General features: G+C 69.5%; 115 protein-coding genes and 2 pseudogenes (1 of these 117 cut by a window edge). 49 read left to right on the plus strand and 68 right to left on the minus strand.

Features of this window, described 5'->3' with window-relative positions; genetic code table 11:
* Positions 1-205 precede the first annotated feature (205 nt).
* The 4 genes from ACXIZN_RS12730 (at position 206) to ACXIZN_RS12745 (ending at position 3,838) form a co-directional block, all read left to right on the plus strand.
* On the plus strand, positions 206-1,330 hold the full coding sequence (locus ACXIZN_RS12730) for a tyrosine-type recombinase/integrase (protein ID WP_457954542.1): 1,125 nt from the start codon (positions 206-208) through the stop codon (positions 1,328-1,330).
* Positions 1,331-1,519: 189 nt separating this feature from the next.
* Positions 1,520-2,032 (plus strand): CGNR zinc finger domain-containing protein, encoded by a 513-nt coding sequence (locus tag ACXIZN_RS12735; RefSeq protein WP_457954543.1) that lies wholly within the window; start codon positions 1,520-1,522, stop codon positions 2,030-2,032.
* Positions 2,033-2,146: 114 nt separating this feature from the next.
* Complete coding sequence (locus ACXIZN_RS12740; RefSeq protein ID WP_457954545.1) at positions 2,147-2,950, plus strand: SDR family oxidoreductase; 804 nt, start codon at positions 2,147-2,149, stop codon at positions 2,948-2,950.
* Positions 2,951-2,971: 21 nt separating this feature from the next.
* The gene (locus ACXIZN_RS12745) at positions 2,972-3,838 is read left to right on the plus strand and encodes a helix-turn-helix transcriptional regulator (protein WP_457954547.1); all 867 of its coding nucleotides are present in this window, start codon (positions 2,972-2,974) and stop codon (positions 3,836-3,838) included.
* A gap of 19 nt (positions 3,839-3,857) precedes the next feature.
* Here ACXIZN_RS12745 and ACXIZN_RS12750 read toward each other — a convergent pair whose 3' ends face one another.
* Positions 3,858-5,078 carry a hypothetical protein gene (locus ACXIZN_RS12750; protein WP_457954548.1) on the minus strand — a complete coding sequence of 407 codons (1,221 nt, stop codon included), beginning with the start codon at positions 5,076-5,078 and terminating at the stop codon, positions 3,858-3,860.
* Positions 5,079-5,230: 152 nt separating this feature from the next.
* Between ACXIZN_RS12750 and ACXIZN_RS12755 the strand changes: the two genes are divergently transcribed.
* Both ACXIZN_RS12755 and ACXIZN_RS12760 read left to right on the plus strand, forming a co-directional pair.
* Positions 5,231-5,986: an SDR family oxidoreductase gene (locus ACXIZN_RS12755; protein ID WP_457954549.1), complete on the plus strand. Its 756-nt coding sequence runs from the start codon at positions 5,231-5,233 to the stop codon at positions 5,984-5,986.
* A gap of 51 nt (positions 5,987-6,037) precedes the next feature.
* Positions 6,038-6,913, plus strand: a complete 876-nt coding sequence (locus ACXIZN_RS12760; protein WP_457954550.1) for a LysR family transcriptional regulator — start codon at positions 6,038-6,040, stop codon at positions 6,911-6,913.
* On the opposite strand, the gene ACXIZN_RS12765 is transcribed toward ACXIZN_RS12760, so the two are convergent.
* Positions 6,910-7,374 carry a MarR family winged helix-turn-helix transcriptional regulator gene (locus tag ACXIZN_RS12765; RefSeq protein WP_457954551.1) on the minus strand — a complete coding sequence of 155 codons (465 nt, stop codon included), beginning with the start codon at positions 7,372-7,374 and terminating at the stop codon, positions 6,910-6,912. The genes ACXIZN_RS12760 and ACXIZN_RS12765 overlap by 4 nt on opposite strands.
* Positions 7,375-7,466: 92 nt before the next feature.
* On the opposite strand from ACXIZN_RS12765, the pseudogene ACXIZN_RS12770 reads away from it, so the two are divergent.
* Positions 7,467-8,571 (plus strand): annotated as a pseudogene (locus ACXIZN_RS12770) (epoxide hydrolase family protein).
* Between the two features lie 190 nt (positions 8,572-8,761).
* Here ACXIZN_RS12770 and ACXIZN_RS12775 read toward each other — a convergent pair.
* Entirely contained in the window at positions 8,762-9,487 is a 726-nt protein-coding gene (locus ACXIZN_RS12775; RefSeq protein WP_457954552.1) for a TetR family transcriptional regulator, read from the minus strand.
* 102 nt (positions 9,488-9,589) lie between these two features.
* On the opposite strand from ACXIZN_RS12775, the gene ACXIZN_RS12780 reads away from it, so the two are divergent.
* On the plus strand, positions 9,590-10,045 hold the full coding sequence (locus ACXIZN_RS12780; protein ID WP_126732943.1) for a glycogen operon protein GlgX: 456 nt from the start codon (positions 9,590-9,592) through the stop codon (positions 10,043-10,045).
* A gap of 10 nt (positions 10,046-10,055) precedes the next feature.
* On the opposite strand, the gene ACXIZN_RS12785 is transcribed toward ACXIZN_RS12780, so the two are convergent.
* The 7 genes from ACXIZN_RS12785 to ACXIZN_RS12815 form a co-directional block, all read right to left on the minus strand.
* On the minus strand, positions 10,056-10,778 hold the full coding sequence (locus ACXIZN_RS12785) for a VanZ family protein (protein WP_457954553.1): 723 nt from the start codon (positions 10,776-10,778) through the stop codon (positions 10,056-10,058).
* Between the two features lie 124 nt (positions 10,779-10,902).
* Entirely contained in the window at positions 10,903-11,508 is a 606-nt protein-coding gene (locus ACXIZN_RS12790) for a TetR/AcrR family transcriptional regulator (RefSeq protein WP_457954555.1), read from the minus strand.
* A gap of 27 nt (positions 11,509-11,535) precedes the next feature.
* The gene (locus ACXIZN_RS12795) at positions 11,536-12,579 is read right to left on the minus strand and encodes a hypothetical protein (protein ID WP_457954556.1); all 1,044 of its coding nucleotides are present in this window, start codon (positions 12,577-12,579) and stop codon (positions 11,536-11,538) included.
* Positions 12,576-14,048: an FAD-dependent oxidoreductase gene (locus ACXIZN_RS12800; protein WP_457954557.1), complete on the minus strand. Its 1,473-nt coding sequence runs from the start codon at positions 14,046-14,048 to the stop codon at positions 12,576-12,578. The genes ACXIZN_RS12795 and ACXIZN_RS12800 overlap by 4 nt, the downstream gene beginning before the upstream one ends.
* Positions 14,049-14,256: 208 nt before the next feature.
* Positions 14,257-18,615, minus strand: coding sequence for an HAD-IC family P-type ATPase (locus ACXIZN_RS12805; protein ID WP_457954558.1), 4,359 nt, complete (start codon positions 18,613-18,615; stop codon positions 14,257-14,259).
* A 79-nt stretch (positions 18,616-18,694) separates the two neighbouring features.
* A complete protein-coding gene (locus ACXIZN_RS12810) occupies positions 18,695-19,357 on the minus strand; it encodes a hypothetical protein (RefSeq protein ID WP_457954560.1) in 663 nt (220 codons plus the stop codon).
* 2 nt (positions 19,358-19,359) lie between these two features.
* Complete coding sequence (locus ACXIZN_RS12815; protein ID WP_457954561.1) at positions 19,360-20,082, minus strand: helix-turn-helix domain-containing protein; 723 nt, start codon at positions 20,080-20,082, stop codon at positions 19,360-19,362.
* A gap of 112 nt (positions 20,083-20,194) precedes the next feature.
* On the opposite strand from ACXIZN_RS12815, the gene ACXIZN_RS12820 reads away from it, so the two are divergent.
* Both ACXIZN_RS12820 and ACXIZN_RS12825 read left to right on the plus strand, forming a co-directional pair.
* Positions 20,195-21,685, plus strand: coding sequence for an alpha/beta hydrolase (locus tag ACXIZN_RS12820; RefSeq protein ID WP_457954562.1), 1,491 nt, complete (start codon positions 20,195-20,197; stop codon positions 21,683-21,685).
* Between the two features lie 47 nt (positions 21,686-21,732).
* Positions 21,733-22,491 carry an SGNH/GDSL hydrolase family protein gene (locus tag ACXIZN_RS12825; RefSeq protein ID WP_457954563.1) on the plus strand — a complete coding sequence of 253 codons (759 nt, stop codon included), beginning with the start codon at positions 21,733-21,735 and terminating at the stop codon, positions 22,489-22,491.
* Here the strand turns inward: ACXIZN_RS12825 and ACXIZN_RS12830 are convergent.
* The 4 genes from ACXIZN_RS12830 to ACXIZN_RS12845 are packed head-to-tail and all read right to left on the minus strand — an operon-like array spanning position 22,482 to position 24,222.
* On the minus strand, positions 22,482-23,054 hold the full coding sequence (locus ACXIZN_RS12830) for a TetR/AcrR family transcriptional regulator (protein WP_457954564.1): 573 nt from the start codon (positions 23,052-23,054) through the stop codon (positions 22,482-22,484). The two genes, ACXIZN_RS12825 and ACXIZN_RS12830, sit on opposite strands and share 10 nt — an antisense overlap.
* A gap of 30 nt (positions 23,055-23,084) precedes the next feature.
* Entirely contained in the window at positions 23,085-23,597 is a 513-nt protein-coding gene (locus ACXIZN_RS12835) for an SRPBCC family protein (protein ID WP_457960503.1), read from the minus strand.
* Entirely contained in the window at positions 23,519-23,836 is a 318-nt protein-coding gene (locus ACXIZN_RS12840; RefSeq protein ID WP_257486959.1) for a metalloregulator ArsR/SmtB family transcription factor, read from the minus strand. The genes ACXIZN_RS12835 and ACXIZN_RS12840 overlap by 79 nt, the downstream gene beginning before the upstream one ends.
* The gene (locus ACXIZN_RS12845; RefSeq protein ID WP_457954566.1) at positions 23,836-24,222 is read right to left on the minus strand and encodes a VOC family protein; all 387 of its coding nucleotides are present in this window, start codon (positions 24,220-24,222) and stop codon (positions 23,836-23,838) included. The genes ACXIZN_RS12840 and ACXIZN_RS12845 overlap by 1 nt, the downstream gene beginning before the upstream one ends.
* A gap of 131 nt (positions 24,223-24,353) precedes the next feature.
* On the opposite strand from ACXIZN_RS12845, the gene ACXIZN_RS12850 reads away from it, so the two are divergent.
* From ACXIZN_RS12850 to ACXIZN_RS12860, 3 genes are read left to right on the plus strand one after another with little or no spacing between them, the layout of a single operon-like run.
* The gene (locus ACXIZN_RS12850) at positions 24,354-24,938 is read left to right on the plus strand and encodes an NADPH-dependent FMN reductase (RefSeq protein WP_457954567.1); all 585 of its coding nucleotides are present in this window, start codon (positions 24,354-24,356) and stop codon (positions 24,936-24,938) included.
* Positions 24,935-26,377 carry a DHA2 family efflux MFS transporter permease subunit gene (locus ACXIZN_RS12855; protein WP_457954569.1) on the plus strand — a complete coding sequence of 481 codons (1,443 nt, stop codon included), beginning with the start codon at positions 24,935-24,937 and terminating at the stop codon, positions 26,375-26,377. The genes ACXIZN_RS12850 and ACXIZN_RS12855 overlap by 4 nt, the downstream gene beginning before the upstream one ends.
* Positions 26,374-26,748, plus strand: a complete 375-nt coding sequence (locus tag ACXIZN_RS12860; protein WP_457954570.1) for a MerR family transcriptional regulator — start codon at positions 26,374-26,376, stop codon at positions 26,746-26,748. The genes ACXIZN_RS12855 and ACXIZN_RS12860 overlap by 4 nt, the downstream gene beginning before the upstream one ends.
* On the opposite strand, the gene ACXIZN_RS12865 is transcribed toward ACXIZN_RS12860, so the two are convergent.
* The 7 genes from ACXIZN_RS12865 to ACXIZN_RS12895 form a co-directional block, all read right to left on the minus strand.
* Positions 26,738-27,220 carry a pyridoxamine 5'-phosphate oxidase family protein gene (locus ACXIZN_RS12865; RefSeq protein WP_457954571.1) on the minus strand — a complete coding sequence of 161 codons (483 nt, stop codon included), beginning with the start codon at positions 27,218-27,220 and terminating at the stop codon, positions 26,738-26,740. The two genes, ACXIZN_RS12860 and ACXIZN_RS12865, sit on opposite strands and share 11 nt — an antisense overlap.
* Positions 27,221-27,330: 110 nt before the next feature.
* Entirely contained in the window at positions 27,331-28,677 is a 1,347-nt protein-coding gene (locus ACXIZN_RS12870; RefSeq protein ID WP_457960505.1) for an SPFH domain-containing protein, read from the minus strand.
* Positions 28,678-28,736: 59 nt separating this feature from the next.
* The gene (locus ACXIZN_RS12875; protein ID WP_457954572.1) at positions 28,737-29,168 is read right to left on the minus strand and encodes an NfeD family protein; all 432 of its coding nucleotides are present in this window, start codon (positions 29,166-29,168) and stop codon (positions 28,737-28,739) included.
* Between the two features lie 95 nt (positions 29,169-29,263).
* Positions 29,264-30,079, minus strand: coding sequence for a DUF3097 domain-containing protein (locus ACXIZN_RS12880; RefSeq protein ID WP_457954573.1), 816 nt, complete (start codon positions 30,077-30,079; stop codon positions 29,264-29,266).
* A gap of 50 nt (positions 30,080-30,129) precedes the next feature.
* Positions 30,130-31,023 carry an aminoglycoside phosphotransferase family protein gene (locus tag ACXIZN_RS12885; RefSeq protein WP_457954575.1) on the minus strand — a complete coding sequence of 298 codons (894 nt, stop codon included), beginning with the start codon at positions 31,021-31,023 and terminating at the stop codon, positions 30,130-30,132.
* The gene (locus tag ACXIZN_RS12890; RefSeq protein WP_457954577.1) at positions 31,008-31,790 is read right to left on the minus strand and encodes an SCO1664 family protein; all 783 of its coding nucleotides are present in this window, start codon (positions 31,788-31,790) and stop codon (positions 31,008-31,010) included. Before ACXIZN_RS12890 ends, ACXIZN_RS12885 begins: the two co-directional genes overlap by 16 nt.
* Before the next feature lie 4 nt (positions 31,791-31,794).
* Positions 31,795-32,370, minus strand: coding sequence for a DUF3090 domain-containing protein (locus ACXIZN_RS12895; RefSeq protein ID WP_126732921.1), 576 nt, complete (start codon positions 32,368-32,370; stop codon positions 31,795-31,797).
* A 121-nt stretch (positions 32,371-32,491) separates the two neighbouring features.
* On the opposite strand from ACXIZN_RS12895, the gene ACXIZN_RS12900 reads away from it, so the two are divergent.
* From ACXIZN_RS12900 to ACXIZN_RS12915, 4 genes are read left to right on the plus strand one after another with little or no spacing between them, the layout of a single operon-like run.
* Positions 32,492-34,432 carry a S9 family peptidase gene (locus ACXIZN_RS12900; protein ID WP_457954578.1) on the plus strand — a complete coding sequence of 647 codons (1,941 nt, stop codon included), beginning with the start codon at positions 32,492-32,494 and terminating at the stop codon, positions 34,430-34,432.
* Positions 34,429-35,316 (plus strand): S66 peptidase family protein, encoded by an 888-nt coding sequence (locus tag ACXIZN_RS12905; protein WP_457954579.1) that lies wholly within the window; start codon positions 34,429-34,431, stop codon positions 35,314-35,316. The genes ACXIZN_RS12900 and ACXIZN_RS12905 overlap by 4 nt, the downstream gene beginning before the upstream one ends.
* 48 nt (positions 35,317-35,364) lie before the next feature.
* A complete protein-coding gene (locus tag ACXIZN_RS12910) occupies positions 35,365-35,988 on the plus strand; it encodes a class I SAM-dependent methyltransferase (protein ID WP_457954581.1) in 624 nt (207 codons plus the stop codon).
* 13 nt (positions 35,989-36,001) lie between these two features.
* Complete coding sequence (locus ACXIZN_RS12915; RefSeq protein WP_457954583.1) at positions 36,002-36,418, plus strand: TIGR03668 family PPOX class F420-dependent oxidoreductase; 417 nt, start codon at positions 36,002-36,004, stop codon at positions 36,416-36,418.
* Positions 36,419-37,000: 582 nt separating this feature from the next.
* On the opposite strand, the gene mptB is transcribed toward ACXIZN_RS12915, so the two are convergent.
* The 6 genes from mptB to ACXIZN_RS12945 form a co-directional block, all read right to left on the minus strand.
* On the minus strand, positions 37,001-38,563 hold the full coding sequence (mptB, locus tag ACXIZN_RS12920) for a polyprenol phosphomannose-dependent alpha 1,6 mannosyltransferase MptB (protein WP_457954584.1): 1,563 nt from the start codon (positions 38,561-38,563) through the stop codon (positions 37,001-37,003).
* A 14-nt stretch (positions 38,564-38,577) separates the two neighbouring features.
* Positions 38,578-40,248, minus strand: coding sequence for a nickel ABC transporter ATP-binding protein NikE (nikE, locus tag ACXIZN_RS12925; RefSeq protein ID WP_457954585.1), 1,671 nt, complete (start codon positions 40,246-40,248; stop codon positions 38,578-38,580).
* Entirely contained in the window at positions 40,245-41,150 is a 906-nt protein-coding gene (locus ACXIZN_RS12930) for an ABC transporter permease (protein ID WP_126732914.1), read from the minus strand. The genes nikE and ACXIZN_RS12930 overlap by 4 nt, the downstream gene beginning before the upstream one ends.
* Entirely contained in the window at positions 41,147-42,178 is a 1,032-nt protein-coding gene (locus ACXIZN_RS12935) for an ABC transporter permease (protein WP_457954586.1), read from the minus strand. Before ACXIZN_RS12935 ends, ACXIZN_RS12930 begins: the two co-directional genes overlap by 4 nt.
* Before the next feature lie 8 nt (positions 42,179-42,186).
* On the minus strand, positions 42,187-43,971 hold the full coding sequence (locus tag ACXIZN_RS12940) for an ABC transporter substrate-binding protein (protein WP_457960506.1): 1,785 nt from the start codon (positions 43,969-43,971) through the stop codon (positions 42,187-42,189).
* 394 nt (positions 43,972-44,365) lie between these two features.
* On the minus strand, positions 44,366-46,156 hold the full coding sequence (locus ACXIZN_RS12945; protein WP_457954587.1) for a hypothetical protein: 1,791 nt from the start codon (positions 46,154-46,156) through the stop codon (positions 44,366-44,368).
* Positions 46,157-46,267: 111 nt separating this feature from the next.
* On the opposite strand from ACXIZN_RS12945, the gene ACXIZN_RS12950 reads away from it, so the two are divergent.
* Genes ACXIZN_RS12950 through ACXIZN_RS12960 form a run of 3 tightly spaced genes read left to right on the plus strand, consistent with a single transcriptional unit; the run spans position 46,268 to position 47,975 of the window.
* Positions 46,268-46,618 (plus strand): hypothetical protein, encoded by a 351-nt coding sequence (locus tag ACXIZN_RS12950; RefSeq protein ID WP_457954588.1) that lies wholly within the window; start codon positions 46,268-46,270, stop codon positions 46,616-46,618.
* Complete coding sequence (locus tag ACXIZN_RS12955; protein ID WP_457954590.1) at positions 46,615-47,832, plus strand: hypothetical protein; 1,218 nt, start codon at positions 46,615-46,617, stop codon at positions 47,830-47,832. The genes ACXIZN_RS12950 and ACXIZN_RS12955 overlap by 4 nt, the downstream gene beginning before the upstream one ends.
* On the plus strand, positions 47,829-47,975 hold the full coding sequence (locus ACXIZN_RS12960; protein WP_185927096.1) for a hypothetical protein: 147 nt from the start codon (positions 47,829-47,831) through the stop codon (positions 47,973-47,975). Before ACXIZN_RS12955 ends, ACXIZN_RS12960 begins: the two co-directional genes overlap by 4 nt.
* Here ACXIZN_RS12960 and ACXIZN_RS12965 read toward each other — a convergent pair.
* Together ACXIZN_RS12965 and ACXIZN_RS12970 are read right to left on the minus strand one after the other, a co-directional pair.
* Positions 47,950-48,309, minus strand: a complete 360-nt coding sequence (locus ACXIZN_RS12965) for a hypothetical protein (protein WP_457954592.1) — start codon at positions 48,307-48,309, stop codon at positions 47,950-47,952. The two genes, ACXIZN_RS12960 and ACXIZN_RS12965, sit on opposite strands and share 26 nt — an antisense overlap.
* Positions 48,310-48,406: 97 nt before the next feature.
* Positions 48,407-48,973, minus strand: coding sequence for a TetR/AcrR family transcriptional regulator (locus ACXIZN_RS12970; RefSeq protein ID WP_457954594.1), 567 nt, complete (start codon positions 48,971-48,973; stop codon positions 48,407-48,409).
* A gap of 93 nt (positions 48,974-49,066) precedes the next feature.
* Here ACXIZN_RS12970 and ACXIZN_RS12975 point away from each other — a divergent pair, with 93 nt between their 5' ends.
* Entirely contained in the window at positions 49,067-49,351 is a 285-nt protein-coding gene (locus tag ACXIZN_RS12975; RefSeq protein ID WP_457954596.1) for an antibiotic biosynthesis monooxygenase, read from the plus strand.
* Positions 49,348-49,926: a DUF2867 domain-containing protein gene (locus tag ACXIZN_RS12980; protein WP_457954598.1), complete on the plus strand. Its 579-nt coding sequence runs from the start codon at positions 49,348-49,350 to the stop codon at positions 49,924-49,926. The genes ACXIZN_RS12975 and ACXIZN_RS12980 overlap by 4 nt, the downstream gene beginning before the upstream one ends.
* 137 nt (positions 49,927-50,063) lie before the next feature.
* Here ACXIZN_RS12980 and ACXIZN_RS12985 read toward each other — a convergent pair whose 3' ends face one another.
* A complete protein-coding gene (locus ACXIZN_RS12985) occupies positions 50,064-50,510 on the minus strand; it encodes a winged helix-turn-helix transcriptional regulator (protein WP_457954599.1) in 447 nt (148 codons plus the stop codon).
* A gap of 89 nt (positions 50,511-50,599) precedes the next feature.
* Here ACXIZN_RS12985 and ACXIZN_RS12990 point away from each other — a divergent pair, with 89 nt between their 5' ends.
* From ACXIZN_RS12990 to sigJ, 3 genes are all read left to right on the plus strand, one after another.
* Positions 50,600-51,781, plus strand: a complete 1,182-nt coding sequence (locus ACXIZN_RS12990; RefSeq protein ID WP_457954601.1) for a thiolase family protein — start codon at positions 50,600-50,602, stop codon at positions 51,779-51,781.
* Positions 51,778-52,812 (plus strand): (4Fe-4S)-binding protein, encoded by a 1,035-nt coding sequence (locus tag ACXIZN_RS12995; RefSeq protein WP_457954602.1) that lies wholly within the window; start codon positions 51,778-51,780, stop codon positions 52,810-52,812. The genes ACXIZN_RS12990 and ACXIZN_RS12995 overlap by 4 nt, the downstream gene beginning before the upstream one ends.
* A gap of 372 nt (positions 52,813-53,184) precedes the next feature.
* Positions 53,185-54,072: an RNA polymerase sigma factor SigJ gene (gene sigJ, locus ACXIZN_RS13000; protein ID WP_457954603.1), complete on the plus strand. Its 888-nt coding sequence runs from the start codon at positions 53,185-53,187 to the stop codon at positions 54,070-54,072.
* Positions 54,073-54,144: 72 nt separating this feature from the next.
* Here the strand turns inward: sigJ and ACXIZN_RS13005 are convergent, their stop codons facing one another.
* Entirely contained in the window at positions 54,145-55,224 is a 1,080-nt protein-coding gene (locus ACXIZN_RS13005; RefSeq protein WP_457954604.1) for a glycoside hydrolase family 5 protein, read from the minus strand.
* Between the two features lie 176 nt (positions 55,225-55,400).
* Between ACXIZN_RS13005 and ACXIZN_RS13010 the strand changes: the two genes are divergently transcribed.
* Positions 55,401-56,153, plus strand: coding sequence for a PIG-L deacetylase family protein (locus ACXIZN_RS13010; RefSeq protein ID WP_457954606.1), 753 nt, complete (start codon positions 55,401-55,403; stop codon positions 56,151-56,153).
* Here ACXIZN_RS13010 and ACXIZN_RS13015 read toward each other — a convergent pair.
* On the minus strand, positions 56,142-56,705 hold the full coding sequence (locus ACXIZN_RS13015) for a CGNR zinc finger domain-containing protein (RefSeq protein ID WP_457954608.1): 564 nt from the start codon (positions 56,703-56,705) through the stop codon (positions 56,142-56,144). The genes ACXIZN_RS13010 and ACXIZN_RS13015 overlap by 12 nt on opposite strands.
* A gap of 230 nt (positions 56,706-56,935) precedes the next feature.
* Positions 56,936-57,781: an LLM class flavin-dependent oxidoreductase gene (locus tag ACXIZN_RS13020; RefSeq protein WP_457954609.1), complete on the minus strand. Its 846-nt coding sequence runs from the start codon at positions 57,779-57,781 to the stop codon at positions 56,936-56,938.
* A gap of 181 nt (positions 57,782-57,962) precedes the next feature.
* Between ACXIZN_RS13020 and ACXIZN_RS13025 the strand changes: the two genes are divergently transcribed.
* The gene (locus tag ACXIZN_RS13025) at positions 57,963-59,228 is read left to right on the plus strand and encodes a family 1 glycosylhydrolase (protein ID WP_457960507.1); all 1,266 of its coding nucleotides are present in this window, start codon (positions 57,963-57,965) and stop codon (positions 59,226-59,228) included.
* Here the strand turns inward: ACXIZN_RS13025 and abc-f are convergent.
* Entirely contained in the window at positions 59,212-60,834 is a 1,623-nt protein-coding gene (abc-f, locus tag ACXIZN_RS13030; protein ID WP_457954611.1) for a ribosomal protection-like ABC-F family protein, read from the minus strand. The two genes, ACXIZN_RS13025 and abc-f, sit on opposite strands and share 17 nt — an antisense overlap.
* A gap of 282 nt (positions 60,835-61,116) precedes the next feature.
* Between abc-f and ACXIZN_RS13035 the strand changes: the two genes are divergently transcribed.
* The 7 genes and pseudogenes from ACXIZN_RS13035 to ACXIZN_RS13065 all read left to right on the plus strand — a co-directional run bounded on the left by ACXIZN_RS13035 (position 61,117) and on the right by ACXIZN_RS13065 (position 66,564).
* Complete coding sequence (locus ACXIZN_RS13035) at positions 61,117-61,713, plus strand: Rv1733c family protein (protein WP_457954613.1); 597 nt, start codon at positions 61,117-61,119, stop codon at positions 61,711-61,713.
* A 42-nt stretch (positions 61,714-61,755) separates the two neighbouring features.
* Positions 61,756-62,583 (plus strand): M55 family metallopeptidase, encoded by an 828-nt coding sequence (locus ACXIZN_RS13040; RefSeq protein ID WP_457954615.1) that lies wholly within the window; start codon positions 61,756-61,758, stop codon positions 62,581-62,583.
* Positions 62,576-63,928 (plus strand): M20/M25/M40 family metallo-hydrolase, encoded by a 1,353-nt coding sequence (locus ACXIZN_RS13045; protein WP_457954616.1) that lies wholly within the window; start codon positions 62,576-62,578, stop codon positions 63,926-63,928. Before ACXIZN_RS13040 ends, ACXIZN_RS13045 begins: the two co-directional genes overlap by 8 nt.
* Before the next feature lie 70 nt (positions 63,929-63,998).
* Positions 63,999-64,523: a hypothetical protein gene (locus ACXIZN_RS13050; protein ID WP_457954618.1), complete on the plus strand. Its 525-nt coding sequence runs from the start codon at positions 63,999-64,001 to the stop codon at positions 64,521-64,523.
* Positions 64,465-65,049, plus strand: a complete 585-nt coding sequence (locus ACXIZN_RS13055; RefSeq protein ID WP_457954620.1) for a maleylpyruvate isomerase family mycothiol-dependent enzyme — start codon at positions 64,465-64,467, stop codon at positions 65,047-65,049. Before ACXIZN_RS13050 ends, ACXIZN_RS13055 begins: the two co-directional genes overlap by 59 nt.
* A pseudogene (locus ACXIZN_RS13060) lies at positions 64,985-65,167 on the plus strand (maleylpyruvate isomerase family mycothiol-dependent enzyme); the annotation flags it as partial. The gene ACXIZN_RS13055 and the pseudogene ACXIZN_RS13060, both read left to right, overlap by 65 nt.
* Before the next feature lie 323 nt (positions 65,168-65,490).
* Positions 65,491-66,564: a GDSL-type esterase/lipase family protein gene (locus ACXIZN_RS13065; RefSeq protein ID WP_457954622.1), complete on the plus strand. Its 1,074-nt coding sequence runs from the start codon at positions 65,491-65,493 to the stop codon at positions 66,562-66,564.
* A gap of 132 nt (positions 66,565-66,696) precedes the next feature.
* On the opposite strand, the gene ACXIZN_RS13070 is transcribed toward ACXIZN_RS13065, so the two are convergent.
* From ACXIZN_RS13070 to ACXIZN_RS13095, 6 genes are read right to left on the minus strand one after another with little or no spacing between them, the layout of a single operon-like run.
* Positions 66,697-66,996: a hypothetical protein gene (locus ACXIZN_RS13070; protein ID WP_005150941.1), complete on the minus strand. Its 300-nt coding sequence runs from the start codon at positions 66,994-66,996 to the stop codon at positions 66,697-66,699.
* Positions 66,983-67,210 (minus strand): hypothetical protein, encoded by a 228-nt coding sequence (locus ACXIZN_RS13075; RefSeq protein ID WP_007035425.1) that lies wholly within the window; start codon positions 67,208-67,210, stop codon positions 66,983-66,985. The genes ACXIZN_RS13070 and ACXIZN_RS13075 overlap by 14 nt, the downstream gene beginning before the upstream one ends.
* Before the next feature lie 46 nt (positions 67,211-67,256).
* The gene (locus ACXIZN_RS13080; protein ID WP_016334198.1) at positions 67,257-67,709 is read right to left on the minus strand and encodes an Lrp/AsnC family transcriptional regulator; all 453 of its coding nucleotides are present in this window, start codon (positions 67,707-67,709) and stop codon (positions 67,257-67,259) included.
* Positions 67,706-68,848, minus strand: coding sequence for a M24 family metallopeptidase (locus tag ACXIZN_RS13085; RefSeq protein ID WP_457954623.1), 1,143 nt, complete (start codon positions 68,846-68,848; stop codon positions 67,706-67,708). Before ACXIZN_RS13085 ends, ACXIZN_RS13080 begins: the two co-directional genes overlap by 4 nt.
* A gap of 10 nt (positions 68,849-68,858) precedes the next feature.
* A complete protein-coding gene (locus tag ACXIZN_RS13090; RefSeq protein ID WP_457954624.1) occupies positions 68,859-70,109 on the minus strand; it encodes an MFS transporter in 1,251 nt (416 codons plus the stop codon).
* Positions 70,106-70,684, minus strand: coding sequence for an ArsR/SmtB family transcription factor (locus ACXIZN_RS13095; RefSeq protein ID WP_126732888.1), 579 nt, complete (start codon positions 70,682-70,684; stop codon positions 70,106-70,108). Before ACXIZN_RS13095 ends, ACXIZN_RS13090 begins: the two co-directional genes overlap by 4 nt.
* Before the next feature lie 117 nt (positions 70,685-70,801).
* Between ACXIZN_RS13095 and ACXIZN_RS13100 the strand changes: the two genes are divergently transcribed.
* The 3 genes from ACXIZN_RS13100 (at position 70,802) to ACXIZN_RS13110 (ending at position 73,332) form a co-directional block, all read left to right on the plus strand.
* On the plus strand, positions 70,802-71,338 hold the full coding sequence (locus ACXIZN_RS13100) for an NADPH-dependent FMN reductase (RefSeq protein ID WP_457954625.1): 537 nt from the start codon (positions 70,802-70,804) through the stop codon (positions 71,336-71,338).
* Positions 71,339-71,413: 75 nt separating this feature from the next.
* Positions 71,414-72,358 (plus strand): 5'-3' exonuclease, encoded by a 945-nt coding sequence (locus ACXIZN_RS13105; RefSeq protein WP_457954627.1) that lies wholly within the window; start codon positions 71,414-71,416, stop codon positions 72,356-72,358.
* Positions 72,355-73,332: a pirin family protein gene (locus tag ACXIZN_RS13110; protein WP_457954629.1), complete on the plus strand. Its 978-nt coding sequence runs from the start codon at positions 72,355-72,357 to the stop codon at positions 73,330-73,332. Before ACXIZN_RS13105 ends, ACXIZN_RS13110 begins: the two co-directional genes overlap by 4 nt.
* Before the next feature lie 469 nt (positions 73,333-73,801).
* On the opposite strand, the gene ACXIZN_RS13115 is transcribed toward ACXIZN_RS13110, so the two are convergent.
* The 5 genes from ACXIZN_RS13115 to ACXIZN_RS13135 all read right to left on the minus strand — a co-directional run bounded on the left by ACXIZN_RS13115 (position 73,802) and on the right by ACXIZN_RS13135 (position 80,850).
* Entirely contained in the window at positions 73,802-75,022 is a 1,221-nt protein-coding gene (locus ACXIZN_RS13115; RefSeq protein WP_457954633.1) for a GNAT family N-acetyltransferase, read from the minus strand.
* A 43-nt stretch (positions 75,023-75,065) separates the two neighbouring features.
* Positions 75,066-75,464: a DUF4333 domain-containing protein gene (locus ACXIZN_RS13120; RefSeq protein ID WP_457954634.1), complete on the minus strand. Its 399-nt coding sequence runs from the start codon at positions 75,462-75,464 to the stop codon at positions 75,066-75,068.
* 34 nt (positions 75,465-75,498) lie between these two features.
* Positions 75,499-76,698: a GNAT family N-acetyltransferase gene (locus tag ACXIZN_RS13125; RefSeq protein ID WP_457954636.1), complete on the minus strand. Its 1,200-nt coding sequence runs from the start codon at positions 76,696-76,698 to the stop codon at positions 75,499-75,501.
* A gap of 41 nt (positions 76,699-76,739) precedes the next feature.
* Positions 76,740-77,549: a DUF4333 domain-containing protein gene (locus ACXIZN_RS13130; RefSeq protein WP_457954637.1), complete on the minus strand. Its 810-nt coding sequence runs from the start codon at positions 77,547-77,549 to the stop codon at positions 76,740-76,742.
* Between the two features lie 523 nt (positions 77,550-78,072).
* Entirely contained in the window at positions 78,073-80,850 is a 2,778-nt protein-coding gene (locus tag ACXIZN_RS13135; RefSeq protein ID WP_457954639.1) for a DEAD/DEAH box helicase, read from the minus strand.
* 112 nt (positions 80,851-80,962) lie between these two features.
* Between ACXIZN_RS13135 and ACXIZN_RS13140 the strand changes: the two genes are divergently transcribed.
* The gene (locus ACXIZN_RS13140) at positions 80,963-81,550 is read left to right on the plus strand and encodes a hypothetical protein (protein WP_457954641.1); all 588 of its coding nucleotides are present in this window, start codon (positions 80,963-80,965) and stop codon (positions 81,548-81,550) included.
* On the opposite strand, the gene ACXIZN_RS13145 is transcribed toward ACXIZN_RS13140, so the two are convergent.
* The 7 genes from ACXIZN_RS13145 to ACXIZN_RS13175 form a co-directional block, all read right to left on the minus strand.
* Entirely contained in the window at positions 81,534-82,409 is an 876-nt protein-coding gene (locus tag ACXIZN_RS13145) for a diacylglycerol/lipid kinase family protein (RefSeq protein WP_457954643.1), read from the minus strand. The genes ACXIZN_RS13140 and ACXIZN_RS13145 overlap by 17 nt on opposite strands.
* Positions 82,410-82,416: 7 nt before the next feature.
* Positions 82,417-83,388: a twin-arginine translocase subunit TatC gene (gene tatC, locus ACXIZN_RS13150; RefSeq protein ID WP_457954645.1), complete on the minus strand. Its 972-nt coding sequence runs from the start codon at positions 83,386-83,388 to the stop codon at positions 82,417-82,419.
* 95 nt (positions 83,389-83,483) lie between these two features.
* Positions 83,484-83,816, minus strand: coding sequence for a Sec-independent protein translocase subunit TatA (gene tatA / locus ACXIZN_RS13155; RefSeq protein ID WP_044853269.1), 333 nt, complete (start codon positions 83,814-83,816; stop codon positions 83,484-83,486).
* Between the two features lie 38 nt (positions 83,817-83,854).
* A complete protein-coding gene (locus ACXIZN_RS13160; protein ID WP_192744404.1) occupies positions 83,855-84,064 on the minus strand; it encodes a bacteriophage holin in 210 nt (69 codons plus the stop codon).
* 9 nt (positions 84,065-84,073) lie between these two features.
* Positions 84,074-85,051 (minus strand): helix-turn-helix transcriptional regulator, encoded by a 978-nt coding sequence (locus ACXIZN_RS13165; RefSeq protein WP_457954646.1) that lies wholly within the window; start codon positions 85,049-85,051, stop codon positions 84,074-84,076.
* Complete coding sequence (locus ACXIZN_RS13170; protein WP_457954647.1) at positions 85,048-86,028, minus strand: helix-turn-helix transcriptional regulator; 981 nt, start codon at positions 86,026-86,028, stop codon at positions 85,048-85,050. Before ACXIZN_RS13170 ends, ACXIZN_RS13165 begins: the two co-directional genes overlap by 4 nt.
* A gap of 9 nt (positions 86,029-86,037) precedes the next feature.
* On the minus strand, positions 86,038-86,469 hold the full coding sequence (locus ACXIZN_RS13175; protein ID WP_457954648.1) for a winged helix-turn-helix transcriptional regulator: 432 nt from the start codon (positions 86,467-86,469) through the stop codon (positions 86,038-86,040).
* A 105-nt stretch (positions 86,470-86,574) separates the two neighbouring features.
* Between ACXIZN_RS13175 and ACXIZN_RS13180 the strand changes: the two genes are divergently transcribed.
* From ACXIZN_RS13180 to ACXIZN_RS13190, 3 genes are read left to right on the plus strand one after another with little or no spacing between them, the layout of a single operon-like run.
* Positions 86,575-87,513 carry an NADP-dependent oxidoreductase gene (locus tag ACXIZN_RS13180; protein ID WP_457954650.1) on the plus strand — a complete coding sequence of 313 codons (939 nt, stop codon included), beginning with the start codon at positions 86,575-86,577 and terminating at the stop codon, positions 87,511-87,513.
* Positions 87,514-87,550: 37 nt separating this feature from the next.
* A complete protein-coding gene (locus ACXIZN_RS13185) occupies positions 87,551-88,003 on the plus strand; it encodes an SRPBCC family protein (protein WP_457954652.1) in 453 nt (150 codons plus the stop codon).
* Complete coding sequence (locus ACXIZN_RS13190) at positions 88,000-88,698, plus strand: SDR family oxidoreductase (RefSeq protein WP_457954654.1); 699 nt, start codon at positions 88,000-88,002, stop codon at positions 88,696-88,698. Before ACXIZN_RS13185 ends, ACXIZN_RS13190 begins: the two co-directional genes overlap by 4 nt.
* Here ACXIZN_RS13190 and ACXIZN_RS13195 read toward each other — a convergent pair.
* The 4 genes from ACXIZN_RS13195 to pafA all read right to left on the minus strand — a co-directional run bounded on the left by ACXIZN_RS13195 (position 88,695) and on the right by pafA (position 92,465).
* A complete protein-coding gene (locus tag ACXIZN_RS13195; protein ID WP_457954655.1) occupies positions 88,695-89,558 on the minus strand; it encodes a TIGR03620 family F420-dependent LLM class oxidoreductase in 864 nt (287 codons plus the stop codon). The two genes, ACXIZN_RS13190 and ACXIZN_RS13195, sit on opposite strands and share 4 nt — an antisense overlap.
* Positions 89,559-89,629: 71 nt before the next feature.
* On the minus strand, positions 89,630-89,971 hold the full coding sequence (locus ACXIZN_RS13200; protein ID WP_457954656.1) for an ArsR/SmtB family transcription factor: 342 nt from the start codon (positions 89,969-89,971) through the stop codon (positions 89,630-89,632).
* A 12-nt stretch (positions 89,972-89,983) separates the two neighbouring features.
* Positions 89,984-91,027 (minus strand): WD40/YVTN/BNR-like repeat-containing protein, encoded by a 1,044-nt coding sequence (locus tag ACXIZN_RS13205; protein WP_457954657.1) that lies wholly within the window; start codon positions 91,025-91,027, stop codon positions 89,984-89,986.
* A 79-nt stretch (positions 91,028-91,106) separates the two neighbouring features.
* Complete coding sequence (gene pafA / locus ACXIZN_RS13210) at positions 91,107-92,465, minus strand: Pup--protein ligase (RefSeq protein ID WP_037319655.1); 1,359 nt, start codon at positions 92,463-92,465, stop codon at positions 91,107-91,109.
* 147 nt (positions 92,466-92,612) lie between these two features.
* On the opposite strand from pafA, the gene ACXIZN_RS13215 reads away from it, so the two are divergent.
* The gene (locus ACXIZN_RS13215; protein ID WP_457954658.1) at positions 92,613-94,091 is read left to right on the plus strand and encodes a phosphatase PAP2 family protein; all 1,479 of its coding nucleotides are present in this window, start codon (positions 92,613-92,615) and stop codon (positions 94,089-94,091) included.
* Between the two features lie 323 nt (positions 94,092-94,414).
* Here ACXIZN_RS13215 and prcA read toward each other — a convergent pair whose 3' ends face one another.
* The 4 genes from prcA to dop all read right to left on the minus strand — a co-directional run bounded on the left by prcA (position 94,415) and on the right by dop (position 97,937).
* Positions 94,415-95,176 carry a proteasome subunit alpha gene (gene prcA / locus ACXIZN_RS13220; RefSeq protein WP_457954660.1) on the minus strand — a complete coding sequence of 254 codons (762 nt, stop codon included), beginning with the start codon at positions 95,174-95,176 and terminating at the stop codon, positions 94,415-94,417.
* 52 nt (positions 95,177-95,228) lie between these two features.
* Positions 95,229-96,065 (minus strand): proteasome subunit beta, encoded by an 837-nt coding sequence (prcB, locus tag ACXIZN_RS13225; protein WP_457954661.1) that lies wholly within the window; start codon positions 96,063-96,065, stop codon positions 95,229-95,231.
* 77 nt (positions 96,066-96,142) lie between these two features.
* On the minus strand, positions 96,143-96,337 hold the full coding sequence (locus tag ACXIZN_RS13230) for a ubiquitin-like protein Pup (RefSeq protein ID WP_037319666.1): 195 nt from the start codon (positions 96,335-96,337) through the stop codon (positions 96,143-96,145).
* 97 nt (positions 96,338-96,434) lie between these two features.
* Positions 96,435-97,937 (minus strand): depupylase/deamidase Dop, encoded by a 1,503-nt coding sequence (gene dop, locus ACXIZN_RS13235; protein WP_457954662.1) that lies wholly within the window; start codon positions 97,935-97,937, stop codon positions 96,435-96,437.
* 43 nt (positions 97,938-97,980) lie between these two features.
* Here dop and ACXIZN_RS13240 point away from each other — a divergent pair, with 43 nt between their 5' ends.
* Positions 97,981-98,499 carry an NUDIX hydrolase gene (locus tag ACXIZN_RS13240; protein ID WP_457954663.1) on the plus strand — a complete coding sequence of 173 codons (519 nt, stop codon included), beginning with the start codon at positions 97,981-97,983 and terminating at the stop codon, positions 98,497-98,499.
* Here ACXIZN_RS13240 and ACXIZN_RS13245 read toward each other — a convergent pair.
* From ACXIZN_RS13245 to ACXIZN_RS13255, 3 genes are read right to left on the minus strand one after another with little or no spacing between them, the layout of a single operon-like run.
* Positions 98,496-99,101: a hypothetical protein gene (locus tag ACXIZN_RS13245; RefSeq protein WP_457954665.1), complete on the minus strand. Its 606-nt coding sequence runs from the start codon at positions 99,099-99,101 to the stop codon at positions 98,496-98,498. The genes ACXIZN_RS13240 and ACXIZN_RS13245 overlap by 4 nt on opposite strands.
* Before the next feature lie 54 nt (positions 99,102-99,155).
* Positions 99,156-100,109 (minus strand): aldo/keto reductase, encoded by a 954-nt coding sequence (locus ACXIZN_RS13250; RefSeq protein ID WP_457954667.1) that lies wholly within the window; start codon positions 100,107-100,109, stop codon positions 99,156-99,158.
* The gene (locus tag ACXIZN_RS13255; RefSeq protein ID WP_125678154.1) at positions 100,106-100,450 is read right to left on the minus strand and encodes a hypothetical protein; all 345 of its coding nucleotides are present in this window, start codon (positions 100,448-100,450) and stop codon (positions 100,106-100,108) included. Before ACXIZN_RS13255 ends, ACXIZN_RS13250 begins: the two co-directional genes overlap by 4 nt.
* Before the next feature lie 143 nt (positions 100,451-100,593).
* On the opposite strand from ACXIZN_RS13255, the gene ACXIZN_RS13260 reads away from it, so the two are divergent.
* Positions 100,594-101,505 carry a DMT family transporter gene (locus tag ACXIZN_RS13260; protein ID WP_457954669.1) on the plus strand — a complete coding sequence of 304 codons (912 nt, stop codon included), beginning with the start codon at positions 100,594-100,596 and terminating at the stop codon, positions 101,503-101,505.
* Between the two features lie 54 nt (positions 101,506-101,559).
* On the opposite strand, the gene arc is transcribed toward ACXIZN_RS13260, so the two are convergent.
* Positions 101,560-103,362, minus strand: coding sequence for a proteasome ATPase (gene arc / locus ACXIZN_RS13265; RefSeq protein WP_126732003.1), 1,803 nt, complete (start codon positions 103,360-103,362; stop codon positions 101,560-101,562).
* 362 nt (positions 103,363-103,724) lie between these two features.
* On the opposite strand from arc, the gene ACXIZN_RS13270 reads away from it, so the two are divergent.
* Together ACXIZN_RS13270 and ACXIZN_RS13275 are read left to right on the plus strand one after the other, a co-directional pair.
* A complete protein-coding gene (locus tag ACXIZN_RS13270) occupies positions 103,725-104,546 on the plus strand; it encodes a hypothetical protein (RefSeq protein WP_457954671.1) in 822 nt (273 codons plus the stop codon).
* A gap of 7 nt (positions 104,547-104,553) precedes the next feature.
* Positions 104,554-105,009 (plus strand): hypothetical protein, encoded by a 456-nt coding sequence (locus ACXIZN_RS13275; RefSeq protein ID WP_457954672.1) that lies wholly within the window; start codon positions 104,554-104,556, stop codon positions 105,007-105,009.
* A gap of 259 nt (positions 105,010-105,268) precedes the next feature.
* Here ACXIZN_RS13275 and ACXIZN_RS13280 read toward each other — a convergent pair whose 3' ends face one another.
* Positions 105,269-106,093: a tRNA (adenine-N1)-methyltransferase gene (locus tag ACXIZN_RS13280; protein ID WP_007035384.1), complete on the minus strand. Its 825-nt coding sequence runs from the start codon at positions 106,091-106,093 to the stop codon at positions 105,269-105,271.
* Between the two features lie 57 nt (positions 106,094-106,150).
* Positions 106,151-107,302, minus strand: coding sequence for a site-2 protease family protein (locus ACXIZN_RS13285; RefSeq protein WP_457954674.1), 1,152 nt, complete (start codon positions 107,300-107,302; stop codon positions 106,151-106,153).
* A gap of 128 nt (positions 107,303-107,430) precedes the next feature.
* On the opposite strand from ACXIZN_RS13285, the gene ACXIZN_RS13290 reads away from it, so the two are divergent.
* The 3 genes from ACXIZN_RS13290 (at position 107,431) to ACXIZN_RS13300 (ending at position 110,284) form a co-directional block, all read left to right on the plus strand.
* A complete protein-coding gene (locus tag ACXIZN_RS13290; protein ID WP_005150226.1) occupies positions 107,431-108,324 on the plus strand; it encodes a RecB family exonuclease in 894 nt (297 codons plus the stop codon).
* 171 nt (positions 108,325-108,495) lie between these two features.
* Positions 108,496-109,281: a thioesterase family protein gene (locus ACXIZN_RS13295; protein ID WP_457954676.1), complete on the plus strand. Its 786-nt coding sequence runs from the start codon at positions 108,496-108,498 to the stop codon at positions 109,279-109,281.
* Between the two features lie 67 nt (positions 109,282-109,348).
* Positions 109,349-110,284, plus strand: coding sequence for a ParA family protein (locus tag ACXIZN_RS13300; RefSeq protein ID WP_457954678.1), 936 nt, complete (start codon positions 109,349-109,351; stop codon positions 110,282-110,284).
* A 58-nt stretch (positions 110,285-110,342) separates the two neighbouring features.
* Here the strand turns inward: ACXIZN_RS13300 and hisG are convergent, their stop codons facing one another.
* Together hisG and ACXIZN_RS13310 are read right to left on the minus strand one after the other, a co-directional pair.
* Positions 110,343-111,188: an ATP phosphoribosyltransferase gene (hisG, locus tag ACXIZN_RS13305; protein WP_126732010.1), complete on the minus strand. Its 846-nt coding sequence runs from the start codon at positions 111,186-111,188 to the stop codon at positions 110,343-110,345.
* Positions 111,189-111,220: 32 nt separating this feature from the next.
* Positions 111,221-111,231, minus strand: partial view of a phosphoribosyl-ATP diphosphatase gene (locus ACXIZN_RS13310; RefSeq protein WP_034306611.1) — the 3' end only. 253 nt of this gene lie beyond the right edge of the window; only the last 11 of its 264 coding nucleotides appear in the window; its start codon lies beyond the right edge, outside the window; the stop codon is at positions 111,221-111,223.

A 111,231-nucleotide genomic window follows, 5' to 3' on the forward strand; every position in this document is an offset into this window, starting at 1 on the left:
TCGGGTTCTAGCCCGAATCGCCACTCACGAGACTCGTGGTGGCACCGCACTCGCGTGCTCGAAGGCGTAACTCGCGTGATCAGCGGCGTAACTCGCGAGTGTCGCTTCCAGACACGTGAGTTACGTGCCTGATCACGCGAGTTACGCCTTTACACACGCCGTGCACCTGCGTTCCCAGTCCGTGAAGGCCTCTAGGATGATCACGATGTCCGCCGAACTCGTGCCCACCACGCCGGAACCACCGTCCCGGCTTCCGGAGACCAGGCCCGAGAACCGGCGGCGGATCCTCGCCGAAGCCGTCGCGCTGCTGCCCGCGCTTCCCCCGGCCGACCCGCTCGACCGGTACGCGATCCGGCACATCACCACGCTCTGGCTCGAGACCGACAAGACCGACCACACCCGCCGCGCCTACTACGCCGACCTGTCGGCCTGGCTCGGCTGGTGTGCCCGCACCGGGCTCGACCCGCTCATGGCGCGCCGCGCCGACGTCGACGCCTGGAAGAACACCCTGACCGTCACCGGGAAGGACGGCTTGCCCCGGCCCGCCGCCGACTCGACCGTCGCGCGCACCCTCGCCGGCATCTCCAGCTGGTACCGGTACCTGCAGTCCAACGACATCGCCGACCGCAACCCGGTGTCCGCGGTCAACCGGCCCAAGACCGGGAAGACCCCGCCGCTGCCCGCGCTCGGCGGCGAGTCGACGGCGAAACTGTTGAACCACATGGAGAAGCGGGCCCGCGCGAACGACACCGAACCGTCCTGGCGCGACGCCGCCGTCGTCGCGATCCTGTTCTACACCGGCCTGCGCGTCTCCGGCCTCACCACCGCCACCGTGCAGGACCTCGACACCGACTCCGGGCACACGATCCTGCGCTACACCGCCAAAGGCGGCCACCGCGACTTCGTCCCGCTCGTCCCCGCCGCCCAGCACCCGCTGCGCCGCTACCTCGAACTGCGCGCCGCACGCACCGGCGTCCGCCCCGACGAGCTGACCGGCCCGCTGCTCGCGACCATGCCCCACCGCTACGACAGCACCAAATCCGGCGGAAAACCCCTAGCACAACGGGATGTCTGGTTCCTCCTGCGGGCACAGGCCCGCGCCGCCGGACTCGCCGAAGCGAACACCATCTCCCCGCACACCGCGAGGCGCACCACCGGAACCCTGCTGCTGGCCAACGACGTTCCGGTGCAGAAGGTCCAGGACCTGCTGGGACACGCCGACATCCGCACCACCCGCGACCGCTACGACGCGCATCGCCACAAGCTGGAGACCTCTCCCGTGCACGCGCTCGCGCAACTGCTCGCCGACGCGCGCCACCGTCAAAGCTGAGACTTCGTCGCCCCGATCACCACACCGTCGACGCGCGCGAGCCAGCTCCCGCACAGACACCGGACGTACTCCAGCCTCCCCTGGGAGACCCGCTGGGACATCGTCGCGCTTCCAGGCAGTTCGGCCAGCGGCCACCCACACCGCGGGCACTTGTTCGCTTCCATACCCCGATCGTGCTGTAATGAGTCAATGCACTTCAACCCTTACGGCGGAGCGGCGGCGCAGATCGCCGCCGACCTGGTCAACCTCGGCGACGCCGCAGACCCGGCCACGCTGACCGCGATCTTCCGCGACCGCATGACCGTCGCCGCCGTGAAGGACCACGAAGCGGCCGAGATCATCGCCTGGACCAAGCGACTCCGCGACGTCTTCGAAGCCGGCCCGGCCACCCGCGTCGACCTGGTCAACGCGCTGCTCCGCGATTCCGCGTCGAAGCCCTACATCTCCACCCACGACGGCAAGGCACCCCACCTGCACTACGTCGACGCACACGCCGGCACCGCATCCCGCGTCCAGGCCTACACCGCGGGCGGGCTCGCACACCTCGTCTGCGACGCCCCGGACCGCTTCGGCGTCTGCTCACGCGAAGGCTGCGAAACGGTCTACGTCGACGTCTCCCGCAACGGCCGCCGCCGTTTCTGCTCCACCCGCTGCGCCACCCGGGTCCACGTCGCCGACCACCGGAACCGGCAAGCGAGCTAGGTCCGGCGCACCAGACAAAAGGAGCCCTCGCAGTACCTGGATCACCACGGTCTCCCAGCCGCCCGAAACGCCTGTCAACCTCGTCGAATCACCCTTGCCGACGACAGGAGACGCATGGCGGACAACCGATTCACCCCTCACCCGGAACTGTTCGATCTGAGCGGAAAGCTCGCCCTTGTCACCGGCGGCACCAAGGGCATCGGGGCGATGATCGCGCGCGGCCTCCTCCAGGCGGGTGCCCGCGTCGTCATCAGCTCACGCAACGCCGACACGTGCGCGGAGGCGCAGCGTCTGCTGTCCGAATTCGGCGACGTCCGAGCGATCCCCGCCGACCTGTCCAGGCACGACGAATGCCGGCGTCTCGCTGATCTGGTCAGTGCCGACTCGGATCACCTGGACATCCTGGTCAACAACGCGGGAGCGATGTGGCGAGAGCCGCTGGAGACGTTCCCGGACGAGGCCTGGGACTCGGTGCTCGACCTCAACCTCAAAGCGCCGTTCTGGCTGGTGCAGGCGCTGCTCCCGGCACTGCGCGCGGCGGGCACCGCCGACGATCCCGCCCGGGTCATCAACATCGGCAGTATCGCCGCCATCCACGTCGCCGAATCGCCCAACTACTCGTACGCCGGCAGCAAGGCCGCACTCCATCAACTCACCAGGGTGCTCGCCCGAGAACTGGGCCCACACCACGTCACGGTGAACGCGGTGGCCCCAGGACCGTTCCCCTCACAGATGATGGCGGCCACGCTCGATACCCTCGGCGACACGATCGCGGCGAAGGCCCCTCTACGCCGGCTCGGCCGCGACGACGACATGGCCGGTGTCGCCGTGTTCCTCGCCAGCCGAGCGGGGTCCTACCTCACGGGCACCGTCATCCCGGTGGACGGCAGCATCGCGACGACCGCATCGGGGACCTGAGCGTCGGCCTACGGTGAGGGGATGGCCACGATGGATCAACGCGCCGACATCCGGGAGTTCCTCAGCTCCCGGCGCGCCCGCATCACACCCGCGCAGGCAGGCCTGACCGCGTATGGCGGCAACCGGCGGGTCAAAGGCCTTCGCCGCGAAGAAGTAGCGCTACTGGCCGGGGTCTCGGTCGACTACTACGTGCGCATGGAGCGCGGCGGACTCGCCGGCGCTTCCGACGGCGTGCTCGAGGCGCTGGCCACCGCCTTGCAACTCGACGAGGCGGAACGCCAGCATCTGTTCCACCTCGCGCGCCGATCCGGCACCCCACGCCGGCGTAGGACCACCGCGACGGTGCGCTCCACGCTGCAGCAGGTGCTCGACGCCATCTCCGACGCGCCTGCCTGGATCGGAAACGGCCGGTATGACGTGCTCGCCACGAATCAACTCGCTCGCGCGCTGTATTCACCGGTGCTGGACGACCCGCGACAGCCCGCGAACACAGCGCGGTTCGTCTACCTCGACCCCGAAGCGGCCCGAGAATTCTTCGTCGACTACGACCACGTCGCCGACGCTGTCGCCACCAAGCTACGCATGGAAGCCGGCCGCAACCCCCACGACGAGGAACTGATCGCCCTGGTCGGCGAACTGTCCACATGCAGCGAGCCGTTCCGCCGGCGATGGGCATCTCAGGACGTGCGGCTGCACCGGTCCGGCCGCAAGCGCGTGAACCACCCGATCGTGGGCAGGCTCGACTTGGACGTCGAGCCCTTGGAACTGGCCGCCGAACCCAGCCTGCACCTGAACGTCTACACCGCACCCGCGGGCACGCCGACCGCCGACAACCTGGCGCTCCTGGCATCGTGGGCGGCCACCCGGCAGACACCGGCAACCGGATAGCCCACCCCGCGTCGTGCCCCTAGATCGCGTACCGCCACGCCGTCAACGCGTGCGCCGAGAACCACGCGCCCAGCACCACCCACGCCACCGCGGCCGCCACCGCCGTCACCGTCCGCCGCTTCGACAACCCGATCGCGATCGGCACCAGCACCGGGAAAGCGGGCAGGATGAACCGGATCTTCGCGTCCGGCAGCCCCCGCGTGCCGATCGCCAGCAACAACACCCCGGCCCCGTACAGCGTCAACGGCCACGGCACCCGGATCAACGCCGCCACCACCGCCAACGCCACCGCACCCAGCAGCAACAACACCGTCAGCGTGCTGAACACCGACTCGTCCCCGGTCAACCGCGCCACCACCGAATCCACGGTCTCCGCACCGAAGTCGAACTCGGTGTTCCAGCCCCGCAACTCGATGTCCTGCCAGCCGGTCCAGCTGCCCGTCCGATACGCGACGAACCCCAGATACCCGGCGACCCCCAGCGGAGCCACCACCGCACCCGCCAGCGCCCACCAGCGCTCCTCGGTACGCCGGAAGACCGCGATCAACGCCGCCACCACGACCACCGCGACCAGCACCACCGCCGTCGACCTCGACAGCCCCGCCGCGAAAGCGCACAGACCCGCCAGCATCCAGCGCCGCTCCAGCACACCCACCAGCGACCACACCGCGAACGCACAGAACACCGCTTCCGTGTAGGCCATCGAGAACACGATCGCCATCGGCGCCCCGGCCCACAACGCGACCAGCAGCAACCCGATCCGGTCACCCCGCTCCGGCGAAACCGCCCGCCCGATCCGGATCAACCCGCACGCCAGCACCAGACCGCCCAGCACCGACACCGTCAACGCCGCCGTCACCACATCCGGCCCGAGCCACATCACCGCACCGACGAGTTTCGGATACAGCGGGAAGAACGCCATCGGCGCGTCCGAATACGGCTGCCGCGCCGCGTCCAGCGTCCCCGGCAGATCCGCGTACCCGTGCACCGCCAGCCGCAGATACCACTGGCCGTCCCAGGCCGTCAGCCGATCGGTCAGCGTGGCACCACGCCGGGCGGCCAGCAGATCGAGCAGCTGGACACTCGCCGTCCGGATCACCAGATACAGCAGGATCGCCCGCGGATAAGGCGACGTGGCGAGTCTGTCGAGGAGCCCCTCGAACACACGCGCCGGACGCCCCTGCCGGGGTCCCTTCCCGGGAGCGGCGGGCTGATCAAGGTCATCGACTTCTCGGAGCACGCTCAGAGTGTCCACAATGCCGGGTCAGCTCGCCGTTCGGTCCCGGAGATTCCCCGGCCCCGCGCAGGTGGGGAAGCCCACAAACCAGGCTTGTGACCCCACCTCGATCTTGTGTTTCCCAGCCACCGCCCCCGGCTCCTACGTTCGAAGGCATGAGCGAACACAACCTCAAGGACACCGTCGCGATCATCGCCGGCGGAGCGAAGAACCTCGGCGGACTCCTCTCCACCACTCTCGGCGAAGCCGGCGCCAAAATCGTCGTCCACTACCACGGCGACGCCTCCGCGGCCGACGCCGACAAGACCGTCGAAGCCATCCGCGGCGCCGGATCCGAAGCCACCGCCGTCCAAGGCGACCTCACCGAGGTCGCGGACGTCCGCCGCCTCTTCGACACCGCCGTCGACACGTTCGGCCGCGCCGACATCGCGATCAACACCACCGGCATGGTCCTGCGCAAACCGATCCTCGAAACCACCGAAGCGGACTACGACCGCATGTTCGCGGTCAACGCCAAAGCCGCCTACTTCTTCATCCAGGAAGCCGGACGACGCCTCTCCGACAACGGCAAGATCATCAGCCTCGGCACGTCCCTGCTGGCCGCCTTCACCGACGGCTACTCCACCTACGCCGGCGGCAAAGCCCCGCTGGAACACTTCACCAGGGCCGCCGCCAAGGAGTTCGCCGACCGCGGCATCTCGGTCAACGTCGTCGCGCCCGGCCCCATGGACACCCCGTTCTTCTACCCGCAGGAAACCCCCGAGCGGGTGGAATTCCACAAATCCCAGGCCATGGGCGGACGGCTCACGAAAATCGAGGACATCGTGCCGATCATCCGGTTCCTGGCCACCGACGGCGCCTGGTTCACCGGCCAGACGATGTTCCCCAACGGCGGCTACACCACCCGCTGACCCTTACGCTGGCCACGACGCCGTAGACCGGACACGAAGGGGAACCCCTGGGTGGGCCTGGACCTGTACAAGCTGAACCACCTCATCGCCGTCGCCGAAGAAGGCAGCTTCACCCGCGCGGCGACCCGGCTGCACCTGAGCCAGCAGGCCCTGTCGACCTCGGTGCGCACGCTCGAGCGGGAAGTCGGCGTCCCCCTGCTCGAGCGGAGCGCCACCGGCGTCACCGTGCTCCCCGCCGGACAGGCACTGATCGCCGACGCCCACCTCCTTCACGGCATCGCCGACTCCGCCGTCCGGCGCGCCAGGCGCATCGGCCGCAGCGAACCGGAACGACTCCGCGTCGGCCACACCCCCGCCGTCACCGGCGACGAGGTCACCGCCCTGCTCCGCAAACACCAGACCGACCCCGACCTGATCATCGACGTCAACCAGCGCTACCCCGACGAACTCGTCGCGCAGTTGCTCGGCGGACAACTGGACCTCGGCCTCGGCCGCGCGCTGACCCTCGCGCACGGCCTGGTCGGGACCACCCTGATCCGGCAGCGGCTCAACGTCGCGGTCGCCACCGGGCACCGGCTCGCCGAGCGCGAGTACCTCGCGTTGACCGACCTCGACGGCGAGGAGATCACCGTCTGGGGACACCCCGGCCGCTCCGGATACACCGATCTGCTCATCAACCTCTGCCGCGACGCGGGATTCGAACCCGGCGTCCGCCGCAACCCGATCCAGGGGACGCCACCGGTCACCGCCGTCCTCGACACCGAAGGCGTCGCGTTCGTGACCGCGCCACCAGGACCGGCGGCGGGCGGCGCCGTCCACGTCCGGGAACTCCGGCCCCCCGTGCACGTCCCCCTGCAAGCACTCTGGCCGCAGCACAGCACTTCCGACGCACGCCAAGCGTTTCTGGCTTCCGCCCAGGGGTTCTAGGCTTCGCCACTTCGCCGGTCGTGATGCTCCAGCAGCTTCGACAGCAGCTCGGTGAACCGCTTCCGCTCGTCGGCCGATAGCGGAGCCAGCAGCTCGTCCTGCCGTTCGGCCAGCTGTTTCTCCAGCCGCCGCAGCTGTCGCCTTCCCGCGGTGGTCAGCGAGATGACGTTACGTCGCCGATCGGCCGGATCCGGGGCACGCTCGACCAGCTCACGCTCGGCGAGCTCGTTGATCGTCGCGACCATCTCGCTCACGTGGATACCGCTCCGACGGCCCAGCATCGCCTGGCTGGCCGGCCCGAACTCGTCCAGCGTCGCCAGCACGCGGTAGTGGTAGCCGCGGGCGTCGACGGCGGAGAACCCGTCGGTCACCAGGCGATGCGCGTGGTTCGCGGTCTGCGTGAGCAACCAGCTGGGCAGCTTCCGCCAGCCGCCGCGCGGCTGCTCCGAGGGGTTCTCCATGTGACGAGTCTAACGAATCGTTGGGTACCCGAACGATTGCGCTATCGTTGGGCCACCAAACGTTTAGCGACCCAACTAATTGAGGAGCCGTCGTGACGATCCAGCCCTTCCACATCGACATCCCCCAGGCCGACCTCGACGACCTCGCCGACCGGCTGGCCCGCACCCGCTGGCCCAACGAGGTCGCCGACGCGGGCCTCGACTACGGATTCCCGCTCGCCCGCCTCCAGGAACTCGCCGAATACTGGCGAACCGGGTACGACTGGCGCTCCCACGAGGCCCGAACTCAACGAGCTTCCGCACTTCACCACCGAGATCGACGGCCAGAACATCCACTTCGTCCACGTCCGGTCGGAGAACCCGGACGCGCTCGCACTGGTCCTCACCCACGGCTGGCCCGGTTCGTTCCTGGAGTTCCTCGACATGATCGAGCCGCTCTCGCGCGACTTCCACCTGGTGATCCCCTCGATCCCGGGCTACGGCTTCTCCGGCCCGACCCACGACCGCGGCTGGAGCGCCGACCGGATCGCCCGTGCATGGGCGGAACTGATGCGCCGCCTCGGGTACGAACGCTACGGCGCCCAAGGCGGCGACTTCGGCTCCGGGATTTCGACGGCACTCGGCGCGGTGGCCCCGGAGCACGTCGTCGGGGTGCACGTGAACTACCTGCCGACCCGGCCGGATCCGGACGCGGGGATCGAACTGTCCGAACAGGACGAAGCCCGCCTGGAGAAAGTGAAGCGGCTCATGGCGAATCGCCCGCCGTATCAGGCGCTGCAGGCGGCGACCCCGCAGACCATCGGCTACGCGTTGACCGATTCTCCCGTTGGCCAGCTCGCCTGGATCGCCGAGCGCTTCGCACAGTGGACGGACCCGCGTACGCCGGTCAGCGACGACCGGATGCTCACCGACATCTCGCTGTACTGGCTGACCGCGACCGCGGCTTCCTCCGCGCGACTCCACCACGACGCCGGCAGGGGGAACACTCCTTGCCGGGTACCGCTCGGCGTCGCGGTGCTCCCGCAGGACATCACACAGTCGGTGCGGCCACTGGCCGAGCGGCTGTACGACGTCAGGCACTGGTCGGAGTTCGAACGTGGCGGCCACTTCGCCGCGATGGAGGTCCCGGACCTGCTCGCCGCGGACATCCGCGAGTTCTTCCTCGGCCTCATCGAGGCCGGTTTTTCAATTGAATAGCCGGATTTTTTACTAATTGCCAAGCAGTATAGGTCGTTATACATTTTGCTGGATTCACAATGCCACCAGGAAGGCCTGGTCTCGACCGCCTTCCTGGTGGCACGCTCCCCCGCCACCCAAGGGTCCGGGGACCGCGGCACTCCCCTCCCCCAAGACGATCGTCGTGGCACTGAGTGCCAGCCGGTCTCCCCTACCGCTCGTTCAAGACGGCGTTGACCTTGGCGATCACGTCGTGCAGAGGGGTCGCCGTGGTCATCACCGCGACCATGGTCGTCTCGGGCGCGGCGTCCTGGACCTTGAACGCGTCGATCACCAGCGCGAAGGCCTCGGCCGCACTGGCGGCGATGTCGTCCTGCCCGCCGCTGCGCAGCCAGCGCCGGAGCACGTGGTTGTTGGCGGCCGCGATCGCCGCGGCGGCCACGGCCGCCCGCAGGCTCGCCGCCTCGTCACCCTGTTCGATGAAACGCGCCCGCAGGTAGCGGGCGAGTACGCGCTGGTAGCGGTCGACGGTCGCGACTTCCTTGTCTCGCAACGAGGGCACCGTCCGCGTCAGCGTGAACCGCTTGAGCGACACGTCGAGCTCCGCGGCGTAGGAATCGAGGACCAGGCCGACGGCGGCACAGGCCACCTCGACGGGATCACGATCCGGATCCGCGGCGGCGAACGTCTCCTCCATCTCCGCCACGATCTCGTCGTGGTTGGCGAAGAGCACGTCGTCCTTGGCGTCGAAGTACCGGAAGAAGGTCCGCCTGCCCACTCCCGCCGCGGCCGCGATCTCGTCCACCGTGGTGGCCTCATAGCCCTTGGCCACGAACAGGTCCACCGCCGCCGCGGCGAGCGCACGGCGCAGACGGCGCCTCCCGTCGGGGGTCGAGCCTGCTCTGGTCACCGGCGCTCGGCGCGGCGAATCGGTCATAGCGGGACGGTAGCAGCCCCTTGCTAGTGGCACTGAGTGCCGTTACGCTGTGCGGAGTCCCCGGGGCACGTGTCCCCATCCCCCGTCCGGAAGGCGCCGACGATGTCGCTGGACCACCAAGTACTCCCGGTCGAGTCACGTTCGATCCGCCCTCGGGGCGACGCCTTCTACGGCCGGCTCTTCGGCTGGTCGCTCAAATGGCGCGGGCCGCAGCCGTTCCTGGTGCTCGAAGGCGGGATCTGCGCGGTGACGCTGCCCAAGATCAACGGCGCCCAGGTCCTCGGCAGGCTCGCCGAGACCGGATGCGACGGCCCCGCCATGGCGGTGTTGACGCAGCAGGGCCCGCGGGTGGCCATTCTCGCGGAGACCGACGGGTTGATTCCCTCTCGCGAGTCCCTGCCGCAGCACGTCGAAGTACTCGCTTGGGGCACGCTGCTCCCGCTTCCCGCCGACTCCGGGCGAGCCGAGGCCCACGCGGAATGGCTCTCGGCACCGGATCCCCGGCAGCGGTGGCTTCCCAGCCTGGACGCGGTCCTCGCGGGCGTGCGGCCGAGGTAGCGCACGTGGTTCATGCCGCCACCTCCGCCTGAGCGGAGACGAACAGGGCTCCACCGTCCGATTCGGACAGTGTGATCTCGAGGGTCGCCCCTTCCGCCAGCGGCGGCAGATCGCTCAGGGTCACGCGGCCGATCAGCCGTTGTCCACGGCGCGCGTTCACCGCCCCGGAACGCCGGACTTCGATTCCCGAACGGCGCCACACCCGAACGCCACCTGTCGCCCGGCTACGCCACTGGCTTCCGCACCAGGCCGCGAGGGCGGCCCCCGCCGTGTTGCACAGCACGTCGTCCAGCGAACCCACCCGCCCGGCGCCCTGCCAGACCTGAAGGCACTCGATCGACACGGACATGGCGAACGCCGCCAGGACGATCCTCGGCACCGGCTTCGCCCAGTCGAAGCGCACTGGCGCCAGTACCGCGAGCGGCGCCAGCAGCAGGACATTGCCCGTCAGCTGGAACAGGGCGACGTCCGGGCGGTCGTCGAACACGGGCAGGACGTCCCCAAGCAGATGGAGACTCACCGGCGAACCGTGGCCCGCCATCGGCGCCGGTACGAAGACGACCGGGATCACCGCGAAAAGCGATGCCAGCAAAGCGAAATCGAGTGCGATCAGGTACCGGCGACGCCGGTTTCCCCGACGGCGCGCGACGAATTCGGCGACGACCGCACCGGCCGCGGCGGCGAGCAGCGACCACGGTGCGGCGTCGAAGAATGCCTGCCACCACCAGTCCATGCACTCCCCTTTCGCCGATGATCGTCTTCGGCGAGGGTGGCAGCATCGTGAAGACCAGACAAGAACCCTGGCTATTGTCGGTGAATAACTACCATCCGCGTTGATACTTCACGGAGTTCGATTGTCACGGCCGTGCGGTCAGCGCCGGGCCGATCCAGCGGCGGACGCGGGCCCGCAACTGCTCGTCGGTGTGCGGCGGCGTCGAGGGGTACTGCAGGAACGACAGGAACAGCCGCATCAGCATTTCGGCGAGTCCCTCGAAGTCCTCGTCGGTCGTCACACTCACCGCGGTCCAGTCGACCGGCACGTTCCGGAGGATCCGCGCGCCGAGCGCGAACGACTGCGACGAAGTGACCGCCACGGTGAAGACGTCCGCCTCGCCCGCTTTCAGGAGCAGCCCCAGGTACGGCTCGTCGGGGACCGCTCGGACGCCGAACACCACGGACTCCACCGCGACCTCGGCGGGGTCGGCGAACGTGGCCAGATGCCGCTCCATCCGCCCGGCGAACTCCTCGACCCGGTCCAGCGCGACCGCGCCGAGGATGTCGGCGAGGCTCGGGAAGTAGCGGTAGACGGTCTGCCGGGTGACGCCCGCTTCCGCGGCGACGTCGGAGAGGCTGGTCTTGGCGAGGCCGACCCGGTCGATGCAGGCGGTCGCCGCCTCGACGATCCTGCGGCGTGCCTCGCGCTCGGTCCCGGGCGGATTGCCCCGCCATCCGTGGTGCCCCATACGCCTCATCTTCCCCGACGGGGAATCTCAGACGGTGGCAGGTGCCGCGCGGCGCACGCGGTACAGCGCGGCGAGCATCAGGCCCGCGGCCACGAAACAGGCCAGTACGTAGAGACCGCTCCCCGGCGTGATGCCGTTTTCGATGACGGCACCCAGCCAGAACACGGCCATCGCACCCAGGTAGACGGCGGGATAGAACCGGGCGAAAGGCGTCAGCGGCTCTTCGGTGCCTCGATGCCTGACGAAGAGCCAGATTCCCGCCACCCACAACAGCGCCAGCTCGGCGGCGAGGATCCACGCTTGCACGGTGACGTTGCCGACGAAGAGGCTCGACGGGAGCCCGGCGATCACCATGCTCAACGGGGTGAGGACACCGGCCACCACGATGCGCGCCACGAGCGACCACCCGCGCCTCGGCCCACTGGCGAGCCGCACCACCAGATAGGTCATGGCACCCATCGACACCGAGGCGAAGAGCAGCATGCTGGTCATGGGCACGGAATCCAGCGCCGGATGGTTGACGATCCGGTTGTTCCCGTTCCAGGCCCACCACTTCAGCTGCGGACCGAGGTGGTCGAAGGCCTCATAGAAGACCTGGCAGGCGAAGGCGACCGCCACCGACCCGGCCAGCGCGCCGCGCGCACGGAAGATCCCGAGAGACCGGACGAGTTCGTAGGCGAGCTGGCTGATCATCGGGTAGAACGCCACGATGTAGAGCGGCAGCCGGTCCCACATGAACTGCACGGTGAACCGGTTGTGGGCGAAGATGAACCCGTACTGCCGCTCGAGGCCGAACCATTCCGGGAAGTACAGGGGCGGTTCGATGACGAAGAGGTAGACCAGCGAAGCGCACCACAGCGCCAGGTTGGCCGAGTCGCCCTGGCGGTGACGGCGGACAGCGTGCACCAGCGCGAACACGGCTCCGCCGAGGACGAGCAGTTCCAGCAGCGGCATCGTCCAGTGGCCCGCCGTCCACGGTGGACGGATCGAGAGCCAGGCGGACACGTCGTGGCAGTCGAAGCCGAGGGCGCGGGTGACCCCTTCCGCGTCCGCCCCGCATACGGCGCTCATCGGGCGACCGCCGGTTCGGCGGCGCCACCTTCCGGTGAATAGTCCGTGACCGGCGGCTCGGCGCGGGCGTCGAAGTCGAACGGAATCCGGTGGCGCCCCAGCGCCGCCCGGATCCGGTAGCGCACGAGGCCCGCGATCACCCGCGGGTTCGTCATCATGTCGCGCAGCGACTCGTCGAGGTTGAACACCTTCGCGAAATGCTCGTCGACCACGTCGTCTTCGCGGGCGGCGCCGACGATGAGCCGGAACGCCGGGCCGGACACCGCCGAGAGCAGGCGTCGCTTCCACTCCCCCGCCTTTTCGGTGCCCACCGCGCAGGCGTACCCCTGGTCCCTCGCCAGGCTCCACGGCACGTTGAGCAGCTTGCGCTGGGCCGCGAGGAATCGTGCGGAGAATCCGGTGTCGAGACGTTCGGCACGGGCGAGGTGCTCGCGCAGCAGCAGCGCCGAACCGGCGGCGGAACTGATGCCCTGCGCGTAGAACGGGTTGAACGCGCAGATCGAGTCGCCGACGAACGCCAGCCGTTCCGGCGGGGTGCGGAGCCGGTCGTAGCGGCGCCATTTGTTGCCGGTCGACCGGGTGAGGTGGACCTCGGAGGTCGGGGTGGACCGGTCCATCGCGGCCGCGAACAGTGGCGCCCGCACCCGGCGGGCCGACTCGACGAACGCCTCGGTGGTGCGCGGCATTTCGATGCCCCACGAACCCATGCACGCGATGACGCGGTTGCCCTCGATCGGGAAGAAGTTGACCAGGAACTCGTGCTCGTCCGGATGCGGGCCCTTGTCGGGGGTCGGCATGATCACCAGATGCCGCCACCACCAGGACGGCGGCCGCTCCTCGGGTGACGGCAGGTCGTACCAGCGTGAGGTGTAGGTGACCTTGGCGTCGAGGGTCCGCACTTCGGGTTCCGGCCAGCCCGCCGCCACCAGCCAGGCGCCGACCGAGGAACCGCGGCCCATCGCGTCCACCACGAAGTCGGCGTCGAGGTGCTCCTCGCCCTCAGACGTGGAGAAGCCGACGCCAGTGACGACCCCGTCCCGGGTCGTCAGCCCACTGACCGCGACACCCTCGCGGATGACGACGTTGGGCAGGCCGCGGACCTTGTCCCGGAGCACGCGCTCGATGAGGATCCGCGAGCTGTAGATCATCGTCATCGCGCTGCGTTTCCGCGCCGACCAGCCCTTCCCGTCGAGGTAGGCGGCGTCCATGGACGGCATGAGATGCAGTCCGCCTGCGGCGATGAGGTCGTCCTCGAATCCCGGGAACAGCGCCCCGATCGCGCGGCGGCCCGAGTTCAGGAGGAAATGGGGGTGTTTGCTCTGCGGTACCCCGCGCCGGTGTTCGGCCTCGGCCGGAAGCTCGTCGCGTTCGAGCACCAGCACGCGGTCGAAGTACGGCGCGAGCGCGCCCGCGGTGCAGAGTCCGGCGGCGCTGCCACCGAGGACGACGGCGGTCTTGCCGAGTCGCATACGACCAACTCCCAGCGTCATTCATACACTTTGACAACACCTGTATGAATGTATGAACGACGCCGAGCGCTGTCAAGACGCCGGCAGATGTGCCAGAAGCCGGATCACGCGTGCGCAGAGCCGTAACTCGCGTGATTGGAGCCGTAACTCGCGTGTCTCGGGCCGGATCAGCGAGTTACGCCTTCAAGCACGCGAGTTACGGCTCCGATCACGCGTGTTCGAGCGAAGGCTCGACGCCTCGCTGCCCGAGCAGGAGACCGCCGACGCTCGCCGCACTCGCGCTGCCGAGGGCGATCCCCCAGCCGACCGGCCCGAGCGGCGTGCACCCGAAGAACTGGCTGATCCCAGGGGTCTGGACCAGTATCGCCAGCAGGGCGGCGGAGCCAAGGCCCGCGGCGAGGACGGTCCTGTCCCGGCCGCCGACGGCCAGCGTCTGCCCGAGCTGGGTTCCGATCAGAGAGACGAGCGCGATCGTGCTCGCCCGACGTCGCCTGCCGGTCATCCGCGCGAGAGTCCACGCCGTGGACGCCCCGAGTGTCGTGGTCACCGCGCGCGTGGTGATGTCTCGCCGCAGCGCGTTGCCGAGCGACGCGCTGGGCCCCTCCCGCAGCAACTCCGGCACGGACTCGCTGTCCGGCCTGCTCAACGCGATCGCCAGCGCGGGCGCGAGGTCGGTGAGGAGGTTCATCAGCAGCAGCTGGCGGGCGGTGAGCGGTGAACGTCCTGTGACGACCGAGCCGAGCACGGTGAAGGCGATCTCCCCCAGGTTCCCGCCGAGCAGGATGCCGAGCGCCTCGCGGACCGACGCCCACATCGCCCGGCCTTCCACCAGCGCGGCGACGATCGTCTCCAGCCGGTCGTCGGTCACCACGAGGTCCGCGGCCGCCCTCGCCGCGGCCGTACCCCGCTGCCCGAGCGCGATCCCGACGTCGGCGAGCCGGATGGCGGGCGCGTCGTTCGCACCGTCGCCGGTCATCGCGACGACCCGGCCGCCGCGCTGGTAGGCCTGGATGATCCGCACCTTCTGCGCCGGGCTGCACCGGGCGATCACGTCGACGTCGGCGAGTTCCCGATCGAGCTCTTCGTCACCGAGTTCCTCGATCCGCGCGCCGGTGAGCACCTTGGTGTCGCCGTTGCGCCCGGTGATCTCCTCCGAGACGGCCTCGCCGGTGGCCGGATGATCGCCGGTGATCATCACCGTGCGCACTCCGGCCTCGCGCAACCGATCCGCCGCGGGGGCGGCACTGTCACGCACCGGATCCGCCAGCGCGACGAAGCCGAGGAACCGGAGATCGGTGACGTCGTCCTCCGAGAGGTCCTTTGTGGACACAGGGCGTTCCGCGACGGCGAGGACGCGGTGCCCGGCCGCCGCCAGGCGCCCGGCCCGCTTCTCCAGCCTGCCGCGGGCACCCGTGCCCATCGGCCGGTCGCCATGCCGGGTGCATCGGGGAAGGACGGTCTCCGGCGCTCCCTTGACGCACACCACGTGCCGTTCGCCGAGTTTCCCGTTGGTCGCGTGGAATCCCCGCGACGGCTCGAACGGGACCGCGCCGGTCTTCTGCCAGCCGCCGGCGTCCACACCCGCGGTGAGGCCGCCCTCGAGAACGGCTTGATCCGTGTGATGCGGCAGTTCCTCGGGGTTCTCGGCCCGGGGCGTCGCGCGGACGGCCGCGGCCAGCACCGCCCGATGGCTCTTCCGCAGCCGGCTCACCGAGGCGGTGGTCGTGCCGTCGTCGATCCGGTTGACGCTGAGCTTGCCTTCGGTGAGGGTGCCGGTCTTGTCGAAACAGAGGACGTCGACCCGCCCGAGCGCTTCGATGGTGCGCGGATTACGGACGAGCGCGCCGTTTTCGGCGAGTCGCCGGGCGGCCGCCAGCTGGGCCGCGTTCACCAGGAACGGCAGGCCTTCCGGCACCGACGCGACCGCGAGGTTCACCGCCGCCCCGACGCTTTGCCGCAGCGGCACGCCGCGGATGAGCCCGGCGCCCGCGACGGCGGCCGCCGAGCCGACCGCCACCGGCAAGGCCTGCTTGGTGAGCGACGCGAGCCGCGCTTCGACGCCGGTCTCGGGGGCGGCACCTCGTGCGGCGGCCATCCCCCGCCCGACCTCGGTCTCGTCTCCCGTCGCCACGACGACGGCGGTCACCTTTCCCGCGGCGACCGTGGTGCCCTCGTACAGCATCGACGTCCGCTCGGCGAGCTCCGCCGCCACGACCGGCGCCGGGACCTTCGGCACCGGCAACGACTCGCCGGTCAGCGAGGACTCGTCGAGTTCCGCGCCGGTCGCGTCGAGCACCCGGCAGTCCGCCGGCACGACGTCGCCGGACCGCAGCGACACGACGTCGCCCCGCACCAGCGATTCGGCGACGATCTGCCGCTCGGCACCGTCGCGCACGACGGTGGTCACCGTCGCGGACCGTTCGAAGAGCCCGGCCAGCGCTCGGTCGGTGTGCACCTGCTGCACGCTGCCGATCAACGCGGACACTCCGACGATCCCGGCGACCAGCGCGGCGTCGACCGGCGAGCCCACCGCGGCCGAAACCGCCGCGCCACCGGCCAGCACCGGGGTGAGCGGATTGGCCAGCTCGGCCATGAACGCCTTCGCGATGCTCGTGCCGGCGTTGCCGTCGCCGCCCGCACGATCGGCCGGCGCCCGTCGTCGGGCCTCGCGCTCGTCCAGGCCACTACGACCCGAGCCGAGCCGGTCGAGCACGACGTCCGCGGGCATCAGATGCCACGGTGGCGCGACGCGGCCCGAGGAGGGCGCCTTCCGCTCGCCGGTGAGGGTGCGAGCACGCCAGACCCCGTCACCGAAAGCCATGAGCGCCCCGGCGTTCACCGCGCGAAGGCCGCTCGCGGCGGGCCTGCGCCGGGCGCCGAGCGCGGTCACGCCGCCGATACCGCTGGCCGCGGTCGCGAGCATCGTCGAATCGCGGACGACCGCCCTCGCGGCGGTGATCGCCTCGACGAGCAGGACGGCCGTGCCGATGTCGCGGCCGATCAGCACATGTGCGCCCCACGGCGGCGGCGTCCCGTCCTCGTGCACGCCGACTCCGCAGTCCGATGCCCCCAGCGCCCGGCGATCGTCGGAGACCAGCATGACCACGCGTCCGCACGCCTGGAGTTCGCGGACGGCGTCGAACTCCACCCCACCATCGGTCTGGACCACTCGGAGGCCGGCGGCCTCGGCCGCGGAAGCCAACGCGTCGACGTCGGGCGAGCGCTCCTGCGCGACGGCGAGCAGCCCCGCCGGCCGCCCGTCACGGACCAGCCCCAGCACCAGGTGGGCGCCCTGGTCCAGCATCCGCTGCCGGTCGGGGAAACCGGTGACGTCCAGCTCGTCGAGCGGGCCGAGCGTCCATTCGCCGTCCCGCCGGACCACCTCGGGTTTCTCCGGGTCGAACAAGGCGAAGGCGGCGGCCGTCAGGTCCACCTGGTCACCATCGGACAAGGGGACCAGATCGCTGAGGACGTTCGCGCCCGCGCCGAGCGCCGTGGTGTCGATGACGATCGTGTCGAGCAGGTCGAGCCCGCGCAGCGCGGACCGGTCCATCACCAGTGCACCGCGCCTGGCGAGAACTTGGCCCAGCTGGGCGGAAAACGCGGCCGCGCCATGGGACGGGGCCTTGGGCAGCGCGGAGATCCCGACCGCGGCGGCGCGTCGCGGCCCGACGAACGGCAGGGCCGCCGCGGCGGCCGCGGCCCCGGCGGCGATGGACCGGCGCGCGTGCCGGTCGGCGGCGCTTTCCGGAAGCGGCCACAGCCGTTCGCTCACCACGGAGTCGGCGCCGGCGTGCTCGCGCTGCCCGACCAGCTTGGCTTCGGCCTCGCACCAGGCCCGCTGGTGCGCCTTGGCCTCCCGCCATTGGGTGCCGCGGAGCATGATGTCCAGGACCGTTCCCTCGCTGCGGGCCGCGAGACCGTGGACCAGCGCCGCACCGATGGAGGTCGCCGAATCCGCCCTCTCCCGGCCGCGTAGTTTCCGGTCCGCCAGGTCGCGCAACCGCGGGTGCAGGTCGACGAGTGACGCCAGTGCCGCGGCCTCCGTCGGCAGCGGTGCCCACGGCATGATCTTCGAAACCACCGACAGCATCAGTCCCGCGGCGTCGGCGGCGAGTGTGGACGGCAGCCGGGTCGCCGTGGTGCCGTCCGCCGGATGGTGCAGTTCGTCTTCCTCGACCCGCTCGGCTTCGGAAGCGGGCTCCGCCTCCGCGCGTTCGACCGCGCGGATCAGCTCCAGACGCCGCGGGCCCGGGTCTTCGACCGCCACGACCACCCGGGACGTCGGCGCGTTCACCTGCGCCCACCGCACGCCGGGGATCTCCGCCAAGGCCCGCTCGACCCGCCGGGCGACGCGGGCGCCGTCCGGTCCTTTCACGCCGTGCATCTCGACGTAGAGCCTCCCGGGACACGACCAGACCGCCCGCCGCGGTCCGCGTCCCGGGATTCCTTCCAGCGGCAGGAGGGCCAGGCCGGCCAGCCCTCGGGCGACCCGCCCCAGCGTCCGCGACGGTTTGGGGAAGGCGACACCCAGCACGTCCACGGTCTCCAGGTCCGTCCGCCGCATGCGGCATCCTCCTCGCGCTCGGTGCCTTGTTGATCTCACCGAGTACCCGCGCGCCGGAGCGTCGAATCCCCTTTCCGCCTCAAGAGGTGACGGAGTCGATCAACCGGTTGTACCGGAGCCTCAGCGCGCGTTCGAGGGCGGACACGAATCCCGCCACCGCGAGGGTGATCTTCGCCCAGGAGGGCAGCAGCACCGGCGACGTGAACGTACCGACGTGTCCGGCGACGACGGGGATCTTCGTGACGGCCTCCGCGCCCTGGAGCAGGCCGACGACGAGCGCGATCAGGAGGATCACGAGCGAGACCACGCCGATGGTGGCGCTGGTACGGGGAAACCGCCGTCCGAAGCTCGCCCGCAATCCTTCCTGCGAGCGAGGGTGAGGGCGCAGAGCTCGCTCGCCGCCGTGGTCGGCGACGAAGTGCATGCGTTTCAGTCCGACCGCGCTGGTCGCCACCTCGATGACCCCTCCCGGCACGGGGAACGCCGCGGGAAGGTTGGACCGGAAGAGCTGGACACCGTCCCGGTACAGCGCGGCGGGGCTTTTCCCGGCCGCGTCTTCGTGCTGTTTCCGGGTTTTGGCGTCGGCGAGGTAGCGGACGTCGACCGCGTAGACGTGTGCTTCGAGATCGAGGAAGAACAGCGAACGGGAGAAGAGCTGCCATCGGCGGTACTCGGCCAGCGCGGATCCGTCCCCGGACCTGACCCTGGAGAGCTGCCACCGTCGGGTGAGTTTCTTGACCATGGTCAGGACGTCGCTTCCGGTGGGTTGAGGTCGAGCATGGCGTTCACGCGCTGCAGGACGTCCAGCTGCGCCGGGTTGTACAGATCGGCCACGCCGTGGAGGACGACTGGTTTGGTGAGGGCCTTCCACGTCTTCGCGTCCAGCAATCCGGGCCGGGCTTCGTACTGCTCGCGGGCGATCGGCGCGAGAGCCTCGGCGATGCGCTGTCGCGTCGCGTCGTCGGCGTCCGCGGGCAACTCGTCGAACTCGGTCTGGACGACGGGCCGGGACGCCGGCTGGAGCGAGTGCAGCGTAGCCATCGTGGCCGGGTCCAGCACGGTCGAAAAGATCATCATCAGCGAGCGTTCCTCCTCCGGCATTCCCTCGACGTTGCCGTCGTAGCCGGGTGGCAGGTCCACCAGGCTACGACGGCGCAGGATCAGGGCGAGTTCGTCGCGCATCCGCTGCTGCCGCTCGATACTCGCCCGCAGTTCCTCGTCCAGTGCGCGCAGCGTCTGCTCCGTGTGCTCGTCCGAGCCCGCCATCGCCGGGATTTCGGAGAGCGGCACCCCCAGGTCCACCAGGCGCCGGATCCGCAGCAACCGGATCAAATGCTCGACCCGGTACCGCTTGTAGCCGTTGTGCGCCCGTTCGGGCTCGTCGAGCAACCCGATCCGGTGGTAGTAGCGGACGGTCTTCAGCGTCGTGCCGGCCAGTTCCGCCAGCTCCCGTGTGCTCCAGGACATCTCCCGCATTGGACACCGTGCCCCAAGGGCACAGTCAAGCGGCTTGACCGTGCCCCGAGGGCACGGTCTCGAATACGTCCGTCGGTGATCACACCAAGATCGGGGAGAGACGATGAGACGGAAACGACTTGTGGGACTGGCGGTGATCCTCGGCCTCACCGCGCCGCTGTGCACGGCGCCCGCCAGAGCGGCCGAACCCGCACCGGGCCTGGCCTGGGCCGCGTGTCCCGCGGACGTGGCGGTGCCCGCGGACATCGTGCTGCGGTGCGCCACCGTGCCGGTGCCACTGGATTACCGGAGGCCGGAGGGCGAGCAGATCGACATCATGATCTCCCGCCTGGCCAGCAAGAACCCCGCGGCGCGGCGGGGCGTGCTCATGCTGAACCCGGGCGGTCCGGGTGGGCCCGGGCTGTCGTTCCCCGCGGATCTGGCCTCGCACGGCCTGCCCGCGAGCGTCCTGGACGCCTACGACGTGATCGGCATGGACACCAGAGGCATCGTGCACTCGGCTCCGGTGAGCTGCGGATTCACGGCGGATCAGGAGTACATGGGCAACATCCCGCCATACGCGGTGGACGAAGCGGCCGTCGCCGAACAGGCGAAGATCGCGAAGGGGGTGGCCGCCCAATGTGCCGCGAACGACAAGGACGGCAGGCTGCGGCACGTTTCGACGGCGAACATGGCGAGGGACCTCGACCGGCTCCGGGCCGCGCTCGGCGAGGAGAAGACCAATTTCCTGGGGTATTCGTACGGCTCCGCGCTCGGTGCGGCGTACGCGTCGATGTTCCCGGAGAGGTCCGACCGGGTGGTGCTCGACAGCAACATCGGCGACACCCATCTCAACCGTGACGGGCTCCGCCGGTTCGGGCTCGGCGCCGAAGAGACCTTCCCCGACTTCGCGAAGTGGGCGGCGGCACGGCACGAGTCCTACGGCCTCGGCCGAACCGCCGCCGAAGTGCGCAGGACGTACTTCGAGCTCGCGGAGAAGCTCGACAAGACCGCGGTGAACGGCCTCGACGGCCGTTTGTTCCGGCTGGCCACCTTCGCGGGGCTTTACGGGAAGACGCGGTACGGGCAGACGGCACAGTGGTGGCAGTCGGTCCGTGACGGCGACAAGGTGGCGGCGGAAGGCGCCGCGGCCGAAGCGAAGCGCCTGGCACTGGCTGCCACGCCGGCGCCGACGGACAACGCGTGGTCGGTGTTCCTCGCGGTGACGTGCAACGACGTCGCTTGGCCCTCGGACGTGCGCACCTATCAGCGTGGCGTGGCCGAAGACCGCGAGCGGTACCCGCTCTTCGGCGCCGCGGGAGCGAACGTCATCCCGTGCGCGTTCTGGCCTTACGCGCCGGCCGAGCCTCCGGTTGCGGTCAAGGACAAAGGGCTGGAGAACGTGCTGGTCGTCCAGAACCGGCGAGACCCCGCGACCCCGCTGCGGGGCGGGCAGCTGCTCGACGAGAAGTTCGGTGCTCGGTCTCGGCTGGTGACCGTGGACGCCAGTGGTCATGGCGTGTACGTCCTCGGCGGCAACGCCTGCGCGCTGAACACGACGACGAGCTTCCTGTTGTCCGGGAAGCTGCCGAAGCGCGACGTGTTCTGCTCCTGAGCAGGGGCTGAATCGGCCTGCCGCGTTCGCCTGGGTAACATCCGGGTATGAGCAAGCGCTTAGTCAGTCTCGGGGATTCCTTCACCGAGGGTGTCGGCGACGAAGACCCGTCGTCGCCCAACGGCGTCCGCGGCTGGGCCGATCGCGTCGCGGGCACCCTCGCGGCCAACCACCAGGACTTCCGTTACGCCAACCTCGCGATCCGCGGCAAGCTCCTCGGGCAGGTCATCGCCGAGCAGCTCGATCCGGCGCTCGCGCTGAACCCGGATCTCGTGACGCTGTACGCCGGCGGCAACGACCTGATGCGGCCGAAGGTCGACATCGACGCCCTCATCGACGACTACGACGTCGCCGTCGGCAAGGTCGTGGCCACCGGCGCGCGGGTCGTCCTGTTCACGGGGGTCGACGGGGTCGAAGACGCGTTGTTCCGCAGGATCCGGGGCCGCGTCGCGATCTACAACGAACACGTCCGCGGCATCGCGGCCCGGCACGGGGCGCTGCTGGTGGACATGTGGGCGATGCGGCAGCTGCGCGACAGGCGGCTGTGGGCTCCCGACCGCTTGCACCTGAACTCGTTGGGACACAACGAGATCGCCATCGCCGTCCTCGACGCCCTCGGCGAACCGCACAAGCTGACGCCCGCCGAACTCGGCCCGCGACCGCTGCTTAGCCCGCAGGCGCGGCGCACCGAGAACCTCCAATGGGGCAAGGAACACGCTGTCCCGTGGATCAAACGTAGGCTGCGCGGGGAATCCTCGGGCGACACGCTCGCGCCGAAGCGGCCGGCGATGGAGCCCTACGCCTGACGCGGCCGAAGCCCGTCGAAGAGGACGCAGACCGTCCGGGCCCGGAACTCGGGCCCGGCATGCTCCGCCGCCTTCGCCGTTCCGATGATCACCGCGATCAGTTCGTCGACACCGATGTCCTTGCGGACGTCGCCGGTGTCCTGCGCCCTGCCGAGCAGTACGCCTAGCGCGTCCTTCAGGCGGACGCCGATGACCGACCCGGCCGACGGCACGGTGACCCCGGCCGCCGACAGTGCTTCGAAGTAGGCGTTCTTGGCGCCCGCCATCTCGATCCAGCCGGTCAGGAATCCGAAGAACGTGGCGCCGGGGTCGGGCGACTCGACGGCCACCGTGGCCTCGGCTTCGTCGACGAAGCGGTGCAGACGCGCGAAGAGCACTGCCTCGAGGAGCGCTTCTTTCGTCGGAAAGTGGCGGAACACGGTGCCGACCCCGACGCCTGCTTCGCGGGCGACTTCTTCGGTCGGCGCACTGGTGCCTTTGGCCGTGAAGACGCGCTCCGCGGCCTCCAACACCCGCGTGCGGTTACGGCGGGCATCGGCTCGGAGCGGTTTCTCGTCCGTCACAGCGGGGATCCTAGACCCGTTGTCGAGAGGTTAGCCCGGTATCTCGTCCAATACGCGCGCCAGCGCCTTCGGGACTCCGGTGCCCCAGCCGCCGCCCATGATCCGGCGTGACATCCGCTCGAACTCGTCGTCGGGGTCGAAGCCCTCGTGACGGAGGAACAGCCGCGTCCCACGGCCCTCCGGTTCGAGCCGCCACGTGACCGTCCACTTCGGACCCCAGCTGATCCTGAGCAACCGCTCCGGCTCCACGGCCAGCACCTCGCAGTCGACCGGGCCGCCCGCGAAACCGGCGGCCGGGACCGGGTCGGCGAGCAACTGGAACCGGTGCCCCACAACGGGTTTGATATCGTTCGGCATCCGAAGCCAGCGTTCCAGCAGCTGTGGTTCGGTCAGCGCGCGCCACACCTTGCGCGGCGGATGCGCCAGGAACTGGTCGACGTGAACGACCGCCGGATCCTCGTCGTTCAGAAGTCCTCCTCGTCCAGCAGGTCGCGCAGGTCGCCCAGTTTGCCGCGCCAGTACCGCTCGTACGGCGAAAGCCAGTCGGAGACCACTCGCAGCGGCGCGGCCTCAAGAGAGTAGACGCGATTTCGGCCCTGCCGCTCTTCCCGGACGAGCCCGGCTTCACGCAGCACCCGAAGGTGTTCCGACAGGCTCGGCCGCCGCATGTCGAACCGTTCGGCGATCTCCCCCGCCGCCCGCGGGCCGTCGAGAAGGATGCCGAGAACCTCGCGGCGGGCCGGGTTGGCGAGCGCGGCGAAGACGTCGTCGTTGACCGGCACTAGCGCGGCCAGTTCCCGTAACCCGAGGGTTCGAGCAGGCCCATCGCGTTGCCGTCGGGATCCTTCAGGGAGGTCACGCGGCCCCACGGCATCTCCTCCGCGTCCCCGACCTCGACGCCCTGGGCGCGGAGCTCGGCGATGTCGGCATCGACGTCGGTCGTGCTCAACTGGAAGTGCACACGGGTGTCGGGGTCCAGGTCGCCGACAGCGCGGTCCACGAGGACGACCCCGGTGTCCGCCCCCTTGGGGCCGACCATGACGAACGGGCCGTGCGGGCCGCTGACGTCGACCAGCAGGTCGAAACCCAGCTTGCCGACGTAGAAGTCCCGTGCCTTCGCTTGGTCGGAGACCGGCACGGTGAGGAACTGGATTCGGTCGATGTTCATGCCGAGACCATACGTAGGAGATTTCCTACATGTCAAGCTCTACAACCTCGACTTAAATAGAGGTCTAGGGTTCGTGACCAGGGACGCAAGAGCTTGAGTTCACCTATGGACGAACTTTTAGCGTCGTCGTCATGAGCGAAGAGACCACCACCCAGTCCCCCGTCCGCCTCGCCGTGATCATCGGCAGTGTCCGCCACGAACGGTTCGCCGACGCCATCACCGGCTGGCTGCTGTCCGAACTCGCCGCGATCGACGGCCTGGAGGTCGACCCGATCGACCTCGCCGACGTCGATCTCCCGCTGCAGGGCACGCGCCCCGGCGGCACCCGGACGGCGATCAGTGACAAGCTGCACGCGGCCGACGCCTACCTCGTCGTCACCCCGGAGTACAACCACAGCTTCCCGGCGGCGCTGAAGAACGCGATCGACTGGCACTTCACGGAATGGGCGTACAAGCCCGTCGGATTCGTCGGTTACGGCGCGGGTTCGGGCGGCATCCGCGCGATCGAGCAGCTGCGGCTGATCTTCCCCGAGCTGCGCGCGACCACGATCCGCGACGCGGTCCTGCTGAACGCGCCGTGGACCCGTCTCGGGCCGAACGGGTACGAGGGCACCGAAGGCGAGCGCGGCGCACTGGCCGCGACGATGACCGAACTGACCTGGTGGGCCCGCACCCTGCGCGCCGGACGCGTCGCGGACCAGGTGAACGCGGCATGAACCGCCTGACCGCACAAGAACTCCGCATCGCGGCGGTGGTCGCGCTCGGCGGGTTGATGGCCGTTCTCGACACCACGATCGTCGCCGTCGCACTGCCGCGGTTCATGACGACCTTCTCCGCATCGCTGACCACGATCCAGTGGATCGTGACCGCCTACGCACTCGGCATGGTCGCGGCGATGCCCCTCGCGGCTACTTTCGCGCAACGATGGGGAGCGCGCCGCGTGTACCTGGCCGCGCTGTTCGTGTTCGCGGTGGCGTCCGCGGCCGCCGGAGCGGCCGGCGATCTGGGCTGGCTGATCGCCGCACGGGCGGTACAGGGCCTCGCCGGCGGCCTGATCAACCCCTTGGGCATGACCATCGGCTTCGGCGCGGTGGCCCCGGAACGCCGGAGCCGGATGACCGCGATCACCGGGCTTCCCTTGCTGATCGGGCCGATTCTCGGTCCGGTGCTCGGCGGGATCCTGTTGGACAGCCTTTCGTGGCGGGCGCTGTTCTTCATCACCGTTCCACCCGCTCTGCTCGCCGTCGTGGGCGTGCTTCGCTGGGTGCCCGCGGACACCCCGTCCGCGGAACGCGCTCCGGTCGATTTCGCCGGCGGCCTGCTGCTCGTTCCCGGTGTGGTCGCGGTGGCGTACGGATTCAGCGAGGAGACGCTCGGCATGGACGTCCGGTCGGGCATCGTCGTCGCCGGGCTGGTGCTCATGGCCGTGTTCCTCCGAAGGTCGTGGAGCCATCACGCCCCGCTGCTGAACGTCCGGCTTCTGCGTAACCGGACGTTCGGCCGTAACACCGCGATCCTCGTCCTGTACGCCGCGCCGTACTTCGGCTCGATGCTGCTGATGCCCGCCTACATTCAGGCGATGCGCGGTGATTCGGCCATGACCAGCGCGCTGATGATGGTCCCGGGGGCGATCGGGATGGGCCTCACCATCCAGTTCGCCGCCCGTGTCCTGGAACGCTTCGGCCCGAGGATCGTCGTCGGGACGGGACTGAGCCTGGCGATCGTCTCGACCGCCCTGACTGCGCTCGTCCTCACGCCGGACGCTCCATACCTGGTACTGGGGATCTTGGGACTGGTCCAGGGAGCGGGCACCGGAGCGATCATGCTGCCCACCATCGTGAGCGCGGGCCGCGAACTGCGCGGGCCGGATCTCGCGTCCGGTTCGGTGATCCTTCCCTTGGCCAGCACCATCGCGAGCGCGGTCGGCACCGCGGTGGTGAGCGCGGTGTTCACCGGCCTGATCGCGGCCGCCACCGCCGGGCAGGGTCTCGCCGCGCTGAGCGATCCGGGTTCGGCGCTCACCGGGGAGGTCGTCGACGCGTATCGCCTGACACTCGTCGGAGTCCTCGCGGTCATGGTGCTCGCCCTCGTGGTCAGGTTGCGGACACGGCCCACCCCTGCGACGGAACCCGCCACGGTACGGAGCGCAGCATGACGACGTCGACACTCCCCCAGCTCGATACCCGGCTGACCGTCAGCGAGGTCGCGAGCAAAGCCGGGGTCTCGGCGAACGCCGTCCGGTACTACGAGCGGTACCGCGTCATCACCGCGGAGCGGACCACGGGCAACGCACGCCGGTTCACGATCGACGCCATCTGCCGCATCCGGCTCGCGGTCGCCGCCCAACGGGTCGGGCTCAGCCTCGCCGAAAGCGCGGAGATCCTGGCCCGGATCCCGCCGATGTCCTCCGATATCGAATTGTGGTCACAGGCGGGCCAACGGCTCATCGACGCCGGGCAGGCTCGTATCGCCGAGCTCGCCGCGGTGGTCGACGAGTACCGGACGCTCGAGTTCCTCAGGAGTTGAACGGTCCGTCCGCCGCGCTCGACCAGCGGAAGACAGGACGGTTCTCGAGACCGGGGTAGGCCACGGCCATACCCCGGTCAGGGGACATGGACCACAGGCGCGCGCCGGGCGCCGCGGCATGATCCGCCCAGTCCGTCGACCAGGCTGGAATGTAGCGCTCATAGATGCGTCGGATCCGGGCCACATCTTTGACTTCGAGTCTCGCGGGACCGGTCATGCGGACCTGGCGGACGTCGTCAGGCGGGTCGAAGGTCGCGACCATGACAGCGACCTCGCGATAGTCGCGGGCCGCGGTCAAGAACGGCGACGGGCGGCCGTCGGGCACCGGGGTGTGGAACCACAACCGCCCCTCCTCGGCCACGAACCACATCATCGCCAATGCCGGATTCCCGCGCCCGGTGGTGGTGGCGACGCTGGCGGGCAAGCGCGGCTCGTCGAGGAAGTCTCGTACCGCGAGGATCGATCGGTCCATGTCGCCACCCTGCAACCTCGACCGCGGTGAAGGTCCAGAAGTACATGAAGGCCCCCTTCCTTACGTCCAGCGCAAGGAAGGGGGCCTTCATGTACTTTCGAGGAGTCAAGTCAGCGCTGCGGCGGCGGCCCACCCTGCGGACCACCGAACGGCCCCTGCTGCGGGAACGGACCGTTACCCGGCCCCTGCGACGGCGGCCCCTGGTAGGGGCCACCCTGCGGACCGGCGGGCGGCTGCGCCTGCGGCAACCGAGTGGCAGGCGGGGCCTGCGGCGGCTCCGGAGCGGCCTCCGGCTCGGGAGCCGGAGCAGCCTTCGGAACCTGACGCGGAGCGGGCGGCTCCTGCCGCGGCGTCGCGACACCCAGCGCCGGAACCTCCTTGCGCGCCACGGCTTCCGCGGCCGCGACGGCCTCGGCGACCTTCGGGTCGCTGGAGGTGTCGAACCAGCCCTGAACCTCTTCGTCCTCCAGGTCCGGCTTCTCGACCGGCTCTTCCTTCGGCGGCTCGTAGCGGAACACTCCGTCGTCGCCGGGAGCGCCGAGCGCGCGGGCGAAGCCCTCCAGGGCCTTGCCGTAGTCGCTCGGGATCATCCAGACCTTGTTCGCGTCGCCCTGCGCCAGCTGCGGCAGGGTCTGCAGGTACTGGTACGCCAAGACCTCGGGCGTGGGACGTCCGGCCTTGATCGCCGCGAAGACCTTCTCGATCGCCTTCGCCTGCCCCTGTGCCTGCAGGTACCGGGCGGCACGCTCACCCTGCGCGCGCAGGATCCGCGACTGCCGCTCGGCCTCCGCGCTCAGGATCGCGGCCTGCTTGGCACCTTCGGCCGCGAGGATCTGGCTCTGCTTCTGGCCTTCCGCGGTCTTGATCGCGGATTCACGCTGACCTTCGGCGGTCAGGATCATCGCGCGCTTCTCACGGTCGGCACGCATCTGCTTCTCCATCGAATCCTGGATGGAGGGCGGCGGGTCGATCGCCTTCAGCTCGACCCGGGCGACGCGGATGCCCCAGCGGCCGGTGGCCTCGTCGAGCACGCCACGCAGCTGGCTGTTGATCGAGTCACGCGAGGTCAGGGTCTGTTCGAGGCTCATGCCACCGACGACGTTACGCAGGGTCGTGGTGGTCAGCTGCTCGACACCGACGATGTAGTTCGAGATCTCGTAGACCGCGGCGCGCGAGTCGGTGACCTGGAAGTACACGACCGTGTCGATGGACACGGTCAGGTTGTCCTCGGTGATCACGGGCTGGGGCGGGAACGACACGACCTGCTCGCGGAGGTCGATCCGCGCCCGGACCTTGTCCAGGAAGGGCACCAGAAACGTCAGGCCGGGAGAAGCCACCGTCCGGAACCGGCCCAGCCGTTCGATCACAGCGGACTGTGCCTGCGGCACCACCATGATCGCCTTGACCACGACGACGACCACGAACAACGCGAGCAGTCCGACGACGATGAACACCACTGTCTCTGACAACTACCTTCCCCTTACGTAGAAACCCTGTTGCGGTGCGGCCGTCCGGCTCACAACTCGGCCGAGACGACCGCCGTGGCGCCCGAGATCTCGACGACCGTCACCGATGTTCCCGGGGCGATCGGTTCCCCGCCGGTCATGCTTCGTGCCGACCAGACGTCGCCTGCCAGCTTCACCTGGCCCGCATCGCCGTCCACTGTGGACACTACTACCGCCCGTGCGCCGATCAGCGCGTCGGTGTTGGTCTTGATGTCCGGCCCCGTGAGGAACCGGCGTTTGAGGGTCGGCCGGACGAGGACGAGCATCCCGACCGAGGCGACGGCGAACACCGCGACGTCGATGAAGGGGTTCCCGGTCAGGGCGGCCGAGCCCGCCCCGAACAGGGCTCCGACGCCGACCATGAGCAGGAACAGATCACCCGAGAGCAGCTCGGCGATGATCAAGAGGATGCCGGCGATCAGCCAGATGAGAGCGCCTGTCATGCGTTCATGCTCCCAGATCGCGCCGATTCATACCGAAGAAGCGAAACCGACGTGACCGACGCGTGACCTTGAGTGACCTCACGCAAACCGGGCATTCAGGACTCTTCGCCCGGGTCCGAGACGAAGTCGATCAGCCGCTCCACCGCTCCGATCAGCGGCGTTTCCAGATCCCGGTAGCTGCCGACCGCCGCCAGGATCCTCTGCCAGCCCTCCCACGGCTCGCCCCAGCCGAGCGCGTCGCAGACGCCCTCTTTCCACTCCGTGCCGCGCGGGATCTTCGGCCAGGCACGGATGCCGACGACCGACGGCTTCACGGCCTCCCAGATGTCGATGTACGGATGGCCGGTGATCAGCACGTTCTCGTCACGGATCGCGTCGACGATCCGTGACTCCTTGCTGCCCGCGACCAGGTGGTCGACCAGCACGCCGAGGCGGCGGCCGGGCCCGGTGCCGAACTCGTCGATGCGGCCGGACAGCACGTCCACCCCATCGAGTGGTTCCACCACCACGCCTTCGACTCGCAGGTCGTGTCCCCAGACACGTTCGACCAGTTCGGCGTCGTGCTTGCCCTCCACCCAGATGCGCGAATCGCGGGCGACCCGGGCCTTGAGCCCCTGGACCTGGACCGACCCGGACGCCGAGATCCGCCGTGCCGGGGCTTTCGGTGCGGCCTTCGCCGGCACCAGTGTCACCGGCTTGCCTTCGAGCAGGAACCCCGCGGGATTCAGCGGGAACACGCGGTGCTTGCCGTGCCGGTCTTCGAGGACGACGTTGCCGTACTCGATCTTCACAACGGCACCGCAGTAGCCACTGGCCGGGTCTTCGACCACGAGCCCCGGCTCCGCGGGCACCTCGGGGATCTTCCGCTTGCGCGGGCCGGACAACACGTCGTCGTACGAATGGGAGCGCACGGCGCCCGACGCTATCGGTGCTCGCGGCCGGCGTCTTCCCGCCACGCCGGTCAGGAGGCCATGAGCAGCATCGCGTCGACGAACGGAGTCCGCTCGCCCCGCTCCAGCGGGCGCATCACGAACAGCGGCGCGAGCGCGACACACCACGCGCGCACTCGTCCGGCGTCGAAACCCGGCAAATGCGGGGCGATCGCATCGAAGCCGTCTTCGAGAGTTCCGCCGTCGCGCATCGGCAAGGTGACCCAGTCCGCCAGATCGAACGACGGGTCGCCCACGCTCGGACGCGGGTCGATCGCGACCGCTCCCCGCCCGGGCCCGCCGTCGAGGACATTGCCCGGATGCAGGTCCCCGTGCACGATCGCGTTCCCTCCCCCGCTGGTCGCGAGCTCGAGCGCCCGCAACCGCGCACGATCGAGGGTCTCCAGCGAGAGCGTGGCCTCGGCCACCGAGCCGCGCAGCCCGCGCTCGGCGAGCTCGTACATGAAGACGACACGGTCTTCGAGCGGCGGGAAATCCGGCGGCGGGGCCACCGAGTGGATCTGGGTCAGCAGGTCACCCACCTCGGCCCACGGGACGTTCGCCCCCACGTCCAGCAGCTGCGTGCCCGGGCTGATGCCCTCCAGCAGGATCGCCCCGGCGGTGAGTTCCGCGTCGAGCACCTGCACGACCCGCGAGCAGCCGTTCCACGCCCGCAGCGCGGCGGCTTCCGATTCGGCGATCGTGTGATCCGGGGTGAGTTTGAGGACCTTCTTCAGTCCGTCGTCCCCGGTACAGATCAAGGTCCGGCCGGTGTTGCCCGGTTCGGCGCCGACGACGGTGAGACCCCACCGCGCGGCCAGCCGCTCCACGAGGGCGGGCAGCTCGTCGCACCACGTCGCGACGTCCTCGCCGAATCGCCGGACCAGACGCGCACGCGCCTCGTCGTCGATCAGAACAGCGGCCACGGGATGGCACGCCAGTCGTCGCCCGGCTCGGGGAAGACCCCTTCCGCCAGAAGCAGCTCGGTGCGCTCGGCCAGCGCGCGGATCTCGAAACCGGTGAGGTGCTCGCCGAGCGCGTCGCCGAGCTCTCCGTCCAGCTTCTCGCGAAGACCGCGGAGCTTGCCGACCTCGGCGTCGGTCAGCCGCTCGCCGATCCAGCCCCAGAGCACCGTCCGCAGCTTCGGGTCGGTGTGCAGGCAGATCCCGTGATCCACGCCGTAGATCCGGCCGTCGGCGCCGGCGAGCACGTGACCACCCTTGCGGTCGGTGTTGTTGACCACGATGTCGAGCACGGCCAGCTCCCGCATGCCCTGCCGGTCCGCGTGCGCGAGCACCGCGGGCTCACCGTCGCGATCGTGCGCGTGCAGCACGACACGCCAGTCTTCCGGCAGGCTCTCCGGTGACCGGACGTCGACGAGTTCCTCGTCGGTGGTCTCGATCCACAGCTGCACCATGCCCGGCCCGAACGGCCCGTCGCGCAGCACCGTCGGCGGGATCGCGCCGAGCCCGGAGGCGTCGGCGACCATGGCCGTCGCGACCTCGCGGCCCGCGAGCGTCCCGTCCGGGAAGTCCCACAACGGCCGCTCACCGGAAACCGGCTTGTACACGACGTTCCCGGTGACGCCGTCGAGCTCGATCGTGCAGAACAGCGTGACGTTGGAGGCGTCGACGAGCCTGCCTTCGACGTCGATCTTGCCGCGCGTCACCAGCTCCCGCGAAGACTCCTCCACCTCGTCAGTCCTCGAGGACGTCGACGTCGCGCCGGTACCCGTTCTGGCGCGGGCAGATGTGGCCCGCCGGGTCGAGCGGTTCCGCGCACAGCGGGCACGGCTTGCGGCCGGCGTTGACCACCCGGTCCGCCCGCTCCGCGAACGCGCGCGCCGCGCCAGGGCTCAGGAAGACGCGCACGGCGTCCGGCCCTTCTTCGGTGTCGTCCAGAACGACCGTTTCGTCCACCTCGCCCTCCGTCATCGCGAGCAGCTCGATGACGACGGCACTGCTTTCGGCGTCCCAGCCGAGCCCCATCGTGCCGACGCGGAACTCCTCCTCGACCGGAACGGTCAGGGGATCGACGTCGAGCAGCTCGTCGGGCGCGTCGTCCGGTACGTCCGCGCCGAACCGGCTGGCGACCTCTTCCAGCAGCGAGCTGAGCCTCTCGGCCAGCACCACCACCTGCTGTTTTTCGATCGTCACACTGATCGTGCGGACGTCCTCGGACGCCTGGAGGTAGAACGTGCGGTCGCCGGGCTCACCGACGGTTCCTGCGACGAACCGGTCGGGCTGGCGGAAGACGTGGATTACGCGAGACATGGCACCTTTGACCCTAGGCCACGGCCCCATGATCGGCATCCGCCGCCCCAAGGTTAAGCCCAGGGCGAAACCGCCGCGCCCCGGGCCGTCACGGGCAAAGGGACGAACCTAGTCTTCAACCGTGGTTGAGATCGCCCCTTACGGCACCTGGACGTCTCCCCTGTCGGCCGCCGCTGTCGCGGCCTCGGGAGTCAGCGCGCAATGGCTCGATACCGTGGGAAACGAGGTCTGGTGGGCCGAAGCGAGAACCGGTGAAGGCGGTCGCGTCACCCTCGTGCGGTCCCGCGCCGACGGCACGGTCGAAGACGTCCTTCCCGCTCCTTGGAGCGTCCGGAACCGGGTCCACGAATACGGCGGCAGGCCCTGGCTCGTCCTCGGCGACGTCCTGGTCTTCACCCACTGGGCGGATCAGCGCGTCTACCGCCGTGATCTGACCACCGGCGAGACGACACCGCTGACCCCGGAACCGGCGACCCGGCACGGGATCCGCTACAGCGACCTGCGACCCGGCCTCCCCGGCGAAGTGTGGCTGGTCCGCGAACGCAGCACCGGCCCCCGGCGCGTCGACATCACCCGCGATCTCATCGCGGTCCCCCTCGACGGTGGCCCGGAACGGGTTCTGACCGCGAGCCATCACTTCCTCACCGCGCCACGGCTCTCGCCGGACGCCGCGCGCGCGGCGTGGATCGGCTGGAACCACCCCGCGATGCCCTGGGACGGCACCGAACTGTGCGTCGCCGAACTCGGCGAGGACGGGACGTTCGAGCCGCACCGGGTACTCGCCGGCGCGGCCGACGTCTCCGTCTGCCAGGGCGAATGGGAGTCGGCGGACAGCCTGCTGGCCTTGCTCGACCCGGACGGCTGGTGGAACCTGCACCGCGTCGGACTCGACGGCGGCATCGAGAACCTGGCCCCGGTCGAACAGGAGATCGGCGGCGCGCAGTGGAAACTCGGCACGCGCTGGTTCACTCCGCTCGGCGACGGCAGGTTCGCCGTCATCGCGTCGGGCAGGCTCGCCATCCTCGACGAAGCGACGCGGGAAGTGACTCCGGTGGCGGCCGCCGCCGAGCTGACCGCGTGGTCCACCAACGGTTTCGCCGTCCACGAGGGCGGCGTCGTCGGCGTCGCGGCGGGACCGAAGCGTGAAGGTGCCGTCGTGAAGGTCGGTCTCGACGGCGGGACGGTGACCGAACTCGCGTCAGCACCTGAACCGCCGTCGCCCGCCTACCTGTCGACGCCCGAGGAACGGATCTTCAAGACCGACGACGGCGACCGGATCCCCGCCTTCGTCTACCTCCCCGCGAACGCCGACTTCGCCGCGCCGGACGGCGAACTGCCGCCGCTGCTCGTGTACCCGCACGGTGGGCCGACCGGCCGGGACAGCGCGGTGCTCGACTACGAGATCGCGTACTTCACCAGCCGCGGGATCGCCGTCGTCACCGTGAATTACGGCGGCTCCACCGGCTACGGACGTGTTTATCGTGAGCGGCTGCGGGAACAGTGGGGCGTGGTCGACGTCGCCGACTGTGTCACCGTCGCCGAAGCCCTCGCCGCCGAAGGCACCGTCGACGGCGACAGGCTGGCCATCCGCGGCGGCAGCGCGGGCGGGTACACCTCCGCCGCCTCGCTGACCACCACCACGACCTACCGCGCGGGCACCGTGATGTACCCGATCCTCGACCTCACGCAATGGACCGGCGAGGGCGGTGAGACGCACGACTTCGAGTCCCGCTATCTCGACGGGCTGGTCGGTCCGCTGCCGGAGGCCGCGCAGCGCTACCGGGATCGGTCGCCGATCAACAACGCGGGCACCCTCGCCGGTCCTTTGCTGTTCCTGCAGGGGCTGGAGGACGAAATCTGCCCGCCCGAGCAGGCGGACCGGTTCGTGGCCGGACTGGAAGGGCGCGGCATCGAACACGCCTACCTGAGGTTCGAGGGCGAGCAGCACGGCTTCCGGAAGGCGGAGACGATCGTGACCGCGCTCGAAGCGGAGCTGTCGTTCTACGGTCAGATCCTCGGCTTCGAGACGCCCGGTGTGCCGAAGCTCCGGCTGAGCCGGTGAGGCCGCCGAAGACGCGGCCTGGTGACACGATCGCCTTGGTCGCCCCGGCGGGCCCGGTCCCGCCGGACCTCGTCGAGAAGGCGCTGCCGGTGCTCCGCGGCTGGGGCGTCGAGGTCCACGTCGGCGAGTGCGTCCGTGCGGCCTCCGCCGGCTATCTGTCGGCTTCCGACGACGCACGGGCCGCCGAGTTCACCCGCGCCTGGCTGGACCCGGGAGTCACCTGCGTCCTCGCCGCCCGCGGCGGCTACGGCTCGCAGCGGATGCTCGACCTGCTCGACTGGACGGCGCTGCGAGCGGCCGGGCCCAAGATGTTCGGCGGATCGAGCGACGTCACCGCGCTGCACCGGGCTGTGAACGTCCACATGGGACTGGAGACGTTGTTCTCCCCCATGCCCGCGACCACCCTGTTCGACGCGGTGGCCGCCGGGCATCTGCGGCTGTCGTTGTTCGAACCGGACAGCGTGCGGCTGATCGCCTCACCGACGTCGTCGCCGCTGGTGCCGGGCACCGCGACCGGAACGCTCATCGGCGGCAACCTCGCCCTCGTCGCGGCAGGCCTCGGCACGCCCGAGCAGGGCTCGGGGCGGGAGGCCCTCGTGCTGCTGGAGGACGTCACCGAGAGCCCCTACCGGATCGACCGGATGCTGACCCAGCTGCTGCGCTCCGGCTGGCTCGACGGCGTTCGAGGGTTCGTGCTGGGCTCATGGAAATCCTGCGGTGATCCGGAGGCGATCCGGGCCCTGATGCTCGACCGCCTCGGTCCGCTCGGCGTCCCGATCGCCTGGGATTTCGGTGTCGGGCACGTTCCGGCGTCGCCGACCATCCCCCTCGGCGCGCGGGCCACCCTCGACGCCGACGCGGGCACCCTGCTGGTTTTGCCATAACGGCAACGGAACTTGCGGAACCGGCCGGGACGGGGGCATCTTGCGGTCATGGATGCCACACAGCAGTTCTGGGAAGACTTCTACCGGGACAAGGATCAGGTCTGGAGCGGGAAGGCGAACCCGATCCTGGTGAACGAGGTCGCCGCGCTCACGCCGGGAACGGCGCTCGATCTCGGCTGCGGCGAGGGCGGCGACGCGATCTGGCTGACGCGGCAGGGCTGGCGGGTCACCGCTGTCGACATCTCGGACGTCGCGCTCCAGCGCGCCGCCGCACACGCGGCCGAGGCCGGCGTCGAGGGCATCGTCTGGGAACGCCACGACCTGGCGAAGTCGTTCCCGGAGGGCCGTTTCGACCTCGTCTCCGCACAATTCTTCCACTCCCCCGTCGCCGAGGACGGCGAACGGGACAAGGCGCTCCGCCGGGCCGCGGAAGCCGTCGCGCCGGGCGGCACGCTGGTGGTCGCGGGCCACGCGGGCTGGCCGACGTGGATGGAGGAACCGCCGCACAAGGACGTCCACTTCCCGACCACCGCCGAGGTGCTCGAATCGCTGGCACTGGCCGACGGCGAATGGACCGTGGAACGACAGGAGCTGATCACCCGCGACTTCCCGGGGCCGGACGGCCAGCAGGGAACGCGTTCGGACAACGTGCTCCGCGTGCGCCGCGCTTAGGTACCGTCACGGCATGCGGATGACGCCTGCCGAAGCCCGGTCACGGTTCGAAGGCGAGCGGATAGCGAGGCTGGCGACGACGGGTTCGGACGGCGTGCCCCATGTGGTGCCGGTGACGTTCGTTTTCGAAGGCGACTCGGTGGCGTTCGCGATCGACCACAAACCCAAGAGCACGACGGCGTTGCGGCGGTTGAGGAACATCGCGGAGAACCCGGTGGTCAGCTTTCTGACCGACCACTACGACGAGGACTGGGCCGGACTGTGGTGGGCCCGGGCCGACGGTGTCGCCCGGGTGCTGACCGATCCCGGCGAGCAGGCGCTGCCGGTGCGGCTGCTGCGGGAGAAGTATCCGCAGTACGGGGCGCAGCCTCCTCCGCATGCCGTGGTGACCACGCTCGTTCACTCATGGAGCGGCTGGCGCGCTTCCTGAGCTTTTTGCCCCTGTTGCCGTGAAGCGGCAACAGGGGCATTGCCATGCTGTATAGGTCGTTATACACTTGGTGAGCGAGACTGTCGCTCCGTGGACCAGCCACGCTCGCTTCGCGTGTCGTCCGGTAGATCACGTGACATCCCCGGTGCCGGACCTCCTGAGTACATGAAGGACCCCTTCCTGTACCTAGGCGCAAGGATGGAGTCCTTCATGTACTGGGGAAAGGTCGAGTTTCCTCGGCTGAGCCGAGGGGAAGGGGTCCTTCACGCGCAACCCTTGTGACTGCTGACGTACATGGGGCGCGTGGCGATTACCAAAAGTCCGTGAAGGCCTCCTTGAGGGACCCAGAGTCCCTCAAGGAGGCCTTCACGGAACGCTGATGGTCCCAGGGAGTCACGGCCTTCACATCCAAAGCACATGAGGGACCCATTCACACGACTCAGCCGAAGGAACTTGCCCTTCTGGACCGCACGGCTCTCCCCCGAGGTCCGTGAAGGCCAAGCCCCAGCATTCACGCCCAGGTACATGAAGGCCCCCTTCCTTGCGCTAGACGCAAGGAAGGGGGCCTTCATGTACTGAAACTCAAGAGGAGCGAGGAGCCTCGGCGGGCAGGAACTGCTCCACCGGCTTGCCCCGCCAAGCGGCGATGATCCCCAGCGGGTCCGGCCGCAGCAGCGAAGCGGCGGCGTACACGCTCGCCGCGACGACGCCGGCCATGAACCACCAGTCGTACAGGGCCTGCTCCCCCGTCGGGTAGTAGACCAGCGTCACGAACACCGACACCGCGACGACGACCGCCAGGTTGCGGCGGCGCCATTCGAACGCGGAAAGAACGACGAAACCCCAGGTCAGGTACCACGGCAGCGAGGGCGGCGGGACGATCGCGCCGGCCAGCAGGACGATCGCCATCCGGTGGATCGCCGGGTAGCCGCCGTCGCGGGCGAGCCACCACTGCCAGCCGGCGAAAACGAACAACCCGACCATCGCGATCGCCCGGAAGACGGTGACGAACGGCGAGACCTCGACGTCGATCACCAGGTTCACCAGCGAGTAGAAGATCTCGCCGATCCCGGTCGGGAAGTTCATCCAGTTCGCGATCAGCGTCGGCGCCTTGAGACCGGTCAGCCACCCGAGGTTGACCGAGCCGAGCGACAACCAGGTGCCCGCGACGAACACCGGCAGGAAGATCCCGACCGACGCGGCGCCCGCGCGGAAGAAGTTGGCCACCTTCCGGTCACCGGGCAGGTGGTTCGCCCACACCCAGACCAGGAACGGCAGCGCCCACGCCGCGGTGGGTTTGATCAGCATGCCGATGGTGACCAGGACGATCGCGACGACGTGTTTGCGTTCCAGCGCCGCCAGCACGCCGACGGTGAGGAAGCCCAGCATCAGCAGGTCGTTGTGCGGTCCGCCGACGAGGTGGATCACCGTCATCGGGCTGGCGATGGCGAGCCACAGCGTGATCGGCAGCTTGCCGCCGAGGTGCTTGACCAGGCGCGGCAGCGACCACAGCATCCCGATCAGGCCGATCATCAGCACCAGCCGGGTCGCGATGACACCGGCGATCATGTCGTTGCCGGTGACCGAGACGATCGCCTTGGCGACCAGCAGGAACAGCGGGCCGTACGGCGCGGGCGTGGTCTGCCACAGCGGATGGACGTTCTGCACGACGTCCGGCAGCACGGCAAGCTCGGCCGGGCCGTTGGCGTACGGATCGAGGCCGTTGAGCAGCTGCGCGCCCTGCGCGAGGTAGGAGAAGACGTCGCGGGTGAACAGCGGCGGCGACACCAGCAGCGGCGCCATCCAGCAGGCGGCGGCGATGACGATCGGGCGGCTGCCGATGCGACCCGCGAGCGCGTAGCGGCCCAGCCGGACCCACGCCCAGATGATCAGTGCGAAGCCCGTGTAGAGCACCACGTTGGCGAGGATGCGGCCGTGGCCGTAGCGGATCCACGACAGCGGTCCGTGCCCCAATATCGGGTCACGGACGAGAGTGCCGCCGGCACCGAGCGCCGCCAGCATCAGCAGCGTGCTGCCGATGGTTCCCATCGCGATGGTGCGGTACGGGAACCGGGAAGGCACCCGGAGCCGCTCGCCGAGGGAACCGGCCGAGGGCGTCTGCTGGGGGTCTGTCGTGGTCGCCATTTCGAGATTGGAGGTTACACACCGCGCCTGTGCGAGTGCGCGGCAATGGGTGTTTCCCGCGCCGTCCCACCGGGCAACGCGGCGAGCAGCGACTTCGTGTAGTCGTGCTTCGGGTCCAGCAGGACCTCCTCCACGGTACCGACTTCCACCAGCTCCCCGCGATACATCACAGCGACCCGGTCGGCGATGTTCCAGGCCAGCCCGAGGTCGTGGGTGATCACCAGCCCGGCGAGTCCCAGTTCACGCCGCAGGCGCAGCAACAGCGCGAGGATCTCCCCGCGCACGGACGCGTCGAGCGAGGCCACCGGTTCGTCGGCGACGATCACGCCGGGATCCAGCGCGAGCGCGCCCGCGATGACGACCCGCTGCCGTTGCCCGCCGGACAGTTCGTGCGGGAGCCGGTCGAGGAACTTCGCCGCGGGCCGCAGTTCGGCCGCTTCGAGGGCCTTCGTGACGATCTCGTGCTCGTTCGGGCCCATTCCGTGGATGCGGGGGCCTTCCGCGACGGCCTCGTACACCGTGTGGTTCGGGTTCAGCGCGCTCGTCGGATCCTGCAGCACCAGCTGGACCTGCCGCCGGTACGCCTTGAGCCCCGCACCGCCGAGCGGGACCGGTTTGCCGTCGTATCGCACCGCGCCGGAGTCGGGTTTCTGCAACCCCAGCAGGGTTCGGGCGAGCGTCGTCTTGCCGGAGCCGGACTGGCCGACGAGCGCGACGATCTCGTCCTTCCGCACCTGGAGGCTCACCCCGGCGACCGCGTTGATCCGCTTCCCGGTGCGGTCGCGGAAGCTGACGCGCAGGTCCTCGGCTTCCAGCAACGCGGGCTGGTCGGCACTGCGCTCCGGCTCCGGCGGCAGCGGCGTGCTGGTCGCGGGCGCGAAGCGGGACACCGGATCGCCCACGGTCGGGAACGCGGCCGCCAGCGCCTTGCTGTGCTCGTGCCGCGGCGCGCTCATCAGTTCGGCGCTCGGCCGCTCCTCGACGATCTCGCCGTCGTACATCACCGCGATCCGACGGCAGGTGGCGGCCAGCACCGAGAGGTCGTGGCTGATCATGATCAGCCCGATCCCCTGTTCGGCGACCAGCCTGCCCAGCAGGTCGAGCACCTGCGCCTGGACGACGACGTCGAGCGCGGTCGTCGGCTCGTCCGCGATGATCAGCCGCGGCGAACAGGCGAGCGCCATCGCGATCATGACGCGTTGCTTCTGGCCGCCGGACAGCTCGTGCGGGTACGCGCCGGCGCGGCCGGGCGGAAGGTCGACCTGTTCGAGCAGTTCCTTGACCTTGGCCTGGATCTCGGCGTCCGACAGCGCCTTGCCACCGGGCGGGTGCAGGCGGATCGGCTCGGCGATCTGCTCGCCGATCTTCCGCACCGGGTTGAGCGCGTGCATCGCGCCCTGGAAGACGACCGAGGCCTCGGCCCAGCGCACCGCGCGCAGCCTGCCCCACTTCATGGCGGTGACGTCTTCGCCGTCCAGCAGGATCTCCCCGCTGACCTTCGCCGACCGCGGGAGCAGCCGCAGCACGCTCATCGCGACCGTCGATTTCCCCGACCCCGACTCCCCCGCCACACCGAGGGTGTCGCCGGGTTCGAGCACGAGATCGACGCCGCGGACGGCGGCGACCTCGCCGCCACCGGTGGCGTAGGTGACGCCGAGGTTCTTCAGTTCCAGCAAGGGGCTCATGAGTGCTGTCCCTTCAGGCGCGGGTTCAGCACGGTTTCCAGCGCGCGTCCGACGAGGGTGAAGGCGAGGACGACCACGACGATCGCGACACCCGGCGGCAGCAGGTTCCACCAGGCGCCCTTGCTGATCGCGCCGTTGTTCAAGGCGGTCTGCAGCATGGCTCCCCAGGAGACGGTGTTCGGGTTGCCGACGCCGAGGAACGCCAGCGTCGCGTCCGCGATGACCGCGTTGCCCACGACGAGCGTGGTGTTGGCCAGCACGAGCGGCATGACACCGGGAAGGACGTGCTTGCCGACGATGTGCAGGTGCCCGCCGCCGAGCGCTTTCGCTCGCTCGATGTACGGGCGGCCCTCGATCGTGAGGGTCTGCGCGCGGACCAGACGCGCGGTGCTGGGCCAGGCGGTGACGCCGATCGCGATGATCACCGTCATCGTGCCCTGGTCCAGTACCGAGGCGAGCGCCACGGCCAGGACGAGCGACGGCAGCACCAGGAAGAAGTCCGTGAACCGCAGCAGGAGCCCGGACAGCCAGCCGCCGAAATGCGCGGCCGCGATCCCGATGACGGTGCCGATCAGCACCGAGAGGAACGCCGCCGAGAAGCCGGTGAGCAGCGAGATCCGCGCCCCCCAGAACGTCATCAGCAGCACCGAACGGCCGTCGATGTCGGTGCCCAGCCAGAACTCCCCGCTGGGCGGGTCCAGGGAAGTGCCTTCGGCCTTGGTGACGTCGAGACCGGACTCGTCCGAGATCACCGGCGCGAGGATGGCCAGCAGCGTGAGGACACCGAGAAAGGCCAGCCCGAAGACGCCCGCCTTGTTCGTCGTGAACTCGTGCCAGCGCTTCGCCACAGCCTCGCGGCGGCGGCGCCAGACGATCGAACCGGGTTTTTCCGCTGTGGTCATGCCGTCCGCACCCTGGGGTCGAGCACGCGGTAAAGCAGCTCCGCGAGCAGGTTCATCAGCACCACTGCACCCGCGAGGGTGACGAAGACTCCTTGCAGGACAGGAAGATCAGGCCCGCGGAGCGCCTCGTAGAGCAGCTGCCCGAGCCCCGGCCAGCTGAACACGGCCTCGACCGAGACCGCCCCCGAGACGACCATCCCGAACTGCATGAAGACCAGCGTCACCGTCGGGAGCAGGGCGTTCGGCACGGCGTGCCGCTTGCGGACGAGATCGTCGCGCAGGCCCTTGGCCCGTGCGGTGGTGAGGTAGTCCGAATTCATCTCGCCGATCAGGGACGACCGCATGACCAGCATGTATTGCGCGTAGAACACCACCAGCAGGGTCACGCACGGCAGCACGAGATGGTGGAGCACGTCGAGCCCTTCGCTGAAGAAGCCCGGCTCGACGTCCGGGGAATGCATGCCCCGGCTGGGAAAGAGGCCGTTGGTGGCCACCAGCAGCATCAGCCCCAGCCAGAACTGCGGGACCGACCAGAGCGTCAGCGCGATCCCGGTCTGGACCTTGTCGAACCTGCTCCCCCGGCGCCAGCCCGCGCGGACGCCGAGCCACAGGCCGAGCGCGACGGCGAGCACGGTCGCGCTGCCGACCAGCAGGATCGTCGGCCACAACCGCTCGCTGACCATGTCGAACACCGGACGCCGCTGCAGGTACGAGACGCCCATGTCGCCCTGGAGCAGCCCGACGACGTAGTCCCAGAACTGTTGCAGCAAGGGCTTGTCCACGCCCATCTGCGCCCGGAGCTCGGCCATCATCTTCGGGTCGGTCGGCCGGTCGCGGACCATGAACCGCACGGGGTCGCCGGGCAGCGTCCGGAACAGGAAGAACCCCAGTACGACGACGAGCGCGAGGCTCGCCAGCGCGCCGCCGATCTTGGAGAGCACGAACCGGGCGGTGCCGGTCCCGCCCCGGCGCTCGTCGGGATCACCGAGCGCCGAGGGCTTTTCGAGGGAACTGAGTGCTTCGGTCAACGCGGTCCTTACTCCCGGTCGTCGGCCGACTTGCCGCGCCGCCCGAGCAGCACGCCGCCGCCGACGAGCACCACGAGCACGACCGCGCCGATGCCGATCCACAGGCCGGTGTTGCTGCTCTCCTCGGCACCGGCCGCGGCCGCGTCGGCCGGAGTGGCGCCGTAGACGCCCCAGTAGCCGGACTGCTCGAGGATCGCGCCGTCGGGCTGCGGCTGCTTGGTGAACGAGGAGAACTTGTCCGACCGGTAGGCCTCGAGCACGTTGTCGTAGTCGAGGACGACGTCGACGTACTCACCGGCCAGCACGGCCTGCGCCTGCTTGACGAGCTCCGCGCGCTTCGCCGGGTCGAACTCGGTCAGCTGCTTCTTGTACAGGTCTTCGTAGCGCGGGTCGCAGAAGAACGTCGCCGAGCTGCCGCCGTTGCCCTCGGCGTTCGGGCGGCCGGCGCAGGTGTTGAGGCTGAGGGCGTAGTCCGGGTCGGGCGAGGTGCCGTAGCCGGAGATCGCGAGGTCGTAGTTGCCCGCGGTGGTGCGGTCGTCCAGTTCGTCGTCGGAGACGAGTTCCTGCTTGACCCCGATGCCGACGTCCTTGAGCCAGCCGCTGACGAACTGCGCGACACGCTGGTCGAACGGCCGGTTCGCGTGACCGGCGAGCCGGAACTCCAGCTTCGCGCCGCCGGGCGCGACGCGGATGCCGTCCGCGCCCTTGGCGTAACCCGCCTGGTCGAGGGTGGCGTTCGCGGCCGCGATGTCGAACTTGGTCTTCTCGGCGTCCGACGGGGACCAGGTGTAGGCCTTGTAGATGGCGGGCACGACACCGGTCCCGGGCTGGCCGTAGCCGTTCATCACCTTGTCCACGATGGTCTTGGTGTCGATGGCCTGCGCGATCGCCTTGCGGACGCGGATGTCCTTCAGGATCGGGTTGCCGTCACCGATCGGCTGGTCGAGGACGTTCTTGACGCCGAAGTTGATGATGAGCTCGTTGTACCGGCGGCCCGGCGCCTTGTTCGTGGTGATGTTCTTCTCGCCCTTGAGCGCGTCGAACTGGGTGGGCGTGAGCCGGTTGATGACGTCGACCTCGCCCTGCTTCAGCGCGTTGACAGCGGCCTCGGCGTCCTTGAATTGCAGCAGCTGCAGCTCGTCGACCTTGGGCGCCCCGCGCCAGTAGTCCTTGTTCGCCTTGAACTTCACGAACTCGTTCTTCTTGTACTCGGTCAGCAGGTACGGCCCGCTGCCGACACCGACGACGGACATGTCGTCGGTCGAGGGGGCGTTGAGATCCTTGATCGGCTCCCAGATGTGCTTGGGCACGATCGGGACGTCGAGCGAGGTCATACTCGACTGCGGGGCCTTGGTCTTGATGACCAGCGTCTTGTCGTCCGGCGCCGACACCGAGGCGAAGTTGGTGACGTAGCTGCCGTTCGCGGTGCGGGCGTTCTCGTCGTCGAGCATCCGCTGGAAGGTGTACGCGGGGTCCTGCGCGGTGATCGGCTTGCCGTCGGACCACTTCATCCCCTGGCGGATGGTGAAGGTCCAGGTGAGTTTGTCGTCGGAGGTCTTCCACGACTCGGCGATCCCGCCCGTGGGCTGGGTGTCCTCGGCCGAGGGCAGGGTCAGGAACTCGTAGTTGAACCGGCCGACCTGTGTCGACGCCGCCAGCTGGGCGGTGAAGGGGTTCAGGTGGTCGATGCCGGTCGTGAGCGCCACCCGGAGCACCTTGCCCTGCTGCTGCGCCGCCGCGGCGGGCACGAAAGGCACCGTCGCGACCGCCGAAGCGGCGAGGACCGCGACCACGCGAAGACCGCGCCGTCGCCTGGGAAAACGCTCTGTGCGCACGAAGACCACCCCATCGAAACTCGCTGTGACCCAACCCCCGAGGCGGAAAAGTAACCACATGTCGCGGTAACCGCGCAATGACTCGCCAATACCGATCGTGCACAGCGGATGCCGTCGCGTGGTCGGCGACTACTTTACGTCCTTCCGACGTTGCCCTGTGTCACCGTTTCGGTGCGCGAAGCGGCACCACGTGCACTGTCCTGGGTATTCAAGGGAAGCGGGCTTGCAAAAGCCTTGCGCGCGATGATGCCCAATCGATACGTGCGACGAAGTGAGAGCAAAGCGTTTCGTCCTCTGAATGCGGTAGTTGCACACGCAAGTACCGCATCCAGAGGACGAAACGCGGGAGAAGTCAGCCGACGGAGACCTCACGCCGGCGCGCGGTGGCCGCGGCCGCGTAGAGCCACGCGAACAGCGCCCACATACCGGCGAAGATGAGCCCGACGGTCACGTACGCGACCGTCCACAGCACGGCGGGCGTCTCCGACTTCCGCTCCCGCTGCAGGAACTCGATCTCCGACATGAACGGGCGCGTGCCGGACGTCGCGTCGATCGACGGCGCGTTCGCGGCCGGGTCGGCGGGCGCGTAGATCGGGGCGAGCCCCATCACCCGGTTCGGGACGTGCACCCGGATCCCGGTCTTCCACTGGCCGAACACCGGCAGCGGCTGGGCGGTGCGGTACACCCCGTCGCCGATCTTCTCCAGCGGCGCGGTGAAGAAGTCGCCGCCCTGCCAAGCGAAACCGTTGAGCCACACGGCGTCGTCGGCCAGGTCCGGCCGCGAGATCGTCACGGTCGCGTCGACCCAGCGGGGCGTGCCGCCGCCGTGCGGATTCGAGATCGGCAGCCCGGTCGCGGATTCGGTCAGCCGGATGTCGGCGGTGAACCCCGGTTCCGGATCCTGCGGAACGGCGACCGAGGACATCAAGGCGACCGCGCCCAGCGCACCGACGAGCCCGACCACGTGCCGGGGTCCCGCCGCGGGCACCCGCGTCGCCGTCTCCTCCACTCGCTGGTACTGCCAGACACCGATGAACGCACCCGCCAGCGCCGCGCCGGTCCCGAACAGGACGAACAACGGCAGATGAGCGGCAGGCCAGGGGTTCGGCATCAACCATTGGGTGAACGCCGCCTCGGCGAGCATTCCGGCTGTTCCCACGAGCAGACCGGCGACGGCGGCGAACGTGTAGCCCTTCCGGTTACGCATCGCGAGGGCGACGACCTCGATGATCACCGCTTCGGCGACGTATGGCAGCAGTGACGCCACGTGCAGGTCGGCGAACAGCGGGATGACCGCGAACGAAGCGCGGGACGCGAGGAAGACCGCGAGCACGATCAGGGCGCCGCCCGGCCCCCAGGACAGTCGCCCGTAGGTCAGCGTCCAGGCGCCGATCAGGCCGACGAGCACGACCTGCGACAGCATCGGGAACTGCGGGACGCCGAGGTCGAACTCCATCAGGAACGCCGAAGCGCCCATCATCCAGGCACCGGCGAGCACCGGGCCGAGCAGCCGCACGACCGGCCCGGTCGCGCCGACCTGACGCGCCTCGCCGAGCAGCAGTTGCAGCCCCAGCACGACACAGACTCCGCCACCGATCATCAGGACGTGCGTCGGCCCCCATTCGGTGACGTCCTGACCGAACAGGCGGTGCCACACGTCGTCGAGCGGGAACCCGGCGATACCGACCAGCCCGGTCGCCATCATCTGGATGGAGCCCATCGGCGCCCGCCAGTGCGGGCCGATCTTGAACGTGCGCTTGGGCAGGTCCTTCGTCGCGAGGGTCGCACTGAGCACACCGCTGGCGAAGATGCCCATCAGTCCGAAGTAGATCGGGTAATGCGACGGGTTCGCGAGCGGACCTTCGTCGCGGCCGAGCTCCATGTGGATCGGCACGTCCCAGTAGACGCCGATCAGCGCCGACATCCCGCAGAGGAAGGCGACGAACATCGGCAGCGCCGCCCAGCGGGGCAGACCGCTGAACTCCGCCATCCAGTCCGCGACGCGGCCGAAGACCGTCCGCTTCCCTGCGCGCTCGCGGAGCACGAAGAGGGCCAAGGGCAGGAAGACCGCGGTGAACATCAGGCCCGCGATGACGATCTGCCCGAATTGCGCGCCGCCGGCAGGCGGGCTCTCCTGAGCCATGAACACCGTTCTCGCCTTCCTGCTAACCTAAGTAACTGTTACCTTGGGGTAACACGATAGGCGCAAGGTCCCGGGCGGGCAAGCCGGGGCGTACGACTTGGAGGCACCTCGATGCGGAGGATCGGCGCGATCACCGTGGCCGCACTGCTGACCGTGACCGGCTGTTCGGCCGGTTCCGAGCAGGCGCCGGGCACCGGCACCCGGACCGTCAAGTTCTCGGTCACGGAGGGCAAGCGCACGGCCGGGCCGGAGGAGGTCGCGGTGCGCACCGGCGAGAACGTCGCGCTCGAAGTCACCTCCGACCAGCCCGACGAACTGCACGTCCACGGCTACGACAAGGCCGCCCAGCTGGCGCCCGGGGTGCCGGGGACGGTCGCCTTCACCGCGAACATCGACGGGATCTTCGAGGTGGAACTGCACAAGAGCGGCGCGGCGGTGACCAAGCTCCGGGTGAGCGGATGATCCTGGCGCACGGTCTCGGCGGCCGGTCCGACCTGCCGGTCCCGCTGTGGCTCGCGCTCTACGCGGGAGCGGCGGCCGTCGTGGTCTCCTTCTTCGCGCTCACCGTGCTTTGGAAGGAGCCCAAACTCCGCGGCGCCGACGCCGGCCGTCCTCTCCCCCTGCAACGGTTCGTCGACGCCGGGTTCTCGCGGATCGCGATGCGCGTGCTCGGCGTCGCGCTGTTCGCAGGCTTTCTGGCGATGGCGTGGGCGGGCCCCGGCAACTCGGCCGACAACCCCGCTCCGGCCTGGTTCTACGTCTGGTTCTGGGTCGGACTGGTCCCGCTTTCGCTTCTGTTCGGCCCGGTCTGGACGCGATTGAATCCACTGAGGACGATCGCGGCACTGATCCCCGCACGCCATCGCGAACTCCCGGACCGGCCGGGCTATCTGCCCGCTATCGTCGGCCTCCTGGCTTTCCTTTGGCTGGAACTGGTGTTCCCGCATTCCGACTCGCCGCGGGCGATCGCCCTGTTCGTCACCGTGTATGCCGTTATACACATTGCTCTCGGCGCGGTGTTCGGTCCGCGCTGGTTCGACCGCGGTGACGCCTTCGAGGTCTACGCGCGGCTCATCGCGGCGCTTTCCCCTTTCGGCAGGCGGGCGGACGGGCGCCTGGTGATCCGTAATCCACTGGACGGCCTGCTCACCATCTCCCCCGCGCCGTGGCTGACCGCGCTGGTGCTGGTGGTACTCGGCTCGACGGCGTTCGACGGCCTCACCCGGCTTCCGTTCTGGACGTCGCTGGACGCCGGTGTCCCCGGCGGCACCGCCGGGCTCGCGGCCTGTATCGCGCTCACCTACGGCGCCTATGCGGGCGCCATCAGCCTGACCAGGCCGTATCTGCGCCGGGGGTTCGACCCGTATCCCGCGTTCGCGCCGTCGTTGATCCCGATCATGGTCGGCTACACGGTCGCGCATTACTTCTCGTTCGCCGTGTTCTCCGGACAGCAGGGCTTCGGCCGCGCGATCGACTACACGGTCGTCTCGACCGGCGTGATCGCGCTGGTGCAGATCGCCGGGATCGTCGCCGGGCACGTGCTGGCCGTAACCTCGGCCCATGACCGTTCCGTCGGCGTGCTGCGCGCGAACTACGTCAAGGTGGGCCAGTACCCCATGCTGGCGCTGATGATCGGGTACACCGCGCTCGGGATCGCGCTGGTCTCCGGCTCATGACCAGCGCGGCGCGGGTGGTGATGATGCACCAGGGCGGCTGGGACGAGATCCTCATCTTCGTCGGCCCAGTGGTGATCATCGGGCTGCTCATCTACGTCGCGCGCAAGCAGGTCCCCACTACGCCTGAGGATGAGGACGACTGAGAGGGACGTAATCACCACCTGCCAGCGCGGCGGCGAGATCAGGGTACGTGGACGCGCTGCCTACGAAGCGACCTTGGACGACACGGATGTAGGCACCGTCCGAAGGGAAGACGAGCACGAAATTCTTGCCGTGGTTCCCCCGCAGGACGGCTCCCTTTCTCAGGTTGTCGAGGAACTCGATGATGTCGCGCTCGATCTCCTCCGCGAAATCACGCTGATCGTCGCGCGTCAGGTCGTACAGGTCGGTGTCGATGTCATAGGTGGCGAGCCTCCCCGTCACGGGGTCCAGCGCCGCGAACGCCAGCGCGAGCCGGCGGCGCGGCACGACGTCCACCGCCGCTTCCCACTCCTGGCCTTCGAACTTCCACGTCGAATCCGCGACCTTCACCGCTTGAAGCTCGCACAGGAAGGCGAGGAGCCGTTGGCCCGCCTCAAATTCCATGACCGGGCCCGCCGCCGAGAAGGAGTGCTCCGGCCAGCTCGGTGACCTCTTCCCGGGTACGGCCGCCGTGATCCGCGGCCATGAAGTGCTTGCCGATCAGGAGCGAGAACGCGAGCAGGCAGCGGGCTTCGACCTCGTCCTCGTCGGCGAAGATCTCGCGCATGAGGGAACGCAGGTAGTCCATCCGCTGGTTGTCGACCCGCCGGAGCCGTTCGGCCACCACCGCGTCGCGCCGGGCCCAATCCCGGATGGCGAGGTCGATCGGCAGGAGACGATCGCCGGCGAGCAGCCCCGCGCGCCGGATCTTCGCCCTGGCGTCACCGCCTTCGCTCTCCACGCTCTCGAAGAGCAGGTTTGTGCTCATCCGCTCCCACGTGGCGAGCATTTCCTCCAGCAGTGCGCCCCGATCGGCGAAATGACCGTAGAAACCGCCTTTGGTGACGCCCAGGGCTTTCGCGAGCGCCTCGACGCGCACGGCGTCGGGACCTCCGGCGGCGAGGGCGTGCAGCCCAGCGTCGATCCAGGCGCTCGGCGGGGTCCGGGTTTCGGCGGCCATGGGATCACCGTATCTCCCGTCACTCCGGCACCACGAGGACGATATATACGCTACCGTATAGATGGCGGAAGTTCACTGGGAGGAACAACGACGATGACTGTCGGATTCGTGGCCACGCATTACCCGCACACCGATCATCACGACGAATTCGTCTCGCGGGTCCGGCGTGTCGCCGAGGCTTTGCGCTCCACTCCGGGCTGTCTCGCCGCCGAATGCTGGGTGACCGCCGCGGGCGACGCCGTGGTGTCGATCGTGCGCTGGGAATCCGAGGCGGCACAGGCGGCTTCGATGCAGGCCTTGGCATCGGCGGACGTGGACGTCGCCTTCGACGACCGCGAGGTCCGCCCGCGCGAGATCGTCCAGCTGGTGTCGGCATGAAACTCGCGGACACGGCCCACACCACCCGCTCGTGGCGGATCCACGAGATCGCCGGCGGCTTCGACCTCGAAGACGTCTGGGCGCTCGACACACCCGGCGGGCCGGACGATTTCGGCAAGCTGGTGAAGCAGTTCTCGTCGGGGAATTTCCCGGACGGGGCGCCGCTCCCCGTCCGGGCGCTGTGGGCGCTGCGCTGGAAGCTCGGAAACCTGCTGGGACTGGACGAACGAACCTCCGGCCTCGACACCCGCGTCGGATCACTCCGCGGCAAGCTGCCGGAAGACCTCCGCGACACTCCCACCGGACCGGACGAGGACTGGCTGCCGTTCACCCCGCTCTACCGGCTCGACGACGAATTCGCCGCCGAGATGGCGAACCGGACCATGCACGGCGTCCTGCACATCGCGTGGGTCGAAGACGGGCAGGGCGGATATCGCGGCCAGCTGGCGGTGCTGGTCAAACCCAACGGCCTGTTCGGCCGGGTCTACATGGGATTCATCAAGCCGTTCCGGTACTCGATCATCTATCCGGCACTCATGCGGATGATCGCGCGGGAATGGGCTGCCCGCTCCTGACACCGACCTCGTGAGCGGGTTCCGGAGGCGGTGTCGCGAAAGCCACTTTCGGGACATCAGACGTCTCGAAAGTGGCTTTCGCGACATGCTCACCAGGCCTCGTGAGTGGCTAGGACGATTCCAACTGTCCTGACCACTCACGAGGGCTTGGTGCGGCGGCTGCTCCGCACCAGAGTCATGTCCTTCTCCCGCACCGGTTCGCGGCAGTGCGCGCAGACGGTCTCCGGCGCGAGGACCTCGCCGCACGAATGCCGCCACACCGTCGGCGGCGGCCCCTCGGTGACGTACGCGTCGCCCCACGCCATGAGGTTCAGCAGCACGTGGTTGAGCGCGTGCCCCGCTTCGGTGAGCACGTACTCGTAGCGCGGTGGATGCTCCTCGTAGAGCCGTCTCTCGAGAATCCCCGTCTCGACGAGCTTCCGCAGCCGCGCGGTCAGGATGTCCCGGCTCGCCCCGGTGTTGCGGACGATCTGGTCGAACCGCCGCACACCGAAGAACACTTCGCGCAGCGCGAGCAGGCTCCAGCGCTCCCCGATCACCTCCATCGCGTTGGCGATCGAGCAGTCCCTCGGTCCTTCGGTCATGCGACCAGCCTAAACCGAGTGAGTCTTGATTTCCAACCCACTCGATGCCACAGTGAGTTGGAGATACCAACTCACTACTGGAGGCAGCCGTGCACGACGCGGTCATCGTCGACGCCGTCCGTACCCCGATCGGCAAGGGAAAGCCCGGTGGCGCCCTGCACGGGGTCCACCCGGTCCAGTTGCTCGCCCACACGTTGCGCGCTCTCGTCGACCGGAACGGCATCGACCCGGAGCTGATCGACGACGTCATCGGCGGCGCGGTCGACCAGGTCGGTGAGCAGGCCCAGAACGTCACGCGGTGGGCGGCCCTCGCGGCCGGGCTGCCCGAAAGCGTGCCCGCCACCACCGTCGACAGGCAGTGCGGGAGCAGCCAGCAGGCCGTGCACTTCGCCGCTCAGGGGGTGATGGCAGGCGCGTACGACGTCGTCATCGCCTGCGGTGTCGAGTCCATGAGCCGTGTCCCGATGTGGTCGAACGTGCTGCCGGGCACCGACCCGCTCGGCCCCGGCGTCGCCGAGCGCTATCCGGAAGGCCTGGTGCCACAAGGAATCAGTGCCGAACTCATCGCCGCGAAATGGTCGCTCAGCCGCCAGGCGATGGACGAGTTCGCGATGGCCTCGCACCGGAAGGCCGCCCGGGCGCACGAACTCGGGCGGTTCGCGAGCCAGATCGTGCCCATCGAGACACCGTCGGGCCGGGTCTCCACCGACGAGTCCGTCCGGCCCGGCACCGACCTCGAAACGCTCGCCAAGTTGCGCCCGGCGTTCCAGGATCCGGCCGTCGCCGCGCGTTTCCCGCAGATCGACTGGTCGGTGACCGCGGGCAACAGCAGCCCGATCAACGACGGCGCCTCCGCCCTGCTCATCACCTCCAGCGAGACCGCGGCCCGGCTGGGCCTCCGCCCGCGCGCCCGCCTGCACAGTTTCGCCGTCACCGGATCCGACCCGCTGCTCATGCTCACCGGGGTCATCCCCGCCACGGAGAAAGTGCTGCGGCGCGCGGGGCTGAGCCTGGCGGACATCGACCTCTTCGAGATCAACGAGGCGTTCGCCAGTGTCGTGCTGGCGTGGCAGCAGGAAATCGGGGCCGACCCGGCAAAGGTCAACGTCCACGGCGGCGCGATCGCGCTGGGCCATCCGCTCGGCGCGAGCGGGACACGACTGATGGGCACGCTGGTCAACGCGCTGCACCACCACGGCGCCCGGTACGGCCTGCAGGCGATGTGCGAAGGCGGCGGCCAGGCCAACGCGACCATCCTGGAGGCGTTGTGACCGGCAGGCTCCCCAAGAAGCTGGCGGACCATCCGTCGGTGCGGGCCGTGCTCGCCAAACCGCGGGACAAGCCGTCGCCGGTGATCGACGCGGCCTGGCTCAAGGAGATCTGCCTCGCCGCAGGCGCCGACGACGCGGCCGCGGTCTCGCTCGGCCATCCGGATCTCGCGGGTGAACGCGAGCACATCGAGCGCGCCCTGCCCGGCACCAAGACCCTCGTCTCGCTCGTGGTGCGGATGAACCGTGACGACGTCCGCTCCCCCGCCCGCAGCGTCGCCAACCAGGAGTTCCACCGCACCGGCGAGATCATCAACGAGGCCGGGCACACGATCGTCCGGACGCTGCAGGACGCCGGCTACCGCGCGATCAACCCGTCCGCGACGTTCCCGATGGAGATGGAGCACTATCCCGGCCGGATCTGGGTCGTCGCGCACAAGACGGTCGCCGTCGCGGCCGGTCTCGGCGCCATGGGCCTGCATCGCAACGTCATCCACCCGAAGTTCGGCAACTTCGTGCTCCTCGCGACGTTGCTCGTCGACGCCGAGGTGTCCACCTACGGCGAGGGGCTCGACTACAACCCTTGCCTGGAGTGCAAGCTCTGCGTCGCCGCCTGTCCCATCGGGGCGATCTCGAAGACCGGCGAATTCGACTTCCTCGCCTGTTCGACGCACAACTACCGCGAGTTCATGAGCGGCTTCACCGACTGGGCCCAGACCGTGGCCGACAGCGAGGACGCCGCCGACTTCCGGTCCAGGGTGACCGACTCGGAGAACGTGTCGATGTGGCAGAGCCTCGCGTTCAAGCCGAACTACAAGGCCGCGTACTGCATGGCGGTCTGCCCGGCGGGTGAAGACGTGCTCGGCCCGTACCTCGAAGACCGTCGCGGCTTCCTCGGAACCGTCGTGAAACCGTTGCAGGACAAGGTGGAGACGCTCTACGTGCGAGAGGGATCGGCGGCGAAGGCCTACGCCGAACGCCGGTTCCCGCACAAACCGGTGAAGGAGGTCGACGGCGGCTACCCGCGGCGGTAGGACCGGCCCTGCCCCGCACCCGCGGGCCTGTCCCATGCCAGGCGCTCCCCAATCTGGCGGCGAAGCCTGGGGAGGACCTTCCGCGTGATCGCGACCAAACTGGCGTTCTCGTCGCTCCGCCGCCGGGCCGCGGACCGCGAAGACGCTGCTGATCCGGCAGCGCACCGGAGAAGGCCGGATCCTGGTGCCGATCATCCTGTTCACCGGGATCGCGCGCAGTATCGAGACTGTTCGCCGCCGTGACGCTGGTGAACCGTCGTGGCCGCGATCGTCGGACGCCGCCGCGAGTTCGGTCAGCCGCGGCTGAAGGCCTGTCACATCTTCGATCCCCCACGCGTCAGGGTTACGACTGATCGATGAAGGATGGGGACCGTGGACGAACACGACTGGCTGGCACGGCGCTTCGAAGGGCACCGGACGCATCTGAGGGCGGTGGCGTACCGGATGCTCGGTTCGCTGAGCGAAGCGGACGACGCCGTGCAGGAGGCCTGGCTGCGGCTGAGCCGGTCGGACTCCGGCGACGTGGACAACCTCGGCGGCTGGCTGACCACCGTCGTCGGCCGGATCTGTCTCGACATGCTGCGCTCACGCAAATCGCGACCGGAGGAGCCGGTCGGCGCGCAGCTCCCCGACCCGATCATCGGCCGTGAGGGCGGGATCGACCCGGAACACCAGGCCCTGCTGGCGGATTCGGTCGGGCTGGCGCTGCTGGTCGTGCTCGACACCCTGGACCCCGCCGAGCGGCTGGCGTTCGTCCTGCACGACATGTTCGCCCTGCCGTTCGACGAGATCGCGCCGATCGTGGGCCGGTCCTCCGCGGCGACCCGGCAGCTCGCCAGCCGCGCACGCCGTCGTCTGCAGGGCTCGCCGACGGTCCCCGACGCGGATCTGAGCCGTCAGCGGGCCGTCGTCGACGCGTTCTTCGCCGCCGCCAGGGATGGCGACTTCGACGCACTGGTTTCGGTGCTCGACCCGGACGTCATCCTGCGCGCCGAGGGCGGCGCCGCTCCGGCGGGAACGTCGCGTTTCGTGCGCGGGGCGGCCACGATCGCGAGCCAGGCGCTCATGTTCCGGACGGCGGGCGAGGGCGGGGAGCTGCGGCCCGCGCTGGTCAACGGCGCGGCCGGGATGGTGGTCACCAAGGACGGTGTCCCGACGACGGTCTTCGCGTTCACCGTCGTGGACGGCAGGATCGCGGCGATCGACATCCTCGCCGATCCGGACCGCCTCGCCGCGCTGGACTTCGAGCCGCTCGGCTGAAATTCACGAAGGGGTTCCCTCGAGACGGATCCGTCTCGAGGGAACCCCTTCGTGACCTGCGCGCTGCCGGGATCAGGAGGTCGGGAAGTTGTCCGCGGTGCGGATGCGGTCCCGGATCCAGACACCGGCGGGCTTCAGCGGAGCCGTGCCGGTGAACGAGCTGCCCGAGCAGGTGCCCGGCTTGAACACCGCGCCCGAACGGCTGTCGTCGGAGAAGTTCCAGTTGGTCCAGCTGATCTTCTTCGACGCGAGGAAGTCGAGGTACTTCTGCGAGTTGGTGAAGTCGTTCCCGCCGTCACCGCTGGCGGTCTGGGTGCCGAACTCGGTCACGAACAGCGGGATCTTGCTGGCGGCGCGGCTCAGCGCGTTGAAGTACTCGGTTTTGTGCGACGCCGCGTAGAAGTGGAACGTGTACATGAAGTTGCTGGCGCGGACCGGGTTGTTGATGATGTCGGTCTCGTTGCGGCCGTCGGAGATGCCGAGCGAGCCCCAGCCGTGCGTGCCCACGAGCACGACGCCGTCGGAATCCTGGGCGCGGATGACCGGGATCATCTGCTCCGCGTAGCTGCGGACCCGGTCCCAGCTGACGTTGTTGGGCTCGTTGGCGATGTCGTAGATGATGTTGGTCTTGTCCTTGTGCCGCTGGGCGATCTCGGTGAAGAACGTCTTGGCGCGGCTGAGGTTGGCGTTCGGGTCGCCGGGGGTGAGCTGGTGCCAGTCGACCAGGGCGTACATCCCGCGTTTGGTGGCCTCTTCGATGTACCCGTGCACCATGTCGGTGAACTTGCGCGGGTCGGTCTCGTAGCCGCCTTCCTGGATGTACATCGAGATCCGGAGGACGTCGGCCTTCCAGTCGTTGGCCAGCGCGTCGAGCGAAGCGGTCTTCACGCACTGGCTGTACCACTGAATCCCGTGGGTGCTCATGCCACGGAGCTGGATCGGCTTGCCGGCGGAGTTGCAGAGCTGGAGGCCGCAGACCTTCAGCTGTCCGTTGATCGCCGCCGGGCTGCCCGGCGGCAGCGCGGCGGCTGCCTGCGTTGCGGGCTCTGCCGCGGTCTCGGTCGCCATCGAGGTGCTCGCGGCCGCGACCGGTGCCAGCAGTCCGGCGGCCAGTGCGGCCGTCACCCGGAGACGGATCTTGTCCCAACGCATTCGGCTTCTCCTCTCGCGTCGACGGCACCGACGTTGGCGCGCCGACGGTCAGGCGGCGGAGTTAAATAGGAAACTTTCCTTACTATTGGAAAGTAAAGGGAAGATTACCCACAGGGTCGACGGACGGTCAAGGGTCCACCACCCACCGTTTCGACGACCACTGGCATGCTCGGAGCGTGACGACCATCGTGGCCTTCCACGCCCATCCGGACGACGAAGCCCTGCTGACCGGCGGCACCCTCGCCCGCGCCGCCGCGGACGGCCACCGTGTCGTCCTCGTCGTCGCCACCATCGGCATGCGGGGCGCTGACGCGTCGCGCCGGGCCGAACTCGACGCGAGCGCGAAGATCCTGGGCGTCGCGCGGGTCGTCCATCTCGGCTACGCCGGCAGCGGTCACGGCGCGATCCTCTATCCGGACCCGCCGGGCTGGGTCCGTTTCGTCCGCGCGAGCACCGACGAAGCGGCGGCTCGGCTTGTGGCGATCCTGCGCGAGGAGGGCGCTTCGGTTCTGCTGAGCTACGACCGCGACGGCGGCTACGGTCACCGCGACCACGTCAAGGTGCACGAGGTCGGCAAGCGGGCGGCGGAACTCGCAGGCGACGTCCGGCTGCTGGAGGCCACGATCCCCCGCGACGTCGTCGCGCGCCTGGTGCGGATCGTGCGCCTGGCACGGATCCCGTTCCGCTATGACGTCGACGCGCTTCTCCGTGCCTACAGCGCCAAGTCCGAGATCACGCATACCTTCGACATCCGGCGCTTCGCACGCCAGAAGCAGGCCGCGATAGCCGCCCATTCCTCGCAGGTGAAGGGGAACGGCAGGCTCGCGCCACTGATGCGCGTGATCACCCGGCTTCCGGCGCCGCTCTTCGGTCTCGCGTTCAGCCGCGAGTGGTACGCCGACGCGACACCGCGAGGCTCACGCTCCTGAGCGTCGGGCGCGGTACGCGGCGGCCTTCACCCGGTTCTGGCAGGCCAGCCCGCAGAACCGCTTGATCTGCGCCTGGCTCGCGTCGATGTACACCTGGTCGCACCGCGGCGCCGCGCACAACCCGACGCGATGCGGGATGTCGTCGCCGAGCGCCGCGGCCACCGACACCGCGAGACCCGCCGCCCACTGCTGGACGAGGTCGGCCTCAGGACCGTGGAAACGCAGCTGCCACGACTGTTCGCCGTGGCGATGCAGCGACGGCCGGGCCTTGCTGTCGACGAGCATCCGGTTGAGCAGCCCGGCCGCCCGGTCCGATTCCCGCCGGGACAGCGACTCGATGATCTCCCGCAGGCGCGAGGCGAGATTCCGCAGCCGCTCCGCGGTCAGGAGGTCGACCTGGCCGTTTCCGGTTCCGAGCGCTTCAGTGGCGGCGCGGATCAGGTCCTGGCCCTGAAGGGCGGGTTTCGGCCTGCCGTGGACATGCTCCCCGGTCAACGCGTTGACCAGCGTGACCCCGGTTTCCAGCCGCATCGCGTGGTGCTCGTCAGCCATTCCGCCCCTCCCCACGGACGTCACTGGTTCGCAGGACGCCCGCGGTGACGCTAGCAAAGGCAGGCGACACCGCAAGGACGGTGAAGGCTTTTGGAGCAACGGTATTCGGCGAACGGCACAGCCGAAGTCCACTATGGACAGAGAGCTGCGGTCCGGCGCCTTCCCGCCGAAAGTCCGTGAAGGCCTCCTTCCCTACCCTCAACGTAGGGAAGGAGGCCTTCACGGACGCGTCACCACCGAGGCGGGCCCGCGTCCACGATCTTCTGCGAAAGCTCCAGCGGGTCGAGATGCATCAGCGACTCCATCCACCACGTCATCCCCGCCTGCCCCAGCGCGGGCAGGTCGACCTTGATCGGCTCCTCCCACGCCGGGCTCGCGTTCCCGGCGACGGCGACGTCGAAGGGGCGCCCAGGCTCCAGCCCGGCGAGACCGAGCGCGCGGTGGGTCTCCGCGATCTCCTCGGCGGTCGGCGTGTGGTCCTCCGGATTCGGGAAGATCCCGTCGCACAACGCCGCCCGCCGGACGACTCGCGGGTTGTCGGTGGAGCTCGCCACCCAGATCGGGATCGGGAACGGCTCGGGCGGGGCCTCGGCGAGCGCGACCTGATAGTGCGCGCCGTCGTGGTCGAAACGCCTGCCGGACCAGATCGCGCGGATGACGTCGAGACCCTCGTCGAACATCGCCGACCGGGTCAGCAGGTCGGTCTGCTCACCGAACCGGCTGAAGTCGCCGGATTCGTCCGAACCGAGCCCGGTGCCGAGGATCAGCCGCCCGCCGGAGAGCCTGCTGACCGTCGACGCGTGTCGCGCCACCACCCACGGCCGCCGCCGGGCGGGCGGGGTGATCATCGGGCCGAACAGCAGGCGGCTGGTGGCGTGCGCGATGGCGCCGAGCGTCGTCCACGGATCCGCGATGGGCATGGTGTCCGCGACGACGTGGTCCCACAGGAAGAACCCGTCCCAGCCCGCGGCCTCGGCGCGCACGGCGAGGTCGACGAGCACCCCCGGCTCACCGAACGGGCCGAAAGGCGGCAGATAGACGGCATGGCGGACCGCGCTGCCGGTCAAGTCGATCAACTCCCCAACGTCATCGTCGAAGTCCCCGGACGGCCGCTTGTTTACGCCGTTCACCCACGTTAGCGTCCCGAGGATGACGGACGCCGGTGAACGATCGACGAAGTGGCCGGAGCATCGGGGAAGGTTACGCCGGGTGCTGTCCTCGATGGTCGCCGTCTCACTATGCGCGACACTTTCGGCGGTGGACGCGTCCGCATCGCAGGACGACGGCTGGTCCCGGGACTTCTACTGGGGCGTCGCGTCGTCGGGTTACCAGTCCGAGGGCAGTGCTCCGGACAGCAACTGGAAGCGGTTCGTGGACCGGTCCGCCGGGAAGGACGGCGTCGACGAATATCGCGACTCCGTGGACTTCCGGCACCGCTACGCCGACGACATCCGTCTCGCGTCCGGGCTCGGCGTCAACACCTACCGCTTCGGCATCGAGTGGGCCCGCGTCGAGCCCGCGCCAGGACGGTGGGACGAAACCGAACTGGCCTTCTACGACGACGTGCTCCGGCAGGTCCGCGCCGCGGGCATGACCCCGATGATCACCCTCAACCACTGGGTGTACCCGGGCTGGGCGCTCGATCAGGGCGGCTGGGCCGAGTCGCGGACGGCCGACGCGTGGCTGGAGTTCTGCCGGAAGATCGTCCAGCGCTACGCCGGGCAGGACGTCCTCTGGGTGACGTTCAACGAGCCGCTGATCTTCCTCAAGAACGAACAGAAGGTCGGGGCGCTGAACGCCACGCGGTACTTCGCGGCGCAGTCCAACGTCGTCCAGGCACACCGGCGGGCCTACGACCTGATCCACGAACTCGACCCGACCGCGAAGGTCACCAGCAACCAGGCCTACATCACCGGCGTCAACGGGATGGCCGACTGGTTCTTCCTCGACCAGGTCAAGGACAAGCTCGACTTCATCGGGATCGACTACTACTACGGCCTGAGCATCGACAACTGGACCGTGTTCGCCGCCGCCGGCGACAGGTTCTGGGACGTGAAGCTCCAGCCCGAAGGCATCTACTACGCGCTGCGCAGCTACCACAACCGGTTCCCGCGCCTGCCGCTCTACATCGTCGAGAACGGCATGGCGACCGACAACGGGAAGCTCCGCGACGCGGACTACTCCCGCGGCGATCACGTCCGCGACACCGTGTACTGGCTCCAGCGGGCGAAGGCCGACGGGATGAACCTCATCGGCTACAACTACTGGAGCCTCACCGACAACTACGAATGGGGCAGCTATCGGGCCCGGTTCGGACTGTACACAGTGGACGCGCTCACCGATCCCGCGCTGAGCAGGCGCCCCACGGACGCCGTTCCCGCCTACCAGGGTCTGGTGGCGGCGGGTGGCGTGCCGCAGGGCTTCCGGCTCAAGCGCGGCCCGGGGACCTGTTCCCTTGTGGACGGGCTCGACAGCTGCCTCAATCCGGCCAAAGTGGACGGACCGCTCATGCCGCTGAAGTGACCAGTTCCAGCCGCCTGCCCTCGAACGTCCGCCGCATCCGCCGGTCGTGGGTGACGACCACGAGCGCGCCGGAGTACTCCGCGAGCGCCTGTTCCATCTCCTCCACGAGATCCGGGACGAGATGGTTCGTCGGCTCGTCGAGCAGCAGCAGATCGGTCGTGGCCGTCACCAGCCTGGCCAGTTCGAGCCTGCGCCGCTGCCCGATGGACAGCTCCCGGACCGGCTTGCGCAGATCCGGCGCCCGGAACAGGCCGAGCGACAGCAACCTCTCGGCCGCCTCGTCCTCGTCACCGTTCCCGGCGAAGACCGCCAGAACGGTTCGAGCGTCCGCGGCGAGTCCGCCGTTCTGGTGGAGGAACCCGATCCGGCCCGTCCGTTCCGCCGACCCCGTCGAGGGAGCCAGCTCGCCGGCGAGCACCCGCATCAGAGTCGTCTTACCCGCCCCGTTGGGCCCGGTCACGAGGACCCGCTCGCCCGGCGACACGCTGAGCGACGTCCGAGGCAGGCGGCCGTCGACCGACACGTCGTCCACCTTCACGACGTACTGATCGGCTTCGGTCTCCCCCGCGGCGATCCGCGCGGTGAACCGGAGCGGCTCGGGCGGCGGCGGGACACGGTCCGCTTCGAGGCGCTGGATCCGCTCGCGCGCCGACCGGATCCGGCTCATCGCCCCGTGCGCCCGCGACCGGGCCCGGAACGCGCCGGCCCCGCTGAAGGCCGCCGGAGCCTTGCGCGGGATCGCCGAGAACCGGTCGATGTTGACGTCCGCCATCCGTTCGTAGCGGGCTTTCTCCAACCTCCACTCCTCGTACTCCCGGACCCAGCGAGCCCGTGCAGCCTCCTTTGCCGCGAGATAGCCCGAGTAGCCGTCGCCGTGGCGCTGCACGGTCCGGCGGTCGGCGTCGACCTCCAGGATCGTGCTGGTGACCCGGCTGAGGAACGTCCGGTCGTGGGTGATCGCGACGATCCGGCCGCGATGCCCGCGAAGATGGTTCTCCAGCCAGGCGACGGCTTCGTCGTCGAGGTCGTTGGTCGGTTCGTCCAGCAGCAGCAATTCCGGCGAAGCGGCCAGGGTGGCCGCGAGCGCGAGCCGCGACCGCTGGCCGCCGGACAGGCTGCCCAGCGCGCGGCCTCGATCGAGGCCCGGCTGCCCGAGCCCGTGCAGCGCGACCTCCACCCTGGCGTCGGCCTCGTAACCACCACGGGCTTCGTAGGCGGCCGTCAAGTCGCCGTACGCGGCCAGGTCTTCGGCGGTTTCGAGCGACGTTTCGGCCGCCCGCAGCCGCGACTCCAGGTGCCGGATGTCGGCAAGGGCGAGGTCGATCGCGTCGCCGACCGTGGCGGTGTCGGGCAGTTCCAGCGTCTGCGGGAGATAGCCGACACCCCCGGGCGCGGTGACGGTCACCATGCCGTTGTCCGCCAGGTCCCGGCCGGCGATCAGCCTCAGCAACGTGGACTTGCCCGAGCCGTTGTCGCCGATCACGCCCGCCTTCTCCCCCGGTTTGACGGTGAAGGAGACCTGGTCGAGTACGACATGGTCGTCGAAACGCTTGGTGACACCGGAGAGCACGAGTTGTGTTCCGGGATTTCGATACGGGGTACGCACAGGGGCGTCCTCCTGATTCTCGCAAGGGAAGAAGGACATGCGGAAGGACGCGGCCCGGCGGAGCGAAGGCTCTACGCCAGGGCCGCGTCGAAGGCGAGAATCACAGAGTGAAGAAAATCCCCATGTCGAAGACGGTAGCGGGGGAACGCGGACGGGTAAAACGAATTAAAGGTTGTGTACGGGTTCACAGAGTGGTCTGTGTCCCCATACCGCGACAGCGGCGCCCCGGTGACCGAGAATCGAAGACGGAGGTTTTCGCGGTCTGAGGGAATGGGGTTCCTCGTGCACGGGTCCAGCGGTCCGATCGCCCGGTTCGGGCGACGGCTCTTCCCTGGTCGCAATTCGCTGGCCCGAGGCTCCGACCGGTTCGAAGCCCTGGTGCTCAAGCTGGTCATCCTCGCGGCGTTGCTCGCCATACCGGTCGCGGCCGCCGTCGGCTCCGCCAACCACGGCAGGCAGGTCGCCGCGGCCGCCGTCGACGCGACCGGGCGTCAGGCCGCCACCGCGTATCTGCTGACGGCCGCGCCCGTCCGCATCGTCGACAGCGAGAGCGTCGGGACCGACGACTCCACCACCCAGGCGACCTGGACCGACTCACGCGGAGCTAGGCACACCGGAGCCGTCCTCGCGGCGCCGGGTAGCCCCGCGGGAACGGCGGTGCCGATCTGGATCGACGCCCGCGGTGAGCTCACCGCCGCCCCGAGGAACGCGTCGACGGCGGTGTTCGATTCGGTGCTCGTGGGTCTTTGGCTCTGGTTCGCGGTGGTCGGCTCGCTCGTCCTGTTCCACCGGGTCGTCCGGCTGGTGCTCGACCGGCAGCGCGCAGCGGCCTGGGAGCGCGCTTGGGCGGTGTACCCGCGGTCCGGTTCCTGGCCCTGAGCCCGGCGGCGAAGGCAAAGCGCCTCGGCTAGGGTGCCCCGCATGCGCATCATGATCTCGGCGGACATGGAGGGCGCCACCGGCGTCACCTGGACCGAGGACGTCATCCCCGGTACCGAGCAGTGGCAACGATTCCGTCGCCTGTTCACCGGTGACGTCAACGCCACCATCGCGGGCCTGTTCGATTCCGGCGCCACCGACGTGCTGGTCAACGAGGCGCATTCGTCCCAGCGGAACCTCCTGCTCGAAGACCTCGACGGGCGCGCGCGCATGCTCACCGGCAGGCACAAGCCGCTCTCGATGATGCAGGGCATCGACACCTGCGTGGACGGCGTCGTCTTCCTCGGCTACCACGCCGGCGCGGGGTTCGACGGCGTCCTGTCCCACACGTACCTGGAGAACCAGATCACCGGCGTGTGGCTCGACGACGTGCCCGCCAGCGAAGGCAGGCTGAACGCCGCGATGGCCGCCGAATACGGCGTTCCGGTGCTCGTCGTCTCCGGTGACGACAAGGCCTGCGACGACGCCCAGGACTACGCGCCGGAGGCCGAACTGGTCACGGTGAAGGAATGCGTCAGCCGTTACGCCGCGATCTGCCTGCCGCCCGCGAGGACGGCCGAACTGCTGAGCTCGGCGGCGGCGGACGCGATGAACCGGGCGGGCCGGGTCGAGCGGTTCACCACGCCGCACCGGATCGAGGTCGAGTTCGACGCGACCCACCTCGCACAGGCCGCGGCGGTGATCCCGACGGTGGAACAGATCGGCGTGCGGCGGGTCGGCTTCGACGCGCCGGACATGACCGAAGCGATGAAGGCGTTCAAGATCGTCACGGCGATCGCGGCCGGGGCGGTGCAGGGTATCTATGGCTGAGCTCGAAACGCGGGGCGAACTTCCCGACGCGGGAGCGGGTTCCCGGAACAACGCCGACCTGGATGTCGTCGAAGTCTGTTCGCGGCTGATCCGGTTCGACACCACGAACCGCGGCGACGGGGACTCCGAGGGCGAGCGCGATGCGGCCGAGTACGTGGCATCGCTGCTTTCGGGACTCGGGATCGGTTCGAAGATCATCGAGTCCGCGCCCCGCCGCGCGAACGTGATCGCCCGGGTGCCCGGCACCGACCCGAGTCTGCCCGCGCTGCTCGTCCAAGGACATCTCGACGTCGTCCCGGCCGACGCCGCCGACTGGTCGGTGGATCCATTCTCGGGCGAGGTCCGCGACGGGTTCCTCTGGGGCCGCGGCGCGGTCGACATGAAGGACTTCTGCGCGATGGTGCTCGCCGCCCTCGCCACCGGTGTCCGGCCGCGGCGGGACATCGTCCTCGCGTTCGTGGCCGACGAGGAGGACAAGGGCGAGTACGGGGCGCACTGGCTCGCCGCGGCGCACCGGGACCTGTTCGACGGCTGCGCGGTCGCGATCAGCGAGTCGGGCGGGTACACCTATCACGTCCCCGCCGCCGACGGCCGGACCGTGCGGCTCTATCCGGTGGCGACGGCCGAACGCGGCACGGCGCACCTGCGCCTGACCGCCAAGGGCCGCGCGGGCCACGGATCGCGTCCCAACGACGAGAACGCGGTGACCCGGCTGGTCACCGCGCTCGGCGAGATCGCCGCGCACCGCTGGCCGGTCCAGCTGACCCCGACGGTCCAGGCGTTCCTCGAACGCACCGGGGAAGCGCTCGGCGTCCCGATCGATCTGTCCGATGTGGACGGAACAATCGCGCGGCTCGGGCCCGCCGGTGCGCTGGTCGTGCCGACCGTCCGCAACAGCACGACGCCGACCATGCTCGACGCCGGCTACAAGGTGAACGTGATCCCGACTTCGGCCGAGGCCCAGGTGGACGTCCGTGTCCTCCCCGGCTCCGAACCGGAGCTGCTCGCCGAGCTCGACGCGATGCTCGGCGAGGGCGTCACCCGCGAGTTCGTCGCGCACCAGCCGCCGGTCCAGGCTCCGGTGGATTCGCCGTGGTTCGACGCGATGGCGGACGCGCTGCGCTCGCAAGACCCCGACGCCGTCGTCGTCCCCTACTGCATGGGCGGCGGCACGGACGCGAAGGCGTTCAGCCCGCTCGGGATCGACTGCTACGGCTTCGCGCCGTTGTGGCTGCCGGAAGGCTTTCCGTACCGAGCGATGGCGCACGGCGTGGACGAGCGCGTCCCGGTCGAGGGCCTGCGGTTCGGCACCCGGGTGCTGCGGCACTTCCTGGAGAACTGCTGAGGAACCACGCGAAACCGGCCGTCCGGTGCCTTTCATGCGAATTTCATGAAGGCTCCATAACGTCAGCGGCGTGAGACCTCTGACTTCGCGCGTCCTGGCGGGCGTCCTCCTGATCGGCCTCGGCACGGCTCTCCCGGCGTGCCGGAGCGGATTCACGATCCCGCGTCCCGACGCCGCATCCGCGACGTCCACCTCGGACTCCGCTCCCCCTACTGAGACGCAGACCCTGACCGTGACGCCCACGGCACCCTCGACGTCATCCGCACCCGGTCTCGAACCCGCCGCGATCGACCGGGTGTTCCAGGTCTACATGAACGGGCTGGCCAATCACGACATGACCGCGTTGCGCAGCGGTACCTGCCCGCGGCTGCGGGCGACGCTCCTGGGGTTCGAACTCCACGGGCACTACGTCGAGCGCTGGGAGATGCTGCCGTACTCCGTCCCGCCGGACCAGGAGTTCGTGACGGTTCAGGCCAAGGTCACGCAGCGGAACGCGCGCAACGGCGAACTCGCGGGCGACGTCGTCTATTCCTGGTATGTCGAGCGGAACGAGGACACGAACTACTACGTTTGCGGGTGGCTCGACTACGAATGACCCAAGGAGGCCGCTGGTGGGCTCTGTCGCGCGACTCGCCCGGGACGAACGTGCCGACTTCGCAGCGTTCCTGCGAACGCTGTCCCCCGAGCACTGGGACGCGCCGACGTTGTGTTCGGAGTGGACGGTCCGGCAGGTGGTCGCCCACGTCGTCGACTACGACGCCCAGCGGTTCCGCGATCTGGCAGGCCAGGCCGTCCGCGGCGGGCTGCGGCTGAACCGGATGAACGCGCTCGGTGTCGCACGGAATCCCGGCCGGACACCGGAGGAGCTGATCGCGCGGTTCGAGGAGCACCTCGAACCGCGCGGCCTGACCTCGGCGTTCGGTGGGCGGGTGGCGCTGCTCGACGGGATCCTCCATCACCAGGACATCCGGCGCCCGCTGGGGTTTCCCCGTGAGGTGCCGCCGNCCCCCCCCCCCCCCCCCCCCCCGCGGCCTGACCTCGGCGTTCGGTGGGCGGGTGGCGCTGCTCGACGGGATCCTCCATCACCAGGACATCCGGCGCCCGCTGGGGTTTCCCCGTGAGGTGCCGCCGGACCGGTTGCGTCACGCCCTGGCTTTCGCCCGCTACGCACCGCCGATCAAGGCGCGCAAGCGGGCGCGCGGGCTCCGGCTCGTCGCCACGGATGTCGGCTGGTCGGCCGGATCCGGACCGGAAGTCCGCGGCCCCGGGGAGGCTCTCCTGCTGTCGATCGCCGGCCGGGCAGCGGCATTGGACGAACTTTCCGGGCCAGGGGCGGCGGTCCTCGCGTGCGCCCGGACGGGATCATCGCCTGGGCCGACGCCTCCGCCGACCAGGCGCGCAAGCTGCTCGACATCGCGATCCAGCGCTGGGCCGGCTGACTCGACAGCGCGGTGGAACGGCTCAAAGGAGCCCCAAGCGCCAGCTCCGACGGACGGGGCATCGCGACCGTCACACCGCCATGATCACCCTGTCGGGCCACGGGTCCGTAGAATCCGGTGACGATGCGACGTTTCCGGTGGTGGTGGGGTGCTCTCGCGCTCACGTTCGTGGTGGTTCTCGTCGGGTTCATTGCCTTTACCGGGTCGGAAAGCCGCCCAGGGCAACCGTCCCCGCGCCAAGGGCCGCCGGGGACGGGGCCGCTGACGGTCGTCGCCATCGGCGACAGCACCGTGTCCGGCGAGGGCGCGGGCGATTACACGCCCACGACCAACGGGCAGGGCGGCAACTGGTGCCACCGCTCCCCCAACGCCTTCGTCGAGCAGATCAAGATCCCCGACGTCACCGCGCGGGTGAACCTCGCGTGTTCGGGGGCGCCGTCGGAGCAGATCGCCCTCGGCGAAGCCAAGCAGTGGACCGAGCCGTCTCAGGCCCAGCAGCTCGCGAACCTGATCAAGGACCATCGGGTCGCGGCGGTGGTGATCGCGATCGGCGCGAACGACGAGCCGAAGTTCTCCGCTCAGGTCAACGAATGCTTCAAGGCCTGGTTCTCCCCGCAGAACCCGCCGTGCAGCGCGGCGCTTCGCACCACGTGGAAGTCCAAAGTGGACGCCATGGTGCCGAAGGTGACCAACGCCGTCGCCGACGTGAAGAAGGTGCTGGCGCAGGCGGGTTACGTGCCGGCGGACTATCAGCTCGTGCTGATGTCGTACGCCTCGCCTGTCGGCCCCCAGATCCCGGAGGCCCTGCGCAGCCTCAACGGTTGCCCGTTCCGCACCGAGGACCTGGAGTGGATGCGCCGCGACGGCGTCTCCGTCCTGTCGGACGGGCTCAAGCAGGCGTCGAGGGCGACCAGCGCGCGGTTCCTGGACCTCTCGCGGGCGGGCGCCGGGCACGAGGCGTGCAGCAGCGACCCGGCGAACGAGTGGTTCAGCAGGCTGACGCTGCAGCTGCGGGACCTCGGCCAGGTGGACCGCGCGAGCCACGCGCTGCAGGAGTCGTTCCACCCCAACGCGAACGGCCACGCGCAGATCGCGAACTGCCTCAACGAATTCCTCGCCGCCCGCGGCGGCAACGCGTCGTGCCTCTCCGGCCCCGACGGCAAACTGCACGCCGCGCCCGAGGTGATCGCGCGCTAATCGCGTGCTGGGAGACGCGACACGTGCTTGGAGGCGCAACTCGCGTGTTTGAAGGCGCGACACACGTGATCGGAGACGCGACTCGCGTGCTTGGAGACGTAACACGCGTGTTCGGGGACGCGACTCGCGTGGCTAGAGGTCGAGGGCGGCGCGCAACGCGATGTCGATGCGCTCCTGGACCTCTTGGTCGATCTCCGCGATCTTCTCGTCGAACCACGGCCGGTACAGGCGCGTGAGGTTCAACGTGGAAACCCAGTACCGCGCGTCGACGGCGACGCCGAGGATGTCCTGCGGATCACGGTCCAGCAGTTCGGTGCCGAGCAGCCACGGCCGCTCGGACTCGTTCACCCCGTCCGAGGACAGCAGGACGACGGTGCGCTGCCGTGCCGGTTCGGTCGGAGGGTGGTACGTCCAGACTTCACCCCTGTGCACGCAGATCCTTCTCCGCGGCGGTCAGCTCGGCCTCGTCCGATTCGGCGGACGGTTCGACCGGGGCGCGCTGCGGGGTGTAACCGGTGCGGACGGCCTCCCTGCGGGCGGCTTTGGACAACCACGACGAGACCGAGATCCCGTGTGCCTTCGCGGCCCGCTCGGCGAACTCGAGCGCACCACTGTCGAGTGAGAGAGTGACCTTACGTGTTGCCATACCTTTTATCGTACCAGCGCCGCGCAAGCCCGCCCCTTTTCTCGTCTCACAGGGTGGGCGAGCGGCCCTCGAACGGCGTCGACAGCACCACCGTGGTCCGGGTCGAGACCTTCGCGGACTCGCGGATACGGCGGAGCAGGTCCTCCAGGCCGAGCGGCGACGCCACTCGGACCAGGAGGATGTACGACTCGTCCCCGGCGACCGAGTAGCAGGACTCGATCTCCTTGATGTGCTCGAGACGCTGCGGGTAGTCGTCCGGGGCCGCCGGATCGTTCGGCGTCAGCGAGATCAGCGCCGTGAGCGGCAGCCCGATCTGCTCGCCGTCGAGCCGCGCGGTGTACCCGAGGATGACCCCGCGCTGCTCCAGGCGGCGCACCCGCTGGTGCACCGCCGACACCGAAAGCCCGACCCGCTCCGCCAGATCGGTGAAACTGCGCCGTCCGTCCGCGGCCAGTTCCTGCACGATGGCCTGATCCAGCGGCTCCAGGGAACCGGTCATGCGTCGAGCACGATCAGGTCGTGCGGGCGCTGGTTGACCGGCTCGACGCCGTCCTCGGTGACGACGACGATGTCCTCGATGCGGGCGCCCCAGCGGCCCGGCTGGTAGATGCCGGGCTCGACGCTGAAGGCCATGCCCGGTTCGAGCGGCAGCGCGTTGCCCTTGATGATGTAGGGCTCTTCGTGCACGTCGAGGCCGATACCGTGGCCGGTGCGGTGGATGAAGTATTCGCCGTAACCGGCCTCGGCGATGATGTCGCGCGCGGCGGCGTCGATCGACTCGGCGGTGACGCCCGGGCGGACGGCGTCGACAGCGGCCTTCTGGGCACGCTGCAGGACGGCGTAGGTCTCGGCGACGTCGGCGTCACGCGGCTCACCGACCGCGTACGTGCGGGTGGAGTCGGAGTTGTAGCCCTCGGCGATCGGGCCGCCGATGTCGACCACGACGACGTCGCCGCGCTCGATGACCCGGTCGGAGACGTCATGGTGCGGGCTGGCGCCGTTGGGGCCCGAGCCGACGATCACGAAGTCCGCGTGGGTGTGGCCCTCTTCGACGATCGCGGCGGTGATGTCCGCGCCGACCTCGGCCTCGGTGCGGCCGGGGCGCAGCCATTCGTGCACGCGGGCGTGCACGCGGTCGATGGCGGCACCCGCGTCGCGCAGCGCCTGGATCTCGGCGGCGTCCTTGCGCATCCGCAGTTCGCGCACGATCGGCCCGGCGAGTGTCTGCTCCGCGTCGCCGAGCGCGCCGCGGAAGGCGAGCACGTGCAGCGCCGGGGTGAAGTCGCTGACCGCGACGCGTCCGGGCTTGCCCAGCCGGTCGGCGACCAGTTGGTAGGCGTTGTCACCGTCGACCCAGGTGACGATCTCGATGCCGAGTTCGTCGGCGGGGACGTCGGCGTAGCCGGGTGCCTCCAGCTTCGGCAGCACCAGCGCCGGGACGCCGTCCGCCGGGATCACCAGCGTGGTCAGCCGTTCGAAGGAGCCCCCGGCCTGGCCGATGAGGTAGCGCAGGTCCGAGCCGGGTGCGATCAGCAGGGCGTCGGTGCCGGCGGCGGCCGCGGCGGCGCGGGCCCGGTCGAGGCGGGCGCGGAGGCTGGCGGCGTCGGGGGCTGGGTTGTGAAGGGAACGGCGCGACATGAAGGCGAGCCTAGTCGGTCCGCGCCCCTTGGCTCACCGGCCGGTCACCCCCGATCGGGGCGGGATCGTCGAGCCCGCGCCAGACCCGGAAGATCGCCGGGAAGGTCGTGGCGATCAGGTACAGGCCACCGAACACGCCGAGCGCGCCGACGAGCCCGATCCCGTCCAGCAGCAACCCGGCGGCCATCGAGCCGAGCGGCGCCGCGGCGAGTACTCCGCCCACGAGAAGGCTGAGCACGCGCCCCCGCACGGCCTCCGGCACCCGTTCGTAGACCGCCGGGAGCACGATCGGATTCAGCGCGCCCGCGCCGATCCCGGCGACCACGAGCCCGGCCAGCAGCACGGGCGGCGCGGGCTCCAGGGCGAGCAGGGCGAAACGCGGTGCGCCCTCGATCCCCACGGCCACGAGGATCGCCGTCCGCCGCGAGACGCGGTGGCCCACCCAGCCGTAGAGCGCCGAGCCGAGCAGAGCGCCCGTCGCGACCGCGGTGATCATCGCTCCGATGAGCGCGGTGCTGTGCAGGACCTGGTCTCCGTATGCCGGGTACAGGACACCGAGCAGGCCGAAGTCGAGGCTGCTGGTCAGCATCAGCATGCCGACGACGGCGCGCAGCACCGCGTCCCGTTTGACGTACCCGAGCCCTTCGCGCAATTGCTTGAGATATCCGCCCGACGACGGTCTCGGCGGGCCGGCCGCGACCGGGATCAACGCGAACACCAGCGCCGAGGACAGCATGAGCGCACCCGCGTCGACGAACAGCACCGGCACCGGACCGATCAGGGCGATCAGCGCGCCGGCGGCGGGTCCGCCCACCATCCGGCCGGTTCTCATCGCCGCCTCGACGGCGCTCGCCGCCCGGCTCACGCCGACACCGCCGAGTTCGGCCACTCCGGGGAGCAGCACCTGCTTCGCCGTGTCGGCAGGACCTCGGGAAACGCCCATCACGAACGACAAGGCGATCAGCCCCGGCAGGCTGAGCCCCGTCGTGCCCATCGCGAGCGGGATCAGCAGCACCGTGCCGGTGGTCAGCAGATCCGCGCCGACGCTCGCCCGCCGCGTGCCGACGCGGTCCACGATCGGGCCGCCCAGCAACGCGGCGACCATCAGGCCCAGCACCTCGGCCGCGGTGACGAGGCCGGTCTTGGTGCCGCTGCCCGTGCTCTGCAGCACGAACCAGGGGATCGCGAGCAACGTCATCATCACTCCGGCCGAGGAGATCCCCGAAGCCACGACCAGAGCCCCCAGCGGCGTCCGGCTCATGGCGTCTCCGGCCGGGACTTCCTCGGGAAGGCCGCCCAGTGCACGCGGACCTGGGTGTCGCCGTCCTTCTCCGGACGGCGGTAGCGGGCGATCACGTCGAGGATCTCGTCGCTCAGCGCGGCGGCCTCGTCCGGTGTCAGCGAGAGGGGCGAGTCGTGGAAGCTGACCTTGTCGATCCATTCGTCGGCCCAGTCCCGCACTTCGGCGACGAACTGCGCTTCGGCGGCGTAGCGCCGCTCGATCATCGTGTGGGCGTACGCGTTGAACGGACCGGCGAGATCGGGGTCGTCGATGAAGTCCCGGGCGCGCATCTGGTCACCCTCGTGCACCGCCTTCCACCACCGGTCGCGCCTGCTGCCGCGCTCGGTGTCCTCCGTGATGAGCCCGGATTCGGCCAGCTGACGCAGATGCCAGCTCGTGGTCCCGGAGCTCTCCCCCACCCGTTTCGCCAGCCCGGACGCCGTCGCCGGACCGTCCTCCCGCAGCAACTCCAGGATCTTGACGCGCAGTGGATGCGACAGCGCCCGCAGGATGCGGCCGTCGACCCGCGCGAGATACCTCTCACTCTTCCCCATGCGCCATACCGTACAACCGCAAAGACTTCTCTGCAAAGAGTTCTCTGCGATTGGATCCTGATATGCGGCGATTCTGGAGTTTGACTTCAAGTTAAGTACAGGTTTTACGGTCTTGGCATGACAACGAACCCGACTTACCAACTCGCCGTCGTGATCAGCAGCGTCCGCGAGGGCCGCTTCGCGCCCGTCGTCGCGAACTGGTTCCTCGACCGCGCCAAACAGCGCGACGACGTCACCCTGTCCGTCATCGACCTCGCCGAAAGTCCCGGCGATCTCTCGCCCGGCGTCGCCGCCGCGGACGCCGTCGTCGTGATCGTCCCCGAGTACAACCACAGCTACCCCGGCCCGCTCAAGACCGCGCTCGACGCCACCGGCCCCGAATGGCACGGGAAACCGGTCGCCTTCGTTTCGTACGGCGGGATCTCGGGCGGCCTGCGCGCGGTGGAGCACCTGCGCCCGGTCTTCGCCGAACTCCACGCCGCCACGATCCGCGAGACCGTCAGCTTCCCGTACGCCTGGAACCACTTCGGCCCGGACGGTACGCACGACGACTTCGAAGGCGCCTCCGCCGCGGCCACCACGCTGCTGAATCAGCTGAACTGGTGGGCCAACGCCCTCCGCGACGCGCGCCGGGCGCGGCCGTACGCGGCCTGACGATGTCCGTGGAGGACCCGGCTGGGGGTCGGGTCCTTCACGCACATCCGAGGCCGGACGTGGCAGGCTGTCCGCGTGACCGGACCACTCGCTCTCCTCGATTCCGCGAGCCTCTACTTCCGCTCGTTCTACGCGCTGCCCGATTCGATGACCGCCCCCGACGGGACACCGGTCAACGCGGTGCGCGGATTCACCGACACCATCGCGCGGATCCTCGTCGACCGGCGGCCTTCCCGGCTCGTGGCGTGCCTCGACGCTGACTGGCGGCCGAAGTTCCGCACCGATCTGCTGCCCAGCTACAAGGCGCACCGGGTGGCCGAAGAGGTCCCGGAAGGCAGCGACGTCGAAGAGGTGCCGGACACGCTGACGCCGCAGGTGCCGATCATCCTGGAGCTGCTGGAGGCCTTCGGGATCGCGACGGCCGAGGCGGCCGGGTACGAGGCCGACGACGTCATCGGCGCGCTGGCGATCCGTGAGAAGGAGTCCCCCGTCGAGGTCATCACGGGTGACCGCGACCTATTCCAGCTGGTCCGCCACGAACCGACGGCCACGGTGGTCATCTACGTCGGCAAGGGCTGGAACAAGGCCGAGGTCCTCGGCCCGGAGGAGATCGCCGCCAAGTACGGCATCCCGGCGGCGAACGCGGGCCCCGGATACGCCGACATGGCGGCGCTGCGCGGCGACCCGTCGGACGGGCTGCCCGGCGTCGCCGGGATCGGTGAGAAGACGGCGGCGAAGCTGATCACCCAGTTCGGTTCGCTGCAGGAACTGATCGAGGCTTCCAACGCCGGCGACTCGCGGGTGCCGCTCAAGACCCGGCTCCGGCTGTCCGAAGCCGCCGACTATCTCGCGGTCGCCCCGACCGTCGTCCGGGTCGCCGCCGACGCGCCGGTCGAACAGTCCCGCCCGGACGTCGTCCCGTCCGAGCCCGCCGACCCGGCCAAGGTCGCGGAACTCGCGGAGCGCTGGAATCTCGGCCGTTCGGTGGAACGTCTGCTGGCCGCGCTCCCGAATTCATGAGCAACACCGAGGCCGACCCGGCCGAGCTGCTGTGCTCCGAACGACCGGGCGAAGGCGTCACCGTGCTGACCCCGCGCGACGTCCCGCTCGGCGGTCCACGCGCGATCCGGGTCCGCCGGACACTCCCCCAGCGCCAACGATCCTTGATCGGCGCCTGGTGTTTCGCGGACCACTACGGCCCGCAGGACGTTTCGGAGTCCGGCGGGATGGACGTCGCGCCGCATCCGCACACCGGGCTGCAGACCGCGAGCTGGCTGTTCAGCGGCGAGATCGAACATCGCGACAGCATCGGCACCACCGCCGTGGTGCGGCCCGGAGAGCTCAACCTGATGACCGCCGGGCACGGCATCGCGCATTCCGAGGTCACCACAGTGTCCACATCGGACACCTCGGTCCTGCACGGTGTCCAGCTCTGGATCGCGCTGCCGGACGAACACCGTGACACCGCAAGGGACTTCCGGCACTACGCGCCGCCGCTGGTCGAACTGCCCGGCGCGACCGCCCGGGTCTTTCTCGGCAGCCTCGCCGGGACGACGTCGCCGGTCCCGGCGTTCACTCCCCTGCTGGGCGCCGAACTCACGATCGAGCCCGGGGCGAACTTGGCGCTCGACGTCGACCCGGCCTTCGAACACGGTGTCCTGCAGGACATCGGCTCCGTCACCGTCGCCGGGGCCGCGCTGGGCACCGGGGAGCTCGCCTACCTCGCGCCTGGCGCCGGACGGCTCGAACTGACGAACTCCGGCGGCGAACCGGCTCGGGTGCTCCTGCTCGGCGGGACCCCGTTCACCGAGGAACTCGTCATGTGGTGGAACTTCGTGGGCCGGAGCCACGAGGAGATCGCCGAGTACCGCGAGGCTTGGCAGGCACAGGCGGACCGGTTCGGTCACGTGGAGGGCTACCAGGGCAGCACGGCGTGGCTGCCCGCTCCCGCGCTGCCGCAGGTGCGGATCAAGCCTCGCCGCAATCCCTCGTGAGTGGTAAGGACGGTTAGAACCGTCCTTACCACTCACGAGAACCCGAGGCGCTCGGTACCGCCGGGTGCGGAGGCTTGGCCGGGGGTTGCGAAAGCCACTTTCGCAACGTCGAAGGTTGCGAAAGTGGCTTTCGCAACGTCGGCCGTGGCCAGGCCTGGTGATCATGTCGCGAAAGCCACTTTCGAGACGTCTGGCGTCCCGAAAGTGGCCTTCGCGACACCGGCTCCAGGCCNCGAAAGCCACTTTCGCAACGTCGAAGGTTGCGAAAGTGGCTTTCGCAACGTCGGCCGTGGCCAGGCCTGGTGATCATGTCGCGAAAGCCACTTTCGAGACGTCTGGCGTCCCGAAAGTGGCCTTCGCGACACCGGCTCCAGGCCCCACAGACCGGGCCCGGGGGTCAACGGCGGCCGGAAGCCAGTAGGTACCTAAGACACCCTCGGCTAGAACCGTCCTTACCACTCACGAGTGCCTAGAAGAACGTCCCGCACCACGGCGTGCGCGCGGTGTGGAACAGCGCGTCGGCACGGGCCACCGCGGCCTCGTCCAGCACCTCGACCCGGCCGGACAAGGCCAGACCGCCGAACAGGCCGTGCCCGAGGTACAGAGACGACAGGGTGGCGACGTCCAGCCGCAGATCCGCCTCGGCGGTCGTGCGTTCCACACCGTCCGGGCCGACGACGTAGCGGCCGTCGTTGGCCGGAAGCTGCTTGTCGTGCACTTCCAGCACCACGGGCTCGGCCGTGCCATACGAACGCGCCCGCAGCGCCGCGAGAACGTCGACGAGGCGCAGCCACAGATCGTCGATGACCTCGGTGGTGTTCACCGCACGCGGATCGGTCAGCAGTTCGGCGAGCGGCTCGTCCAGCGGGCGGCCCCGGCCCGCCACGGCCGAGACCAGGTCGATGGAAAGCAGGAAGCGCCACAGACCCGCCCATGCCTGCGGCGTGGCGGCATGGAGTTCCCGGATGTCCAGGAGCGCGCCACGCTCCGGCGCCTGCCGGTCGCGAGTGTCGATGGTCTGGTAGACGACGAAACCGTCGTCGCCGTCCGGTCCACTGTGGATGGCCACGCGATATCCGTCGTCCCCGGTGACCACTCGGTCGAAGAAGCCCGGCCACCAGCCGGCGGGCCGGGAGACGAAACCCGGCCGCGTTCCCTCGAAGCGGTTGTACAAGGCGGGAACGCGCTCCACGGCTTCGGCCGGGGTGACGAACCTGACCTCGCCCTCCCGGCCCACGCCGTCGCGCAGCTGGGCACGTGGGCGTTCGACGGAAACACCTCGGCAGAAAGTGGCCGCGCCGTAACCGAAGCGGCCATAGATCACCGCTTCCGAAGCATGCAGCGCGGCGAGCGGGACACCACACGCCGCGAGATCTTCCAGCTGTGCGGCCATCATCGAGGTGAGGATCCCGCGGCGGGTCCAGTCGGCGCGGACGCCGACACCGTCGACGGCGGCCGTGACGAGCTTCTGTCCACCCGGGACGGTCAGCTCCACCTCGAACGAACTGGTGATGCCCACCGGGGTGCCGTGGTCGTCGAACGCGGCGAATTTCCCGGCCGCAGGCCAGGACGGAGCCATCTTCGCCCAGACCTCGTCCGACGGGGGCTTGCCGTGCAAGGACTGCGACAGGACGTCGAGACACGCCCTCTGTTCGCCTTCGGCCACGGCACGCACATGGAATTCGCTCATACCGCCGATCCTGCCGCCAGGGCCGGGCGAACCCAACCGGTTTTCAGGCCGGCGCGCCGACCTCATAGCGGCCGTCGTCCCCGGTGACCGTGATCGTGACGGTCTTGCCCTCTCCACCGACCTGGACGGTGCAGGCGAACGTGCTGCCGTCCTTGACCGTCTGGTTCGCCGGGCAGAGCACGTCGCCGACTTCCCGCACCTGATAGGTCTCGGTGAGGATCTTCCGCACGTCCGCCTGCATGGTCCGCGGGTCGAAAACTCTGCCCGGAGCGGCGGAGGACGAACCGCCCGACGTGGCGGACGTGTTCGACGAAGCGCTCGTCGTCGGCGGGACCGTGACGGTCTTCGTCGCCGGTGCGGGCGCCGGGGTGTCCGAACACGCCGCCAGCGTCGCGAAAGCGGCACAACACAGACCGACCGTCGAGACGGCTCGCCTGCTCAAGCTTCTCCACCCCCACCGGTGTGATCATCCAACGTCAGAAGAAGGTACCGCACCAAGGAGCGACCCGCGTGCCGAACAGCAGGTCCGCACGTTCCAGTGCGGCCGCGCCGGTGGCACGGACCCGGCCGGCGGCCGCGAGATCCGACGGTCGCCAGCCGCCGAGATACACCATCGACAGCGTGTCGGCGTGGAGTTCGAGATCCGCGGGGTCGGTGGTGCGGACGGCGCCGTCCTCGGACAGGCGGTAGCGGCCGGAGTTGTGGTCCAGGAAGGGATCCGTGACCTCGATGACGACCGGCTCGCCCCGGTACGTGCGCGCGTCGAGCATCCTCGCGACGTCGACCAGCCGGAGCCAGCCTTCGTCCTGGATCTTCCGCACGGTCACGTGCCTCGGGTCGGTGAACAGCAACTCGACCGGCTCGTCGAGCGGCCGCTTCTCGGCGGTGATGCGGTCGACCAGGTCCACGGACACCAGATAGCGCCACAATCCCGCGAACGCGTCGGGACTCGCGTAGTGGAACGACTGGATCTTCAGGGTCGCCGGAGAACCGAAGTGCTCCCTCTCGACGGTGTAGGTGACATAGCCGTCGACCCCGTCCTGGCCGCGATGCACCGCGGTCGTGACCGGTGTGGTCGCCCGGCGCAGTTCACGTTCGTAGCCCGGCCACAGATGCGGGCTCCGCGCGATCATCCCCGGCCGGGTGCGCGGGAGCGCGTCGAAGAGCGACGGCCACTGCTCGACGGTGCTTTCCAGTTCCAGCAAGGAGATTTCGCCGCCGGCAGGCGCCTCGGGCCGGAAGCGGGCACGGTGCCTGTCGACCTCGATCGATTTCGCCCGCACGGCGACGCCGTACCCGAACCTGCCGTAGATGGCGCCTTCGGACGCGTGCAGCATCGCCGCGGGAACGCCCCGGGCGGCGAAATCCTCGAACTGGGCGCGCATCAAGCCGGTCAGTACGCCGCGGCGGGTCCGGTCGGCACGGACGCCGACCAGGCTGACCGCGGCGAGCGGCGTGGTGCCGCCGCCGGGCAGCGTCACCTCCGAATCGAAGGACCGGAGCGTGCCGATCAGCTCATGGTCGAACGCGCCGAACCCGCGATCCGGCTGCATCGAAGGCGCGATGGCCGACCATTCCTCATCGGTCATCTCCTTGGCGTGCAAGGCGCGCCTGAACAGATCCGTCGCGGCCCGTTCCTCGTCGGACCGCAGCCGCCGCACTGAGAAGTCGCTCATGACCCGATCATGCAGGATCGGCCGCGTCCGGCGCCCGCCGTTTATTTGGTGGCGGGCGGCGAGACCTCGTAGTTGCCGGTGTCACCCTTCACGGTGATCGGCACCTCCTGCGGCTTGCCCTCGATCGTGGCGGTGCAGGTGAACTTCACGCCGTCCTTGACCTCCTGGCCGGAGGGGCAGGTGACCGCGCTGATCTCCTTGATCCCGTAGGTCTCGGTGAGCAGCTTCTGCACGTCGGTCTGCATCTGCGTGTTGTTGAACACCTGGGTGTTGAACCAGCCCGGCGTGACGAAGCCGAGGATGCCGACCGCGGCGATGATCACCACGAGCGCGCCGATCCCGATGAAGAGGCCCTTCTTGGACTTCGGCTTGTCCTGCCCCTCGCCCTGGGTGCCCGGGAACTGGCTCTGGCCGTAGTCGTACTGGCCGGGCTGCTGCTGCCCGTACTGCGGCTGCTGCTGCGGGCCGCTCTGGGGGTAGCCGGGCTGCTGCTGCGGGCCGCTCTGCGGATATCCCGGCTGCTGCTGCGCCCCGCTCTGCGGGTAACCCGGCTGCTGGCCGTACTGCGGTTGCTGGCCCCACTGCGGCTGCTGTTGCTGCGTCTGCGACGGGTCCGGCTGCTGCGGGTAGCCCGGCTGCTGCTGGGACGGGTCGTAGGGTGCGGGCTGCTGCCCCCACTGCGGCTGTTGCTGCTGGGTCTGCGACGGGTCGTACTGCGGCTGCTGGCCCCACTGCGGTTGCTGCTGCGGGCCGCTCGGCGGTTGAGCGCCGCCCGGCTGTTGCCCGTAGCCCGGCTGCTGCCCCCATTGGGGCTGCTGCTGCGGGTCGTTGCCGCCATACGGCGTGCTCATCGTTTCGCCTCCGCCTGTTCCGCCATCGTCACCGGCCGACCTGCATGGCCGTCGTGGGCGATCCAACCACAGGACGGCGCCCCTGCCCACTGTTCCCGGCCGGTGTCGGGGCAACTCGCCGCGACCGTGCTCACACCGGAGGCGTGGCCGCTCCGCCGGTCAGCCCAACGCCTCGTTGCCGGTGTCTGTCCTTCCCGAGTACATGAAGGCCCCCTTCCTTGCGCCTAGGTACAGGAAGAGGGCCTTCATGTACTCCGTCCAAGGTGTGAAGGTCGAGTTTCCTCGGCTGAGCCGAGGGAAGGAGGCCTTCACGCGCAACCCCTTGTGACTGCTGGTGCAGGTGTGACGCACGTGGCGATCGTCGAGTCCGTGAAGGCCTCTTTGGGGACTCTGGTTCCCTCAAGGAGGCCTTCACGGACTCCGGCCAGCGACCAACCGCAGCCGGGATCTGACGGGCCGAACGCGTCCTTCGCCGCACCAGACGCGACGAGGGGCGGCCGGCCCCAGGAAGTCACGAGACCGGTCACGCGCCGCCGGCCGCCACGACACCGCGCCGCAAGGCCTTCACCGCGTCCGAGGCCGCCGCTCCGACCGGATCCGCCTTCCCGAGGACGTCGCGGATCTGGTCCAGCAGGTCGATGACCTGCCGCGACCACCGCACGAAGTCACCGGCCGACAGCTCCTGCCCGTTCGCCTCGGCGGCGGTGAGGACCTTCTCCAGCGATTCACCGCGCGCCCATCGGTAGACGGGCCACGCGAAGCCGGCGTCGGGTTCGCGGGTGCGGTCCAGTTTGTGGCGCCGCTCGTCCTCGGTGAGTTCCATCCAGAGCCGCGTGGTCGCCTGCCAGGCGTCGAGCACCTTGCCCGCGGGCAGGCGGGGCTCCCCCGCGGTGTCCCGGCGCGCCTCGAAGACCAGCGTCGAGACGACGGCGGCGAGCTCGGCGGGCGCCAGTCCCTTCCAGACGCCGTGCCGGATGCACTCGGCGGCGAGCAGATCGGACTCGCTGTAGAGCCGGGTGAGCCGCTTGCCGTGTTCGGTGACGCGGTTCTCGCCGTCGCCCTTCGATTCGGGGCCGAGGTACCCGCGCTCGCCGAGCAGCCGCAGGATGCGGTCGAAGGCGCGGGCGAGCGAGTGCGTGGTCGCGGCGACCTTGCGTTCCAGTTGCTCGGTCTCGGCCGTGAGCCGCTGGTACCGCTCGACCCAGCGCAGGTTCGCTTCGCGTTCGGCGAGGCCGTGGCACGGATGTGCGCGCAGCGCCCGCCGCAGCGCGGCCAGCTCACCGTCCTCATTGGCCCCCGCACGGCGCTTTTGCCTGCCGGGCAGGGAGATTCCCGCGTTGCGCAGGCTTGAAGCGATGTCCCGCCGGGTCTTGGGCGAGCGCAGCTCGATGTGCTTCGGCAGCTTGATGTTCCCCAGCGCCTCGACCGGTGACGGGAAGTCGGAGACCGAAAGCGGCCCGGACCAACGGTCCTCGGTGACCACCACGGGCCGCGGTTCGCGGATCGGGTCGAGCCCGGGGTCGACGACGACCGCCAGCCCCGCACGCCGCCCCGCGGGCACGGCGATGACGTCTCCCTTGCGGAGCTTCTCCAGCGATTCGGCGGTCCCCGCGCGGCGGGCGGAGGTGTTCTGCCGCGAGAGCGCCTTCTCCCGGGCGGAGATCTTCGCCCGCAGATCGACGTACTCCAGCATCTGGTCGAAATCGCCGGTGATGGCCGAGGTGTAGCCCCGCAGGGCCTCCTTGTTGCGCTCGATCCGCCGCGCCGTCCCGACCACCGACCGGTCTGCCTGGAACTGCGCGAACGACTGCTCGAGCAGGTCACGCGCCTCTTCCGCGCCGACCTGGGCGACCAGGTTCACCGCCATGTTGTACCCGGGCCGGAAGGACGACCGCAGCGGATACGTCCTGGTCGAGGCCAGCCCGCCGACCTGCTTCGGGTCGATCCCCGGCTGCCAGGCGACGACCGCGTGGCCTTCGACGTCGATCCCGCGCCGTCCGGCCCGCCCGGTGAGCTGCGTGTACTCCCCTGGTGTCAGGTCGACGTGCGCCTCGCCGTTGTACTTCACCAGCCGCTCCAGCACGACGGTGCGCGCGGGCATGTTGATGCCGAGCGCGAGCGTCTCGGTGGCGAAGACGACCTTCACGAGGCCCTGGACGAACAGCTCCTCGACGGTCTCCTTGAACGCCGGGAGCAGCCCGGCGTGGTGCCCGGCGATCCCGCGTTCGAGCGCCTCACGCCACTCCCAGAAGCCGAGGACGCCGAGGTCGCCCTCGGGGAGGTCCTTGGTGCGCTCGGCGACGATGCGGCGGACCTTCTCGACCTCCTCGGGGCCGTTGAGCCGCAGGCCCGAGCGGACGCACTGGCCGACGGCGGCGTCGCACCCGGCGCGGGAGAAGATGAACACGATGGCGGGGAGCAGGCCCGCGTTGTCCAGCCGCTCGACCGTCTCGGTCCGGGACGGCGGCCGGTACCGCGGCATCCGCGACGGCGCCCCTCGCCGTCCTCTCGGCCCGCGCAGCCCGGCCGGGGCGAAACGTCCGCCGATCTCCTCGGTACGGCGAAGCAGGCTGGGGTTGATCCGCAGTTCGGCGCCCGGCGCGCTCTCCTCCTGGCCGGCGAACAGGTCCATCAGCCGGTTGCCGACCAGCATGTGCTGCCACAACGGCACGGGACGGTGCTCGTCGACGACGACGGTGGTGTCGCCGCGGACCTCGACGAGCCATTCGCCGAACTCCTCGGCGTTGCTCACCGTGGCCGACAGGCCGACGACCCGGACGTGTTCGGGTAGGTGGAGGATGACCTCTTCCCAGACGGCGCCGCGGAACCGGTCGGCGAGGTAGTGGACCTCGTCCATCACCACGTACGCGAGCTCGCCGATGGTCGAGGACCCCGCGTACAGCATGTTGCGGAGGACCTCGGTGGTCATGACCACGACCTGCGCGTTGCCGTTGATCGAGGTGTCACCGGTCAACAGGCCGACGGCGTCGGGCCCATAGCGGCCGACGAGGTCGGCGTACTTCTGGTTCGACAACGCCTTGATGGGCGTCGTGTAGAAGCATTTGCGGCCTTCGGCGAGGGCGAGGTGCACCGCGAACTCGCCGACCACGGTCTTCCCGGCGCCGGTGGGCGCGCAGACGAGCACGCCGTGACCGTCTTCGAGCGCCTCGCAGCCGCGGACCTGGAAGTCGTCGAATTCGAACGACGATTCCGCCGCGAAGCGGGTCAGCTGAGGGTATCGAGCGCGGCGCTGGGAGGCCGTGTAGGCCTCGGCCGGGGTCTGAGAAGGGCTATTGACCACTTCGTCAGGGTTCCATACCCCACCGACAGTTCGCACTCGGTGTGACGATCTCGGGAACGGCCGCCACCCCCGCGTCATCCAAGGGGTGGATCCGTGATCGAGAGGGGACCCCATGGAGATCGCTTGCCCGCGATGCGCGCAGGTCGACCAGGTGCAGAGTGTGCCGGCGGTGTTCCAGAGCGGGCAGACGACCTACCGGGTGAGAGGGGGCATGACGGCCATCCCGGCCGGCGACGGCGTGGTCTACACCGCGACGGCGCACACCGGTGTGTCGGTGACCGCGACCGCGGCGTCGCTCAACCCGTATCCGGTGCCCCGCGGCGGCGGCTGCTTCCTGGCGCTCGCGCTGGTGCTGCTGATCCCCGCGTTCGTGTTCCTCGCCTTCGCCAACGACGTGCTGGACGAGAACATCGCGCCGACCGCCGACGGCAGGGCCGCGCAGTACATCGGGGCGTCGATCTTCCCGGTCGGTGCCTTCGCGCTGGTCGCCTTGTTCGCCGTCCTGTTCGTGCTCCGGATGCGGCGCAACGCGCGGATCCGGCGAGGCATCCCCGACGCGCTGGACTACTGGCGGCGGGCGTGGTTCTGCCACCGCTGCGGCGGGGTGTTCTTCCCGGGCGGCGAACTCATGTCGGCCGCGACGTTCCGCGGGCAGGTGTGGCGGGCCGGCGACTACGCCGGGCTCACCCGACGACGGTGAGCGCGCCGGGAACGCAGGCGACGTCGAGCGGCAGCCTGCCCAGCGGCTCGCCGTCGGCGTAGACGGGCAGGTCGCTGCCCGCCAGGTGGATCTGGCTGGCTTTGAGGACCCGCACCGCCGGATGGGCGATGTGGTCTCCCGACCGGACCCCGGGCAGCATGCGAAGAAGGTCCCGCCGGGTCGCCTCGCCGACGACGGTGACATCGAACAGGCCGTCTCCGGGATCCGCGCCGGGGCAGATCGGCATGCCGCCGCCGTAGAACGGGGTGTTGCCGACGGCGATCATGGTGGCGTCGAGTTCGAGGGTCTCGACGTCCGTGCGGAGCACGACCGGCCGGGGCCGGAACGCGGCGAGTTCGGCCAGGATCGCGACGTCGTAGCGGCGCGGGCCACGAGGCCAGGTCAGCCGGTTGGCTCGTTCGGTGACCAGGGCGTCGAAACCCGAACACAGCACCGTGGCGAACCATTCACCACCGGCCCGGCCGAGGTCGATCCTCCGCCGTCTCCCCTCCGCGATCCGCCTGGCGAGGAGATCCGCGGCGGCGTGCGGCCGTTCGGGGATGCCGAGCGCCCTGGCGAAGTCGTTGCCGGTGCCCGCGGGGACGAGCCCGAGCGCGACACCGGATTCGGCGCAGAACTGGACCCCTTGGTGAGCCGCACCGTCACCACCGAGGACGACGAGGACGTCCAGCCCCGCCGCGCGCGAGTCGGTCATCAGCGCGCGGGATTCCTCGACCGTATGGGCGACGAGGACGTCGAGCCGGTCCACGACGGGCCGCAGCCGCGCCGCGACCGACTCCATCAGCCGTCCCGCGGCCCCGTCACCGGAGGCGGGGTGGACGGCCAGCGCCGCGTGCATCCCCGGCTCAGGTGACGTCGTCGGTGCTGGTGCGCTTGCCGTTCGTGGCGGCAGACGGCTCCTCGTCGATGGTGCTCGGCGTGTAGTCGAACGGCGCGGCCTCGTCGTCGGCGAGCTGGTCCCAGCCCTCGGTGCCGCGCTCCTTGTCGAGCTTGCGGTCGTGGAAGCGCGCGATCTGGATGGAGAGCTCCAGGAGCACCACCAGCGCGCCGGCCAGGGCGAGCATCGAGAACGGATCCGAACCAGGCGTCGCGAAGGCGGCGAAGACGAACACGACCATGATCAGGCCGCGGCGCCACTTCTTCAGCGTCTGGTACTTCAGGACGCCGACGCGGTTCAGCATCACCACGAACAGCGGGAGTTCGAAACTGACGCCGAAGATCAGCAGCAGCGACAGGATGAACGAGATGTACTTGTCACCGGTGAGGGCGGTGATGAACTGGTCTCCACCGAAGTTCATCAGCAGCTCGAGAGCGTGCGGGATGAGCAGGTACGCCAGGACGGCGCCGGCGGCGAAGAGGATCGACGCGAAGAAGACGAAGGTGAGCGCGTACTTGCGCTCCTTCGAGTAGAGACCGGGCGCGATGAACGCCCAGATCTGGTAGAGCCACAGCGGGGCGAACAGGACCGCGCCCGCGGCGAGACCGACCTTCAGCTGGATCATGAAGGCTTCGAACGGGACCGTCTGGAGCAGCTGACAGGGACCGTTGGGTTCCCCGCCGAGCCTGCGCTGGTACGGAATGCCGCAGTACGGGCCGGTCATGATCTGGCCGAGCGACGGGATCGGGCCCACCCTGGTCTGGAACCAGATGAAGCCGATGATCCCACCCGCCAGGATGGCGAGCAGCGCGAAGCCCAGACGGCGCCGGAACTCGTAGATGTGCTCGATGAGCGTCATCGTGCCGTCGGGGTTGGCCCGACGGCTGCGCTTGCGCCGCTTCGTGCCGCGGCGCTCCTCACCGGAGGCGGAATCCGCCACTGGACAGTCCGTTCTCGTCAGGGTCCACCATGAGCGCGCCGGTACGTCGGCGCGCTCATCCGCGAACAGGCTCCGCTTGGCTAACTAAAGATCGCTTAGCTGGCGTTCTTCTGCGCCTGCTCGGCCGGAGCGGGCGCGGCGGCCTGCTGCTTCTTGAGCTCGTCGAGCTGACGCTGGAGGTCGGCGACCTGCTTGTCCTGCGCGGTCGCGGCGGGCGCGGGCGTGGTGGCCTGCGGCAGCTGCTTGGTCTCGACCTCTTCGGTCTCGGCGGCCTTGTCCTTGTCCCCGGCCATGTCCTTGGTCTCGGCCTTGAAGATCTTCATGGACTTGCCGATGGACCGCGCGGCGTCCGGAAGCCTCTTGGCGCCGAACAGCAGGACAACGACGAGCACCAGGATGATGATGTGCCACGGCTGCAGCGCGTTCATCGTTTGCGGCCTCCTTCTCGAATCTCTCGTATGTGATGTTACCGGTCTTCGAGCCCACGTCGTCGCGCGATCGCCACGCGCAGCGCGGCCGACCGGGCGCGAAGGAGCCCTGTCCGTTTTCGGGTGTTCGTAGCCACCATGCTCATCGTATGGGTGAGCACGCGCAAGACTCTGCGTAATTTGATTAGCAGAACAAAGAGCAGGATCAGCCCGGCGACGGCGAGCGCGATGCTCGGCAGGTACGACACGGCGTCACCCTACTGCTCGTAGGTTGACGTTAGGTGACGAGCCCGGGCCAGTGCGTCGGCCGCCCGTCGACGAACTGCCTCTCCGAGCTCGACCGGGCTTTCGACCTGCGCGTCTCCGCCCAGCCCAAGGATCAGCCGGACCATCCACGATTCGTCGGCGTAGCGCATCCGGATGCGCAGCCGCCCGCCGTCGAGCTCGTCGAGCTCCTCGCAGGGGTAGTACTCGGCTACCCAGCGTGTGTCGGGATCGAGGACCAGGACGGCTTCCTGTTGATCGGGACGCGGGCGGAAAACACCATCGGAAATGTCAGTGGGCCGCGCGTGCGCCGGCGGGACGGCGGGTTCGTCGAGCACGGTGAGCTCGTCGATGCGGTCGAGGCGGAACAGCCGGACACCCTCGGCGCGGCGGCACCACGCTTCGAGGTAGCCGACCGCCTGGACGATGAGCAGCCGCATGGGATCGACGGTGCGTTCGGTGATCTCGTCCTTCGACGCGGTGTAGTACCGGATCCGCAAGGCACGCTTCGCGGTGAGCGCGGCCCGGACGGCTTCGCGCGTCCCGGCGGTCTTCTTGCCTTCGCGCACTCCCCCGCCGACGACGATCCCCGACGGCTGAGCCTGCCCTGCGGCGACTTCGATCTTCGCGATGGCGCGGCGGACCGCGTCGGCGTCGACCACCCCGGGCGTCTCGGCCAACGCGCGCAACGCGACGAGCATGGCCGTCGCCTCGCCGCCGGTGAGCCGCAGCGGGCGGTTCATCCCGGCGTCGTGCGTGACGACGATCGTGTCGCCCTCGAAGGACAGGTCGATCAGGTCACCCGGGCCGTAGCCGGGCAGCCCGCACATCCACAGCAGTTCGAGGTCCTTGCGCAGTTGCTTGGGCGTGACGTCGAAGTCGTGGGCGGCGTCGTCGATCTTGATGCCCGGCCGGGCGAGGAGGTACGGCACGAGCGCGAGCAGGCGCGGCATCCGTCCGGTGGCGCTCATCGGGCACCGCCGGCGTGCGCGATGGCTTCGAGACGGCTGAAGACCGACTTCGCGAGCACATCGGGTTCGAGGACGAGGACGTCCGGGCCGTGCGCGGTGAGCCAGTCCGCGGCGGATTCGGGGTAGTACAGCTCGATCTCCACCAGGTCGCCTTCTTCTCCCCCGGCGTCACTGCGGCCGACCACCCGGCCCCGGCGACGGACCCCAGCGGCCCGGCCGTCCGCGACCCAGACGCTGGCGATGATCGGCGCGGACGGGTCCTCGCCACTGCTGGCGGAGACCATCCGCAGCAGGTTGACCCCTTCCGGGCGTTCGACGACACCGGTCGGCCCGAAGGTGTCGACCTTCCCGGTCACGCGTGAAAGGCGGAAACACCGGGGAGCGCCACGGTCCCTGTCGTGTCCGACGACGTACCAGCGGCCCTTCCACGACACCACGCCCCACGGTTCGAGGGTGCGGATCTTGCGTTCGGCCGAACCGCTGCGGCGGTACTCGAAACGCACGGCCTGCCCGGCTTGGACGGCGGCGAGGAGCGGGCCGAACGCCGGTTCGGCGCGGACGCGGGGTTCGACGACGGTCGGGGCGTGGTCGTCGACCTCGACGCCGGCGGCGCGGAGTTTCACCAGCGCGCCCTGCGCCTCTCCGGTCAGTTCCGGGGAATCCCAGAGCCGGACGGCGAGGCCGACCGCGGTGGCCTCGTCGGGCGCGAGGTCGATCTCGCCGAGTTCGTAGTCGCGGCGCGCGATGCGGTAGCCGTCGATCGCGTCGAACGCGGAGTTGCGGCCCGTCTCCAGCGGGATGCCGAGTTCGCGCAGTTCGGTCTTGTCGCGCTCGAACATGCGGAAATACGCCTCGTCGCTGGCCGCGTCGGCGTACCCGGGCACGATGCCCCGGATCCGCTCGGCGGTGAGGTACTGCCGGGTGGACAGGAGGGCCAGAACCAGGTTGACCAGACGTTCGGCGCGTGCGGTGGACACCCGGTTACCCTAGCCCGCTCCGTCCGACCCGATGGTGAGAGCCGCCGATCGCGCGTCGTAACGATCCCTGGCGGTCTCGACCTCGTCGAACCGGGTCTCGGCCCAGTCCTTGATCCCGGCCAGCAACCGGCGGAGGCTCCGGCCGAGTTCGGTCAGCTCGTAGTCCACGCGGACCGGCACGCAGGCGGTGACCGTGCGGGTCACCAGGCCGTCCCGCTCCAGGGTCCGCAGGGTCTGCGTGAGCATCTTCTGGCTGACCCCGGCTATCCGGCGCGCGAGGTCGCTGTAGCGCTGGGGTCCGTCGCCGAGGGCGACGAGGACGAGGCTGACCCATTTGCCCGAGACCTCGTCGAGCAGTTTCCGGGCGGGACAGGCCGCGAGATAGGCGTCGTAGGCCCGTTTCTCTTCGTCCCGGCGTTCCTGTGCCGTGCGCGTGACCACGGTGCGCGTACCTCCGCGTGGGTTGGGCACCTCGAGGTGCGTACTTCCCGAAGGAGAGTAACTCCCCATACGTTCGCGGGGAACGATCCCCTTGAAGGAGAAACGATGCGCGCAGTGGTGGTCCGCCGGTTCGGCGGCCCGGAAGTCCTGGAATTCGCCGACGTCCCGGTACCCGCACCTGGGCCGGGTCAGGTACGGGTGAAGGTGGCCGCGACGGGGGTCAACCCGGTCGACGCCGCGACCCGTTCGGGTTTTCTGACCGAGGCGGGGATCGTCCCGCCGCGTGAGGTGCTCGGCATCGGCTGGGATGTCGCCGGGACGGTCGACGCCGTGGGTGACGGCGTAACCGGGTTCGCCGCGGGCGACAGTGTGCTCGCACTCCAGGATCGGCCGTCGGCGGCGCTCGGCACCTATGCCGACTTCGTCGTCCTCGACGCGGAGGCGATCGCCGCCGCACCGCGGACGGTGTCGCTCGTGGAGGCCGCGACCTTGCCGCTGAACGGTCTCACCGCGGTCCAGGCCCTCGATCTGCTCGACCTGCCAGCGGGTGCGACGGTTCTGGTGACCGGCGCGGCGGGCGCTGTCGGCGGCTACGCGGTGACCTTGGCGAAGGCCCGCGGTTTTCGCGTGGTGGCCGTCGCCGGCGCGACCGACGAGGCGCTGGTACGCGGGTTCGGCGCGGAGGTTTTCGTGCCGCGCGGCGATTTTCTCGCCGATCGCGTGCGGGCGGTGATCCCCGGCGGCGTCGACGCGGCACTCGACACGGCGCTACTCGGGCTCGAGGCGTTGGACGCGGTGGCGAACCGTGGCCGGTTCGTCGTGTTCGCGGCCGGAGCCGCCCCGATTCCGTTGCGGGGTATCAAGGTCGAGCACGTCTGGATAGCCGCCGACGGCGCGGCGCTCGCCGGGCTGGTGAGCATGGTCGACGACGGCGCGCTCACCCTCCGGGTCTCGGACACCTTGCCGCTGACAGAGGCGGTGAAAGCACACGAACGCCTGACGGAGGGCGGACTCCGCGGGCGCCTGGTCCTGACCAACGAATAAGTTGACGCTTAATTAAGCCTACAGTTATCTTCGCATCATGGACAACGAGGAGACCCGGCTCGAACTCCGGCGCGAGTACCCGGACCCGATCGAGGACGTCTGGTCGGCACTCACGGAATCCGAGCGCACGGCCCGCTGGATCGGCACCTGGACCGGCGAAGCCGGAGTCGGCAACACGATCATGCTGTCGATGACCGCCGAGGAAGGCTCAGAGCCGGGTCCCGCGGTCATCCACGAATGCGATCCGCCGAAACGGCTGGTCATGGACCTGCACAACACCGGTGAGCCGACGTGGCGAGTGGAACTGACCCTCACCCCTCGCGGCGAGGGAACGGTGCTCGACTTCGTGCACCGGATGCCCAAACCCGATTGGGACACCTCGGACATCGCCAAGGGCTGGCATTTCTACCTCGACCGGCTCGGCGCTTCCCTCGCCGGCGAACCGGTGCCCGAATGGGACGGCTACACGCCGCCTAGTTTGGAGTCATGAACGATCGAGTACTGCTGATCACCGGCGCTTCGCGTGGCCTCGGCGCGGCCACCGCGCGCCGAACCGCCGCGGCCGGATTCCGGCTGGCGTTGCTCTCCCGCGACCGCCAGGCGCTGCTCCCGCTCGTCGCCGAACTGGGCGAGGACCGGGCCCTCGCGGTCGCGGCGGACGTCACCGACTGGGAATCGCTGTCCACGGCCGTCGAGACGGTGAAGAACACCTTCGGCCGGCTGGACGCGGTGTTCGCCAACGCGGGGCAGAGCGTCGTCGTCTCGTTCTTCGGCGACGGCGGCGTGGACCCCGGACAGTGGCGGGACATGGTGCTGACGAACGTCTACGGCACCGCCCTCACCGCGCGGGCGACCCTTCCGTCGCTCGCGGAATCGAAGGGGCACCTGGTGCTCACCGGCTCGGTCGCCGGGCGCTACCACCGGCCGGGGAACCTCTATTCGGCGACGAAATGGGCGGTGACCGGGCTCGCCGGGTCCATCCGCGAGGAAGCCGTCGGCACCGGTGTGCGGGTCACCGTCGTCCAGCCGGGCCTGGTCGACACCTCGATGATCCCCGAGGACTCGAAAACCAAGCCGAAACTGGACCCCGACGACGTCGCGAGGGCGGTGCTCTTCGCGTTGGAGCAGCCGCCCTCGGTCGACGTCAACGAGATCGTGGTCCGCCCGACCGGCCAGGTCCGCTAGCTCGGCAACAGCGCCTCGGCCAGCCGCCGCCAGTGCGGCATGGCCGACTCACCGGGTTCGACACCGATGACCTGGACGCCGACGTGGTCGGCGCCCGCGTCGAGGTGGCCGTGCAGTTTCGCGGTCACGGTGTCGAGGTCGCCCCAGAACACGAGATCGTCGACGAGCCGGTCGCTGCCCCGGCCGCCGTCGAGGTCGGCTTCGGTGTAGCCGAGGCGGAGGTACTTGGCGACGTTGTACTCCGACGTCAGGTAGCCGTGCAGATGCTCGCGGGCGATCTCACGCGCCTTGCCCGGGTCGGTTTCGAACAGCACGGCGTGCTCCACGCCGAGAAAAGCCTTCTCCCCCAGCACTTCCCTCGCCTGGGCGGTGTGCGCCACCGATACGTGATAGGTGTGCGCGCCCTCGGACCGGTCGCGGGCGAGTCCGAGCATCTTCGGCCCGTACGCCGCCAGCAGGCGCCGGATGGGCTCGGCGGGCCGCGGATTCCCGCTGGCGACCGCGTCGAGTTCGTCGAGGTAGTCGTTCATCGCCTCCAACGGCTTGACGCCGGGCTGCGCGCCGCCGAAACCGAGCCCGAGGACATGCCTGCCCGGGTACGCGTCGGCGAGCAGGAGCGCGGCGCCGTGGACCGACCACGCGCCACGGGAGCCGATCCGCGCGATCCCGTTGACCACGGCCATGCGTTCGGTGGACGCGAGCAGGAATCCGGCGTGGGTCAGCGCCTCGCGGCCGTCCCGTTCCGGGATCCAGATCGCGGGCCAGCCGAGTTCGTCCAGTTCCCGCACCGAATCCCGGAGCATGCTCGCGGGCTGATCCTCGAAGTCGAACGTCCAGATCCCGAAACGCCCCAGTTCCATCTGTCTCTCCTCAGGTCGAGTCCAACGTATCGAAGTATCGCAGATTTTCGATACGTTATTCCCGGCCGGGCTCAGATGGAACGTCCCAGCAGGTCGACGAGCTGGGCGATCCGCTGCTCGTCACGGCGATAGTGCGTCCACTTGCCCACCCGGGTCGACCGGACGAGCCCGGCGCGCTGCAGCAGCGCCATGTACGCCGACACCGTGGACTGCGCGAGCCCCAGCTTCGCCTGGAGATGACTCACGCAGACCCCGACCTCGTTCTGGTCGGCGATCGCGTTCTCCGGCGGGAAGTGCCGGTCCGGTTCGCGCAGCCACCCGAGCACCTGGAGGCGGATCGGGTTGGCGAGCGCCTTCAGCACCTCGACCAGCTGGTCGGTGGTCTCGGGGACTGGTTCGGCTTGTGCGGTCATGGTCCTTCGAGCTTAGGCGGTGCCGAGCCGTGCGGCCCTGCCGTCGGCCCCGCTCGCCCAGCACGCGCCGCGGGCGCAGTCGACCGAGTCGAACGATCCGGTGTCGAACGACTTCCAGTGCCGTCCGCCGTCCGGGCTCAGATCGCTTCCGCCGGGGCCGACGGCGATCACGGTGTTCCCCAGCCACGCCAGGCCGGAGCGGTAGCCGACCGGGGCCTCGGCCGGGGTCCGCCACGTGTGCCCCCGATCCGCGCTGAGCGCCACCGCGGGGCCAGGGGCGTTCGGCGCCGCGTAGTCGCCACCGATGGCCACCCCGTGCCGCGGATCCCGGAACGTCACCGAAAAGACACCGGCGGAGGCACCGCTGGGCAACGGGGTGTCGGCGGCCTCCCAGGTCGCCCCGCCGTCGCCGGAATGCAGGACCCGTGCGCGGGCCCCGCCACCGGTGGCGATCCAGGCGTCGCGCGGGCCCGATGTGGTGAGGCACTGGCCGCTGGCGGCGAACCCGAACTCGCCGTCGAGCGCGGGGACCATACCCTCGGGGGAAACGGGTTTCCACGTGCGGCCGCCGTCCGAAGTGGACTGCAACCGGAACTTGCCGTCCACCGGATCGCTCATCGCGAGACCGCGCCGATGGTCGAAGAACGCCACACAGTCGTAGAAGGCGGCAGAATCGCTGTTCTGGAAGGACAGTCGCCAGCTCCGGCCGCCGTCGTCGGTGCGGTAGATCCGGGACGCGTCCCCGGGTCCGATCGACAGCGCGACCGCGTGGTCGGCGTCGAAGGCCTCGATGTCGCGGAAGTCGAGCGCTTCGGTGCCCGCCGGGGCGACGGGCTCCCAGCTGCGGCCGCGGTCGGTGGTGCGCAGGATGGTGCCCCTGCTGCCGCTGACCCAGGCCGTCCGGGAATCAACCGCGGACAGGCCGCGCAGCCGGGCGTCCGTGCCCGTCGGAGTCTCCGTCCACCTGGGCTCGGGACATTCCGGTGCGGCGTGCGCGACGCCGGTGAACGCCAGTGGGACGACCGCACCCAGGAGGACCAGCAACGCACGGCGCATCGGCGCACCTCTCCCTCGAAGATCCGTGAAGGCCACCTTAAGGGACTCTGGTTCCCTCAAGGTGGCCTTCACGGACCAATCAGAGTGAGCTGATCAGCCGCTCTACTCGCTCGTCCACCGAGCGGAACGGGTCCTTGCACAGCACGGTCCGCTGCGCCTGGTCGTTGAGCTTGAGGTGCACCCAGTCCACGGTGAAGTCACGCCCGGCGGCCTGCGCGGCGGCGATGAAGTCACCGCGCAGTTTCGCCCGGGTGGTCTGCGGCGGGGTGTCCTTGGCCAGCTCGATCTCGCCGTCGTCGGTGACCCGCCGCACGAGTCCCTTCCGCTGCAGCAGGTCGAAGATGCCCCGCCCGCGCCGGATGTCGTGATAGGCCAGGTCGAGCTGCGCGATCCGCGGGCTCGACAGGTCGAGGTCGTGCTTGTTGCGGTAGCGCTCGACGAGGCGGTGCTTGATCGCCCAGTCGATCTCGGTGTCGATCTTGCTGAAGTCCTGCTGCTCGACCGCCTCCAGTGCCCGGCCCCACAGTTCGACGACGCGCTCGGACTGCGGCGACGAACCGGTCTCCTTGACGTGCTGGACGGCGCGGGCGTGGTACTCGCGCTGGATGTCCAGCGCGGACGCCTCGCGGCCGCCGGCGAGCCGCACCTGGCGGCGGCCGGTGAGGTCGTGGCTGATCTCGCGGATGGCCCTTATCGGGTTGTCCAGGGTGAAGTCGCGGAACTGGACGCCCGCTTCGATCATCTCCAGCACCAGGTGCGCCGATCCGACCTTGAGCATCGTGGTCGGCTCGGCCATGTTCGAGTCGCCGACGATCACGTGCAGGCGCCGGTAGCGTTCGGCGTCCGCGTGCGGCTCGTCGCGGGTGTTGATGATCGGCCGCGAACGCGTGGTGGCGCTGGAGACGCCTTCCCAGATGTGTTCCGCTCGCTGGGACAGGCAGTACACGGCGCCGCGTGGCGTCTGCAGCACCTTGCCGGCGCCGCAGATGAGCTGCCGGGTCACCAGGAACGGCAGCAGCACGTCGGCGATCCGGGAGAACTCACCCGCCCGGGTCACCAGGTAGTTCTCGTGGCAGCCGTAGGAGTTGCCCGCCGAGTCGGTGTTGTTCTTGAACAGGAAGATGTCGCCGCCGATGCCCTCGTCCGCCAGCCGCCGCTCGGCGTCGACCAGGAGGTCCTCGAGGATCCGCTCCCCCGCCTTGTCGTGCGTGACGAGCTGGACGAGGTCGTCGCATTCGGCCGTCGCGTACTCCGGGTGGGAACCCACGTCGAGGTAGAGCCGCGAGCCGTTCGACAGGAAGACGTTCGACGAACGCCCCCAGGACACGACACGCCGAAACAGGTAACGCGCCACTTCGTCCGGGGAGAGCCTGCGTTGCCCGTGAAAGGTGCACGTGACCCCGAACTCGGTCTCGATGCCAAAGATCCGCCGCTGCATCCCACCAGAGTAGGCGGTGAAGACGCGCTGAAGGTGCGCCGTTCGGGCGGCGACACGCGGTCGGTACGTTGCATTCGGTGAAAGGTGTGCGGGATGTCCCGATCGGGTATCACGCGCATGACGTCCTGGCCCGGAAGTGGGGAACCCGTGTTAAAGCAGCTCAAGCGCCCTTTCCGCAAGGTCGGACGGACCGATCGGCGGCTGATGGCACGGAGTGCGGCCCTGCCGAGGAGCAGGGCCGACGACGTGATCACCTCGCTCTCCAAAAGTGCGGACAAATCCAAGCTTTGGTGGTGTGTCGCGGTCCTGCTCGCGGCGAAGAAGGGGCCGACGCGCCGGGGAGCGCTCCGCGGCGTGGCCGCCATCGCCGGGGCCAGCGCGGCGGCGAACCTGGTCGGCAAGCCGCTGTTCCCCCGCCGCCGTCCCGCGGCCGAAGAGGTGCCGATGCACCGGCGGCTCGTCCGCCGGCCGACCTCGTCGTCGTTCCCGTCCGGGCACTCGGCGTCCGCGGCCGCCTTCGTCACGGCCGTCGCGATGGAATCGCCCAAGGCAGGCGCCGCCCTCGTGCCGCTGGCCGCCGCCGTGGCCTATTCCCGGGTGCACACCGGCGTCCACTGGCCCAGTGACGTCGGCGTGGGGATCGGGATCGGTGTCGGCGCCGGCTTGCTGACGCGGCACTGGTGGCCGCTGAACGACGATGTCCCCGGCCGCACCGCGCACACCGCCGAGGCACCCGAGATGCGCGACGGCGAGGACATGCTCGTCCTGGTCAACCCGCATTCGGGGATCGACGGCCAGGATCCGACCGAGGAAGCCCGGTTCGCCTGGCCAAAGGCCACCATCCTCTACCCGGACGCGAAGCGTGACCTGCGCGATCAGCTCTGCGACGAGATCGCCTCCCGCCACAACACCGTGCGCGCGCTCGGTGTCGCCGGCGGTGACGGGACCGTCGCCGCCGTGGCCGCCGTCGCGGCCGACCACGACCTGCCTCTCGCGCTCATCCCGGCGGGCACCCTCAACCACTTCGCCCGGGACGTCGGCATGCGCTCGATGCCCGACGCGGACGCCGCCACCGAAGCGGGCAACGCCGTCGGCGTCGACCTCGGCGAGGTCGAGATCAACCACGACGACGACCACCGCTACTTCGTCAACACGGCCAGCCTCGGCGGCTACCCGGAAATGGTCCGGGTCCGGGAAAGGCTGCAGAAACGGCACCCGAAGTGGCCGTCGGCGGCGATCGCGCTCGCCCGCACCCTCCGGCGCGCGAAGCCGCTGGAAGTGACCCTCAACGGCAAGCACACCAGCATTTGGCTGCTGTTCGTCGGCAACGGCACCTACTCGCCGAAGGGGTTCGCGCCTTCACGCCGCCCAGCGCTCGACACCGGCCTTCTCGACGTCCGCTACCTGCGCGCCGACGTGCCGTACTCGCGGGCGCGGTTCATCCTCGCCACGATCACGAACAGCCTCAACGCCAGCCACGTCTACCAGGAACTCGACGTGCCGGAGCTGCACGTCCGGCTGCTGAACGGCAACCGCCGCGTCGCCACCGACGGCGAGGTCGGTCCGCTCGGCAACGACTTCCGCTTCCGGTCGCGGCCCAGCGCGCTCACCATCTACCGGCTGTAGGCGCCATCCTGGCGGGGCGCGTCCACTGTGTACTTAGGGGTGAGGCAAAGGTTTCGCAACGTCAGGCGGGATGGGCGCCGCGAAAAGCCGGCCCGGCGGTAGTGAAGGCCTCCTTCCCTGCTCTGAGGGTAGGGAAGGAGGCCTTCACTACGCGTTGGTGAGCCTCGCGGCCTGGGCATATGCCGCGAAGAGCCGCGAGTTGACCGCCCACCGCATCCGGCACCTTTGCCTTGCCCCTCAATACAACGCGGCCCGCAAGTACGTGAAGGCCCCCTTCATTGCGTCTAGCGCAATGAAGGGGGCCTTCACGTACTTCGAAAGGCTCAGTCCTTCTTGGACTCACCGTCGGGCTTGTCGCCGTCGGCGTCATCCGTCTTCGGCTCCTCCGGCTCGGCGGGCAGCAGCGCGTCGAGCGCGGCACCGGCGACCCGGCGGAACTTGCGGCCGCGCCGGTCCCGCTCCAGGACGGCGACCTCGAGCTTCACCGGGTCCGAGTCGCCGTTCGCGGGAGTGGGGGTGTTGGCGCGCAACGCCTTCACCGCGACGCCGAGCGCCGCTTCCAGCTCCATGTCCGACTCGAAGCTCTCCTTGAGCTTCGTGGTGAGTGTGTCCGCCTGACCGCCCATCACGACGAACTTCGGCTCGTCGAAGATCGAACCGTCGTAGGTCAGCCGGTACAACTGGTCTTCGGCGGCGGTCGCGCCGACCTCGGCGACGCAGACCTCCACCTCGAACGGCTTCAGCTGCTCGGTGAAGATGCTGCCAAGGGTCGCGGCGTACGCGTTCGCCAGCGCACGCGCGCTGACGTCCCGCCGGTCGTACTGGTAGCCCTTCAGGTCCGCGTGCCGGATGCCGGCGACGCGGAGGTTCTCGAACTCGCTGTAGCGGCCCACGGCCGCGAAACCGATCCGGTCGTAGATCTCCGAAACCTTGTGCAACGTGGCCGAGGGGTTCTCGGCCACGAACAGCACGCCACCGCGGTACTTGAGCACGACCACGCTCCGGCCACGCGCGATGCCCTTGCGCGCGATCTCGGAACGCTCCCGCATCAGCTGCTCGGGAGAGGCGTACAACGGCATCGTCACTGTGGTGCTCCGCTCTTTCGGGCTCTCATCGGGAAGGGACGGGGAAGGACGGCTAGCGCCCGCGCTCGGCTCGTGCGGCCACGATGGCCTCGGCCACCGCGGTCGTCTGCTCGAGCGGCAACGCCACCGCTCCCTGCTCCGCGGTGACCGTCACGATCGTCGGGAAGATCCGGCGCACCAGATCCGGCCCGCCGGTCGCGGTGTCGTCGTCCGCCGCGTCGTACAGCGCCTCCACCGCCGTCCGGATCGCGGCTTCGGCGTCCGCGTCCGGGTCGTACAGCTTCTTCAGCGAGCCCTTCGCGAACAGCGAACCCGAGCCGATGGCGTGGTAGCCCGCGTTCTCCTCGTAACGGCCGCCCGTGGCGTCGTACGAGACGATCCGGCCCGCGTGCTTCGCGTCCTCGGCGTCGAGGTCGTACCCGACGAACAGCGGCAGCACGGCCAGCCCCGCCATCGCCATCTCGAGGTTGGACTTCACCAGTCCCGCGAGCTTGTTCGTCTTACCGTCGAGCGAGAGCGAAACACCCTCGATCTTCTCGTAATGCGCCAGTTCGACCGCGTACAGCCGCACCATCTCGATCGCCAGCCCTGCCGAGCCCGCGATGCCCACGGCCGAGTACTCGTCGGTGACGTGGACCTTCTCCATGTCGCGCGAAGCGATCAGGTTGCCCGACGTGGCCCGCCGGTCACCGGCGATCAGCACCCCGCCCGCGAACTTGACCGCGACGATCGTCGTCCCGTGCGGGGCGTCCAGCCCGCCCGCCCCGGCCGAGACCCGCCGCTCCGGGAGCAGCTCGGGCGCCTGCGCCCGGAGGAAGTCCGAGAACGACGAGGTCGCCGACGAGAAGTACGCGGCGGGCAGCGCCGACTTACCCGAGGTGTGTTCCATACGTGCTCAAAGTTCCAATCTGTGTGATCCGCCGGCTCCGCACAGGCGGCCCCGGCCCGGGGCCGCCGGAAGACGAGTTACTCGCCGCCCTTTTGCACGTAGGCGCGGACGAAGTCCTCGGCGTTCTCCTCGAGCACGTCGTCGATCTCGTCGAGGATCGTGTCGACGTCCTCGCCGAGCTTCTCGCGCCGTTCCTGACCCGCCGGACCGCCGTCCTCGAACTCTTCGTCCGAGTCGCCGCCGCCGTGCTTTTCGATCTTTTCCTGAGCCATCTCGCCTCCCGGTGTGGCCGATGTTTCCTAGCCTACCCAGCGGTCCCGACAATCCGCGGGATCCGTGATCGCTTAACCCCGATGAAAGGAAATCCCGCTAGTCCGAACCGGTGAGCGCCTCCACCAGCTCCTCGGCGGTCGCGGAGTCGTCCAGCAACTTCCCCACGTGGGCCTTCGTGCCCCGCAACGGCTCCAACGTCGGGATCCGCACCAGCGATTCCCGGCCGACGTCGAAGATGACCGAATCCCACGACGCCGCGGCGATGGAGTTGGCGTACTTCTCCAGCGCGCGGCCCCGGAAATAGGCCCTGGTGTCCGAAGGCGGGGTCGTGACCGCCTCCAGCACCTCCTCCTCGGTCACCAGTCGCTTCATCGAACCCCTGGTGACGAGCCTGTTGTACAGGCCCTTGTCCAGCCGGACATCCGAGTACTGCAGGTCGACCAGCCGCAATCGCGGCGCGCCCCAGGCCAGCTGGTCCCGCGCGCGGTAGCCCTCGAGCAACCGCAGCTTCGCCGGCCAGTCCAGCCTGTCCGCGCATTCCTGGGGGTCCCGCGCCAGGGCGTCCAGGATCTCGCCCCACACCCGCAGGACCTCCTTGGAGGCCTCGTCCGCGCCGGTGCGCTCCAGGTTCGCCGCCGCGATCTCGTGGTAGGCGAACTGGAGGTCCAGCCCGGTGTACTTGCGCCCGTTGGCCAGCGACACCTTCGCCTTCAGCGTCGGGTCGTGGCTGATCTGGTGGACGGCCCGCACCGGTTCGTCCAGTTTCAGGTCGTCGAACCGGATGCCCGCTTCGATCAGGTCCAGCACCAGCGCCGTCGTGCCGACCTTGAGGTACGTCGAGTACTCGGCCAGGTTCGCGTCGCCGATGATGACGTGCAGACGGCGGTACTTGTCCGCGTCGGCGTGCGGCTCGTCGCGGGTGTTGATGATCCCGCGTTTGAGCGTGGTCTCCAGGCCGACCTCGACCTCGATGTAGTCCGAGCGCTGCGAGAGCTGGAAACCCGCTTCTTCGCTCTGCTGCCCGACACCGACGCGGCCCGAACCCGTGATCACCTGACGGGACGCGAAGAACGGCGTCAGCCCCGCGATCACCGCGGTGAACGGGGTCGACCGCTGCATCAGGTAGTTCTCGTGTGTGCCGTAGCTCGCGCCCTTGCCGTCGACGTTGTTCTTGTACAGCTGCAACGGCGGCTGTCCCGGCACCGTGGCGGCCTTGCGCGCCGCCTCCTCCATGACCCGTTCGCCCGCCTTGTCCCAGATGACCGCGTCGCGCGCGTTCGTCACCTCGGGCGCCGAATACTCGGGGTGCGCGTGGTCGACGTACAGCCGCGCTCCGTTGGTCAGGATCACGTTCGCCGCGCCGAGGTCCTCGACGTCCGGGTCGTGTCCCGGACCGCTCGGGCCGGTCAGATCGAACCCGCGCGCGTCGCGCAGGGGCGATTCGACCTCGTAGTCCCACCGTGCCCGCCTTGCCCGCGGCACATCCGCCGCTGCCGCGTAGGCCAGCACGACCTGGGTCGAGGTGAGTACCGGGTTCGCCGTCGCGTCGCCCGGCACCGCGATGCCGTACTCGACTTCGGTTCCCATGATCCGCCGCATACCCACCACCCTACGGGGTCCGGGCCGTGCGACGATGCCCCCCATGTCAGGCAGTGACGAACTCGTTGCGCTCTATGACCTCGGCGGAACCGTGGTGGGAGCGGCCACTCGCTCCCGGGTCCGCGCCGAAGGACTCTGGCACGCGGCGGGCGTGGTGTTGGTCCGTTCGAGTGACGGAAGCTCCGTTTACGTGCACCTGCGCACGCCCACGAAGGACGTCTATCCCTCCACTTGGGACTGCTGGGCGGGCGGCATCGTCGCGGCTGGTGAGACACCGGAGGAATGCGCGCGCCGGGAACTCGCTGAAGAACTGGGTGTCCACGGAACGGAACTACGGCCGCTTTTCGTCCATGTCACCGACGACGACACGATCCGCTGCCACAACTTCGCGTTCGAAACACGGTGGGACGGCCCCTTCGTCCATCAGCCGTCCGAAGTCGTCGAAGGACGTTGGCTGACGCTGGCCGAATTGCGTTCGTGGCTCGACGATCCGGAGAGCCGGTTCATCCCGGACGGCCGTCTCGGCGCGCTGGAGTGGTTCCGGCGGGAGAACGCCCGCTAGGCCGAACGGAGGCGCTGCGCGACGATCGGCAGCAGCCGCTTCGCCGCCTCCGTCGCCCTCGCCTCGGTTCCGGCCGTGACACTGAGGGCTGAGACGAGCTTCCCCTTGGCGAGCAACACCGTGCAGGTCGTGCCGTCGCACCACGCGCGCTGGACCTCTATGCCGGTTTGCTTCGCGAGAGTGACCTTCTTGCCGTCACAGTCCGCCCGGAGGACGACGTCCGAAGCGGCGCGACCGGTGTACTCGGTGACCTGATGTTCCAGCGTCGATCCGCTGGGATACGACCACGCGATCGAGCGGCTCGTGTCCCGGGTGAGCCCGGTCAGACAGCCGGACACCTTGCCCTCGCCGGGGACGACCTCTTCCTCGGCGACGTCCTCGTCGCTCAGCAGCGCGGCGGAAACGGCCGCGGCGACAGGAGCCCGGGTCGACGACGGCGGCACCGGGTTGGCCTGCGGCTTGACCGAAGGCTGCGACGGCTCGACCGTGGGTGTCGGTGTCGGATCGTCGTAGTAGGTGTCGAGGTCGTTGGGACGGTCGGCGCACCCCGACAGACCGAACAGCGCGACCGTCGCCACCGCGAACACCTGCCGATGACGCACCCTCGAGCCCTCCCGGCTTCCGCCTGACGTTTGCCGCGAGACTAGTCCAGCCCCTCAATGCCAGCCGAGGCAGGATCGGTGCCGCCAGTAGGCGACCGGTTCCTCCGCGAGCGCGGCCAGCTCCGCGAGTTCGTCTTCGGCGAGTTTCACCTTCGCGGCAACGAGATTCTCCGCGAGCTGAGCGGTGCTCGACGGGCCGATGACCGCGATCGGACGCCAGTCCTGCGCCAGCACCGCCGCGATGGCCACCGCGTCCGGACCCGCGCCGTGCTCCCGCGCGATCCGCGCGAGCGGCGACGGCGGCTCGACCACCAGACGTCCGTTCGCGACGGTTTCCTTGACCAGCACCCGTTTTCCGGCGGCGTGCGCTTCGGCGAGCGCCGGGCCGGCGGACGGTTCGAGCAGGTTCCAGGTCGACTGCACGGCGCTGAAGACCGGCGTTCCGGCCACCTCCAGCTCGAACGCCCGGCGGACCGTGTCCGCCTGCGACGGTCCGGACGTCGAGAACCCCACCGGCACCCCGTCCGCGGCGAGTTCCGCCAGCGCGCCGATCAGGCGGTCGTCGGTGAACAGTGGACTGTCCACAGTGAGCGAGTGGACTTGGTAGAGCGAGATCGCCTTTCCCAGCAGACCGACGGATTCGGACCACTGTCCGGCAAACCGCGCCGCGGTGTGCTCCTTGACCTCGTGCACCTCCGCGTCGAGCTTCCACTCCCCCACGTAGCGGTAGCCCCATTTGCTCGACACGGTGACGTCCGGGTGGCCGCGGCCGGCGAGCCAGCCGGCGAGGAACTCCTCCGACGAACCATACGAACGGGCGACGTCGATCCAGCGGACGCCCGCGCGGTACGCGTCGTCCAGCACGTCGTAGGTCGCCGCGCGCATCGCCTCGAAGTCGCGTCCGGGCGGCAGCGCGCCGACCCGGCCGAGGTTGATGTACGCGGGCCTGCCGAGCGCCGCGAGCCCGACGGCGATCCGGTCGCCGACGGTGGTTTCCGAGTCTGTCACCGGGCTCCTTCGTTCTTGTGGCGGAGGATCGCGAGCCACTGACTCGAGTTCTGCGCCTGCCGATGGAGCTTCTCGAGGCGCGCCGCCGGAGCCCGAACGTAACCCTTGCCGAAGACGGGCGCGATCTGACGGAGGCTGGCGCCCTCCTCCCTGGCGGCGAGCAGTGCCCAGTCCGACGCGTCGGCGCAGGCCGCGGAAGCGCGGCGCAACTCCCCCAGGATCTCGATGAGCTCGGGGGCGCTCACCTCCCCCGCGCGTACGGCGGCGGCCGTCGTTTCCAGCCACGCCAGGACATCGGCTTCGGTGATCGGCGCGCGCGGGCGCCCGGAAGATTCGCTCACGGCCCCGAAGTATAGGCCGTTATACAGGTGATTCGGGTGACCGCCACGCGCGAGTCGTCGGACACATCGTCCGAAAACCGCTGGAACGCCGAAGAATTCCAGGTTTCACTGGGTCCTGACTTGAGGATTCAGGAGAAGGACAATTGGGACGTTTTGGTATCGCGATCCGGTTCGCGGCGCTCGCGGTCGTCTGGGGTGCGAGTTTTCTGTTCATCAAGGTCGGCCTCACCGGCCTCTCGCCGGCCCAGGTGGCGCTCTCCCGCATCTGCCTCGGCGCGCTGGCACTGATCGCGATCGCCGCGTGGCGCCGTAAGCCGCTCCCCCGCGATCCGGCGCTCTGGGGCCATCTCGCCGTCGTTTCCGTTCTGCTGTGCGTGATCCCGTTCCTGCTGTTCTCCTGGGCCGAGCAGTACATCTCCTCAGGGCTCGCCAGTATCTTCAACGCGACGACGCCGCTGATCACCATGCTCATCGCCGCCGCGGCCCTGCCGTCCGAGCGCTTCACCAAGGCCAGGACGACCGGCCTGGTCCTCGGCTTCCTCGGCGTGCTGACCATCGTCGGTGTCTGGCAAGGGATCGACGTCTCCCACGAACTGACCGCCCAGCTGGCTTGCCTGGGCGCGACGACCTGCTACGGCATCTCGTTCGTCTACGTGCGACGGTTCATTTCCTGGCGGAACCTCGACGCGCCGACCATCGCGCTCGGGCAGGTCTGCTGCGGTGCCGTCGTGATGCTGGTGCTCGCGCCGTTCATCGCGACGACGCCGGTGCGCCTCGACACGCCGATCGTCCTCAGCATGATCGCGCTCGGCGCCCTGGGCACCGGGCTCGCCTACGCGTGGAACGCCTCGATCATCGCGGCGTGGGGCGCGTCCAACGCGTCGGCCGTGACCTACCTCACACCGGTCGTGGGTGTACTGCTCGGCGTTCTCGTGCTCGACGAACCCCTGGCGTGGAACCAGCCCGTCGGCGCGTTGCTCGTCGTCCTGGGAATCCTGGCCGCGCACGGACGGCTGAGCCCGCGCAAGAAGGTCGAGGAACCTGTACCCGTGTGACACGAAGGGGCCCTTCACCGCATGTGTCGCGGTGAAGGGCCCCTTCGGTTCGCCCTACAGGTACTGACCGGTGTTCGTGGCGGTGTCTATCGCCCGCCCCGAATCCTGGTTCTTGCCGGTGACGAGCGTGCGGATGTAGACGATCCGCTCGCCCTTCTTGCCGGAGATCCGGGCCCAGTCGTCCGGGTTGGTGGTGTTGGGCAGGTCCTCGTTCTCCGCGAACTCGTCGACGATCGCGTCCAGCAGGTGCTGCACGCGCAGGCCGGGCTGCTTGGTCTCCAGCACCGACTTGATGGCCGACTTCTTCGCCCGGTCCACGATGTTCTGGATCATCGCGCCCGAGTTGAAGTCACGGAAGTACAGGACCTCCTTGTCACCGTTGGCGTAGGTGACCTCGAGGAACCGGTTCTCGTCCGTCTCCTCGTACATCCGCTCGACCGTGTGCTGGATCATCGCGTCGAAGGTCGCCCGCACGTCCCCGCCGAACTCGGCGAGGTCGTCCGCGTGGATCGGCAGGCCGTCGGACAGGTACTTGGAGAAGATGTCCTTCGCGCCTTCGGCGTCCGGACGCTCGATCTTGATCTTGACGTCGAGCCGGCCCGGCCGCAGGATCGCCGGGTCGATCATGTCCTCGCGGTTGGAGGCGCCGATGACGATGACGTTCTCCAGCCCTTCCACACCGTCGATCTCCGAAAGCAGCTGCGGGACGATCGTGGTCTCCACGTCGGAGGACACGCCCGAACCGCGGGTGCGGAAGATCGAGTCCATCTCGTCGAAGAACACGATCACCGGGGTGCCTTCGGAGGCCTTTTCCCTGGCTCGCTGGAAGATCAGGCGGATATGCCGCTCGGTCTCCCCGACGAACTTGTTCAGCAGTTCCGGACCCTTGATGTTCAGGAAGTAGGACTTCCCGTCCGCCGCGTCGCCGCGGGCTTCCGCGACCTTCTTGGCGAGCGAGTTGGCCACCGCCTTGGCGATGAGGGTCTTACCGCAGCCAGGAGGCCCGTAGAGCAGCACGCCCTTCGGCGGGCGCAGCTGGTACTCCTGGTAGAGATCAGCGTGCAGGAACGGAAGCTCGACGGCGTCGCGGATCTGCTCGATCTGCCGGGTGAGGCCACCGATGTCCTCGTACCGGACGTCGGGCACCTCCTCCAGCACGAGATCCTCGACCTCCGCCTTCGGCACGCGCTCGTAGGCGTAACCGGCTTTCGAGTCCACCAGCAGGGAATCGCCCGGCTTGAGGGGCTGTTCGGCCAGCGGATCGGAGAGCAGGACGACCCGCTCCTCGTCCGCGTGCCCGACCACGAGCGCACGGGGGCTGCCGCCCTCGACGTCCGGGGCCAGCACCTCGCGCAGCGCGCAGACCTCGCCGATCCGCTCGAAGTCCCCGCCTTCGACGACGGTGAGCGCCTCGTTGAGCCGCAACGCCTGTCCGCGCTGAAGCGACGAGACCTCGACCGCGGGTGAGACCGAAACCCGCATCTTGCGGCCCGCGGTGAACACGTCCACCGTGTTGTCCTCGTACGCGGTCACGAACACGCCGTAACCGCTCGGAGGCTGGGCCAGCCTGTCGACCTCCTCTCGCAACGCGAGCAACTGGCCACGCGCCTCGCGGAGCGTCTCGACCAGTTTCGTGTTGCGTTCCGTGAGTTGGCTCACGCGTTCCGACGCCTCGGCGAGTCGCTGCTCCAGCACTCGGTTCTGACGTGGCGAATCGGTGAGCTTCCGGCGCAGCAGGGCGACTTCCTCCTCGAGGAAGCGGATTTGACGTGCCTGCTCGTCGGACGTGGTTCCAGCTCCGGTCGTTTCTGAAGGGTCGGCCTCCTCGCGCCGACCTCCGGGAAGGTCATGATGCATCGGGCACCTCCTCGGAGTGCTTTTCATTCCACGGTACCGGCGATCACCGACAATAAAAGGCCTTTCCGCATCACAAGATCGGCGCGTCGCGTTCCGGAGGGCCCGCCAGCACGTACCTTCGCGCCGCGCAAGAGGCCATCCCGGTGCCGGGTCCGGCGCACTCATGGTCACAATCCGTCCACCTGCCCTGACCTGCGGCGGAATACCCGGCTCCGTCCGGGTGCAAACGGGCTTCCGGTATCAGTTCGGCCCTAATCGAGCGGCGATCCGGCTCGATGGCTAGCATCGGGCGACGTTCGCCGGGGAGGCGGACCCGCAGGTCATGTTGAGCATTTTCGCAGAACAGCTAGGGGGCACCAGCCATGACTTACCCGCCGCAGCAGCCCGGCGGCTACGGACAAGATCCGTACGGCCAGCAGGGCGGGTACCCGCAGAGCGGCCCCCAGCCGCAACAGGGATACCCCGGTGGCGGCCAGTACGGACAGGACCCGTACGGCCAGCAGCAAGGCGGCTACCCGCAGAGCGGTCCTCAGCCCCAGCAGGGATACCCCGGCGGCACGCAGCAGTTCGGCCAGCCGGATCCGTACGGGCAGCAGGGCGGCTTCAACGCTTACCCGCAGGAAGGCGGTTACGGCGGTGGGGAGCCACCCAAGAAAAAGAAGACCGGCCTGATCGTCGGCATCGCGATCGGCGCGGTCCTGCTGGTCGGTGGCGGTGTCACCGCGCTGGTCATCGCGCTGAACTCGGGCGACGACAGCCAGACCGCCGCGCCGCCCACCAGCAGCGCGGCCCCGTCGGAGGCCCCGTCCTCGTCGTCGCAGAAGCCGAGCTCGACCCGGACCAAGTCCAGCTCGCCGAGCACTTCGTCGACCAAGAGCTCCGGTCCGGCGCCCGGCGGCAAGGCCACCCCGCAGGAAGTCTTCGAAAGCGCCGCGACCTCCTACAGCGCGGGCGACAAGAAGACGTTCCTCGATCTGATCTGCCGCAGCGAGAACACCAAGGACGAGGGCAAGCCGCTCGACCCCATCAAGCTCGAGATCACCGAGCCCGCCAAGGAAAGCGGCGACCGGGCGACCGGCCGTTACCGCGCCACCCAGGGCACCAAGATGGCGGAAGGCACCATCACGGCGGCCAAGGAATCGAACCTGTGGTGCCTCAAGGACATCAAGGCCGACAAGAAGTGACCTGTCCGTGACGGTGAGCCACAAGCTGACCGCCGTGGCGGTGGTTTGTGGCGCGGTCGTGGCCGGGGTCGTGGTGGGGCTGCTGCTGGTGGCCCCCTCCGGCTCCGACCCGGCCGCGTCGAGCACCGGCGCGCCCTCGCCGGCGCCGGCTTCGTCCCGCCCCGTTCCGGTGGATCCGGACGTGGCGGCGGTCGAGGTGGTCGGCAAGGCGATCGCGGCGGCCATCGTCAACCACGACGCGACGGCGTACGGGAAACTCACCTGCGTCCAGCAGTCGTCGGCCGATCTGGCCGAGCTCGGCCGGAAATGGGCGGCGGCGGGCAAGGTGAGCGCGACCGTCCCGGATCCGCCGGTGGTCAGCGGCGATTCCGCCACCGTGACCGTCCACGTCGAAGGCGTCGGCGGTCAGAAGGACACCCCGTTCCCGCTCAGGAAACAGGGCGGGAAGTGGTGCGTGCCCTGACGTCCGGGGTTTCTCTCGGGTTCCCGCTGAGGGCTGGGCCTGGCCCGAGGGGTTGCGAAAGTCTGTCCGGCACCGCCCCGGCGATCATGTCTCGAAAGCCACTTTCGAGACGTCTGATGTCCCGAAGGTGGCTTTCGCGACACCACCTCCAGAACCCGCGGGCCAGGGCTGGCCGTTCTCGACCGCGGCCGGAAGCCGGCAGGAACGCGAGACAGGCTCGGCTCGAGCCCGAAACTCCACTCAAGACCGGCTCTACTGATCAGCCCTTGCCGGAGCGGCGGTGCACCCGCGGCGAAACGGTGCCGTCCGCGAGACGGCGCGCCGTCAGCAGGAACGCGGTGTGGGCGACCATCCGGTGGTCCGGCCGCACCGCGAGGCTCACGACGTGCCACGGCCGCATGAGGGTCTCCCACGATTCCGGCTCGGTCCAGCACTGCTGGTCCCGCAGGGCTTCCGTGATCCGGGAAAGCTGCGTGACCGTCGCCACATAGACCGTGAGCACGCCGCCCGGCACCAGGTGCGCGGCGACCGTCTCCAACTGGTCCCAGGGCGCCAGCATGTCGAGGACGACGCGGTCCACCTCGCCGGTGTGCGTCGACAGGTCCGCGACCGTCAGCGACCAGTTGTCCGGCTTGTGCCCGAAGAACTTCTCGACGTTCCGCTCGGCGTGTTCGGCGTGGTCGTCCCGGATCTCGTAGGACTGCACGGTCCCTTCCGAACCGACCGCCCGCAGCAGCGAACAAGTCAGCGCGCCGGAGCCGGCGCCCGCCTCGAGCACCCGCGCGCCCGGGAAGATGTCGCCCCACATCACGATCTGCGCGGCGTCCTTCGGGTAGATCACCTGCGCGCCACGCGGCATCGACAGCACGTAATCCGGCAACAGCGGGCGAAGCGCCAGATAGTGGCTGCCTCCCGCCGAAGTGACGACCGAACCCTCCTGCGCGCCGATCACGTCGTCGTGCGCCAGCGCGCCGCGATGGGTGTGATACTGCTGTCCCTCGGCGAGGACCATGGTGTAGTGCCGCCCCTTGGAGTCGGTCAGCTGAACCCGGTCACCAACACGAAACGGCCCTCGGACCGACACTGAACCTCCATACGCGCGAATGATCGACGTCCGATCCTCGCAGGTGGCCGTACCGCGCTACGCCGGGGGTCGGCTCCGGGTCATCGCGGCGCGCAGGTCCTCACGCCTGAGCACCCCCGCGGGCCTGCCCTCGTCGTCCACCACGAGGAACTGCCACGCGGCCGTTTCCCGGACCCGCTCGGCGATCTCCTCCCCCGACTCCGACGAGAGCAGCACGGTGTCGGCGCGGATCGGCTCGGCGGCCATCTCCGCGGGCGCGTGCGGCGACGTTCCGGCCAGCTGCGCGGCGGCCGTCTCGTCGAGCAGGCCCGCCGCGACGCCGTCGGCTCGCACCAGGACCACCCCGCGGCCGGCCGAAGCGGCCAGCGCGTCGGAGACGGGGCTTTCCGCCGGCAACTGGAGGACGGGACGGACGAGTTCGCTCAGCCGTACGCCTTCCGGCCACCCCCGGCGGGTTTCGGCGGCGAGTTCGCTTCGGGCGCCGAGGACCACGAACCACGCCGTCACGACGCAGACACCGAGCCGGAGCCAGCGGTCCTCGCTGCCCGCCGCCAAGCCCCACAGCGCCCAGACGACCAGTCCGGCGGCGACGATCCCGCCACCGACGACCGCCGCCCGCGTGCCCTTCTCGCGACGCCCGGTCGCCGCCCAGACTCCGGCGCGGACCAGGCGGCCGCCGTCGAGCGGAAGCCCGGGAAGGAGGTTGAAGATCCCGACGGCGAAGTTCGCGACGGCGCATTCGGCGATCAGCAGCCACGCCGCGCTTTCCGACGGGACGGCGAACATGAGCAGACCGCAGAAACCGCCGAGCAGCAGCGAAACGACCGGTCCCGCGGCGGCGACGAGCCCTTCCTGCCTCGGCTCGCGGGGTGTCCTGGCGACCTCGGAGAGGCCGCCGAGCAGGAACAGCCGCAGGCGCCGGACCGGGATGCCGAGCCGCAGCGCGACCAGGCAGTGCCCGAGTTCGTGCGCGAGCACCGAGAGTCCGAGTAAGACCGCGAACGCGGCCGCCAGGAGCCAGGAGGTCAGCGTCGTCGCGCCGGGCAGGATCCGGCCGACCAGTGGCGTGTACAGCACCACGATGATCAGGGAGCCGATCCACCACGAAGGGGCCAGCAGCACGGGGATCCCGGAGACCCGGAACAGCAGGAGCCCACCCTCCGGTGCCACGCCTCGTCGAGGCGGGCCCTGCTCACCCGTCACCGCCATGTGTCAGAGCGTAGATGCCCGGATGTGGGCTGCCCGTAACCCGCCCTTCCCGTCCGGGTGGTGTCGGTCATGCCGCTCCGGTGCGTCGCGGTCCCGAAACTGTCGGTGCCCGGCGATACGCTCACCCCATGCCCGACACCGACACGGTCACCGCCGATCCGCCGCCCGGCGCTGAAGTCCCGCGCCGTCGGCCGGCCCTGTCCCCGTCGCGTGCCAGCGACTTCAAGCAGTGCCCGCTGCTCTACCGCTTCCGCGCGGTCGACAGACTGCCCGAGATCCCGACGAAGGCCCAGCTGCGCGGCACGCTGGTGCATTCCGTGCTGGAGCGCCTGTTCTCCCTTCCCCAGGCCGATCGCACGCCGCCGCAGGCCAAGGAGCTGCTCGCGCCGGCGTGGGAGGACCTGTCCGCGGAACGTCCGGAATGGATCGAGCTGTTCGACCAGGACGACCCCGAAGCCGTCACCTCGTGGCTCTCGTCGGCCGAGCAGCTCGTCGACACCTACTTCGGCCTGGAAGATCCGCGCCGTCTGGAGCCGGAGGCGTGCGAGCTGCACGTCGAGATCGAGCTCGGCTCCGGAGTGCTGCTCCGGGGCTACGTCGACAGGCTGGACGTCGCGCCGACCGGAGAGATCCGGGTCGTCGACTACAAGACCGGCGCCGCGCCCCGCGAGATCGGCGAGGCCAAGGCGATGTTCCAGATGAAGTTCTACGCCGTGGTCCTGTGGCGGCTTCGCGGCGTCGTGCCGCGCCAGCTGAAACTGATGTACCTCACCGACGGGCAGTCCCTGGCCTACACGCCGGACGAGGGCGAGCTGATCCGCTTCGAGCGCACGCTGGAGGCGATCTGGCAGGCGATCCTCAAGGCGGGCAAGACCGGCGATTTCCGCCCCAATCCGAGCAAACTCTGCGCGTGGTGCGATCACCAGGCGCTCTGCCCGCAGTACGGCGGTACTCCCCCGCCGTATCCGGGCTGGCCGGAGCCCGATCCCGGCGAAGAGTCCGTATTGGACCGTGCGGACTAGGCCGTGCCCGGTGAGTCCGTTCGATGGGCTTCGTGATCCAGGTGGTTCTTGGCGGCGCGGGCGGTTCTCTCTCGTACCGGTCGTACTCGGGTGAACCGCCCGTGCCGTCAGGGGCCGCGTGGGCGCGGAGACCACGAACCGGACTCACCGGGCACGGCCTAGAGTGCCCTTGTGACAGAAGCCTTCTACGTGCCGTCAGGTGACGGCGTCTTCCTCCCGACCCCGCACACCGCCGGCCCTTGGACCCCGGACGCGCAGCATTTCGGGCCGCCGTCGGCGTTGCTGGTGCGCGCGCTCGAAGAGGTCGAGGCGCCCCACGCGAGTCAGCTGGCGCGGGTGACGGTCGAGATCCTCGGGCCCGCGCCGCTGAAGGAGCTTTCGGTGCGGGCTTGGGTGGAGCGGCCGGGCCGGTCGGTCGAGTGGCTGGTGGCCGAGCTCGCCCACGGTGAGCGGGTCGTCGCCCGTGCGTCGGCCTGGCGTATCGCGACCTCGGACACCACGGCGGTGGCCACCGCGGAAGGTCCGGCGCTGCCTTCGCCCGAGGGGCTGCCGACGTCCTCCTGGCCGGAGGGCTGGCACGGCGGGTACCTCGACGCCGTCGAGTGGCGGCGCGTCAAGGGCGCGCTGGACGCGGCGGGGCCGGCGACCGTCTGGGGCCGTCAGCGCGTCGCCCTCGTCGACGGGGAGAAGCCGAGCCCGCTGCAGCGGCTGTTCGTCCTCGCGGACTCCGGCAACGGGATCTCGAACTTCCTGGACCCGCGGGAGTGGTGGTTCATCAACTCGGAGCTGACGGTGCACCTCCGCCGCCCGCCGCTGGGCGACTGGATCGGCGTCGACGCGGCCACCCTGGTCGGCCCGAACGGCATCGGCACGGCGACCACCACGCTGCACGACGCCTCGGGCCCGATCGCCTCCGGAGCGCAGGCCCTCCTGGTGCGACCGCGACAGGCGGGCTGATAGACGCGCTTTCTCGGCGGGTTTCCAATAGCCTTCCCGGAACAACAGACACAGGGAGCGCTTCGGCATGCAGATCACCTCGGTGGTCAACCAGAAAGGCGGGGTCGGCAAGACCTCACTCAGCGTGGGCGCGGCGGCCGCACTGGCCGAACGCGGCCGCCGGGTGCTGCTGATCGACCTCGACCCACAGGGCCACGCGACCACCGAACTCCTCGGGCTGGACGAGGTGGCACACGACATGCCCAGCCTCGCGAAAGCCCTGACCAAGGTGTGGAAGGGGCCGATCGAGGAACTCGCCGTGCGGCATCCGCGCAGCAACCTCGGCCGGGGCGGCGCGTTCGACGTCATCCCGACCTCACCGGGCATGTTCGACCTGATCCGGCGGCTGGACCAGTTCCGGGTACCGGGCTGGCAGCTGGCCAGGGTCATCCAGTTCGCGAACTACGACCACATCATCATCGACTGCCCGCCCGCGCTCGACGTCCTGACCAACAACGCGCTCGCCGCTTCGCACGGGATCCTCGTACCCGTGCAGCCGGACCGGACGAGCATCCGTGCCCTGCGCCTGCTCTCGGACCAGGTGCGTTACGTCGAACAGACCGTCGGCCGTCCGCCGATCGCCTACTACGGTCTCGTACCCGGTCTGTACCGCCGCCCGATCTCGCATTACGCGGCGGCGGCGTTGCAGGAGTTGTACGCGTTCGGGATCCCGATGCTGTCGCACGTCCCGCTCGGCGTCGTGATGAACGAGGCCGCCGCGCACGGCGTCCCGGTGACGACCTACGCGCCGGAAACCTTGCAGGCGCTGTCGTTCCGGGAGATCGCGGCGACACTGGACGGCTATCTGCAGAACTATCCGGCCGCGGCGATAGTGCCCGCGGACGAGGAGTTCGTCTTCGAGGACTTCATCACCGAGGTGTCGGTGACCCGCAGCGCGAAGGACAACGGGGCTCGCAAGAAGCTCTACGACCTCATGCCCAAGAAACCCAACCGTCCCCGCTGACACCTTGAGCTCGTGAGTGGTAAGGACGGTTAGAACCGTCCTTACCACTCACGACGTCTCACAGGCGGCAGGCCCGGATGTCCGATGCCAGGACGGCCTTGGCGCCGGTCTCGGCGAGTTCGTCCATGATCCGGTTGACCTCCTTGCGCGGCACCATCGCCCGCACGGCCACCCAGTCGTCGTGGGCCAGCGGCGCGACGGTCGGCGACTCGAGCCCCGGCGTGATCGCGATGGCCGCGTCGAGCAGCGAACGCGGGCAGTCGTAGTCCAGCATCATGTAGTGCTGGGCGAAGACGACGCCCTGCAGCCGTGCCTTCAGCTGGTCCTTCGGCCGGGTGTGCTCGGTTCCCGCCCGCTGCAGCAACACCGCCTCCGACACGCAAATCGGATCCCCGAAGGCCACGAGGTTGTGCTGGCGCAGCGAACGTCCGGACTCGACGACGTCCGCGATGGCGTCGGCGACGCCGAGCTGGATCGAGATCTCGACGGCGCCGTCGAGGCGGATGACCTCCGCCTCCACTCCGTGCTGCTTCAGGTTCTCGCGCACGAGGCGCGGGTACGACGTCGCGAGCCGCTTGCCCTGCAGGTCTTCGGCCTTCCACTCCCGGCCCGCGGGTGCGGCGTACCGGAAGGTGGAACCGCCGAAGCCGAGGCCGAGGATCTCCTCGACCGGGGCGCCGGAGTCGAGCGCGAGGTCGCGGCCGGTGATGCCGAGATCCAGCTCGCCGGAGCCGACGTAGATCGCGATGTCCTTGGGACGCAAGAAGAAGAACTCGACCTCGTTGACGGTGTCCAGCACGGTCAGGTCGCGGGCCTCATGTCGCCTGCGGTAGCCGGCCTCTCCGAGCATCTCCGACGCGGCGGCGGCGAGGGCTCCCTTGTTCGGCACGGCGACACGCAGCATTGCTTCTCCTTGGTTCTCCGGACGCGAACGCGTCACAGGTACC

It is taken from the genome of Amycolatopsis sp. TRM77291 (assembly GCF_054166285.1).

Bases quoted from the DNA above. Each gene is read 5' to 3' on its own strand.
- ACXIZN_RS12730 (WP_457954542.1), top strand. From the start codon at position 206: ATGTCCGCCGAACTCGTGCCCACCACGCCGGAACCACCGTCCCGGCTT.
- ACXIZN_RS12735 (WP_457954543.1), top strand. From the start codon at position 1,520: ATGCACTTCAACCCTTACGGCGGAGCGGCGGCGCAGATCGCCGCCGAC.
- ACXIZN_RS12740 (WP_457954545.1), top strand. From the start codon at position 2,147: ATGGCGGACAACCGATTCACCCCTCACCCGGAACTGTTCGATCTGAGC.
- ACXIZN_RS12745 (WP_457954547.1), top strand. From the start codon at position 2,972: ATGGCCACGATGGATCAACGCGCCGACATCCGGGAGTTCCTCAGCTCC.
- ACXIZN_RS12755 (WP_457954549.1), top strand. From the start codon at position 5,231: ATGAGCGAACACAACCTCAAGGACACCGTCGCGATCATCGCCGGCGGA.
- ACXIZN_RS12765 (WP_457954551.1), bottom strand. From the start codon at position 7,374: ATGGAGAACCCCTCGGAGCAGCCGCGCGGCGGCTGGCGGAAGCTGCCC.
- ACXIZN_RS12775 (WP_457954552.1), bottom strand. From the start codon at position 9,487: ATGACCGATTCGCCGCGCCGAGCGCCGGTGACCAGAGCAGGCTCGACC.
- ACXIZN_RS12780 (WP_126732943.1), top strand. From the start codon at position 9,590: ATGTCGCTGGACCACCAAGTACTCCCGGTCGAGTCACGTTCGATCCGC.
- ACXIZN_RS12785 (WP_457954553.1), bottom strand. From the start codon at position 10,778: ATGGACTGGTGGTGGCAGGCATTCTTCGACGCCGCACCGTGGTCGCTG.
- ACXIZN_RS12790 (WP_457954555.1), bottom strand. From the start codon at position 11,508: ATGGGGCACCACGGATGGCGGGGCAATCCGCCCGGGACCGAGCGCGAG.
- ACXIZN_RS12795 (WP_457954556.1), bottom strand. From the start codon at position 12,579: ATGAGCGCCGTATGCGGGGCGGACGCGGAAGGGGTCACCCGCGCCCTC.
- ACXIZN_RS12800 (WP_457954557.1), bottom strand. From the start codon at position 14,048: ATGCGACTCGGCAAGACCGCCGTCGTCCTCGGTGGCAGCGCCGCCGGA.
- ACXIZN_RS12805 (WP_457954558.1), bottom strand. From the start codon at position 18,615: ATGCGGCGGACGGACCTGGAGACCGTGGACGTGCTGGGTGTCGCCTTC.
- ACXIZN_RS12810 (WP_457954560.1), bottom strand. From the start codon at position 19,357: ATGGTCAAGAAACTCACCCGACGGTGGCAGCTCTCCAGGGTCAGGTCC.
- ACXIZN_RS12815 (WP_457954561.1), bottom strand. From the start codon at position 20,082: ATGTCCTGGAGCACACGGGAGCTGGCGGAACTGGCCGGCACGACGCTG.
- ACXIZN_RS12820 (WP_457954562.1), top strand. From the start codon at position 20,195: ATGAGACGGAAACGACTTGTGGGACTGGCGGTGATCCTCGGCCTCACC.
- ACXIZN_RS12825 (WP_457954563.1), top strand. From the start codon at position 21,733: ATGAGCAAGCGCTTAGTCAGTCTCGGGGATTCCTTCACCGAGGGTGTC.
- ACXIZN_RS12845 (WP_457954566.1), bottom strand. From the start codon at position 24,222: ATGAACATCGACCGAATCCAGTTCCTCACCGTGCCGGTCTCCGACCAA.
- ACXIZN_RS12850 (WP_457954567.1), top strand. From the start codon at position 24,354: ATGAGCGAAGAGACCACCACCCAGTCCCCCGTCCGCCTCGCCGTGATC.
- ACXIZN_RS12855 (WP_457954569.1), top strand. From the start codon at position 24,935: ATGAACCGCCTGACCGCACAAGAACTCCGCATCGCGGCGGTGGTCGCG.
- ACXIZN_RS12860 (WP_457954570.1), top strand. From the start codon at position 26,374: ATGACGACGTCGACACTCCCCCAGCTCGATACCCGGCTGACCGTCAGC.
- ACXIZN_RS12865 (WP_457954571.1), bottom strand. From the start codon at position 27,220: ATGGACCGATCGATCCTCGCGGTACGAGACTTCCTCGACGAGCCGCGC.
- ACXIZN_RS12875 (WP_457954572.1), bottom strand. From the start codon at position 29,168: ATGACAGGCGCTCTCATCTGGCTGATCGCCGGCATCCTCTTGATCATC.
- ACXIZN_RS12895 (WP_126732921.1), bottom strand. From the start codon at position 32,370: ATGTCTCGCGTAATCCACGTCTTCCGCCAGCCCGACCGGTTCGTCGCA.
- ACXIZN_RS12910 (WP_457954581.1), top strand. From the start codon at position 35,365: ATGGATGCCACACAGCAGTTCTGGGAAGACTTCTACCGGGACAAGGAT.
- ACXIZN_RS12915 (WP_457954583.1), top strand. From the start codon at position 36,002: ATGCGGATGACGCCTGCCGAAGCCCGGTCACGGTTCGAAGGCGAGCGG.
- mptB (WP_457954584.1), bottom strand. From the start codon at position 38,563: ATGGCGACCACGACAGACCCCCAGCAGACGCCCTCGGCCGGTTCCCTC.
- nikE (WP_457954585.1), bottom strand. From the start codon at position 40,248: ATGAGCCCCTTGCTGGAACTGAAGAACCTCGGCGTCACCTACGCCACC.
- ACXIZN_RS12930 (WP_126732914.1), bottom strand. From the start codon at position 41,150: ATGACCACAGCGGAAAAACCCGGTTCGATCGTCTGGCGCCGCCGCCGC.
- ACXIZN_RS12945 (WP_457954587.1), bottom strand. From the start codon at position 46,156: ATGGCTCAGGAGAGCCCGCCTGCCGGCGGCGCGCAATTCGGGCAGATC.
- ACXIZN_RS12950 (WP_457954588.1), top strand. From the start codon at position 46,268: ATGCGGAGGATCGGCGCGATCACCGTGGCCGCACTGCTGACCGTGACC.
- ACXIZN_RS12955 (WP_457954590.1), top strand. From the start codon at position 46,615: ATGATCCTGGCGCACGGTCTCGGCGGCCGGTCCGACCTGCCGGTCCCG.
- ACXIZN_RS12960 (WP_185927096.1), top strand. From the start codon at position 47,829: ATGACCAGCGCGGCGCGGGTGGTGATGATGCACCAGGGCGGCTGGGAC.
- ACXIZN_RS12970 (WP_457954594.1), bottom strand. From the start codon at position 48,973: ATGGCCGCCGAAACCCGGACCCCGCCGAGCGCCTGGATCGACGCTGGG.
- ACXIZN_RS12975 (WP_457954596.1), top strand. From the start codon at position 49,067: ATGACTGTCGGATTCGTGGCCACGCATTACCCGCACACCGATCATCAC.
- ACXIZN_RS12980 (WP_457954598.1), top strand. From the start codon at position 49,348: ATGAAACTCGCGGACACGGCCCACACCACCCGCTCGTGGCGGATCCAC.
- ACXIZN_RS12985 (WP_457954599.1), bottom strand. From the start codon at position 50,510: ATGACCGAAGGACCGAGGGACTGCTCGATCGCCAACGCGATGGAGGTG.
- ACXIZN_RS13005 (WP_457954604.1), bottom strand. From the start codon at position 55,224: ATGCGTTGGGACAAGATCCGTCTCCGGGTGACGGCCGCACTGGCCGCC.
- ACXIZN_RS13015 (WP_457954608.1), bottom strand. From the start codon at position 56,705: ATGGCTGACGAGCACCACGCGATGCGGCTGGAAACCGGGGTCACGCTG.
- ACXIZN_RS13040 (WP_457954615.1), top strand. From the start codon at position 61,756: ATGCGCATCATGATCTCGGCGGACATGGAGGGCGCCACCGGCGTCACC.
- ACXIZN_RS13045 (WP_457954616.1), top strand. From the start codon at position 62,576: ATGGCTGAGCTCGAAACGCGGGGCGAACTTCCCGACGCGGGAGCGGGT.
- ACXIZN_RS13065 (WP_457954622.1), top strand. From the start codon at position 65,491: ATGCGACGTTTCCGGTGGTGGTGGGGTGCTCTCGCGCTCACGTTCGTG.
- ACXIZN_RS13075 (WP_007035425.1), bottom strand. From the start codon at position 67,210: ATGGCAACACGTAAGGTCACTCTCTCACTCGACAGTGGTGCGCTCGAG.
- ACXIZN_RS13080 (WP_016334198.1), bottom strand. From the start codon at position 67,709: ATGACCGGTTCCCTGGAGCCGCTGGATCAGGCCATCGTGCAGGAACTG.
- ACXIZN_RS13085 (WP_457954623.1), bottom strand. From the start codon at position 68,848: ATGTCGCGCCGTTCCCTTCACAACCCAGCCCCCGACGCCGCCAGCCTC.
- ACXIZN_RS13090 (WP_457954624.1), bottom strand. From the start codon at position 70,109: ATGAGCCGGACGCCGCTGGGGGCTCTGGTCGTGGCTTCGGGGATCTCC.
- ACXIZN_RS13095 (WP_126732888.1), bottom strand. From the start codon at position 70,684: ATGGGGAAGAGTGAGAGGTATCTCGCGCGGGTCGACGGCCGCATCCTG.
- ACXIZN_RS13100 (WP_457954625.1), top strand. From the start codon at position 70,802: ATGACAACGAACCCGACTTACCAACTCGCCGTCGTGATCAGCAGCGTC.
- ACXIZN_RS13110 (WP_457954629.1), top strand. From the start codon at position 72,355: ATGAGCAACACCGAGGCCGACCCGGCCGAGCTGCTGTGCTCCGAACGA.
- ACXIZN_RS13115 (WP_457954633.1), bottom strand. From the start codon at position 75,022: ATGAGCGAATTCCATGTGCGTGCCGTGGCCGAAGGCGAACAGAGGGCG.
- ACXIZN_RS13125 (WP_457954636.1), bottom strand. From the start codon at position 76,698: ATGAGCGACTTCTCAGTGCGGCGGCTGCGGTCCGACGAGGAACGGGCC.
- ACXIZN_RS13130 (WP_457954637.1), bottom strand. From the start codon at position 77,549: ATGAGCACGCCGTATGGCGGCAACGACCCGCAGCAGCAGCCCCAATGG.
- ACXIZN_RS13140 (WP_457954641.1), top strand. From the start codon at position 80,963: ATGGAGATCGCTTGCCCGCGATGCGCGCAGGTCGACCAGGTGCAGAGT.
- ACXIZN_RS13145 (WP_457954643.1), bottom strand. From the start codon at position 82,409: ATGCACGCGGCGCTGGCCGTCCACCCCGCCTCCGGTGACGGGGCCGCG.
- tatA (WP_044853269.1), bottom strand. From the start codon at position 83,816: ATGAACGCGCTGCAGCCGTGGCACATCATCATCCTGGTGCTCGTCGTT.
- ACXIZN_RS13165 (WP_457954646.1), bottom strand. From the start codon at position 85,051: ATGAGCGCCACCGGACGGATGCCGCGCCTGCTCGCGCTCGTGCCGTAC.
- ACXIZN_RS13180 (WP_457954650.1), top strand. From the start codon at position 86,575: ATGCGCGCAGTGGTGGTCCGCCGGTTCGGCGGCCCGGAAGTCCTGGAA.
- ACXIZN_RS13185 (WP_457954652.1), top strand. From the start codon at position 87,551: ATGGACAACGAGGAGACCCGGCTCGAACTCCGGCGCGAGTACCCGGAC.
- ACXIZN_RS13190 (WP_457954654.1), top strand. From the start codon at position 88,000: ATGAACGATCGAGTACTGCTGATCACCGGCGCTTCGCGTGGCCTCGGC.
- ACXIZN_RS13195 (WP_457954655.1), bottom strand. From the start codon at position 89,558: ATGGAACTGGGGCGTTTCGGGATCTGGACGTTCGACTTCGAGGATCAG.
- ACXIZN_RS13200 (WP_457954656.1), bottom strand. From the start codon at position 89,971: ATGACCGCACAAGCCGAACCAGTCCCCGAGACCACCGACCAGCTGGTC.
- ACXIZN_RS13205 (WP_457954657.1), bottom strand. From the start codon at position 91,027: ATGCGCCGTGCGTTGCTGGTCCTCCTGGGTGCGGTCGTCCCACTGGCG.
- pafA (WP_037319655.1), bottom strand. From the start codon at position 92,465: ATGCAGCGGCGGATCTTTGGCATCGAGACCGAGTTCGGGGTCACGTGC.
- prcB (WP_457954661.1), bottom strand. From the start codon at position 96,065: ATGGAACACACCTCGGGTAAGTCGGCGCTGCCCGCCGCGTACTTCTCG.
- ACXIZN_RS13230 (WP_037319666.1), bottom strand. From the start codon at position 96,337: ATGGCTCAGGAAAAGATCGAAAAGCACGGCGGCGGCGACTCGGACGAA.
- dop (WP_457954662.1), bottom strand. From the start codon at position 97,937: ATGCGGCGGATCATGGGAACCGAAGTCGAGTACGGCATCGCGGTGCCG.
- ACXIZN_RS13240 (WP_457954663.1), top strand. From the start codon at position 97,981: ATGTCAGGCAGTGACGAACTCGTTGCGCTCTATGACCTCGGCGGAACC.
- arc (WP_126732003.1), bottom strand. From the start codon at position 103,362: ATGCATCATGACCTTCCCGGAGGTCGGCGCGAGGAGGCCGACCCTTCA.
- ACXIZN_RS13270 (WP_457954671.1), top strand. From the start codon at position 103,725: ATGACTTACCCGCCGCAGCAGCCCGGCGGCTACGGACAAGATCCGTAC.
- ACXIZN_RS13285 (WP_457954674.1), bottom strand. From the start codon at position 107,302: ATGGCGGTGACGGGTGAGCAGGGCCCGCCTCGACGAGGCGTGGCACCG.
- ACXIZN_RS13290 (WP_005150226.1), top strand. From the start codon at position 107,431: ATGCCCGACACCGACACGGTCACCGCCGATCCGCCGCCCGGCGCTGAA.
- ACXIZN_RS13300 (WP_457954678.1), top strand. From the start codon at position 109,349: ATGCAGATCACCTCGGTGGTCAACCAGAAAGGCGGGGTCGGCAAGACC.
- hisG (WP_126732010.1), bottom strand. From the start codon at position 111,188: ATGCTGCGTGTCGCCGTGCCGAACAAGGGAGCCCTCGCCGCCGCCGCG.